Consider the following 115,343-nt stretch of genomic DNA (forward strand, 5'->3'; position numbering starts at 1 on the left):
TGGACCACGATTCGATCTCGGCGCCACCAAGCACTCTCCAGTTTGGCGCGCACATGGTGCTGCTGCACGATGTATTCGGCTATGAAGCCCTGTCGGCTGGCGCTTGGTATGTCGCGATCGATTTTCAGTTGTATGCGTTGATGTGCGTGCTGCTCTGGGTGTCCGGACGCCTGGGACGAGACCGCAACTGGCCATGGGGCGTGCCTGCCTTGGTGGGTGTCGGCGTCATTGCGTCGCTGTTCGTGTTCAATCGCGATGCGGACTGGGACATCTGGGCCCCGTATTTCTTCGCGAGTTACGGTTTGGGCGCGCTGGCCTGGTGGGCGAGCGATCCGAGACGGCAACCGGTTGCGATCATCGCCTTGCTGTTGTTGATGGTCGCGCCGACGCAGCTGGCGCTGGCGGTCGATTTCCGGGTGCGGATTGCGGTGGCGTTTGCCGTGGCCTGTCTGCTGCTCCTGTTGGGGCGTGAAAAGCCGGCCTTGCTGACGGGCCCTGTATCCCGGCTTGTGCAGGTGCTTGCAAAGACGTCATATTCCGTCTTCCTGGTGCACTTCCCGGTGTGCCTCGTCGTGAATGCCGCTTTCACGCGTTTCGCACTGGAAGTGCCGCATCTTCAGTTCATCGGCGTGATGATTGGCTGGGCTGCCAGCCTGCTTGCTGGCGCTGCGTTCCATCGTTGGGTAGAGACGCCGCTGGGCCGATTACTGACATCGCATAGAGAAGCCAACGTGGATAACTTCATGACGCTGAGGGGACAAACTCAACAAGGCAGTTGATGTGCGGTTTCACTTCATTTTTTCAGAACGAACTTGCGATGATAAGCAAGAAATTCCGCCTGTTTCTGGAGCGGGCCGACATTCAGGACCTCAGGGATGCCCCAGCGGTGAAGGATCGACCGATCCAATGTTGGGGAAATGATGAGTTCACCGTTATCGGTGAAAGAGATGAAGCCACGGTCAAACAAATGATCGACATGTGGCGCGAGCATCAGGCCATTGCATCCGTTTAGCTTCTCCTTGTCGGAGCAGTCTTTCCAAGGCTTGATATGGCTTGCTCGCAGGTTTCTTGGATCAGTGACGCCCGTAACCCGGCAAGACTTCTCGTTCCGGCGGACATTGATTTTGAAGAGTCCTTGTCCTCGACGCGACTTCACCAATTGCTCTTTCATCGTCGGACCGATATCCGTGCGCCCAACGATTCCCTCTTCAAGGACATCGCACACGGCCTCGTACTGCAGACGATTGGCACGATCAGTAACGGCTGAGTACTCGCTTCCGATGAGACTGATCAGCAACTCAGCCATTGGAACGGGTACATGTGCGAGGTAGACCGATTGCAGTCCATCGCCACTGGCTTGCAAGGGAGAGTACTTTGAAGGGAGGAGCGGGCGCAGGACTTCGATATGATCTTTAGGACGAATGGTATTGCTCAGTTCCGTGTAGTCCACGGGGACATGCCAACCATCATCTGACCAGTTACCACCGGCGCGTCCGAAATCAGGTTTGGGGGCGCTCCTGGTCGGTCCTGTAGCAATCCCTATCGCCTTGATGAGGGTGTTGCAGTACGAGAAGATAACGTCTCCAGGACGAACCTCTTCCATGAAGGCATAGAACTGATTCTTATGGCCATTGGCCTTCATCTTGGGAGACCAAAGAAAGCTACCGGATATCTCTTCTGTGTATGTTTGATTCTGATTTACCCACCAATAGCTTTTCGTAGATTGCTGTTGGGTTAGGTTGATGTGCAGAGTATTGGTAGTACTGTAGGCAGCGTTCACAAAAACTCTCTTTTGTCGGACCTGATGAAAGTGGCTTACACCATTGTAGATTCGACAGGTGCGAGGATGTCAAATAGAAATTGAACATGCCATCAGGGCATAGGCTTTTGTTTTAGGATTACGCTGAATTTCGCGGTTAAAGGACGTTCTGGATGCCCAAAGAAAAAGGCCAACGCAAAGCGTTGGCCTTTTGTTCTAGCAACAGAACGCAATCAAACGTCAATATTTCCCGCCTGCAGCGCATTACTCTCAATGAAGTTACGACGTGGCTCCACCTCATCCCCCATCAGCGTGGTAAAGATCTGGTCCGCCGCAATCGCGTCCTCGATCTGCACCTTCAGCAGGCGGCGCACGGTCGGGTCCATCGTGGTTTCCCACAGCTGTTCCGGATTCATCTCGCCCAGACCTTTATAGCGCTGCTTGGACACGCCGCGTTCGGCTTCCTCGCGCAGCCACTGCATGGCGGTGTGGAAGTCGGTGACGGCGAATTCCTTCATCTTTTCGCCTTCGCCGCGGCGGATGATCGCGCCTTCGCCCATCAGGCCCTTGAAGGTCGCGGCCGAGCCGGCCAGCACGTTGTAGTCGGCGCTGGCGACGAAGTCGGCGTCGATCTGGGTCACCTGCACGTTGCCGTGGCGGATGCGCTCGATGCGCAGGGCGTGCTTTTCGCTCAGCTCGTCCGAACGCACGCTCACCGTCACGGTCGGGTCGGCGATCGCCGCTGCCATCGCCGAAGCCGAAGCCTGGGCGTTGTCCAGCGTGGTCAGGTCCAGGGTCACGCCGCCGGCGACGATCGCGGTCAGCGCAGCGCGGTCGATCACGCGGGTCAGGCGCATCATGATGGCGTTGGCCAGGTTGTACTGGCGCACCAGTTCGGCCAGCGCTTCGCCGGTGATGGCGTCGGCGCCTTCGCGCGGGATCAAGGAAGCGGTGTTCAGCGCCACCATCATCATGTAGCTCGCTTCCTCGACGTCGTCCTTCAGGTAGCGCTCGTCGCGGCCGGCCTTCACCTTGTACAGCGGCGGCTGGGCGATATAGATGTGGCCGCGCTCGACCAGCTGCGGCATCTGGCGGTAGAACAGCGTCAGCAGCAGGGTGCGGATGTGGGCGCCGTCGACGTCCGCGTCGGTCATGATGATGATGCGGTGGTAGCGCAGCTTGTCGACGTTGAATTCGTCCGGGCCGATCGAGGTGCCCAGCGTCGCGATCAGGGTCGTGATCTGCTCCGACGACAGCATCTTCTCGAAGCGCGCCTTTTCCACGTTCAGCACCTTGCCGCGCAGCGGCAGGATCGCCTGGAACTTGCGGTCGCGGCCTTGCTTGGCCGAGCCGCCTGCCGAGTCACCCTCGACGATGTAGAGTTCGGCCAGGGCCGGGTCGCGTTCCTGGCAGTCGGCCAGCTTCGAGGACAGGCCCAGCCCGTCCATCACGCCCTTGCGGCGGGTCAGGTCGCGGGCCTTGCGGGCCGCTTCGCGCGCACGCGCGGCTTCGACGATCTTGCCGCAGATGATCTTGGCGTCGTTCGGCTTTTCGTTCAGGAAGTCGGTCAGCGTCTTCGCCACGATCTCCTCGACCGGGCCGCGCACTTCCGACGACACGAGTTTGTCCTTGGTCTGCGACGAGAACTTCGGCTCCGGCACTTTGACGGACAGCACGCAGGTCAGGCCTTCGCGCATGTCGTCGCCCGAGATTTCGACCTTGGCCTTTTTCGCCAGTTCGTTCTCGTCGATGTACTTGTTGATCACGCGCGTCATCGCCGCACGCAGGCCGGTCAGGTGGGTGCCGCCGTCGCGCTGCGGGATGTTGTTGGTGAAGCAGAGCACCTGCTCGTTGTACGAGTCGTTCCACTGCATCGACACGTCCACCGAGATGTTCGTGCCGTTGTCCGACAGGCGGTCGCCGGTTGCCTGGAACACGGTCGGGTGCAGCACGGCCTTGGCCTTGTTGATGTACTCGACGAAGCCGCGGGTGCCGCCTTCGAAGGCGAAGATCTCTTCCTTGCCGGTGCGCTGGTCGGAGAGCTTGATGTTGACGCCGTTGTTCAGGAACGAGAGTTCGCGGATGCGCTTGCTCAGGATCTCGTAGTGGAATTCGACGGTGGTGAAGATTTCCTCGTCGGCCCAGAAGTGGACTTCGGTGCCGCGCTTGTCGGTTTCGCCGATGACCTTGATCGGCGACACTTCGAAGCCGTCGCGGATTTCGATTTCGCGGTTCAGCGGTACGCCGCGCTCGAATTCCATTTGATGGATCTTGCCGTTCTGGCGCACGGTCACGCGCAGCAGTTTCGACAGCGCGTTCACGCACGAGACGCCGACGCCGTGCAGGCCGCCCGACACCTTGTAGGCATTCTGGTTGAACTTGCCGCCGGCGTGCAGTTCGGTCAGGGCGATCTCGGTCGCCGAGCGCTTCGGCTCGTGCTTGTCGTCCATCTTGACGCCGGTCGGGATGCCGCGGCCGTTGTCGGTGATCGAGATCGAGTTGTCGGAGTGGATGGTGACGTGGATCTCGGTGCAATAGCCGGCCAGCGCCTCGTCGATCGAATTGTCCAGCACTTCGAACACCAGGTGGTGCAGGCCGGTCCCGTCCGAGGTATCGCCGATGTACATGCCCGGACGCTTGCGGACCGCTTCCAGGCCTTCCAGAATTTGAATCGAGGCGGCGCCGTATTCTTCCGACGAGGCCGGCGAAGAAGGCATTGGTTGAGTGTTCTCGGACATGGACTGCTTTCTCAAAAAACGATGTATTCAGACTGCTCAGTTCGGGCCGCGTCCTGATTAAACAAGAGGCAGCCCGGGATGCGCCTCGTTAGATACGCATCGGCATGACGACGTACTTGAAGTCGCCATTGTCGGGAATCGAGATCAGGGCCGACGAGTTCGAGTCGCCCAGCGCGATGTTCACCTGGTCGCACTTCAGGTTGTTCAGCACGTCGAGCAGGTAGGTGACGTTGAAGCCGATGTCGATCGCGTCGCCGCCGTAGTCGATTTCCAGTTCTTCCACCGCTTCTTCCTGGTCGGCGTTGGTCGAGCTGATCTTCATGCTGCCCGGGGTGATGATGCAGCGCACGCCCTTGAACTTGTCGCTGGTCATGATCGCGGCGCGCTGCAGCGAGCGCAGCAGTTCTTCGCGGCTGATCGTGAAGTCGTTCTTGTAGCCCTTCGGGATCACGCGCGTGTAGTCCGGGAATTTACCCTCGACCAGCTTCGACACCAGTTCGATGTCGGCGAAGGTCAGTTTGACCTGCGAGGCGGCGATGTCGAGCTGGACGGTGTCGTCGCTTTCTTCCAGCAGGCGCTGCAGTTCGATAATGGTCTTGCGCGGGATGATGACTTCCTGGCGCTCGAATTCCTGCTCGGCTTCGACCTGGCAGAACGCCAGGCGGTGGCCGTCGGTGGCCACGGCGATCACCTTGTTACCGTCCAGCACCAGCAGCAGGCCGTTCAGGTAGTAGCGGATGTCCTGCTGGGCCATCGCGAAGTGCACCATGTTGAACAGGTGCTTCAGCGTCTTTTGCGGCAGGGTGACGGTGGCGTTGTGGCTTTCCGCGACCGAGACGGTCGGAAATTCCTCGGCGGCCAGGGTCTGCAGCGCGAAGCGCGACTTGCCGCTCTGGACCGCCAGGCGCTTGTTCTGCAGCGTCATCGTGACGTCGCCCGATTCCGGCAGCGCGCGCAGGATGTCCAGCAGCTTGCGGGCGGCGACGGTGGTGCCGGTCACGTCCGGGCCCGAACCGATGTTGGCGTGCGTGGTGATCTGCACTTCGGTGTCGGTCGACAGGAAGGACACGCTCTCGCCGTCCTTGCGGATGAGGATATTGGCCAGAATCGGCATGGTGTGCCGACGCTCGACAATACCGCTCACGATCTGCAGTGGCCGGAGAAGCGTGTCTCGGGTGGTTTTGACCAGTTGCATAGTTATCCTCAGATGAGTTAATACAGTGAAATTGTTGCTACAGCACTATTTTGCCGCTTGTAAGGGCCAAATACAAATTCGGTGGCTTCATGGTCATCGGTCTTCATGCAACGGTGGGCGCCCTGTGCCCACGCGTTTAATAACAAGCATGAACACAGTCGCCCAGCCCATTACCCCTTCAGCGTCTGCTCCAATACGTGCAGTTCGTGGTTGCACTCGGCGTTCTTCTGGCGGTCCTGGGCAATTTTGCGTACCGCGTGCAGCACGGTGGTGTGGTCGCGGCCGCCGAACAGTTCGCCGATCTCCGGCAGGCTCTTCTGGGTCAGCTCCTTGGCCAGGTACATGGCGATCTGGCGCGGGCGGGCGATGTTCGCCGGGCGGCGCTTCGAATACATGTCGGCGACCTTGATGTTGAAGAAGTCGGCCACCGTCTTCTGGATGTTCTCCACCGAAATCTGCCGGTTCTGCACCGACAGCAGGTCCTTCAGCGCTTCCTTCACGATGTCGATCGTGATGTCCTTGCCGTGGAAACGCGAGTAGGCCAGGATCTTGCGCAGCGCGCCTTCCAGTTCGCGCACGTTCGAGCGCAGGTGTTTCGCCACGAAGAAGGCGACGTCGTCCGACAGGGTCACGCCCTCGGATTGCGCTTTTTTGAGCAGGATCGCCACCCGCATTTCCAGTTCCGGCGGCTCGATCGCGACCGTCAGGCCGGAGTCGAAGCGCGAGATCAGGCGATCATCCATGCCGGTGATCTCTTTCGGATAGGTGTCGGAGGTGATGATGATCTGCTTCTTTGCCGCGATCAGCGCCTCGAACGCATAGAAGAACTCTTCCTGCGTACGGCTCTTGCCACCGAAGAATTGAATATCGTCGATGAGGAGCATGTCGAGCGAGTGATAGTAATGCTTGAAGTCGTCGAAGCCCTTGCGTTGATAGGCGGTGACGACGTCGCGCACGTACTGCTCGGCGTGGATGTAGCGGATGCGCGCGCCCGGCTGGTCGGCCATGACCTGGTTGCCGATCGCGTGGATCAAGTGGGTCTTACCGAGGCCGACGCCGCCGTAGAAGAACAGCGGGTTGTACGACACGCCCGGGTTGTTGGCGACCTGGATCGCGGCGGCGCGCGCCAGCTGGTTGGCCTTACCGGTCACGAAACTGTCGAAGGTCAGGTCCGGGTTGATGCGGCTCTGCTCGCGCTTCGGCGAGTTGGCGATGTTCAGGTTCGGCTGGGGTTCCGGCGCGGCCGACATCGGCCGCAGTTCGCCCGGCTCGGCGCTGTGGGCGGGCGCGGGGCGCACCTCGGGCTTCTTCGGCGCGTTCTTCGGGTCGAGCACGAACTGCACCTCGACCGGGGCTTCCCAGTACTGGCAGGCGAGGGCGGTAATACGGTTGGCGAACTGCGTCTTTACCCAGTCGAGCTTGAAACGGTTGGGCGCCGCAATGCGCAGCTTGCCGTCCTCGTAATCGAGGACGACGAGCGGTTTGATCCACGCGCTGTATTGTTGCGGCGTCAGCTCGAGCTCCAGCTGCGCGGAAGCGGTCTGCCAAAAGTTTTCCATGTGTGCGGCTTATTGATACGTAACACGCTATTTTACCTGTCTTCGCGAAAGTTATCCACAGGTGAGCCGCGATTTTTCGCGCAGCGCTGGGGATAAAAGCAAAGTTATCTACATACGGAAACAACAGGCGCCTTGACAGCGGGTTGGCAAGTAGGGTCTAATTCAGGGTTCCCTGTCCGCCCGCCTGTTCAGCCCTCTCCGGATGGTTGAGAAATGCACGGACTAGCTGTGGCGTGACGCTGGCTTAACGTAGCGAACTGTCATTGGCGCCGATTCCTGACGAACAGACGTCAGACCCGATTTTGCATACTATTTTGCTTTAAGCGAGACCACCATGAAACGTACTTACCAACCTTCCGTCGTTCGTCGCAAGCGTACGCACGGCTTCCGCGCACGTATGGCTACCCGTGGTGGCCGCCAGGTTCTGAACGCACGCCGCGCCAAGGGCCGCAAGCGTCTGGCTGTCTAAGCCAGTCGCGCCCCGGTCGACCGCGGTCACATGACAGGCGAAGGTTCGCACGACTTCGCGCGCGCTCGGCGCATTCTGAAAACGGATGAATTTTCATCCGTTTTTCGTTTGCGGCCCACGCAAAAATCCGCGCATTTCGTGCTCTACACCCGCCCCAGCCCGCTACCGCATGCGCGGCTGGGCATCGTCGCGGCCAAGCGCTTCGCGCCGCGCGCGGTTACCCGCAACACCATCAAGCGCATCACGCGCGAACTGTTCCGTACCAGCGAACTGCAGTCGCTCGACTGCATCGTGCGCCTGGCGCGTCCGGTGAATACCAAGGACGGACCGGCCACCACGACGGCGCTCAAGCGCCTGCTGCGCGCGGAACTGTCGCGCCTGCTCGCCTCGCAGCGGCCGCGCAAGCCGGCGAAAACGTCGCCTGCACCGGTGCAGCCGGTTCCTTCATCATCATGAAGATCCTGCTCATCTGGATCGTGCGTGCCTACCGGCTCGTGCTGTCCCCGATGCTCGGGCAGAACTGCCGTTTCTATCCTTCCTGTTCCTGCTATGCCATCGAGGCGCTCCAGACCCATGGCGCGCTGCGCGGCAGCTGGCTGACGGTGCGCCGCCTCGGCCGCTGCCATCCCTGGAACGAAGGCGGGCTCGATCCCGTGCCGCCCGCGCGGCACAAGCATTCTCACTCAGCCGCTTGCGGTTGCAACCACTCCTGACGAATACCTCAATGGAAATCAACAAACGTACCATTCTGTGGATTGTCTTCGCCGTCTCGCTTGTCGTCCTCTGGAACAACTGGATGGTGTCGAACGGTAAGCAGTCGATGTTCTCGCCGGCGCCGCCGGCCAAGGTCGCCGAGGCTCCGGTCAACGGCGCCAACGGCACCGCCGGCGTTCCCGCCGCCCCTAGCCAGCCAGGCGCCGTGCCGAACGACGCAGCCGGCCAGCCCGCTGCCCCGGCGCCTGCGCGCACCGAGCGCATCACCATCACCACCGACGTGGTGAAGGCCGAGATCGACACCCTGGGCGGCGTGATCCGCCGCCTCGAGCTGCTGCAGTACCCGGACCACTTCGACAAGACGAAGAACCAGGTGCTGTTCAACGTCTCGGGCAACAACGTCTACCTGGGCCAGACCGGCCTGACCGGCGGCGTCATGCCGAACCACGCCACGCCTTTCGTGGCGCGTCCGGGCGTGCGCACCATCGACGGCAACAACCAGGTGCAGCTCGTCCTCGAAGCCGAGCAGGGCGGCGTGAAGCTGACCAAGACCCTCACCTTCAAGCGCGGCGACTACGTGATCGACGTGCGCCACGACGTGACCAACCTGACCGCGGCGCCGATCCAGCCTGCGCTCTACCTGCAGCTGCAGCACGACGGCAACAAGCCGCCGGGCGACTCCTGGTTCACCCCGAGCTTCACCGGCCCGACCCTGTGGACCCCGGAAGACAAGTACCAGAAGCTGAGCTTCGAGAACATCGAGAAGAACAAGGCCGAGCACTCGACCAAGGCCAACGGCGGCTGGGTCGCGATCTCGCAGCACTTCTTCGTGTCGGCTTTCATCCCGGCCGATAACACCCCGCGCGACATCTTCACCAAGAAAATTGCGACCAACCTGTACGCGATCGGCACCGTCCAGCCGCTGGGCAGCGTGGCGCCGGGCGCGACCGTCTCGAATACCGCGCGCCTGTACTCGGGCCCGCAGGACGAGAAGAAGCTCGAGACCATCACCCCGGGCCTGGAACTGGTCAAGGACTACGGCATGTTCGCGATCATCGCCAAGCCGCTGTTCTGGATCATGGACCACATCCACCAGCTGCTGGGCAACTGGGGCTGGACCATCATTGCCTTCACGATCCTGATCAAGCTGGCCTTCTTCCCGCTGTCGGCCGCCGGCTACCGCAGCATGGCGAAGATGCGCGTGGTGACGCCGAAGATGCAGGCGATCCGCGAGCGCTACAAGAACGACCCGGCCAAGATGCAGCAGGCCACCATGGAGCTGTACAAGTCGGAGAAGATCAACCCGCTGGGCGGCTGCCTGCCGATCCTGGTGCAGATGCCGGTGTTCCTGGCCCTCTACTACGTGCTGCAGGCCTCGGTCGAGATGCGCGGCGCGCCGTGGATCGGCTGGATCACCGACCTGACCCAGCCCGACCCGTGGTTCATCCTGCCGGTGCTGTACGCGATCTCGATGTTCGTCACCGCCAAGCTGAACCCGCAGCCGGCCGACCCGATGCAGGCGAAGATGATGCTGTTCATGCCGCTGGCGTTCTCGGTCATGTTCGTGTTCTTCCCGTCGGGCCTGGTCCTGTACTGGGTGGTCAACAACCTGGTGTCGATCGCGCAGCAGTGGGTCATCACCAAGAAGTTCGAGCCGAAGAAGTAATCCATTTCTGCTTCAGCAAAAGCCCGTGGAAAACCACGGGCTTTTTTTATCATCTACAATTTCCGCATGAAGCTTGATACCTCCCCCATCGCCGCCATCGCCACCGCACCGGGGCGCGGCGGCATCGGCGTCGTCCGCGCCTCGGGCAAGGCGCTCGGTCCCCTGATCGCGTCGCTGTTCCCGGGCACCCAACTGGCGCCGCGCCACGCCACCTATATCCCGTTCAAGTCCGCAGACGGTTCCGTGATCGACCAGGGCCTGGCCCTGTACTTCAAGGCCCCGCATTCCTACACCGGCGAAGACGTGCTCGAGCTGCAGGGCCACGGCGGCCCGGTAGTGCTGCAGATGCTGCTGGCGCGGGTGCTGGAAGCGGGCACGGAACATGGCCTGCGCCTGGCCGAGCCGGGCGAATTCACGCGCCGCGCCTACCTCAACGACAAGCTCGACCTGGCCCAGGCCGAGGCCGTGGCCGACCTGATCGACGCCTCGACCGAAGCGGCGGCGAAGTCGGCCTCGCAGTCGCTGTCGGGCGCCTTCTCGCAAGTCGTGCACCGCCTGGTCGAGCAGACCATCAACTTGCGCATGCTGGTCGAGGCCACGCTCGACTTCCCGGAAGAGGAAATCGACTTCCTGGAAAAATCGAACGCGCGCGGCCAGTTGGCCGGCATCATCGACTCGCTGGAACACGTGTTCCGCCAGGCGGCGCAAGGCGCCCTGCTGCGCGAAGGCCTGAACGTCGTGCTGGTCGGGCAACCGAACGTCGGTAAGTCCTCACTTCTGAACGCGCTGGCCGGGGCCGAGGTCGCGATCGTCACGCCGATCGCCGGCACCACCCGCGACAAGGTCAGCGAGACTATCCAGATCGAAGGCATTCCGCTGAACATCATCGACACCGCGGGCATTCGCGCGATCGACGAGGGCATCGACGTGGTCGAGCGCATCGGCATCGAGCGCACCTGGAGCGAAGTCGGCAAGGCCGACGTGATCCTGCACCTGCTCGACGCCAACCTGGGCCCGAGCGCCGAAGACGAGCGAATCGTCGCAGCCTTCCCGGCCGGCGTGCCGGTGGTGCGCATCTGGAACAAGATCGACCTGTCGGGGCACCGCGCCACGGTCGAGCAGGCGGCGGACGCGACCCACATCTACCTGTCGGCCAACGAAAAGACGGGCATCGACCTGCTGCGCGCGGAACTGCTGCGCATCGCCGGCTGGCAGCAGACGGGCGAGTCGCTGTACCTGGCGCGCGAGCGTCACCTGATCGCCCTGCGCGCCGCGCGCAAGCACCTGGATGTGGCTGCCCAGCACGCGGCGCAGGACGACCAGTCGCTGGACCTGTTCGCGGAAGAGCTGCGCCTGGCGCAGGATCAGCTGTCGAGCATTACGGGCGAGTTCACGCCGGATGATCTGCTGGGGGTGATCTTCAGCAGGTTCTGTATCGGTAAATAACCGCTCGGTTTCTCGTAGGGTGGGCACTTGTGCCCACGCGGTCTCACCATTCACATATCTGCGCTTTTATCGACGGCTACGATCGGCGGCGCCTCGTCATTGAAGCTACGACCGCGTGGGCACGGGTGCCCACCCTACAAGAGCTGGTAATGTTCGTCGGGTGAGACCGCGTGGGCTCGAGAGCCCACCCTACAAAAGCGATACCACCCGCCGCGCGCACGCGGGCTCCTGCCGCTTCATGCTAGGCTCTGCCTGAACCCTCAGGAGCCCCCATGACCGATCCCCACGCACGCCGCCGGCGCACCTTGCTGGCAACCCTGGCCGTTTCCGGCGCGGCCCTGCTGGCTTCCTGCGCCAGCATGCTCGGCCCGCGCGAAGTCGACGTGCCGCTGTGGAAGCTGCAGGCCAGCCTCGACCGCCGCTTCCCGGTGGACAACCGCCTGCTCGAATTGTTCGACGTGCGCCTGACGCGCCCGCAGCTGGCGGTGCACGAGGGGGACCGCGTCTCGCTTACCGTCGACGCCCGCCTGGCCCAATCCCTGCTGCGCGAACCGCTCGCCGGCAGCCTGGTGTTTTCCGGACGCCTGTACGTCGATCCAGCCCGCAGCGGCGTCTTCATGGCCGAGCCGCGCATCGAGCGCTTCGCCATCGGCGGCATGGACAACCTGGTGCAGCGCCAGCTGACGCGCGCCGCCAACGGCCTGATGGACACACTGGTCGTCGACATCCCCGTGTATACCTTCCGCATGGAAGAGCTGCGCTATGCCGGCGTGCAGTACGTGCCGACCCGGATCGCCACCACGGCAAACGGGCTGCGTATCTCGCTCGAACCCTTGCTCGAACCGGCCCGACAACCCTGAGCGTCCACTGCCACGCCGGTATCGCACAAGGCCGCGCACGATTGGCGTCAGGCATGAATTTATTGTCAATAATGCTATGATTTCCGCAGATGACAACGCTGGCGCGGACGCCGCGTGTGGCGGGTGGAGAAGGTGTTGCACAGTTGCCGCAAGGGAGAGATTCCTTGACAACGACGTTGCGGACGCGCCGGGTTCGGCGCACACTGGACGCCGAATTGCTGTGGCAGCGTTGCCGGTACGGGCTTCTGGATTGCGCTTCCTCATGCCCGGAATGTTCCGCTGAAGTAATCTTGCTTTACGGATTGATGTGCTGCGGTTGGGGGTGAATCTTGGAAACGATACAAGAGAGTTTGCCGAACGAAAGCGTGATGGCGGAGCCAATGACGGCGACAGCGGCGCGGGCGATGCCCACGCGCCTGAGCCTGCCGGCGAAGGGATCCTGCTGGTATTGCGAAAAGCCGCTCGACAGCGTGCGCCGCTTCTGCGGCAAGGGCTGTGCCGACTCGTTCGACGAAGAAGCCGAATACACGCGCTGACACGCGCCCCTGCCGGGGGCCGGCATGTCCGCATGGCGGCGGCGCCGGCCGCGCCATGTCAGGGATATCGTCTTTGATGGTGGGGCCGGTCCCCGGGCCTCGTGCTTCCGGTTCCGCACCGGATGCTCTGCAAGAAGTGTTAAGTGTTAAGTGGCCACGTTGGCCCGTCCGGGCCGGTCGAGCAGTGCCAGTGCGCGCTCGAAATCGAAGTCCGCGACCGCGGCGGCAAGCGCGCCGTAGGTTGCTTCCCCCAATTCCCCGACCAGGACCGCGCGCGCCTGCTCGACCAGGTCGACGGCTTCGCCGTCGCCGATGTCGAGCAGGGCGCGCAGGCGGCTCACCGTATCGTCGCTGCGCGCGTGGCGCGGCGCCGGCACGGCGGCTTCGGCCAGTTCCGTCATCGTGTCGAGTTCGCGCAGCACATGCGCCAGCTCGGCATCGAGACGCAGGAACAGGGGTGAAATGGCGGGCGCAGCGGAATCCTGGGAGAGGGCGGCGCGCAGCGCATCGTCGAGCGCCAGCGCGGCCGCATGCAGCGAACGTGCCTCGATCAGCCCGGCCGCACCCTTGAGCGTGTGCGCCAGGCGCTGGGCCAGTGCCGGGTTGCCGGTGTCGATGGCGGTGCGGATCGCGGCGCCGGCGCTGCGGTAGTCGAGACGAAAGCGCGCCAGCGCGCGCAGGTAGACCGGACGGTTGCCCATCAGGCGCTCGACGCCGGCCTCGACATCGACCAGCGGCGCGGACGTCGCGCCCGTTCCCGCCGGCGCTAATGTAGCCGGATCCGGCTTATTCATCTCGCCTGTTCACCGCAGCTTAGCGGGCCGTCGTGAACGACCAGTTGCGGCTGACCGCGGAGCCGTCGACGGTGCCGGCGAAGGTGACGTCGTAAGTGGTGTTGGCCGCCAGCGGCGACAGCGGCACGATCGCGGCCGACGATTTCCCGGTGTGGGTGTCGTTCGCATTGCTCAGCAGGCGCGTTGGCAGGTCGCCGCCGCCGCGTGGGCGTAGCGTGAAGGTCTGCACCGTGACCGGGGCGTTGATGTTGGCGTGCACGCTGATCGGATAGCCGACTTCGTTGCGGTCCGGTACCGGGTCGGGCGACTCGGTGTCGCTGAAGAAGTTGCGCGGCACGGCGGTCTGGGCATCGAAGGGCCAGACCGCGACCTGGCCGCGCGCCAGGGTGGTCGCATAGCCGTTGCTGGCGCCGAAGTTGGCGGTGAAATAGCTGCGGCCGTTCGTGGCGGTCGCCGAACCGGTGCCGATTTCCCTGAATGCGGGCTCGAAGATGACGAAACGGTGATAGACCGCGGTGATCAGCTCCTCGGCCATGTATTGGCCGGAGCTGCTGTTTGCCGCCGAGATCACCTCGCCAAAGGCAGCGGGGCGGACCAGCACGTAGTTGGCAGCGGCCAGGCGGTCGGAAAGGGTGACGCCGGTGAATCCCTGTTTTCCCGCGACCTGTTCGTGCGAAATCACATTGTTGATACGCTGGTAGTCGGAGTGACCTTGCGCCGCGATGTCGATCACCGTGCTGTGGGTGAGCGCGGACAAGCCGGCCTGGGTGCGCCGGTAGTTCAGCCATACGCGGCCGTCGAGTGCGATGTTGCCGGTCAGCGTGGGTGCGCCGGGTTGCGTCGGCGTGTCCGCGACCGGCGGGGCCGGGGTGAGCGGGTCGGGAACGATGGCGCCTCCGGGCGGCGTATTGCCGGTGGGCGGCGCGCTCGGAGCCGGGCTGTCGCTGCCGCCGCCGCCGCCGCAGGCGGCCAGGGCCAGGGCGGTGACGCATCCCGCCAGTATTGTCCGCGCGCGCAGCAATTCGCTCATCCGTAACTCCTGATATAAATCAATTCGTGGTTGCACATTCTAGGGCAAATCCACAATGCATGACTCCCGGCGCCGTGCGCGACCATGGTGCTCTTGCCACGGTAGAATACGGCCATCCTTACCACGTCCGGACATCAATTGAACCAGCCCCGACCCAAGCGCCTGGCGCGCGCCAAGTTTGCCCTGCCCAGTTTCGTCACCTTGCTGTCGATTGCCTGCGGTTTCGGCAGTATCGTCATCTCGGTCGACAACGCCCAGGTCGGCGCACCGGGCGACTTCCGCCTGGCCGCCATCCTGCTGGTGCTGGCCGGCGTGTTCGACGCGCTCGACGGCTTCGTGGCGCGCGCCACCAATACCCAGTCCAGCTTCGGCGTCCAGCTCGATTCGATCGCCGACGTGATGAACTTCGGCTGCGCGCCCGGCCTGCTGCTGTACTGCTACGGCTTTGCCCAGCTGGGCGCGGCGCACCCGACCATCGTGCGCATGGGCGGCCTGGCCTGCTTCATCTTCGTTGCCTGCGGCGCGCTGCGCCTGGCGCGCTTCAACGTCTCGGTCGGCAAGACCGACCCGCGCTACTTCGTCGGCATGCCGATCACGGCCGGCGCGGCCTGCGTCGCCTCGGTCGTCGTTGCCTGGCCCGATCCGGTGGTCACCAACGCCCAGGCCTTTGCCGTGATGGCGCTGATGGTCGCCGTCGGCACCCTGATGGTCTCGACCGTAAGGTTTCCTAGCAGCAAGCAAAAACTGACCAAGGGAATGTACATCGTCCTGGCGGTGGCGGTTCTGCTGCTGATCATATTGCAGACACGCTTTTTCGTACTCTTCTTCCTGCTCTACATCTGCGCGACCCTGCTGCTGAACATTGCATGGCACGGCGGCTGGCGCGGCATTGCGCCGCCGAAGGTCTACGACGAGGACGAGTCCACCGCTTAAGCGAACTTGTCGAGCAGGGCGGCCAGGAACGCCACAGTGTCGTAGGGTGGGCACTCCGTGCCCACGCGTCAAGCGCGTGACCGCTAGCCACATGCAGTAATGTGCCGCTCGCAACGTGTGCGATGGATGCAACCTGGACGGGGTTGGCGTTAGCGGGCGATTAGCTCCAGCCAACGCGAAAGGATAGGCACGTAATGCGTGGGCACAGGGTGCCCACCCTACGAACTGCCTAAGAGCGCCTGTCAGCCGCTCAGGCAAACTTGTCGAGCAGGGCGGCCAACCGCGCCGCCGTCGCGCGTGCGTCCTCGAGACTGCCGGCCTGCTCGCTGTGGGTCACGACCGTTGCCGTGAGCAACTGAACGAAGGAGCGGTCGAGCGCCTTGCGCGCCGCTGCCATCTGCTGGGCGACGGCGTCGCAGTCCGAGGGCTCGGCCGCCAGCGCGATCAGTTTCTGTACCCCGCGCAGCTGGCCCTCGATGCGGGCCAGGCGGTTGAGCAGGTCTTTCTTCTGCTGCCCCGTCAGCGCGCGCCCCTCGACGATCTTGACGCTTTCCGCCATGGCGACCTCAGGCCACTTCGTGCCCGCGCGCCGCGCGCAGGATCGCAAACCAGTCGTCGCGCGCCAGCGTGACGCCGGTGGCCGCGACCGCGGCGGCCACCGATTCGATGCGGCCGCTGCCGGTCAGCGGAACCGGACGGCTCGGCAGCGCCATGATCCAGGCGAACACCACGCTGGCAAACGACTGGCCAAGGCGGTCGGCCACGTCCTGGATGGTGGCGCGCAGCTTGACGATGTGCGGATCGCTCGATGTGAACAGGCGTCCGCCGCCGAGCGGCGACCAGATCATCGGCGCCACGCCCAGGTCCTGCAGGCCGTCGAAGGTTTCGTCGAACATCGGCGCCGTGTGCAGCGGCGAGAACTCGACCTGGTTGGTGGCCAGCGGCACGCGCCGGTTCAGGGCCTCGAACTGGTGGCGGGTGAAGTTCGACACGCCGACATGGCGCACCTTGCCGTCGCGCTGCAGGCGGGTGAAGGCCTCGGCGACCTCGTCGAAGTTCATCAGCGGATCGGGACGGTGGATCAGCAGCAGGTCGAGCCGGTCGGTGCCGAGCTGGCGCAGCGAGGCTTCGGCCGAGGCGACGATATGCTCGACACTGGTGTCGTAGTGCTGGATCGTGTGCGCCGGGCGGTTCGAGGACACCAGCTTGATGCCGCACTTGCTGACGATCTCGATCCGGTCGCGCAGCGAGGGGCGTTCGCGCAGGGCTTCGCCGAACAGGGTCTCGACGCCGTAGTCGCCGTAGATGTCGGCGTGGTCGAAACTCGTCACTCCGAGCGCAATGCATTCCTCGATGAAGGCGACGCGCGACGACACCGGCATCTTCCATTCGCCCATGCGCCACATGCCGGCGACGATGCGCGACAGTTCGAGGCCATCGCGGCGGGTGGCGATGCGGGGGCAGGTGGTGGAAGCTTGGGACATCGGCGGCTTTCTTGCATTTACGGTAACGAGGCATTATAGCGACCGCGTGCGGGATGCGCCGGACCGTAGGGTCGACAGTTGTAGGGTGGACACCTGTGTCCACGCTGTCTCATCGGTTTAGATACGGCGCCATACGATCTCATGGCAATCGATGATCAGCCGCCGTACCGCGTGGGCACAGGTGTCTACCCTACGAAAACCCGTAACCCGGCGGTCAAAACAAAAACGCCCGCCGGGCGAACCGGGCGGGCGTCGTTGCACGCGAATAAAACGCTTACTTCATCCAGAGGCGCAGCGAGTCCCAGGCGCGCCCGAAGATCGAGGCTTCCGGCACTTCTTCCAGCGCCACGACCGGCAGTACCAGCAGCGGCTTGCCGTCGACCATCATCTTCAGCGTGCCGACGCGGCCGTTCTTCGCCAGCGGGGCGACCAGCGGGTCCTTGCGCTCGAGCACAGGCTTGAGCTTGCCGGCGACGCCTTTCGGCACCGTCACCAGGACGTCGTTGGTGAAGCCGACCTTCACGTTCGATTGCGAACCCTTCCACACTTCCGGCGTGGCCACGGCCTGGCCCTTCGCGTACAGCTTGACCGTGTCGAAGTTCTGGAAGCCCCAGTTCAGCAGCTTCTGGCTTTCCTGGGTACGCGCGCTGTCCGAGTTGGCGCCGGACAGCACCGAGATCAGGCGGCGTTCGCCGCTGTTGCCGTTCGGACGGCGCGCGGAGGCGATCATGCTGTAGCCCGAGGCGTCGGTGTGGCCGGTCTTCATGCCGTCCACGGTCGGGTCCAGCCACAGCAGGCGGTTGCGGTTCTGTTGGGTGATCTTGTTGTAGGTGAACTGCTTGACCGAGTCGATCTTGTAGAACTCGGGGAAGTCGCGGATCACGTGGGTGGCCAGGCTGGCCAGGTCCTGCGCGGTCGAATAGTTGTCCGGGCTCGGCAGGCCGTGCGGGTTGGCGAACTTGGTGTTCTTCAGACCCATGCGCTGCGCTTCGCGGTTCATCAGGGTGACGAAGGTGCCTTCGTCGCCGGCGACCGCTTCGGCCAGCGCGACCGCGGCGTCGTTACCCGACTGCACCATCAGGCCATGCAGCAGGTCGTTGATGCTGACCGGGGTCGCCGGATCGATGAACATCTTCGAGCTGCTCGAGTCGACTTTCCAGGCGCGGGTCGAGACATTGACCATCTGCTCCAGGGTCAGCTTCTTGTCGCGGATCGCCTGGAAGGTGACGTAGGCCGTCATGATCTTGGTCAGCGATGCCGGTTCGATCCGCAGGTTCGGGTCCTGGGCCGCGATGACCTGGCCGCTGGTGGCGTCGAGCAGCAGCCACGATTTCGCTGCGATTTGAGGCGCGGGCACGCTTTGCGCGCTGGCCGAGATCATGACCAGGCTGGCGGCCACGGCTGCAATCAGTTTCTTCATGGGAACTAAAGTCTCAATCTAGGGGTGGGTGAAGCGCAGGCAATGTGAGTACACACATTGCCTGGAGTCAAAGAAGGGACTCATTATAGGCCAGTGCCGCCGCGAACAAAACACTCTTCAATTAGTCTTAATACACGCTTAATTGTTGCGATCCCACATCTGAATCACGAGATTCTTGATCGGGTTGAGGCGGCGGTGGAAGAAGTGGTCGGCGCCCGGGATCACGATCACCGGGATTTCCAGCGGCCGCGCCCAGTCGAACACCATCTGCAGGGTGATGGTGTCGTCCTGCTCGCCGTGGATCAGGATGGTGTCTTCCGGCACGCTCGGCATCGGCCATTTGCCGGCGGCGGTGCCGACCAGCACCATGCGCTGGATTGACTTGCCCTCCGCGGCCAGGCGCGCCTGCAGTTGCGCCTGCACGAAGGTGCCGAACGAAAAGCCGGACAGCGCCACCGGCAGGCCAGGATACTGTTCCTGCATGTGCTCGAGCATGACCTGCATGTCGTCGACCTCGCCGTGGCCGCGGTCATGCTCGCCTTCGGACTCGCCCACGCCGCGGAAATTGAAGCGCGCCGTCGCATAGCCGAGCGTTACGAAGGTGCGCGCCAGCGTCTGCGTGACCTTGTTTTCCATGGTGCCGCCGTACAGCGGGTGCGGGTGGGCCACCAGCGCGATGCCGCGCGGGGCCTCTTCCGGCAGGTCGAGCAAACACTCCATCTTGCCGGCGTGGCCGGTCAGGTAAAATTTTTTCGAAAACTTGTTCATATCAAAATCAGATCTTCAGGCGCTCGACAATTTCGCCCTTCAGGATGTGGCTGTCGATGATGTCGTCGATGTCCGTGGTGTCGACATAGGTGTACCAGGTGCCCTGCGGGTAGATCACCACGACCGGGCCTTCCTCGCAGCGCTCCAGGCAGCCGGCCTGGTTGATGCGTACCTTGCCCGGCTGGTTCAGGCCGAGCTGCTTGATGCGCTTTTTCGCATGCTTCTGCGCGACCTCGGCGCCGGCCTTGCCGCAGCTCTGGCGGCAATTCTCGCCTTCGCGCACATTCATGCAGAAAAAGACGTGGTGTTCGTAGAAAGGTTTCTCGTCATTCATATCGTTCTCGTCCTGGGCAAGCGCCAATGGGCCATTCGCAATGATACGCAAGTTTAATGGCGACCCTCGTGCCGATTCAGTTTATGGGAGGGAAGCAGCAGGAACCAGAGCGCCAGAAACGGCCAGCTCATCGACAGGAACTGGGCTGCCCCGTTGAAGTTCAAGAACTTGCCTTGCACCCAGCCCTGCAGGGTGGAAGTGAAATACGGATTGGCCGGGATCGTGTTCACCACGATCAGGCTCAGCACCAGCGTGACCACGGCCAGGCGGCGCTGCGCCAGTTGCGGCGCGAAGGCCAGGCCGGCCAGCATGATCAGGCCGATCAGGAAGCCGCCCTCGGCGCCCGGCGTGACCCAGACCAGGGCATTGTCGGGGCGGAACAGCAGGGAGCTGGCCAGGGTCTTGGTGAGCAGGGCCGCGCCCAGCATCAGGAGCACCAGGGTGTAGCGCGGCGCGCCCCGGCGCAGCAGGCACAGCAGGGTCAACGCGGCGCCGGTCATGCCGCAGGCGGTGATGATCGTCTCCGACAGCCAGTACTGCTCGACGCTCATCGCCGGCCCCGGGCGCAGCATGGCGACCAGGTCGATGTCCTCGTCGAACAGCGTCGACAGCCAGCTTGAAACCATCGGCAGCACCTGGCCGTGGCCGAACAAAAAACTCTGCGGGTAGATCTGGGCCAGCGGCCACATGGCGAGCAGCACCAGGCCCTGGCTGGCGTGCGGGGCGAACCAGCGCCGCCGCAGGCGGTTCAGCCGGCCCTCGGCCAGCAGCAGGCGCACCGCGAGCGGCCCGATGCAGGCGCCGATGAAGCAGCCGACGCTGTTGGTCAGCAGGTCGAGGTTCGAGGGCACGCGGCTCGGCAGGTAGTTCTGCACCGTCTCCATCGTGCCCGACACCAGGATGCCGAAGATGGCCGCCAGCAGCACCGCCCAGATCCCGCGCAGGAAGGGGTACAAGGCCAGCACCAGCAGCACGCCGAGCGGCACGTAGCCGACGACGTTGACCATCACGTCGAAGCCGGTCCAGTAGCGCTGCTTGACCAGGTTCAGGAAGGAGAACGGCGGTAGGCCGTTGTTGCGCCAGCCCGTGAACGGATACCAGCTGGCGTAGACGATCAGCAGCAGGTAGGCCAGCAGCGCGGCACGCGCCACCGGCGAGCCGCGGCGCGGGAAAGCGTCCGGTACGGCGGCAGCGGACTCCTTGCCGTGGCCTTCCTCTTGCCCTTCCGGCTTGCTCATTGCGTCCTGGTGTCGATACCCGCCAGCCAGGCGATGATGTCGGCGGCCGTCGCGTCCAGGCTGGCGCCCAGCGCGCGCACGCCGCCGGCGGCATCCGCGCTCGGGGCCGGCGAGGCGCGGCTGAAGGTCTTCTGGTCGAGCAGGGTATGACCGCGGAACACCGAAGCGCGCAGCACCAGCTGGCCTTCGCTCTGGCTGGCGCTGGCGAAGGCATGGGTGAATTCGTCGACCTCGACGCGCATGATCGGCACCCCGGTGGTGGTGTCGGTGGCCGACAGCACCTTGATGCCGGCTTGCGCCAGGCGGGCCTTGAGGCGCTGGGTCACCAGGATCAGGGGGCTGGCGCTCCAGCGGCTGTTGGCGTAGGTGCGCGCCTGCAGCGGGTCGGCATAGTTCAGGCGGTAGATCATGTGCTCGTTCTCGAGCGCGGGCGAGCCGGTCGCGTCCATCACGACGATGGCGGCCAGCGGCGCCTGGGCCGCCTGGGCGGCAGGCGCGCCGGCGGGACCGAGCGCGCCGAAATCGAAGTGGGTATTGTTGGCGGCCGGTTTGCTGGTGCCGCAGCCGGCCAGGGTCAGGGCCAGGATGGCGGCGCCGAGGATGCGGGGCGAAATCATGGTGGATGGGGTCCTCATTTGGTCGGGGCGACGAAGCCCGGCTCGCCGGGGCCGGGTTGAGCGCTCGGGGCGCCGAACAGGATGCTCTGCGGCCGGTCGGACAGCGAATCGGCCGTGCGGCGCACCGAGCGCAGCGCCGTGCGCGCCTCGTCCGTCATGCGCACCACGTGCGGCAGGGTTTCCGCCTCCAGGTCGGCCGTCACGCCGGTCAGCGAATCGATCGCGCCGTTCAGGCGGTTCAGCGGGCCGTCCGGCGCCTGCAGGCCGGTGGCCAGGCGGTCGTAGTTCTTCGCGGTGACGGTGGCGCTGTCGGCGAAGGTGTCGAAGGACTCCAGGCTGCTTTCGAGCTTGTCGGCCAGCCGCGGCAGCTTGTCGATCGTGGGACCGAGGCGCTGCGGGATCTCGCCGTAGGCGGCGGCCGCCTTGCTGATGTTGTCGAAGGCGCCGATGATGGTCTTCTGGTTCTCGTCGCTTACCAGGTTGTTGATGCGGGCGGTGATCTCTTCGGTGCGGTCGAGGATGGCAAGGCCGCGTTTCTCGAGCTGGTCGAGCAGGCCCGGGCGCAGCGGGATGCGGCCGACGTGGTCCGTGTCGGTCTTCAGGAGCGGCGAGCCGGTGCGGTCGTCGTCGAGCTGGATGAAGGCGATGCCCGTCACGCCCTGGTAGCCGAGCGAGGCGAAGGTGGTGGTGGTGATCGGCGAGCCTTCCTCGACCGACAGCTTGATCAGGATCTGGCCGGTCACCTTCGGATCGAACACGATCTCGTCGACGCGCCCGACCTCCAGGCCGCGGTAGCGCACGGTGGCTTGCGGGTTCAGGCCGGGAATCGACTGGGTGGTGACGATTTCATAGGGGGCCAGCTCGGTCTTGTCGCGGTTCAGCCACAAGCCCACGAGCACGGTCGCCACCAGCAGGGCGATCGTGAACACGCCGGTCATGAGGGCATACGATCGGTTTTCCATGTTACTCCTTCGCTTCGTCCTCCGCCGCCTCGTCGCGTTCATCGAGCACCTCGAGTGCCCGACGGCCGCGCGGGCCGAGGAAGAAATGTTTGATGAAGGGATGGTCGACCCGCAGCACGTCGCGCGACGGACCGAGCGCCAGCACGTGCTTCTCGGCCAGGACCGCGATGCGCGAGGAAAGCGCAAACAGCGTGTCGAGGTCGTGGGTGACCATCACCACGGTCAGTTTCAGTTCCCGGTGCAGGGCCTGGATCAGGGCCACGAAGGCATCCGAGAGGTCGGGGTCCAATCCGGCGGTCGGCTCGTCCAGGAACAGCAGGCGCGGCTCCAGCGCCAGGGCGCGCGCCAGTGCGGCGCGCTTGACCATCCCGCCCGACAGGTCGGAAGGCATCTTGTTGGCGTGCTCCGCGCCCAGGCCCACCATGTCCATCTTGAGCAGCACCGCGTCGCGGATCACGTCTTCCGGCAGGGCGCGCAGTTCGCGCATCGGCTGGGCGATGTTGTCGAAGACCGTCAGGGCCGAATATAGCGCACCTTGCTGGAACAGCATGCCCCAATGGTTGCGCATCTGGCGCAGCTGCTCGGGCCCGGCCGCGCTGATGTCCTCGCCGAACACGCGCACGCAGCCGCGCGTCGGCCGGTTCAGGCCCAGCATCTGGCGCAGCAGCACGGTCTTGCCGGTGCCGGAACCGCCGACGATCGACAGGATCTCGCCCGAATAGATTTCCAGGTTCAGGTCCTGGTGCACCACGGTCTTGCCGAACTTGGTCCACAGGTTGCGGATCTCGACCACCGGCGGTCCGACGTCTTCTTCCGGCTTGCGGTTCAGGCGCTGGCGGCGCGCCGTGCTGTCGATCTTGTCATCAACCGGCATCAGAATCCCACTCCGCTGAAGATGATGGCGAACACGGCGTCGGCCAGGATCACCACGGTGATCGCCGTCACCACCGAGGTGGTGGTGCCGCGCCCCAGGCTTTCGGTATTCGGCTTGATGCGCAGGCCGAAGTGGCAGGACACCAGCGCGATCAGCACGCCGAAGGTCATCCCTTTCAGCAGGCCGATCGTGTAGTTCACCAGCGGCACCGCGTCCGGCAGCTTCTGCAGGAAGTAGCGGAACGACAGGCCCAGCTCCAGCTTGGCCGAGGCCATGCCGCCGATCAGGGCCATGGCGTCGGTCCAGACCACCAGCAGCGGCATCGAGATGGCCAGCGCGATCACCTTCGGCATGATCAGGCGGTAGCCGTGGGAGATGCCCATCACCAGCATGGCGTCGAGCTCCTCGGTCACGCGCATCACCCCCAGCTGCGCCGTGATCGAGGAACCGGAACGGCCGGCGACCAGGATCGCCGCCAGCAGCGGCCCGAGTTCGCGGATCACGCTCATGCCGAGGATGTTGACCAGGTAGATGTCGCCGCCGAACATGCGCAGCTGCTGGGCCGACAGGTAAGAGAGCACCACGCCGATCAGGAAACCCACCAGGGCCGTGATGCCCAGCGCCTGGAAGCCGGAATGATAGATGTTGGCCGAGATCTCGCGCCAGGGGCCGGTGGCCGGGCGGCGGATGAAGCGCCCGAGGTCTTGTACCAGGCGTCCGATCAGGGCGACGAAGCCGTGCAGGTGCTCGAAGAAGGTGAGCAGGCCCTGGCCCAGCACGATGATCCAGTTCAGCGCGCTGACGCGGGGGCGCGGCAGGTTGATCTGGCTGGCGTCCTCGATGCGCTTGAACAGGTCTTCCTGGCGCGGGTCGAGGCGCAGGCGGGCAGGGCGCTTCTTGCCCCAGGCGTTCCAGAACATCTGGGCGCCGATGTGGTCGATGCTGTCCACTTCGGTCAGGTCCCATTCGAGCTCGGACTGCTTCTTGAGGCTGGCCAGCGTGCGGTTGATCCCCTTGAGCAGGCCGCACCCGGTGAGGACGCTGACCTGCCAGATGCCGCTCGCCATGACAGATTGCCCCGCCCCGCCGGCGGATTTCTGGATGGTTAATATTGGCGGTTTATCAATCTGCATTATTGCAGTGTAAAAGGAATTGGCCGGTTTTGCATATTGGCGCTCCTGTAGAGTGCTCGGGCAGGTGGTCAGGCGGCCAGATGGCGCACCTGGCGCGCCGGCGCCGCCACCGGTTGGGCCGCTGCCTTGCTCTTGTGCGTGCCATCGACATTGCCGGCGTAGTCGCTGGCCAGCAGGGTGGCCGCGTCTTCCTGCGTCAGGCCGGTCATGACCAGCCATTCGGCCACCAGCTTGGCCAGGCGCTCGAGCGCGATGCGGTGGGTGGCGTCGGTCTTCGTGTAGATCCAGTCCGAGAAGGCCATGAAGTTTTCGAAAGGACGCGCGCCCAGCAATTGCCTGACCGTGTTGGCGAAGCGTCCCGAGTTGGCCACCAGGTCCCAGTAGCGGGCGAAGCGCACCAGGCGCTGCATGGTCGGGAAATCGATCAGGCTGGTCGCCAGCACCGTGTAGGGCGGATACGGGTCGTACACCATCTGGAACGGCCCGGTGTGGCGGATGATCGGCGTGCCGCGCAGGCGTTTCAGTATGCCGAACTGGATCTCGTGCGCGCCCAGGGCCACCAGCTGGTCGAAGCCGCGCGCGAAGCTGGCGATGTCTTCGCCCGGCAGGCCGGCGATCAGGTCGACGTGCAAATGGGCCTGCGATTGCGTGCACAGCCAGCGGATGTTGTCGGCCGCCTTCTCGTTGTTCTGCTTGCGGCTGACCAGCGCCTGCACCTCGGGATTGAAGCTCTGGATGCCGATCTCGAACTGCAGGGCGCCGGCCGGGAACCGCGCGATGGTCTCCTTCAGCGCTTCCGGCAAGTGGTCGGGCACCAGCTCGAAGTGGGCGTAGACCGGATCGTCCGGATTGGCCGCCAGCTTATCCAGGAAAAACTGCATGATGCGCTGGCTGGTCTTGACGTTCAGGTTGAAGGTGCGGTCGACGAACTTGAACAGGCGCGCGCCGCGGGCATACAAGACGTCGAGCTGGGCGAGGAAATCGTCGAGCGGGAAGGGCCAGGCGGTCTTGTCGAGCGAGGACAGGCAGAATTCGCACTTGAACGGGCAGCCGCGCGAAGCCTCGACGTAGATTGTGCGGTGCGCGATATCCTGCGCGCTATATAAAGAATAGGGCAGGGCGATTTCCGCCATCGGTGGCTGCACGCCGGCATGCACTTTCATGAGCGGCTTGGGGCCGTGCAGGATCTCGGCGCACAGCTTCGGGAAGGTGACGTCGCCCCAGCCGGTGACGACGTAGTCGGCCAGCCGGCAGATCTCCTGCTCCCCCGTTTCATACGAGACTTCGGGTCCGCCGAGCACGATCGTCACCTCGGGCGCGACGCGTTTCAGCATGGCGACGATCCTGGTCGTCTCTTCCACGTTCCAGATATAGACGCCGAAGCCGACGATGCGCGGCCGGCGCGCCAGCAGGCGCTCGACCACCTCGGTGGTCTTGGCGCCGATGACGAATTCCTGCAGTTCGGTCTCGGCCTGGAGCGGCCCCATGTTCGCCAGCAGGTAGCGCAGGCCCAGCGATGCGTGGGCGTAGCGGGCGTTCAGGGTCGATAGCAGGATGGTCATGGCAGCGGCAAATGGAGCAAAACAGCCATTTTACGCGTTGGCGCGGTCAGCAGCGCTGGCGTTGTGTGATATTGCCTGTTAGAATACGCGCCGGAATTCAGGAAGCCTGTTGCCCAGTTGTGGAACAGTTTTCCAGCAAGTTATGCCTGATGACCATAGCAAGTCGGTCCCACCCCTTCCCATCCCGAACAGGACCGTGAAACGACTTTGCGCCGATGATAGTGCTGCAACCAGTGTGAAAGTAGGTTATCGTCAGGCTAGTTATAGAGAAAAACCCCAGCCCGTGTGCTGGGGTTTTTTTTCGTCCTTGATGTACGGCGGACCAGTCTCGCTGGACCGTGGGCCGCGCCAGGGCAAGGCGACGCGCGCCATGAATACAACAACTGCTGCCGCTCCTGTGCGGCAGCCAGGCCCATCAGCTTGACTAGTCCGCAAGGGACATGCCAGCATGCAAACTGTATCTCCGCATCAATTTGGGGCAGTCCTGCTCCAGTAAGGTTCACTTTCCCACCATCCGGTCACGCGGCCGCAGCCGCAGAAAGTGTCCATATGAAGCGTAGCAACAGCGCGGTTTTCGTGCCGCGTCGACTCCTCCTTGCGGCATCCCTTGCCTTCACTCTCGGCGCCTGTCACCGTGGCGACGACGACGGCCCCGCAGCGCCGACAATCGAGACCGCCTCGCGCATCAATGTCGAGCTGGCCCGCACGACACACGGCGTGGCCCACGTGCGCGCCGACGATTTCCGCAGCCTCGGCTACGGGCTGGCCTATGCCTATGCCCAGGACAACGTCTGCATGTTCGCCGACTCGCTGCTGACGGTGCGCGGCGAGCGCTCGCTGTTCTTCGGCGGCGAAGCGCGCGCGCCGAAGCGCACCGCCGACGAATATGGCGCCGCCAGCGGTTTCATGGACCTGAAGAACGAGGACAGCGACTTTTTCTTCAAGGGCTACCTCGACCTCGAGCAGCTGCGCGCCAACTATGCCGCCGGCGCCCAGGAACCGCGCGACATCCTCGCAGGCTACGTCGAAGGCTACAACCGCTACCTGAAGGACTACACCGGCAAGCTGCCGGCCGCCTGCGCGAATGCCAAATGGGTGCGGCCGATCACGCTCGACGACATGTACCTGGTCATGGGGGAGAAGGCCCTGCACGCCTCGGGTCAGGTGTTTTCGAAGGAGTTCGTCGCCGCCGGCCGCACGCCGGGCAGCCCGGTCAGCCTGGCCAAGGCCGCGCCGCGCAAGGTCGATTCCTCCTTCCTGCTGGCGCGGCTCGAAAAACTCAACACCCATGGCATCGGCAGCAACGCCCTGGCCGTCGGCAAGGACCTGTCGGCAAGCGGCCGCGGCCTGTTGCTGGGCAATCCGCACTATCCCTGGACCACCACCGACCGCTTCTACCAGGCGCACCTGACGGTGCCGGGGCGCTACGACGCGATGGGCGTGATCATCGGCGGCGTTCCTGCCATCGTGATCGGCTTCAATAAGGACATCGCCTGGAGCCACACCGTCACCGCGGCCATCCACTTCACGACCTTCCGGCTGGCGCTGGATCCGGGCGACGCCACCGGCACCACCTACATGGTCGACGGCGAGCGCCAGAAGATGACCTCGAAGACGGTGACGGTCGACCTGCTGGGGGCAGACGGTGCGGTCCAGAAGCGCAGCAAGACCTTCTATTTCAGCAAGCATGGCGCCGTCATCGTCAAGCCGGAAGCAGGCATGACCTGGACGTCGGGCGCGGCCTATGTGCTGGCCGATCCGAACCGCAATAACACCCGCATGCTCGAGCAATGGCTGGGCATCGGCACCGCCAACAGCGTGCAGGCGCTGAAAGCCTCGCTCGATAAAGTGGTCGGCCTGCCCTGGGTGAACACGATCGCGGCCGACCGCAACGGCAACGCTTTATATGCGGACGCCAGCGTGGTGCCGCACATGAACGCCGACAAGTTCGCCAACGGCTGCTTGCTGCTGCAAGCGGCGCTGCTGTTCGACGGTTCGCGCAGCAGTTGCGGATGGGGCCAGGATCCGGGCGCGCCCGCCGGCATCTATTCCCCGGCCACGGCGCCGTGGATGATCCGCACCGACTACGTCGGCAACTCGAACGACAGCTACTGGCTCTCGAATCCGAAGCAGCTGCTGACCGGGCCGGCGCCGCTCGGCTTCTCGCCCCTGTATGGCCGGACCAATGTCGAGCAGAGCCTGCGTACCCGCATCGGTTTCGTCCAGTTCGAGGAAATGGCCGCCCGCAAGGGCAAGCTCAATCTCGCCGACATCCAGGAGCTGGCCTTTGCCAACCGCCTGTACGCGGCCGAGCTGGTGCTGCCCGAGCTGCTGCCGGCCTGCGCCGCAAGCGGCGATGCGCTGGTGGTCCAGGCCTGCAGCGTGCTGGGCAGCTGGGACCGCCGCGTGAACGTCGACAGCCGCGGCGCCGTCCTGTTCCGCGAGTTCTGGAACACGGCAGCCGGCATCCCCAACAAGTGGGCCGTGCCGTTCAACCCGTTCGATCCGGTGCATACCCCGTCCGGCGTCGCGCCGGCGGCGATGCCCGCCATGCTGACGGCGCTGAAGAATGCCGCCGCCAAGCTGCAGTCGCTCGGCATCCCACTCGACGGCCGCCTCGGCGACTACCAGGTCGAGCCGCGCAACGGCGTGCGTATCGCCCTGCATGGCGGCGTCGGCAACATCGACGGCTCCTATAACTCGCTGACCATGCGCAATCCCCTGGGCGCCGGGGGATACGAGGGCGTGCACTGGGGGCAGAGCTATATCCAGACCGTCACGTTCGACGAGCAAGGGCCGGTGGCCCAGGCGATGCTGACCTATGGCCAGTCGGTCGATCCGAAGTCGCCCTGGTACGCCGACCAGGTGCAGGTGTTCTCGCGCAAGGAGTGGCCGGTGATGCCGTTCACGCCCGAAAAGATCCGGGCCGCCCCCGGCTACGCGCGGGTGACCTTGAAGGAGTAGGCCGGGCGTAAAGGTGTGCGATGGTCCGGAAAGCGCGAACCATCGCACACGTAGGGTGGGCACTCGTGCCCACGCGGTCTGACCACATGCAGACCTGCGAAGAGCTTTGTGGTGTTAGTGCTTGCGTCAACCCGTAGGGTGGGCGCCTGTGCCCACGCGGTCTCATCGCACGCAGCCACGCGAAAAGACCCTTGCGAACCGCCACCCGGTTTGCTATAGTTCGCCTCCGCTTCGGCGCTGAAGCAAAACGTCAACGAAATCAAGTAGTTGATGTAGCAACAGCGAACGCAGGAAACTGCGACGAAGCAAACAAGGGGTTGACGAGTATCGCGAAACACTGCATAATCTCATCTTCTGCTGCTGACGAACAAAACGATTCGCACAACGCAGCAAGGCAGTACAGAACAACGGTTCTTTAACAATTAACAGTCGATAAGTGTGGGCGTTTGATGTAGGTGCCAGCTGACTAGTTCAGCTGATTACTTAAAATATCAAATGTTCGCACAAAGTATTAAACGTTATCTCAGCAATGAGATGACGGTCAGTATTTTGAGTGAGCGAAATCGATCCAGTGGATCGATTTCGAAATCGGTAGCAATGCCGGTTTCGACAAACAGAGATTAAACTGAAGAGTTTGATCCTGGCTCAGATTGAACGCTGGCGGCATGCTTTACACATGCAAGTCGAACGGCAGCACGGGCTTCGGCCTGGTGGCGAGTGGCGAACGGGTGAGTAATACATCGGAACGTACCCAGAAGTGGGGGATAACGTAGCGAAAGTTACGCTAATACCGCATACGTTCTACGGAAGAAAGTGGGGGATCGCAAGACCTCATGCTTTTGGAGCGGCCGATGTCTGATTAGCTAGTTGGTGAGGTAAAGGCTCACCAAGGCGACGATCAGTAGCTGGTCTGAGAGGACGACCAGCCACACTGGAACTGAGACACGGTCCAGACTCCTACGGGAGGCAGCAGTGGGGAATTTTGGACAATGGGCGCAAGCCTGATCCAGCAATGCCGCGTGAGTGAAGAAGGCCTTCGGGTTGTAAAGCTCTTTTGTCAGGGAAGAAACGGTAGAGGCTAATATCCTTTGCTAATGACGGTACCTGAAGAATAAGCACCGGCTAACTACGTGCCAGCAGCCGCGGTAATACGTAGGGTGCAAGCGTTAATCGGAATTACTGGGCGTAAAGCGTGCGCAGGCGGTTTTGTAAGTCTGACGTGAAAGCCCCGGGCTCAACCTGGGAATTGCGTTGGAGACTGCAAGGCTTGAATCTGGCAGAGGGGGGTAGAATTCCACGTGTAGCAGTGAAATGCGTAGAGATGTGGAGGAACACCGATGGCGAAGGCAGCCCCCTGGGTCAAGATTGACGCTCATGCACGAAAGCGTGGGGAGCAAACAGGATTAGATACCCTGGTAGTCCACGCCCTAAACGATGTCTACTAGTTGTCGGGTTTTAATTAACTTGGTAACGCAGCTAACGCGTGAAGTAGACCGCCTGGGGAGTACGGTCGCAAGATTAAAACTCAAAGGAATTGACGGGGACCCGCACAAGCGGTGGATGATGTGGATTAATTCGATGCAACGCGAAAAACCTTACCTACCCTTGACATGTCAGGAACCTCCGAGAGATTGGAGGGTGCCCGAAAGGGAACCTGAACACAGGTGCTGCATGGCTGTCGTCAGCTCGTGTCGTGAGATGTTGGGTTAAGTCCCGCAACGAGCGCAACCCTTGTCATTAGTTGCTACGCAAGAGCACTCTAATGAGACTGCCGGTGACAAACCGGAGGAAGGTGGGGATGACGTCAAGTCCTCATGGCCCTTATGGGTAGGGCTTCACACGTCATACAATGGTACATACAGAGGGCCGCCAACCCGCGAGGGGGAGCTAATCCCAGAAAGTGTATCGTAGTCCGGATCGTAGTCTGCAACTCGACTACGTGAAGTTGGAATCGCTAGTAATCGCGGATCAGCATGCCGCGGTGAATACGTTCCCGGGTCTTGTACACACCGCCCGTCACACCATGGGAGCGGGTTTTACCAGAAGTAGGTAGCTTAACCGTAAGGAGGGCGCTTACCACGGTAGGATTCGTGACTGGGGTGAAGTCGTAACAAGGTAGCCGTATCGGAAGGTGCGGCTGGATCACCTCCTTTCTAGAGTAGCACCGAGCGAAAGCTCAACATCAAGCGTCCGCACTTATCGACTGTTGAAAAATAACGAGAACAGTTTGGGTCTGTAGCTCAGTCGGTTAGAGCACCGTGTTGATAACGCGGGGGTCGTTGGTTCGAATCCAACCAGACCCACCACATAGGGGGATTAGCTCAGCTGGGAGAGCACCTGCTTTGCAAGCAGGGGGTCGTCGGTTCGATCCCGTCATCCTCCACCATTCTTCTTGAGAGTGCAAACGTAAGCGACGCAACAGCGTATGTTTAGGTTTGATCTTTTCGAGATCACTGTTTTTTCGTTCTTTAACAATCTGGAAGAAGTAAAGTTTTTTTAAGCGTGCGGTTAAGTCAGCAATGATTTGATCACACACTTAGGGTAGTAATCAAAGTATCAACAAACATGCAATGAGCTGTACTCTTTGAACTGTAACGATCCCTGTTGTCAGCAGGGGCTAACGTTATAGGGACAAGCGAATAAGTGCACATGGTGGATGCCTTGGCGATTACAGGCGATGAAGGACGTAGTAGCTTGCGATAAGCTGCGGGGAGTGAGCAAACACACATTGATCCGCAGATTTCCGAATGGGGAAACCCGGCCCTTTGGGTCATTGCATGCTGAATACATAGGCATGCAAAGCGAACGCGGCGAACTGAAACATCTAAGTAGCTGCAGGAAAAGAAATCAACCGAGATTCCCAAAGTAGTGGCGAGCGAAATGGGAAGAGCCTGTACGTGATAGTCGATTGAATAGTGGAACAGATTGGAAACTCTGGCCATAGCGGGTGATAGCCCCGTACACGAAATTCAGACGGTGGTACTAAGCGTACGACAAGTAGGGCGGGACACGAGAAATCCTGTCTGAACATGGGGGGACCATCCTCCAAGGCTAAATACTCGTAATCGACCGATAGTGAACCAGTACCGTGAGGGAAAGGCGAAAAGAACCCCGGGAGGGGAGTGAAATAGATCCTGAAACCGTGTGCATACAAACAGTCGGAGCGGACTTGATCCGTGACGGCGTACCTTTTGTATAATGGGTCAGCGACTTACATTCAGTGGCGAGGTTAACCGAATAGGGGAGCCGTAGAGAAATCGAGTCCGAACAGGGCGACAGTCGCTGGGTGTAGACCCGAAACCAAGTGATCTACCCATGGCCAGGATGAAGGTGCGGTAACACGCCCTGGAGGTCCGAACCCACTAATGTTGAAAAATTAGGGGATGAGCTGTGGGTAGGGGTGAAAGGCTAAACAAACTTGGAAATAGCTGGTTCTCTCCGAAAACTATTTAGGTAGTGCCTCAAGTATCACCATCGGGGGTAGAGCACTGTTATGGCTAGGGGGTCATTGCGACTTACCAAACCATTGCAAACTCCGAATACCGATGAGTGCGAGCTTGGGAGACAGACGTCGGGTGCTAACGTCCGGCGTCAAGAGGGAAACAACCCAGACCGCCAGCTAAGGTCCCAAAGATTGGCTAAGTGGAAAACGAAGTGGGAAGGCTAAAACAGTCAGGATGTTGGCTTAGAAGCAGCCACCATTTAAAGAAAGCGTAATAGCTCACTGATCGAGTCGTCCTGCGCGGAAGATGTAACGGGGCTAAGCCAGTCACCGAAGCTGCGGATATCCTTTATTGGATATGGTAGGAGAGCGTTCTGTAAGCCTGCGAAGGTGTCTTGTAAAGGATGCTGGAGGTATCAGAAGTGCGAATGCTGACATGAGTAGCGATAATGCGGGTGAAAAGCCCGCACGCCGTAAGCCCAAGGTTTCCTGTTCAACGTTCATCGGAGCAGGGTGAGTCGGCCCCTAAGGCGAGGCAGAGATGCGTAGCTGATGGGAAGCAGGTTAATATTCCTGCACCGTCGTATGATGCGATGGGGGGACGGATCGCGGAAGGTTGTCCAGCTGTTGGAATAGCTGGTTCTTGACTCATAGAAGGCGCTTAGGCAAATCCGGGCGCGCAATTCAAGGGGTCGAGACGTGTGTCCTTGTGACACGAAGCAATCGGAAGTGGTTCCAAGAAAAGCCTCTAAGCTTCAGTCATACGAGACCGTACCGCAAACCGACACAGGTGGGCGAGATGAGTATTCTAAGGCGCTTGAGAGAACTCGGGAGAAGGAACTCGGCAAATTGGTACCGTAACTTCGGGAAAAGGTACGCCCCGGTAGCTTGATCACTTTACTGTGTGAGGGCGAAAGGGTTGCAATAAACTGGTGGCTGCGACTGTTTAATAAAAACACAGCACTCTGCAAACACGAAAGTGGACGTATAGGGTGTGACGCCTGCCCGGTGCTGGAAGATTAAATGATGGGGTGCAAGCTCTTGATTGAAGTCCCAGTAAACGGCGGCCGTAACTATAACGGTCCTAAGGTAGCGAAATTCCTTGTCGGGTAAGTTCCGACCTGCACGAATGGCGTAACGATGGCCACACTGTCTCCTCCCGAGACTCAGCGAAGTTGAAATGTTTGTGATGATGCAATCTACCCGCGGCTAGACGGAAAGACCCCATGAACCTTTACTGTAGCTTTGCATTGGACTTTGAACCAATCTGTGTAGGATAGGTGGGAGGCTTTGAAGCGGGGACGCCAGTTCTCGTGGAGCCATCCTTGAAATACCACCCTGGTTTGTTTGAGGTTCTAACCTTGGTCCGTGATCCGGATCGGGGACAGTGCATGGTAGGCAGTTTGACTGGGGCGGTCTCCTCCTAAAGTGTAACGGAGGAGTTCGAAGGTACGCTAGGTACGGTCGGACATCGTGCTAATAGTGCAATGGCATAAGCGTGCTTAACTGCGAGACCGACAAGTCGAGCAGGTACGAAAGTAGGACATAGTGATCCGGTGGTTCTGTATGGAAGGGCCATCGCTCAACGGATAAAAGGTACTCTGGGGATAACAGGCTGATTCCTCCCAAGAGTTCATATCGACGGGGGAGTTTGGCACCTCGATGTCGGCTCATCACATCCTGGGGCTGTAGCCGGTCCCAAGGGTATGGCTGTTCGCCATTTAAAGTGGTACGTGAGCTGGGTTTAAAACGTCGTGAGACAGTTTGGTCCCTATCTGCCGTGGGCGTTGGAAATTTGAAGGGGGCTGCTCCTAGTACGAGAGGACCGGAGTGGACGAACCTCTGGTGTACCGGTTGTCACGCCAGTGGCATTGCCGGGTAGCTAAGTTCGGAAGAGATAACCGCTGAAAGCATCTAAGCGGGAAACTTGCCTTAAGATGAGATTTCCCGGAGCCTTGAGCTCCTTGAAGGGTCGTTCGAGACCAGGACGTTGATAGGCTGGGTGTGGAAGTGCAGTAATGCATTAAGCTAACCAGTACTAATTGCCCGTACGGCTTGTCCCTATAACCTTAGCAGGTATAGTCAGGAATACAGCGCTGTTTGTTGATACAGGCTACCCATACTTCTTCCAGATTCAGAGTGGCGCTCACATGAGTGAGCGAAACTCGTACAAGTCATGCCTGATGACCATAGCAAGTCGGTCCCACCCCTTCCCATCCCGAACAGGACCGTGAAACGACTTTGCGCCGATGATAGTGCTGCAACCAGTGTGAAAGTAGGTTATCGTCAGGCTAGTTATATGAAAAACCCCGTAGAGTGATCTCTGCGGGGTTTTTTGCTTTGGATCTCGGATTTCCCCCAGTCTCCCTTCTTTCCATGTCGCCGGCATTCGACCGGTGAGACCGCGTGGGGACGAGTCCCCACCCTACAAGGGCTCTCGGATGCGTGACGAACAGTTCTATTGAAAACTTGGCACGCTGTACTAGGATGAATGCAGGGCCCTCGTTTCCGGGAACTGTCATGAACACCCGACGTATCCGAGCAGTACAGCGTCTTGCGGTCGCCTTGCTCCTGGCCGGTGGGATCAGTGGATGTGTCTACGATCCTTATTACTCTTACCCCTACTCTTACTCTTATCCCTACTATTACCCCTATCGATATTACGGGTATCCGACCTATGTCGGGCCACCGGTCTCGCTGAACTTCGGCTTCGGTTATTACCACCATGGCGGCCACCATGGGTACCACGGCGGCCACCATGGCTGGTCCGGTCACGGTGGCGGTTGGGGACATCACGGCGGCGGACACGGCCACGGCGGGCATTAGTCGACTTCGGAAGCGCAACGTAAAACGCCCTGGCCGATACGGATCCAGGGCGTAAGACAGGGAAGAGCCAGTCAAGTGTCGATGCGTCGACAAAAGCGGTGCCGCATCAGGCGCCGTGCAGCTGGGCCACCGGCTGGCAGGCACGCTCGAGCTTATCCCACAGGCGATCGTGCAGCGGCAGGATGATGACATTGCAGATCGGTTCGAGCAGCGCGGCCAGGCCGCCGAGCGCGAACGAACCGGTTGCGACAGCCATCACGCCGAAAGCGACGCCGGCGTGCAGGGCGGTCTGGCTTATTTTTTCAAGCGCAAGCGAAGCATAGCGCGCGCGGGCATCGCGCGCCTTGCGGTGCCGTTTTGCCCAGGCCGCTTCGTGGAAAGGCAGCAGCAACACGTTGATCACCGGCTCCACCAGGATGGCCAGCCCGCTGAACACCGCCGAGCCCGTCATGGCGTAGGCAAGCGCATAAGCAATGCCCATGTGGGTCGCTACCTGGCTGAGTCGTTTTGCTGCGATGATCATTTACTGCTCCTGCTTGGCACAATCAGAAGCAAATGATAGTCATTCTCATCAAGGAGGTAAATTGAATTGATTTAAGCAGGAAGATAGATATTATCTATCGAGTCGCCGACAGCAATCGCAGACGCTCGAGCAGGGGCTGCGCGGCATCGGCCAGCCGGTCCAGGCTCGCTTCGCGCAAGGCGGCGCTATCGACGCGGTGCACCGTCCGCGCTCCGGCCCAGCGCAGTAGCGCCGCGCAGGCGTCGGGATGATCGAACAGTCCGTGCAGGTAAGTACCAAGGATCTGCCCATCCGTCGAACAGGCCCCCTCGGCCCGTCCATCGACACGAAACGCCGGCTGCCCGAGGGCCGCGCCCTCCGATTCGCCCATGTGGATCTCGTACCCTGCTACTTGCGCACCGCTCGCATCGAAGGCGCACACGCCGCTGACCTGGCGCAGCTGCTTATGTCGGGTCATCGACGTCGTTATTTCCAGCAGCGCCAGCCCTTCCGATGCGCCGGCGTTGCCTTCGACGCCATGCGGATCGTCGATCCTCGTCCCCAGCATCTGGAAGCCGCCGCACACACCGATCAGCTTGCCGCCATAGCGCAGGTGACGCCGGATCGCCTCAGGCCATCCCTGCGCGCGCAGCCAGGCCAGGTCGGCGCGCGTGTTCTTGCTGCCCGGGAGGATGACCAGATCGGCGCCGGGGATGGTCTCGCCCTGGCGCACGAAACGCAGGTCAATCTCGGGATGGGCACGCAGCGCGTCGAAATCGGTGTGGTTGCTCATGCGCGGCAGGCTAGGCACGACGACCTTGAAAGCGCCTTGCCCGGCCTGGGCCGGTTGCACGGCGTCTTCCGCATCGAGATACAGGCCGTGCAGGTAGGGCAGCACCGCCAGCACCGGCTTGCCGGTCTCGCGTTCGAGCCAGTCCAGGCCCGGCTCCAGCAGCCCGATATCGCCACGGAAGCGGTTGATCACGAAACCGACGATGCGTGCGCGCTCGCTATTTGATAAGCAGGCCAGGGTGCCGACGATGTGCGCGAACACGCCGCCGCGGTCGATATCGGCCACCAGGATCACCGGGCAGTCGACCGCTTCCGCAAACCCCATGTTGGCGATGTCGCGCTCGCGCAGGTTGATCTCGGCCGGGCTGCCCGCGCCTTCGACCACGACGCAGTCGTACTGCGTGCACAGGCGCCGGTGCGATTCCAGTACGGCCGCCATCGCCACCGTTTTATATTGGTGATAGTCGCGCGCGTTCATTTCGGCGCGCACCTTGCCGTGAATGATCACCTGGGCTCCGGTGTCGCTCGACGGTTTCAGCAGCACCGGATTCATATCGGTGTGCGGCTCCAGGCCGGCCGCGATCGCCTGCAGCGCCTGGGCCCGGCCGATCTCGCCGCCATCGCGCGTCACCGCGCTGTTGAGCGCCATGTTCTGCGGCTTGAACGGCGCCACGCGCACGCCCTCGCGTTTCAATAAACGGCACAGTGCCGCGACCAGCGTGCTTTTTCCCGCGTCCGAGGTCGTGCCCTGCACCATCAGGGTCTGGAAAGGGAGGACATTCATTTGCGGTGGCGCCGTGCTTCGTCCAGTTTCTCGCACAGGGCGGCGGCGCCGGCGATCATGCGCGGGCCCGCGCGGTTGAGCAGGTTGCCGTCGACCGTGAACAGGTTCTGGTTGCGCACCGCCGTCATGGTCGGGTACTGGCGCCACAGGTTGACGCCGCCATAGTTCTTCTCGGCGGTGCCGAAGATGGCTTCCGGGTCACTCTGCAGCACGCTCTCCACCGTCACTACCGGCGCCGTCACCGGCAGATCGTGGAAGATGTTCTCGCCGCCGCACAGGCGCAGCGCATCGGTGACGATGTGCTTCCCGTTCAGCGTGTACAACGGCTTGTCCCAGACCTGGTAAAAGGTGCGCACCGGCGCGCGGCCGGCGTAGCGGCTGCGCAGGCTGGCCAGTTGCTTTCGCAGTCCTGCCGCCACCGGCGCGGCCGCCGCCTCGGTGCCCATCAGCCGGGCCAGGCGCAGCAGGCTGGCGGGAATGCCTTCCAGGGTTTGCGGATCGCTGAGATACACGGGAATGCCGAGCTGGCGTACCTGCTCGATCTGGCGCTCCGAACTGCCGTGCATCCAGGCCACGATCAAATCCGGTTTCAGCGCCATGATGCGCTCGATGTCGACCTCGCGGTTCGAGCCGATGCGCGGAATGCGCTTGGCTGCTTCCGGATAGTCGCTGTAGTCGACGGCGCCGACCACCCGCTCGCCGCCGCCGGCCGCGAACAGCAATTCGGTCACGTGCGGCGCCATCGAGATCACGCGCAGCGCCGGTTTCGCCAGGGTGACGCCGGCGCCGGCATCGTCCTTCACCGTTACCGCATGCGCGGTTTGGCTCAATGTCTGACCGAGCAGCAGGCAGGCCAGCAGGATCCTTCGTTTCATGGTTCTCTCCATTCTTCCAGGGCGCGCGCGAGGCGCCGCCATTCGTCGTCGTTGGCCGGCAAACCCAGGCGGATGCCACGCGCCGCCTGCGTGAACAGGCGGCACCAGATGCCACGGCTGGCCAGGTGTTCGTGAAATGCTTCTGGCCGCGCGGCCGGCCACCAGTGGAACAGCGGCGTGCCGTTCGCCTCGATGCCGTGGGCGCGCAGCACAGCGCGCATGCGTTCGCCCGCCGTTTGCAGGCGCGTTTGCGTCAGCTCCTGCCAGGCCGTGTCCCCCAGCGCCGCCAGCGCGACGGTCTGGGCCGGACCGCTGACGGCCCAGGGGCCGAGCACATCGGCCAGTTCGCCCAGCAGCGCCGGATGGGCGCCGACGAAGCCCAGGCGCAGGCCGGCCAGCCCGAAGAACTTGCCGACCGAGCGCAGCACGATCAGTCCCGGCTGCGCACTGTGGCCGGCCACGCTCAGGCCGGGCGCGGTGTCGCCGAAGGCTTCGTCGACGATCAGCCAGCCGCCGCGCGCGCCGAGGCGCGCGGCCCAGTCGAGCAGCTGCCGCGGCGGCACCACGGCGCCGGTCGGATTGTTCGGATTGCACAGCACGACCACGTCGCTGTCCTCGACCGCCGCATCGAGTTCGTCGTACGACGCCAGGCGCAGGCGATGCCCGTGCCGGCCCCAGTGGTGGGCGTGTTCCGCATACGAGGGTGCCGAGACCGTCACGCGCGACGGTGGACGCAAACGCGGCAGCGCCTGGATTGCGGCCTGGGTGCCGGCGACCGGCAGCAGCCGGGGTGCGCCATACCAGGCGCAGGCCGCGGCGGCGAGGGCCGGATCGGGTTCGGGCAAGCGGTGCCAGGCATTGGCGGGAATGGCCGGCGCCGGATAACCCCAGGGGTTGATCCCGGTCGACAGGTCGATCCAATCGTTGCGGCCATAACGTAGCGCCGCCATGCGCAGGTTGCCGCCGTGTTCAAGCATGTCCGCTCCAATAGATAATCAGCGCCATGGCGCAGCTAACGGCGATCCACAACACGGTAGTCGCCAGCACCAGGCGCCAGGCGCGCAGGATGTCGATCGGCGCGGCGGGACGGCCAAGGCCGAGCGGCGGGCGCTCTTCGCGCACGCCGTCATAAGTCGCCGCGCCGCCGAGCGCGATGCCGAGCGCGCCGGCGCCGCTGGCCATCACGGGGCCGGCGTTCGGGCTGCTCCAGCCGGGCGCCTGGACGCGCCAGCAATGCCAGGCGCGGGCACGTCCGCCGCGCGGCGCCAGCAGCACGTAACCGAGCGCCGTCAGGCGCGCCGGGACGAAGTTCAGCACGTCGTCGATGCGTGCGGCGACGCGGCCGAACAGATCGAAGCGCGCACTGCGGTAGCCCCACATGGCGTCGAGCGTGTTCGCCAGCCGGAACAGCAGTGCGCCCGGGCCGCCGGCGACGAGGAACCAGAACAGCGTGCCGAACACGGCATCGTTGCCGTTCTCGAGCAGCGACTCGGCGCCCGCCTTGGCCAGGTCGGCAGGGCTGGCCTGCGCCGTGTCGCGGCTGACGATGCGGCCGGTCAGTCGGCGCGCTTCAAGTAAGTCGCCCGCGCGCAGGGCGGCGAAGATCGGTATCGTATGGTCGCGCAGGCTGCGCAAGCCCAGGCAGAAGTACAGCAACAGCAGGTGGACCAGCATGCCGGCCACTTCCGCCAACCACCAGGCCAGCAACACCGGCGGCAGCACCGCCAGCATCCAGGCCAGGGCGCCGCGCGCCAGGCGGGGGCGTCCGCCATTCAGGCCTGCTTCGAGGATGCCGGCGAGCCGGCCGAAACCGACCAGCGGATGCCAGCGCCGCGCTTCGCCCAGCAGCAGGTCGAGCGCGACGCCCGCCACCAGCAGCAGGGCCAGTTCGGCGGTATTCAAACCGCTCAGCACGGCGCGCCCTTCAGCACCAGCGGCAGGCCGGCCGCGATCAGGATCACGCGGCCGGCGCGCGCGGCCACCTCCTGGTTCAGGCGGCCCGCCTCGTCCACGAAACGACGCGTCAGCGCCCCCAGCGGCACGATGCCCATGCCGACTTCGTTCGACACCAGCACCAGTTCACCCGGCACGCCGGCCTCGAACAGGTCGAACAAGGCGGCGCGTTCGCGCGCGAATCCTGGCGGCAGGATCAGTTCGCCCGTCTCCGGCAGCGGCTCCGCGCCCGACAGCATCAGGTTGGTCAGCCACAAAGTCAGGCAGTCGACCAGTACCAGGCGCCCGGGCATGCATTCGCGGCGCAAGACCCTGGCCAGCTCCAGGCACTCCTCGACCGTGCGCCAGGCGGCAGGCCGGCGCGCGCGGTGATGCGCAATGCGCACGCCCATTTCGCCGTCGCCGGCGCGTGCGGTAGCCAGGTAGACCACTTCCTTACCGGACTCGCGCGCCAGCCGTTCGGCCAGCGCGCTCTTGCCCGAGCGGGCGCCGCCGAGGATCAGGGTGACGCTCACGGTGTTGGCCGCGTGAGCAGGCTGGCCACCGCCTGCGGGTTCGAGGCGAAATAGCCGTGGAAGTAGGACGCTGTGAGCGAGCCCACGCGATACACCGCTTCGCCCGGTGTACCGGTCGGATGACGCACCGCGTGTCCGCTCGGAGCCAGCGGCGTCTCCAGGCGCGAATAGTGAAAGGTGTGGCCGCGCAGGACGCCGGCCGGCGTGTCGACGGCCTGCGCGCCGAGGCCGGCCAGGCGCGCCTGCATGCGCACCACTCCGGGCAGCAGTCCCGCCATCGGCCAGCGCCGGCCGTCCGGATCGGTGAGCTCGTCGGCGAGCGCCATCATGCCCCCGCATTCGGCCAGGATCGGCAGGCCCGCCGCGTGCGCGGCGTTGATCGACGTGCGCCAGGTGCCGGCGTCGGCCAGTGCCTGCGCATGCAGCTCCGGATAGCCGCCCGGCAGGTAGACTGCGTCTGCATTGGCGGGCACCGGCTCGTCCGCCAGCGGCGAGAAGAAGCTCAAGCGCGCGCCGAGAATGCGCAGGGTGTCGAGGTTGGCCGGATACAGGAAAGCGAAGGCGGCGTCGCGCGCGATCGCGATCGTCTTCCCGGCCAGCAGCGGTGCGATGACCGGGCCGTCGGCCGCCTGCGGCGCCAGCAGCGGCAGCGCCTGCCAGGCCGCTTCGTCCAGTTGCAGCGCGTCGGCGAGTTCGTCGAGGTAGGCGTCGAGCTGCGGCTGCTCGCCCGGCAGCACCAGGCCGAGGTGGCGCTCGGGCAGGGCCTGCGCCTGGCGCTGCAGGGCGCCCAGCAGGGGAATGTCGCGTAGCGAGTCCGCGACCATTTGCGCGTGCCCGGCACTGGCAATGCGGTTGGCGACGACCCCGGCCAATTGCACCGGGCCGTAGTCGCGCAGTCCGCGCGCCACCGCGCCGGCGGTCTGCGCCATGGCCGAGGCGTCGATCACGGCCAGCACGGGCATGCCGAATTCGCGCGCCAGGTCGGCCGCCGAGGGCGTGCCGTCATACAGGCCCATCACGCCCTCGACCAGCACGACGTCGGCTTCGCGCGCCGCCTCCGCTAGGCGGCGCCGGCATTCGTCCACGCCGACCATCCACAGATCGAGGGTATGGACCGGCGCCCCGCAGGCGCGCTCGAGCAGCATCGGGTCGATGAAGTCGGGGCCGCACTTGAAGACACGCACACGTTGCCCGGCACGCACCAGGCTGCGCGCCAGCGCGGCGGTGACGGTGGTTTTACCTTGGCCGGACGCGACCGCCGCGACCAGGACCATGCGTGCGCCGTTCACCATTCCGTCCCCGCTTGCGCCGCGATGCCGGCGGCGAATGCGTGTTTGACGACGTTCATCTCGGTGACGGTATCGGCCACCGCCACCAGCTCCGGCGGTGCGCCGCGTCCGGTGATGACGACGTGCTGCATGGGCGGGCGGTCGAGCAGGTCTTCGATCACCGCATGGACGTCGAGGTAGCGGTACTTCAGGGCGATGTTCAGTTCGTCCAGCACCACCAGGCCGACCGCCGGATCGGACAGGAATCGTTTCGCTTGTTGCCAAGCCTCGCCCGCCTTGGCGACGTCGCGCTCGCGGTTCTGGGTCTCCCAGGTATAACCCTCGCCCATCGCGTGGAAGCTCACCTCGTCGGGAAAGCGGCGCAGGAAGTTTTCTTCGCCGGTCGCCTTGGCGCCCTTGATGAACTGCACCACGCCGACGCGCATCCCGTGCCCGAGTGCGCGCGCCGCCATGCCGAAGGCGCTCGAGCTTTTACCTTTGCCGTTGCCGGTGTTGACGATGATGATGCCGACCTGTTTGTCGGCCGCCTGGATGCGCGCGTCGATGATGGCCTTCTTGCGCTCCATGCGCACGCGGTGGCGCTCGTTGAGCGCGGCGGTCTGTTCGGGTGTCATGTCGTTCATGGGATGGATCCGATAAGTGTTGGCTGCGATGTTCAGCTGCGGCGCAGCCGGTGCAGTTGATACAGGAAGACGGGAGCGCCGATGAGCGCGGTGACGGCGCCGACCGGCAGCTGCTGGGGCGCCACGACCGTACGCGCGAGGGTGTCGCATAGCACCAGGAAGCTGCCGCCGGCCAGCACCGCGGCGGGAATCAGGACCCGGTGGTCGGGGCCGAAGGCGAAGCGGCAGGCGTGCGGCACGATCAGGCCGACGAAGCCGATCGAGCCGGCGCTGGTGACGGCGCTGGCGGTCAGCACGCCCGAGATGAAGAACAGGCCTCGCCGCAGGCTGCCGACGTGCACGCCCAGCGTTACCGCCGCTTCCGCATGCAGGGCCATCACGTTCATGCCGCGCGCGTGGCGCAGCGCATAGAACAGGGCGCCGCCCAGCACCAGCCAGGGCAGCAGGCGCACCGGCGCGCCCGCCAGGTCGCCGATCATCCAGAACACCATGCTGCGCAGGCGGCCTTCGGGCGCGATCGACAGCATCAGGGTGATCAGGGCCACGCACAGCGACGAGATCACGACGCCGGTCAACAACAGCGTCGAGGTGCCGCCACCCAGGCCGGCGCCGCCGCGCAGGTCCTGGCGCGCAAGCAGGTAGAGCAGCAGGGAGACCGCGATCGCGCCGCCGACCGCCGCCAGTTCGATGGTGGCCAGCGCGGCCATCAGCAGCAGCGCGGCGAGCGCGCCAACCGAGGCGCCGGCCGAGATGCCGAGAATATAGGGGTCGGCCAGCGGATTGCGCAGCAGCGCCTGCATCAGCACGCCGGCCAGCGCCAGGGCGCCGCCGGTAACAAAAGCGACCAGCGCACGCCCGGCGCGCAATTCCAGCAGCGAGGCCGCCAGCGACTGCGGCCGGCCCTCGACCAGCTGGCGCAGCGCCGCCGGCACTTCGGCGACGGCGACCTGGATCGAGCCGGTCATGCCGGCATACAGCATGCAGGCGAGCGCCACCACCAACAGCGCGCCCGTGATGAACAGGGCGCGCTGGCGGTGCGGGAACGAAGACAGCGTGCGCATGGCTGCGTGACTACATACCGTAGCGCAGGCCGGCGAACCAGCTGCGTCCGCCCGTGCCGTAGTTGCGCGCCAACTCGTAGTTCTTGTCGGCCGCATTGTTCACGCGCGCCAGCAGCGAAAAGTTGTCGCCGAGCTGCCAGGTGGCATACAGGTTCAGCAGGCCATAGCCACCGAGGCGGCGCAGGTTGGCCGCGTCGTCGTAGCGCTCGCCCGACACCACCCATTCGGCGCCGGTCTGCAGTTTGCCCGTGCCGTATTCGGCGCCGAAGTTGGCGTGTTTCGCGGCGCGGCGCGCCAGGCGCTTGCCCGTGCCCTTGTCCTGCGGGTCCTGCCAGTCCAGGCTGCCGCGCAGGCGCAGTGCGCCGATGCGGGTCGCCCCTGAGAGGTTCACGCCTTCGAGCGTGGCCGACGCCACGTTGTAGGCGCAACTGCCGGTGCGGCCGTCGCGCTGGTCCGGGCAGGGCGTGGCCGAGACGATCATGTCGGTCAAGCGGTTGCGGAACCAGGTGGCGTCGAGCTGCACGCCGCGCCCGTCGTAGCGCAGGCCGAGTTCGGCGTTGCGGCCGCGCTCGGGCCGGTTGGTCTCCAGGCCATAGCCGGGGTAGTACAACTCGTTGAAGGTCGGGGCGCGGAAGCTCGAACCGATGCTGGCGGTGGCGCGCAGGCCGCTGCCGACGTCGTAGCCGTAGCCGAGGGCGCCGGTTGTTTTCGGACCGTAGCTTGACCTGTCCCGGCGCGCGCTGATGTCGACCAGGTGACGGTCGCGGCGCAGCGCGTAGGCGGCGGCATAGGAATTCGTGATGCGCTCGCGTCCCAGGGCGCGGGTGCTGCTCGATGCGACTTCTTCCTTGCGGTGGCCGTAGAGCAGCTGCAGGGTGTCGCTGCCGAAGCTGATCGTGTTCTGCCAGGTCAGCTCGTCCTGGCGGGTGTCGATCTGGCTGGCGCCGCTGGCGGCCGCGCTGGTGAAGCTGCCCAGCTTGTCCTCGGAACGCGCCAGCTGCACGACGCTGCGCCAGTTCGCAGCGAGCTGGTTGGCGACGAAGACCGAGGCCGTGTTCAGGTCCTGCTTGTTATGGACGTCGTAGTTGCCGGCACCGTTGTCGTACTGGGCGCGCAGGCGACTGTGCAGGAACTGGGCCCCCGCTTCGTGTCCCGGCGCGATGGCGACCGCGACGCGGCCGTGCACGTTGCTGCGGCGGTAGCCGTCGTCGTCCGGGTTGTAACCGAAGGCGCCCGGCTTGGTGGCCGAGAAGCCGTCGGACTCTTCGTGACCCGCGCCGAACGCATAGCTGACGGCGTGCTCGCCGCCGCTGCCGCCGGCGATGTTGGCGCTGGCCTGGCGCGTGGCTTCGCTGCCGGCGCCGATCGAGGCCGTGGCGTTCAGCCCGGCTTCGCCCTTGCGCGTGAAGATCTGGACCACGCCGCCGATGGCGTCGGCGCCGTACAGGGTGCTCAAGGGGCCGTAGACGACTTCGATGCGTTCGATCGCCTCCAGGGGAATCGCGTTCCAGCTGGCGACGCCGCTGGTGGCGGAGCCGATGCGCACGCCGTCGAGCAGGACCACGACCTGGTTGCTGTTGGCGCCGCGCAGGAAGACGCTGGTGCTGGCGCCAGCGCTGCCGTTGCGCGTGATCTCGATGCCGGGCTGGCGCTGCAGGACGTCGGCGACCGAGCCGGCGCCGGAACGCGCGATCTCGTCGCGCTCGATGACGGTGGTCTGGGCGATCACGTCGGCGGCGCGCTGCGGCATGCGCGCGGCGGTGACGACGACGGTATCGATGGAGGTGGAAGCGGAAATGCCATCGGCGTGCGCGAAAGGCGCAGCCATGGCGAGCGCGAGCGACGATGCGGCCGCTTGCCGTGAAACGTGAAAGGTCATGATGGTACTCGGGTTGGACAACCAGCCCACGTCCCCGTAGGCCAGATTGAACAGAGAGATGTCCGCGGACATCCCTCCACCTTTTGGCCGGTATCCGGGCTGGCAAGTGGAGCCGTCCGACCTTCCCATGCGACTGCACAGTGGTCTGGGGAGACGGTTTGCCGCGCGAACGCGGCACTTGCTTACCGTTGCGGGGGCAGCACACGTTGGCCTCGAGAGGCTTCGTGTTTCCCGTTTAACTGCGCCCGTGAACACGGGCGCGAGCACCAAAACGGCGCCATTATACGGCGATGCTGGCGATGTTGTCAGTCTTTCAGCACGAGCAATTCGCCGTAGCCGATGCGGTGCGGTGTGCGCGCCGCCTCCAGCGCGGCCGTTATTAAGGGCTGTCCGGTGAACAGTGCGCGCAGCAGGCGCATGGTGCCGGCATGGCAGATGACGAGGGCCTGCGGCTGCCTGGCGCCGCGCAGTTCGGCGCGCATGTCGTCGAGAAAAGCGGCAACGCGGCGCGCGACATCGAGTACGGATTCGCCGCCGCCGGGACGGTAATGCAGCAGGTCGTCCGCCCAGGCGTCGATTTCGGAACGCGCGATGGTGTCCCAGCTGCGCAGTTCCCAGGCGCCGAAGTCCATCTCGGCCAGGCGCGCGTCGAAACGCAGCGGCGACGGATCCAGCGAACGGGCCAGCGCGGCGCAGCGTTCCAGGGGACTGGCATAGGTCGGCATGGTCCCGGGCAGGCCGGCGGCGCGGAGCGCATCGCGCACCCTGGCCGTTTCATGTGCGGGAGCGACGACGTCGCTGCTGCCGTAGCACAGGCCGGGATCGACGCCGGGCCGCGGATGGCGCACGAGCAGCAGGCGCATGCTTACGCCAGTGCGCCCTGGCCGAGACTGGCCAGGACGACCAGATAGACGGCCACTTCCGCCAACTGCTGGACGGCGCCCAGGCAGTCGCCGGTGTAGCCCTGGAGGCGCGCGTGGAACTTGCGGGCCAGCCAGAGCGCGGACAGGGCAGCCGCTGCGATACAGGCTGCCAGCGCCGCGGCGCCCAGCAAACCATACGCGACCAGCACCGCGCCCGGGAGCAGGGCCGTGAGCGCGGCGATAATGAATTCCCCGCTTGTCATCTCCTGCGCCAGGGGTTTGGATTTACCTTCGGCACGCGCATAGGCCATGCGCCAGATAAGACTGGTCGCAGCCAGGCGCGACAGCGGATGCGCGACGAACAGGGCGGCGATGGCGCTGCTCGGCGGCAGCAGCGCGAGCGCCGTGCATTTCACGCCCAGTATGCAGACGATGCCGATCGCGCCATAGGCGCCGATGCGCGAGTCCTTCATGATCTCGAGCACGCGTTCGCGCGTCAGGCCGCCGCCCAGGCCATCGCAGGTGTCGGCGAAGCCGTCTTCGTGGAAGGCGCCGGTGACGTAGATCGAGGCCGCGGTCGACAGTACCGCGGCGACCGGCGCCGGCAGCACCAGGGCCGCGAGCAGATAGACCGCTGCCGCGACCGCGGCGACTACGCAGCCGACCAGCGGGAAGTAGCGCGATGCATGATGCAGCCACTCGGGCTGGAAGCCGACCCAGCGCGGAATCGGCAGCCGCGTGAAGAACTGCAGGGCGATGAAGAACAGGCGCAGCTGCTGCATCTTATTCGCCGCTGGTGCTGACCTGGGCCGACGAGAAGGTCGCCATCTCGGCCAGGAAGTTCGCCGCCGCATGCAGCAGGGGCAGGGCGAGCGCGCTGCCGGTGCCTTCGCCCAGGCGCAGGTCGAGCTGCAGCAGGGGACGCGCGCCGAGGTGATCGAGCATCAGGCGATGGCCCTGCTCGTTCGAGCAGTGGGCGAATACGCAGTAGTCGAGGATCGCCGGCTGCAGGCGCGCCGCTACCAGCAGTGCACTGGTGACAATGAAGCCGTCGATCAGCAGCACCTTGCGCAGCGCGGCCGCCTGCAGCATGGCGCCGGCCATCATCGCGATTTCGAAGCCGCCGAAGGTGGCCAGTACCGCCAATGGATCGTCGACGCCCGCATGTTGATTCACTGCTGCTTCGAGCACGGCCTGCTTGCGGCGCACGCCCTCGGGGGAGAGGCCGGTGCCGGCGCCGACGCACTCGGGCAGGGGGATGCCGGCCAGCTTGTGCATCAGGGCTGCCGCGGCAGTGGTGTTGCCGATGCCCATCTCGCCGAAGCCGATGACATTGCCCGGCAGGTCGCGTGCCAGTGCCATGCCGCGTTCCATGGCGAGCGCGCACTCGTCCATGCGCATCGCCGGCTCGAGCGCGAAATTACGTGTACCGGAGGCGACCTTGCGGTCGACAAGACCGTCGCGTACGCCGAAATCGTGGTTGACGCCGGCATCGATGACCTGGATTGCGCAATTGTTCTGGCGCGCGAAGACGTTGATCGCCGCGCCACCGGCCAGGAAGTTCTCGACCATCTGCCAGGTCACTTCCTGTGGGTAAGCCGATACGCCTTCCGCGACGATGCCGTGGTCCGCGGCAAACACCAATATAGCGGGGCGGTCGATGCGCGGCGTGGTGCTGGCCTGGATCAGGCCGAGCTGGCGGGCCAGTGCTTCCAGGCGCCCCAGGCTGCCGAGCGGCTTGGTCTTGTTGTCGATTGCGGCCGCAAGGGTAGCGGCGAGTTCGTCGTTATGGATGGGAACCAAGTCTGGAATACGCATCGTTGTCGTTCTATAAAGTAGAGGCGGCGGCAACGATAGCACACGAAGAGACCTTGCAAGCCGCCGGCGGCTTTGCTATAGTCCTGTTCCTCGTGAAAACGACAACGAAATCAAGTAGTTGAAGAGTTCACGAAGGCCGCGGCAAAACGCGGTGCTGTAAAAAAGAAGTTGACGAAGATCGCGAAACACTGCATAATCTCACTTCTCTGCTGCTGACGAACAAAACGATTCGCAAAACGCAGCAAGGCAGTACAGAACAAGGTTCTTTAACAATTAACAGTCGATAAGTGTGGGCGTTTGATGAGGGTGCCAGCTGACTTGTTCAGCTGATTACTTAAAATATCAAATGTTCGCACAAAGTATTAAACGTTGTCTCAGCAATGAGATGACGGTCAGTATTTTGAGTGAGCGAACTCCGACCAATGGGAGGAGTTCGGATTGACTAAACATCAGTCCGACCATGACGTAAAGTCATTACAGAGATTGAACTGAAGAGTTTGATCCTGGCTCAGATTGAACGCTGGCGGCATGCTTTACACATGCAAGTCGAACGGCAGCACGGGCTTCGGCCTGGTGGCGAGTGGCGAACGGGTGAGTAATACATCGGAACGTACCCAGAAGTGGGGGATAACGTAGCGAAAGTTACGCTAATACCGCATACGTTCTACGGAAGAAAGTGGGGGATCGCAAGACCTCATGCTTTTGGAGCGGCCGATGTCTGATTAGCTAGTTGGTGAGGTAAAGGCTCACCAAGGCGACGATCAGTAGCTGGTCTGAGAGGACGACCAGCCACACTGGAACTGAGACACGGTCCAGACTCCTACGGGAGGCAGCAGTGGGGAATTTTGGACAATGGGCGCAAGCCTGATCCAGCAATGCCGCGTGAGTGAAGAAGGCCTTCGGGTTGTAAAGCTCTTTTGTCAGGGAAGAAACGGTAGAGGCTAATATCCTTTGCTAATGACGGTACCTGAAGAATAAGCACCGGCTAACTACGTGCCAGCAGCCGCGGTAATACGTAGGGTGCAAGCGTTAATCGGAATTACTGGGCGTAAAGCGTGCGCAGGCGGTTTTGTAAGTCTGACGTGAAAGCCCCGGGCTCAACCTGGGAATTGCGTTGGAGACTGCAAGGCTTGAATCTGGCAGAGGGGGGTAGAATTCCACGTGTAGCAGTGAAATGCGTAGAGATGTGGAGGAACACCGATGGCGAAGGCAGCCCCCTGGGTCAAGATTGACGCTCATGCACGAAAGCGTGGGGAGCAAACAGGATTAGATACCCTGGTAGTCCACGCCCTAAACGATGTCTACTAGTTGTCGGGTTTTAATTAACTTGGTAACGCAGCTAACGCGTGAAGTAGACCGCCTGGGGAGTACGGTCGCAAGATTAAAACTCAAAGGAATTGACGGGGACCCGCACAAGCGGTGGATGATGTGGATTAATTCGATGCAACGCGAAAAACCTTACCTACCCTTGACATGTCAGGAATCCTCGAGAGATTGAGGAGTGCCCGAAAGGGAGCCTGAACACAGGTGCTGCATGGCTGTCGTCAGCTCGTGTCGTGAGATGTTGGGTTAAGTCCCGCAACGAGCGCAACCCTTGTCATTAGTTGCTACGCAAGAGCACTCTAATGAGACTGCCGGTGACAAACCGGAGGAAGGTGGGGATGACGTCAAGTCCTCATGGCCCTTATGGGTAGGGCTTCACACGTCATACAATGGTACATACAGAGGGCCGCCAACCCGCGAGGGGGAGCTAATCCCAGAAAGTGTATCGTAGTCCGGATCGTAGTCTGCAACTCGACTACGTGAAGTTGGAATCGCTAGTAATCGCGGATCAGCATGCCGCGGTGAATACGTTCCCGGGTCTTGTACACACCGCCCGTCACACCATGGGAGCGGGTTTTACCAGAAGTAGGTAGCTTAACCGCAAGGAGGGCGCTTACCACGGTAGGATTCGTGACTGGGGTGAAGTCGTAACAAGGTAGCCGTATCGGAAGGTGCGGCTGGATCACCTCCTTTCTAGAGTAGCACTGGAGACGAAAGTCTCGACATCAAGCGCCTACGCTTATCGACTGTTGACTGCAACTGGACTTAGCTGAAGCGAAAGCTTGAGCTAAGTGTAGTTTGTGTTCTTTAACAATCTGGAAGAAGTAAAGTTTTTTTAAGCGTATGCGAAAGCATACACTTAGGGTAGTAATCAAAGTATCAACAAACATGCAATGAGCTGTACTCTTTGAACTATAACGATCCCTGTTGTCAGCAGGGGCTAACGTTATAGGGACAAGCGAATAAGTGCACATGGTGGATGCCTTGGCGATTACAGGCGATGAAGGACGTAGTAGCTTGCGATAAGCTGCGGGGAGTGAGCAAACACACATTGATCCGCAGATTTCCGAATGGGGAAACCCGGCCCTTTGGGTCATTGCATGCTGAATACATAGGCATGCAAAGCGAACGCGGCGAACTGAAACATCTAAGTAGCTGCAGGAAAAGAAATCAACCGAGATTCCCAAAGTAGTGGCGAGCGAAATGGGAAGAGCCTGTACGTGATAGTCGGACTGATAGTGGAAGCTTCTGGAAAGTAGCGCCATAGCGGGTGATAGCCCCGTACACGAAATCAGACCGGTGGTACTAAGCGTACGACAAGTAGGGCGGGACACGAGAAATCCTGTCTGAACATGGGGGGACCATCCTCCAAGGCTAAATACTCGTAATCGACCGATAGTGAACCAGTACCGTGAGGGAAAGGCGAAAAGAACCCCGGGAGGGGAGTGAAATAGATCCTGAAACCGTGTGCATACAAACAGTCGGAGCGGACTTGTTCCGTGACGGCGTACCTTTTGTATAATGGGTCAGCGACTTACATTCAGTGGCGAGGTTAACCGAATAGGGGAGCCGTAGAGAAATCGAGTCCGAACAGGGCGACAGTCGCTGGGTGTAGACCCGAAACCAAGTGATCTACCCATGGCCAGGATGAAGGTGCGGTAACACGCCCTGGAGGTCCGAACCCACTAATGTTGAAAAATTAGGGGATGAGCTGTGGGTAGGGGTGAAAGGCTAAACAAACTTGGAAATAGCTGGTTCTCTCCGAAAACTATTTAGGTAGTGCCTCAAGTATCACCATCGGGGGTAGAGCACTGTTATGGCTAGGGGGTCATTGCGACTTACCAAACCATTGCAAACTCCGAATACCGATGAGTGCGAGCTTGGGAGACAGACGTCGGGTGCTAACGTCCGGCGTCAAGAGGGAAACAACCCAGACCGCCAGCTAAGGTCCCAAAGATTGGCTAAGTGGAAAACGAAGTGGGAAGGCTAAAACAGTCAGGATGTTGGCTTAGAAGCAGCCACCATTTAAAGAAAGCGTAATAGCTCACTGATCGAGTCGTCCTGCGCGGAAGATGTAACGGGGCTAAGCCAGTCACCGAAGCTGCGGATATATTTCTCGTGATTTATCACTTGATCTATATGGTAGGAGAGCGTTCTGTAAGCCTGCGAAGGTGTCTTGTAAAGGATGCTGGAGGTATCAGAAGTGCGAATGCTGACATGAGTAGCGATAATGCGGGTGAAAAGCCCGCACGCCGTAAGCCCAAGGTTTCCTGTTCAACGTTCATCGGAGCAGGGTGAGTCGGCCCCTAAGGCGAGGCAGAGATGCGTAGCTGATGGGAAGCAGGTTAATATTCCTGCACCGTCGTATGATGCGATGGGGGGACGGATCGCGGAAGGTTGTCCAGCTGTTGGAATAGCTGGTTCTTGACTCATAGAAGGCGCTTAGGAAAATCCGGGCGCGTAATTCAAGGGGTCGAGACGTGTGTCCTTGTGACACGAAGCAATCGGAAGTGGTTCCAAGAAAAGCCTCTAAGCTTCAGTCATACGAGACCGTACCGCAAACCGACACAGGTGGGCGAGATGAGTATTCTAAGGCGCTTGAGAGAACTCGGGAGAAGGAACTCGGCAAATTGGTACCGTAACTTCGGGAAAAGGTACGCCCCGGTAGCTTGATCACTTTACTGTGTGAGGGCGAAAGGGTTGCAATAAACTGGTGGCTGCGACTGTTTAATAAAAACACAGCACTCTGCAAACACGAAAGTGGACGTATAGGGTGTGACGCCTGCCCGGTGCTGGAAGATTAAATGATGGGGTGCAAGCTCTTGATTGAAGTCCCAGTAAACGGCGGCCGTAACTATAACGGTCCTAAGGTAGCGAAATTCCTTGTCGGGTAAGTTCCGACCTGCACGAATGGCGTAACGATGGCCACACTGTCTCCTCCCGAGACTCAGCGAAGTTGAAATGTTTGTGATGATGCAATCTACCCGCGGCTAGACGGAAAGACCCCATGAACCTTTACTGTAGCTTTGCATTGGACTTTGAACCAATCTGTGTAGGATAGGTGGGAGGCTTTGAAGCGGGGACGCCAGTTCTCGTGGAGCCATCCTTGAAATACCACCCTGGTTTGTTTGAGGTTCTAACCTTGGTCCGTGATCCGGATCGGGGACAGTGCATGGTAGGCAGTTTGACTGGGGCGGTCTCCTCCTAAAGTGTAACGGAGGAGTTCGAAGGTACGCTAGGTACGGTCGGACATCGTGCTAATAGTGCAATGGCATAAGCGTGCTTAACTGCGAGACCGACAAGTCGAGCAGGTACGAAAGTAGGACATAGTGATCCGGTGGTTCTGTATGGAAGGGCCATCGCTCAACGGATAAAAGGTACTCTGGGGATAACAGGCTGATTCCTCCCAAGAGTTCATATCGACGGGGGAGTTTGGCACCTCGATGTCGGCTCATCACATCCTGGGGCTGTAGCCGGTCCCAAGGGTATGGCTGTTCGCCATTTAAAGTGGTACGTGAGCTGGGTTTAAAACGTCGTGAGACAGTTTGGTCCCTATCTGCCGTGGGCGTTGGAAATTTGAAGGGGGCTGCTCCTAGTACGAGAGGACCGGAGTGGACGAACCTCTGGTGTACCGGTTGTCACGCCAGTGGCATTGCCGGGTAGCTAAGTTCGGAAGAGATAACCGCTGAAAGCATCTAAGCGGGAAACTTGCCTTAAGATGAGATTTCCCGGAGCCTTGAGCTCCTTGAAGGGTCGTTCGAGACCAGGACGTTGATAGGCTGGGTGTGGAAGTGCAGTAATGCATTAAGCTAACCAGTACTAATTGCCCGTACGGCTTGTCCCTATAACCTTAGCAGGTATAGTCAGGAATACAGCGCTGTTTGTTGATACAGGCTACCCATACTTCTTCCAGATTCAGAGTGGCGCTCACATGAGTGAGCGAAACTCGTACAAGTCATGCCTGATGACCATAGCAAGTCGGTCCCACCCCTTCCCATCCCGAACAGGACCGTGAAACGACTTTGCGCCGATGATAGTGCTGCAACCAGTGTGAAAGTAGGTTATCGTCAGGCTAGTTAATAAGTAGTAAGCAAAAACCCCGTCCAGTGATCTGGACGGGGTTTTTGCTTTTCCGGCCTCGCTTTTCTCCAGTCTCCCTTCTCTCCATGTCGCCGGCATTCAACCGGTGAGACCGCGTGGGCTCGAGAGCCCACCCTACGAAACCGTTGATGCAGGGTGAGTATCTGTATCAGAACTGATCACCTGCGTGACAGCTGTGCCGCCGTAACTGTTCAGTTTTCGAACAGACGCGCGCGCTCCATCCACGCACGGCATTGGCATGTCCCTTGCTCGTCCTATGGTTGCTTGAACTTTCAAACAGGACAACCATGCACAGCCCAGCTTCCGGTTTTCAGGACGTCCAGCCATGATCCGCGCGCCTGCTCGCAAGCAGCTTGCTTGCATCATTTCCGCGGCATTGCTGCCGACGTGCGCCAGTGCCGAACCGACACGCGATGGCGGCGATATGGCCCGGGTGGAGGTGGTCGGGATGGCGCCCCTGCCGGGACTGGGCATCGAGCGCAAGCTCCTGCCTTATCCGGTCCAGCTCGTCAGCGACAAGGAGCTGCCGCGCGCGGCGGGCGAAAACCTGGCCGAGTTCATGGCGCGCTCGTTCACCGGGGTGAACGTGAACGAGGTGTCCGGCAGCCCTTTCCAGAATGACCTGACGTTCCGTGGTTTTCGCGCGTCGCCCGTGCTCGGCAGCGCGCAGGGGATTTCGGTCTACCTGGACGGGGTGCGCGTGAACGAAGCCTTCGGCGACGTGGTCAACTGGGACATGCTGCCCGAAGCGGCGATCGGCAGCGTGCTGCTGGTTCCTGGTGCGAATCCCTTGTATGGGTTGAATACGCTGGGCGGCGCACTCGCCTTCACGACCAAGTCGGGGCTGAGCCACCCGGGCGGCGAAGTCGGGCTGTCGGTGACCGATAGCGGCCGGCGCCGCGCCGACCTCGCCTATGGCCGGCACGATGCCGAGGGATGGCACAGTTTTGTCGGCGCCACCCTGTTCGACGATGACGGTTGGCGCGATCATTCGGCTGGCCACCTCGGCAACGTCTTGCTGAAGGTCGGGCGCGCGCAGGGCGATACCGACTGGAGCCTGGCACTGCTGGGCGGACGCAGCCACCTGCTCGGCAATGGCCTGTTACCTGATCCCTTGTACGAGGAGGACCGCCGCGCCGTCTACACCCATCCGGATACCACGCGCAACCGCCTGGGGCAGGGCAGTTTCAACCTGACCCGGCGTCTCGGGGCCGACAGCGAACTCACCGCCACCGCTTATGTGCGCAACAGCCGCCGCGACACCGTCAACGGCGACCTCAGCGAAGACTACGACGACTACGTCGAGGATTGCGAAGACGGCTTCGATGCCGGCGGCGCCGCGCTCGAACCCGACGAGTGCGGCTATACGCGCGAGGAAGGCGCGGCCCTGCACCCGGGCGTGCTGAACACCACCAGCACGCGCCAGAAGGGGCGGGGCATCAGCGCCGCCTTCAGCACCCTGCGCGGTGCGAACCGCCTCGACGTCGGCTTCAGCTACGACTACAGCAGTTCCGAATACGCCCAGTTCGAGCAGGAAGCCTTCATCACGCCCGAGCGCGAAGTGATCGGCGACCCGGACGAGGAACGCGAGCCCGATGCATCGGTGACCGGCAGTTCGCGCGCCTTCGGCCTGTATGCCGCGCTCAGTCACGCACTTTCTCCTTCCACCCAGCTCACCGCGAGCGCACGCTGGAACCGTGCGCGCGTGCGCAACACCCTGATCAACGAGCGCGGGCTGCAGCCGACGGAAAGCTTCACCTATACCCGCCTGAATCCCGCGCTCGGCCTGACGCACCAGTTCGGCGCCGGCCCGACGCTGTTCGCGAACATCGCCCAGGGCAACCGCGTGCCGACCGTGATCGAACTCGGTTGCGCCGACCCCGAGAATCCCTGCCGCCTGCCGGTGGGACTGCAGGCCGACCCCTACCTGAAACAGGTGATCGCGCGCACCTTCGAAGCGGGCGTACGCAACCAATGGCCTGAGGGCCGCTACACCGTGTCGCTGCACCGTACCGCCAATCGCGACGATATCCTGTTCCTCAGCGCGCCTTCGCGCCAGGGCTATTTTGCGAACTTCGCACGTACCCGTCATCAGGGACTGGACGCCACGCTGACGCAGCGCTTCGGTCCGCTCGGCCTGCACCTGGCCTACAGCTACCTGGAAGCGACCTACGATGCCGACGGCGAACTGTTCACCGGTGCACGCAACGTGCAGGTCCAGCGCGGAACGCGAGGCGCCGGCCTGCCGCGCCATAGCGGCAAGCTGTCGCTCGACTGGCGCGTGAGCCCGCGCTTCGACCTCGGTGTCGACCTGCAGGGCGCGAGCAGCCTGGGCACCCAGGGCAACGAGGATGGCCTGGTCGAGGATCCCGAAGAGGGAGAAGAACCCGAGCGCGGCGACTGGCGCGTGCGCGGGCACGTGTTGATGGGCCTGCGCGCCAGCTACCGGCCGGCCGCCGGTTGGGAACTGTTCGCGCGCGTGAGCAACGTGCTCGACCGGCGCTACGAGACCTATGGCGCCATCGGCCCCGACCTGTTCCCGCGCGGCGTCCTGCTCAAGCCGCACGAGGGCGAGGCCGAATCCGCCCACGCCCGCTTCGTGGCGCCGGGCGCGCCGCGCGCCGTCATGGCCGGGCTGCGCTACACCTTCTGAGAAGCTGTAGCGCCCCGGGCATCAGAAGGTGTACTGCGCGCTGACGCCGATCATCCACTGGCGTCCCGGCGCGGCCTCGTAATAACGCTTGTTGGCATCGCCCACGATCACCGAGCCGACGTAGCTGCGGTCGAACAGGTTGTTCAGCCGCAGGAACTGGCGAAAGCGCCAGCGGTCGACCGTCTGGCGCGCCTGCACGCGCGCATTGACGATCGCATACCCTGGGGCCGGACGCTCGACGTTGGTATCCTCCGGGTAGATCTTGCCGCTCGCGATCGTCTCCAACGCCGCACCAAAGCGCCCGCCTTCGTCGTTCCAGGCCAGCTCGCCGAACAGGTTCGCACGCGGCACGCCCGGCAGCCGGCTGCCGGCAGGAACATTCCCGAAGCCGGTTTCATAGGTCGCCCGCAGCACCGTCAGTGCCAGTCGCGCGCTCAGACCCGCGCCGAACTCGCTCTCGACGGACACCTCCGCTCCCCTGCGCAGCGTCTCGCTCGCGTTGCGATAGCTGGTGCGTCCGCCGGCGGAAGATTCGACCACCATCTCGTCGTCGGTCCGTACCTGGAACAGGGCCGCCTCGACGCGCGCATTCTCGCCCAGTTTCGCCTTGGCGCCGATTTCCAGGTGGCGGCTGCTGGCCGGTTTCAACCGGTAGTTGAAGCCGCTGCCGCCGTTCGAGTAAAACAGCTCGTTCAGCGTCGGCGTCTCGAAGCCGCGCGCCGCGCTGAGGTAGACGTTCAGCTGGGGAGAGACCTTGTACAGCGCGCCCAGCACCGGCGTCACCTTGCTGTAGTCGACGCCGCCGCTGTCGTCGCCGTTCGACAGGAAGCGGTCCTCCACGTCGACGTCCAGGCTGCTGCGGCGCAGGCCCGCCGTCAGCAGCCATGGACCGCCTTCCCATTGGGTTTGCACGTAAGGGTCGAGGCTGGAGAGCTCGTCGGTTTCGTCGCGCCGCAGGGCGCCGCGCACGCCAAGTTCGGTGCCAGCGAAATTCTCATACCCCTGGCGATCGTCCTTCGAGCGGCTGTATTCGAGGCCGAATGTCGTGCTGAGCGTGCCGCCGGCAAGCTGGCGCACCATCAGCCACTGGAGGTCGGCGCCGTGAAAGTCGCGGTCGAAGTCGACCACCCCGCCCGAATGGGTGGGCGGGGCTTGGAAGCCGCGCGAAAAGGCCTGGTACTGGACCACCTGGCGCTTGCCGGCATAGGCCGTGACGCGCAGCCGGTCCGGGCCGAAGCGTTGTTCGAAGACGGCGCCGCCCTGCTGGTGATCGATGCTCTTCCGGGTGTTGTAGCGCTCGGCCAGGGTGCGCTGCGGCGTTTGCGTATCGGTCGGGTCGATTTCGCCGGCGCGCGGGTCGCGCTGGAACGTGGCCCAGGTCACGCCGAGCGGATCCTCGGTGTCGTCTTGCGTCAATGTGCTGGCGGTGATGGTCAGGCGGCTGTTGGCGTCCGGCTTGACGCTCAGCTTGGCGAAGCCCTGGTCGCGCCGCGCCGCGCTGTGGTCGCGGTAGCCGTCGGTCTCGAAGCGCGAGGCGTCGATCACGTAGCCGATGCCGTCGGTCTCGCCCTGGGCGCTCAGGTCGATCTTGTGGGTGCCGTCGCTGCCGCCGGAGACCGTCGCCTCGCTACTCGGCCGGCCTTGGCCGTCGCGGGTAAACAGCTGGATCACGCCGCCCGAGTGGTTGCCGTAGAGCGCGGAAAACGGCCCGCGCAGCACTTCGATGCGCTCGGCCATGTCGAGGTTGAAGGTGGCGGCCTGGCCCTGGCCGTCGGGCATCGAGGCCGGGATCCCGTCGGCGATCAGGCGCACGCCGCGCACGCCAAAGGCCGAGCGCGCGCCGAAGCCGCGCGAGGAAATCTGCAGGTCCTGCGCGTAGTTCTGGCGGTTCAGGACCACCAGCCCCGGCACCGCAGACAGCGCCTCCGATGCATTGACCCGTATCTGGGCCGCGCCGATGCGCTGGGCATCGACAATGTCGATCGCGGCCGGGAAGTCGAAGCTGTCCTGTTCGATCCGGCTGCCGGTCACGATGACGACCGGCATGGGCACGTCCGCGGCAGGCTCGGCCGCCTGCCCCTTGCCGGGAATCGCGAACGCCGCGCCACCCGCCGCGAACAGCGCAGCGATGATGCTCGGCCGGAAGGGAAGTGATTGCTGCATGCCTGTCTCCGTCTGTTGGGATGAGCCGGGCCGGTGTCGATGCCCGCCGCCTTGCCTGTCCAAGCAATATGCCTGCCATGGCCGGCCGGCGTGGCACGGCGCTTGCATTGACTGGGCTCTGGGCGCATCGGCGCCGTCGCCGGGGCAGCTTGCACCACGCATCGTGGCACACCTGTTTCAGATATGAACAGCTGACACAGCATTGGACAATTGCCGGCATGCCCATCGTTGGCAAACCTTATCGATACGGAAGAGAACATGAAAACGAGAGCAGCCATTGCCTGGAAAGCGGGGGAACCCTTGAGCATTGCCGATGTCGACCTCGACGGTCCGCGCGCCGGCGAAGTGCTGGTGGAAGTCAAGGCCACCGGCATTTGTCACACCGATTACTACACCCTGTCGGGCGCCGATCCGGAAGGCCTGTTCCCGGCCATTCTCGGCCACGAAGGCGCGGGCGTCGTGGTCGACGTCGGCCCGGGCGTCACCAGCGTCAGGAAGGATGACCACGTCATTCCGCTGTATACGCCGGAATGCCGCCAGTGCAAGTTCTGCCTGTCGCAAAAGACCAACCTGTGCCAGGCGATCCGCTCCACCCAAGGCCGCGGCCTGATGCCCGATGCGACTTCCCGCTTCTCGCTCGACGGCCAGCCGCTGTTCCACTACATGGGCACCTCGACCTTCTCGAACTACATCGTGGTGCCGGAAATCGCGCTGGCCAAGGTCCGTTCCGACGCGCCTTTCGACAAGATCTGCTACATCGGCTGCGGCGTCACCACCGGGGTCGGCGCCGTGATCTTCACGGCCAAGGTGGAAGCGGGCGCGAACGTGGTCGTGTTCGGCCTGGGCGGCATCGGCCTGAACGTGATCCAGGCGGCGAAGATGGTCGGCGCCGACAAGATCATCGGTGTCGACCTCAACCCGGCCCGTGAAGAGATGGCGCGCAAGTTCGGCATGACCCACTTCGTCAATCCGAAGGAAGTCGGCAACGTGGTCGACGCCATCGTGCAGCTGACCGATGGCGGTGCGGATTATTCGTTCGAGTGCATCGGCAACGTCAACACCATGCGCCAGGCGCTCGAGTGCTGCCACAAGGGCTGGGGCCAGTCGATCATCATCGGCGTGGCCGAAGCCGGCGCAGAGATCTCGACCCGTCCGTTCCAGCTGGTGACCGGCCGCGAATGGAAGGGTTCGGCGTTCGGCGGCGCGCGCGGCCGCACCGATGTGCCGAAGATCGTCGACTGGTACATGGAAAACAAGATCAACATCGACGACCTGATCACCCACACCTTGCCGCTCGATCGCATCAACGAGGGCTTCGATTTGATGAAGAGCGGACAGTCGATCCGTTCGGTGGTGTTGTACTGAACTTGTCCAATAGCGCTTAAAAAACAAAGGAGACCGACGATGAGCACTGAAATCCACATCCATCCCGCCGTCGACAACGGCATCAAGCCCGCCGCGCCGAATTTTTCGGGCGGGACCCTGACCTGCCTGTGCGCCACCAATCCGGTGACGGTGGAAATCCAGGGCCAGGTCGCGCACAACCACGTGTGCGGCTGCACCAAGTGCTGGAAGCCGGCCGGGGCGCTGTTTTCCCAGGTGGCGGTGGTCGGACGCGAGAACGTCAAAGTGTCCGCTAACGCCGACAAGCTGGCCGTGATCGACTCCTCGGCCACGATCCAGCGCTACGGCTGCCGCGAGTGCGGCGTGCACATGTTTGGCCGCATCGAGAACACTGCGCATCCCTTCTATGGCCTGGATTTCGTGCACACCGAGCTGTCGCACGAGGACGGCTGGGCGCCGCCCGAGTTCGCCGCCTTCGTGTCCTCGATCATCGAATCCGGTGCCGATCCGAAGAACATGGGGGCGGTGCGCGCCCGCCTGACCGAGCTCGGCCTGCCTCCCTACGACGCGCTGTCGCCGGCACTGATGGACGCCATCTCGACCCATGTGGCGAAAGCGAAAGGCGTACTGAAGGAAGCGTGAAGGGCACGCATGGTGGCCGCGCATGCCGCGGCCACCGCCTGCCTGGCAAACCGTGATTGGAGACGAAGAATGAAGCGAACGCACTTGCTGCTGACAGCAGCCCTGGCTGCCCCGCTGGCAGCGCATGCCCATGATTTCCCGACCAGCGGACGGGTGGAGTACGTATTGGAGTGCATGCAAAAGCACGACGGCAAATACGAATACCTCTACAAGTGCTCGTGCGTCATCGACCAGATTGCCAAGGCCATGCCCTACGACGACTTCGTCACGATGTCGACTGCGCTGCGCAACCAGACCATGGCCGGCGAGCGCGGCGCACTGTTTCGCGATCCGGCGCCCGTGAAGGAAATGGCCAGCAAGTACAAGGCGATCCAGGCCAGCGCCAACAAGACCTGCAACGTGCCGCCGCGCTGAACACCGGCGCGAAGCCGTATACGCCACGGATGACACAGCGGCGCAGCAAGCAGTGTCTCGAAACTGAACATGTGTCACGTGGCAGGGGCGGTTCCCGGGGCGGACCGCCATGGATAGAGGGATTTGCGCCACTGGCACGCTAAGTGCTGTGTCCATTGTGGCACCCCGCTGAGGTGATGCAGGGCCAAGCAGCCGCACGGCTAAGGTTCTAAAACCATAGGAGACTTCAACATGTTATTACTAACAAGACTCATCCGCTGGTGGCCTTGCCTGGCACTGGCCGCCACCCCGGCCTTTGCCGCCGATTCGGATGTCGAAAAGCTGACCAAGGACCCAAAAAACTGGGCGATGCAGTCGGGGGACTTCGCGAACCACCGTTACAGCGAACTCAAGCAGATCAACAGCAAGAACGCCAAGAACCTGCAGGTGGCCTGGACCTTCTCGACCGGCGTGCTGCGCGGCCATGAAGGCGGACCGCTGGTGATCGGCGACACCATGTACATCCACAGCCCCTTCCCGAACAAGGTGTTCGCGATCTCGCTGGAAGACCAGAGCATCCGCTGGAAATACGAGCCGAAGCAGGACCCGACCGTGATCCCGGTGATGTGCTGCGACACGGTCAACCGCGGCGTGGCCTATGCCAACGGCAAGATCTTCCTGCAGCAGGCCGACACCACCCTGGTGGCGCTCGACGCCAAGACCGGCGCCGAACTGTGGAAGAACAAGGTCGGTGATCCGAAGCTCGGCGAAACCACCACCAACACCCCGCACGTGTTCAAGGACAAGGTCCTGACCGGCATCAGCGGCGGCGAATTCGGCGTGCGCGGCCGCATCACGGCGCATGACATGAACACCGGCAAGATCCTGTGGAAGGCCTACAGCACCGGCCCCGACAACGAGCTGATCGTCGACCCCAACAAGACCATGACCTGGACCGACGGCAAGATGGCGCCGATCGGCCCCGATTCCTCGCTCAAGAGCTGGCAGGGCGACCAGTGGAAGCTGGGCGGCGGCACCACCTGGGGCTGGTACAGCTACGACCCGGCCACGAACCTGGTCTATTACGGCACCGGCAACCCGAGCACCTGGAATCCACGCCAGCGCCCCGGCGACAACAAGTGGTCGATGACCATCTTCGCGCGCGACCTCGATACCGGCATGGCGAAATGGGTCTACCAGATGACCCCGCACGACGAGTGGGACTATGACGGCGTCAACGAAATGATCCTGGCTGACATCAAGGTCAAGGGCAAGCCGCGCAAGGCCCTGGTGCACTTCGACCGCAACGGCTTTGCCTACACCCTCGACCGCGTCACCGGCGAACTCCTGGTCGCCGAGAAATTCGATCCGAAGGTCAACTGGGCGACCCACGTCGACATGAAGAGCGGCCGTCCGCAGGTGGTGGATGCCTTCAGCACCGACAAGAACGGCCCCGACTTCAACACCAAGGGCATCTGCCCGTCCGCGCTCGGCACCAAGGACCAGCAGCCGGCGAGCTATTCGCGCAAGACCGGCCTGTTCTACGTCCCAACCAACCACGTGTGCATGGACTACGAGCCGTTCCAGATCGAGTACACCGCCGGCCAGCCGTACGTGGGCTCGACGCTGTCGATGTACGCCGCACCGAACAGCCATGGCGGCCTGGGCAACTTCATCGCCTGGGATGCCGGCACCGGCAAGATCGTCTGGTCCAAGCCCGAGAAGTTCTCGGTCTGGAGCGGCGCGCTGTCCACCGCCGGCGACGTGGTGTTCTACGGCACCCTGGAGGGCTTCATCAAGGCGGTCGACCACAACGGCAAGGAACTGTGGAAGTTCAAGACCCCGTCGGGGATCATCGGCAACGTTCACACCTGGGAATACAAGGGCAAGCAATATATCGGCGTGCTGTCCGGTATCGGCGGCTGGGCCGGCATTGGCCTGGCGGCTGGCCTGACCAAGGGCACCGAGGGCCTGGGCGCGGTGGGTGGCTACAAGGACCTGGCCAAGTACACCGAGCTGGGCGGCGTGCTCACCGTGTTCGCGCTGCCGGATCGCTGATCGGAACGCGAATACAGTCGACGTGTTGAAGTGAAGTGAACCGGAGACGGCGCCGGCCGCAGCATGGCGGCGCCGCCTCCCGCATAGTCAGGAATGCATATGAACAGACTCACGAAGAATGCGGGCATCGCGGCCGCCTGCTGGGCCTTGCTTGCCTTGCCCGGATTGCTCGCCACCCCCGCCGTGGCGGCGGACGCGGCCCCCTACAAGGTCGTCGACGGCAACAAGGTCGATGCCCAGACCCTCAGCGGCTGGAAGACCTGGCGCGCCATGGCCTGCGAGCGCTGCCATGGCGCCGCCCAGGAAGGCATGGTCGGGCCCTCGCTGGTGAACAGCCTGAAGGTCTTGAACAAGGACGAATTCAAGGCCGCCGTGCTCAAGGGGCGGATCGAGAAGGGCATGCCGAATTTCGATACCAGCAAGATGGTGAACGAAAACATCGACAGCCTGTACGCCTACCTGAAGGGCCGCTCGGACGGCGCCATCGAACCGGGCCGGCTGCAGGAGATCGGTAAATGAGGTGGCGCCAACTGGCGGCGGGCGCCGCCTGCGCATTGTCCTGCCTGGGCAACCCGGCAGGCGCGCAGGAAGGTGCGCCTGCACCCGGGCAGGACAAGGTGCTGCGCGTCTGCCAGGACCCGAACAACCTGCCGCTTTCGAACCGCGCCGGCGCCGGCTTCGAGAACCGGATCGCCGCATTGCTTGCGCAGGAGCTGGGCTGGAAACTGGAACATACCTGGTTCCCGCAGCGGATCGGTTTCATCCGCAACACCCTGCGCGCCAAGGAAGAGAACACGGACCGCTACAAGTGCGACCTGGTCACCGGCGTGCCCAAGGGGTTCGAGCTGGGCGCGACCACGCGCCCCTACTACCGCTCCACCTATGCGATGGCCTACGTGAAAGGCAAGGGCCTGGACCGCGTGCGCACGCTGGACGACCTGCTGGCGCTGGACCCTGCACAGCGCCAGCGGCTGCGGATCGGGGTGTTCACCGGCTCGCCGGTCACCGAGTGGCTGCTGGAGCACGGCCTGATGGAGCAGGTCGAGTGGTACCAGAGCCAGACCGGCGACGCCGCGCAGTATCCGGGCGAGATCGTCGAGAAGGACTTGGCCAGCGGCAAGATCGACGTCGCCCTCGCCTGGGGCCCGATCGTCGGTTACTTTGCCAGGAATGCGCGCGCGGCGCCGATCGTCGCCATCCCGCTCGCCTCGCGCCCCCATATGAAGCTCGACTTCGAGATCGCGATGGCGGTGCGCCATGGCGACAAGGAATTCCGCCAGCGTATCGACCAGCTGCTCGCGGCTAACGAGCCGAAGATCCGCGCCATCCTCGAACAATATGGCGTGCCCTTGCTGGCGCCGCAGGACGCGCCAGGACCGGGGCCGGCATCGGCACAACCAGCGCCGCCGACGCCGGCGCCAGCCGCGACGCCAACCCCGACACCGGCATCGGCGAGGGCGCCATGAACCGTCTCCCGCTCGTTGCCGGCGTCGCGCCGGCATGGCATGCCCGCAGCCTGTGCGCGGCGGCGGCCCTTGCCCTGCTGGCACTGGCGCCGGCCCGCGCCCAGCCGGTCTCGCCGGCCGAAGTCCTGTTGTTCGAGACCGATCACCTGGCGCGGGTCAAGGCGCCGGCCACCCTGGTCTATGCGTTCCGCAAGGTCAGCAATGTGGAGCCCGCATTTACCGACAATGTCCAGCTCGAGGTCTCGCGTGAGAAGGGGGCGCTGCATGCGGAACTGCACTTCCTGAGTGGCGAGCGCAAGCACGAGCTGCCGGGGATCGACGACGTGCACGGCAATCCGGTGCTGCTCGGTTTCCTCGAGCGCGACATCGCCGAAATGAAACGCCTGACCGGCGGTTCGTCCGGCTATTTCCGCAAGCGCATCCGGTTGGCGTTGGCCGAGGGCGCGCAAGTAACGTCGCAGCGCATCACCTACCAGGGCAAGACGCTAGACGCGAAGGCGATCCGCATCCAGCCCTATCTGGACGACCCGCTGCATGCGCGTTTCGAACACTATGTGCGCAAGACCTATACCTTCGTGATCAGCGACGCGGTGCCAGGTGGGATCTATCAGCTGAGCACCTCGCTGGCGAATGCGAGCCTGCCCGGCGCGGTCGTCGCACGGACGGCGGCCACCGGCGCGGCTGCGCCAGGCAAAGCGGGTTCCGGTACCGCGACATCCGGCACAGCGACATCCGGCACAGCGACATCCGGCACAGCGAAATTCGGCACGCCAGCAGCCGGCGCGGCGCGGGCCAACATGGCAGCGCCCGCCATGGCGATGCCGGCGGCCGCAGCGGCGCCCGGAATGACGCCGCCCGGCGCCGCATTGCCCGTCATCGACGAAACGCTCACCCTGGTCAAGGTGGCCGAACCGAAGCGCTGAGCTTGGCGCCGCGACGCCCGACATGGAATCAGCCGGAGGCACACATGGCGCCGTTGAAAGTGTTTGCGTTCGATTACACCGCTGACGGCGGGCCGGTGGCGCGTGCCCTCTCGCACACCTTCCGGCAGCAGGGCGCCATGCTGATGGATGCGCTGGTGGCCGACCTGGGGGCCATTCCCGGGGTCGACGTGTGCACGATGGCGACCCTGGGCGCATCCGGCCCTGGCGGCACGTTGGCGGCGCAGTCCTTCGGCGACCGCTTCGCGGCCTGCGTGCAGGAGGCGGATGCGGTATGGCCGCTGGCGCCGGAGTCCGAGGGCTTGCTGGAAAGCCTGTCGCGCCAGGTCCTGCGCGGCAAGCGCATCCTGTTGGGCAGCGCGCCCGGCGCGGTGCGGGTCGCCGCCAGCAAATTCAAGGTGGCACGCGCGTTGGCCGAGAGCGGCGTGCCGGTGGTGCCGACCTACCGGCCGCACGCCTCGCTGCCGGCGGGGCAGGGCGCCTGGGTGGTCAAGCCGGACGATGGCGCCGGCTGCCTCGACGCGCGCCTGTTCAGCGACCGCGCGACGGCGCTGGCCTGGCTGCGCAGCAGCGCCGTGCAGGGCTATGTGCTGCAGCCTTTCGTCGCGGGCAAGCTGGGCAGCCTGTCGCTGATCTGCTGCGATGGCGCGGCCCGGGTCCTGTCCCGCAACCTGGAGCGCATCGCCGTCCACGACAACCGCTTCCACTTCCTGGGCTGCACCGTCAACGGGCTGGAGGATACGGATGGCACGCTCGAGCGCCTGGCGCAACGGGTCGCGGCGGCGCTGCCCACCCTGTGGGGCTACGTCGGTGTCGACCTCATCCTGAGCGAGCGCGGGCCGGTGGTGCTGGAGGTGAATCCGCGCCTCACCGCGGCCTATGCCGGCCTGCACGCATCGATCGGTTGCAATCCGGCCGCCCTGGTCATCGATCTGCTGAAAGGGCCGGGCGCAATGCCGGCGCCGGCCGCGCGCCGCCGCGCGGTCAGCGTCGATGTCGGCGGCTTCGATCCGGGCGCGGCTACCTGACGGCCACGCCCCAGGGCAGCTTGCCGACGGCGACGTCGCGCAGCTTGGTGTTGCTTGCCGTGTCGATCACGCTCACGTTGCCGGAGCGGCCGTTGGCAACGTAGAGTTTCTTGCCGTCCGGCGTGAGCGCCATGTTCCAAGGCCGCTGCCCGACCGGGACGGTGGCCACGACCTTGTTGCTGGCGGTGTCGATCACCGACACGTTGGCGTCGCCGCCGTTCGACACGTAGACCTGCTTGCCGTTCGGGTGGACCGCGATGCCGTTGGCGCGCAGCCCGGCCTTGATGCGCGCGACGATGTCGAAGCTGGTGGTGTCGATCACGAAGACCTCGTTCGCATTTTCGGTGGCGACGTAGGCGCGGCTGCTGTCCGGCAGGAAACCGATGCCGCGCGGGCGGGCGCCGACCGCGACTTGCGCCACCTGCTTGCGGCTGGTGAAATCGATGATGTCGACGGCGTCGCCTTCCTCGGCGCTGACGAACAGCAGGCGGCCGTTCGGACTGAACACGGCATGCTCGGGATTCTTGCCGTGCACGGGGATCGCGAATGCCAGCGCATTGCTGCGCGTGTCGATCACCGCGATCTCGTTCTTGCCCTCCAGGGCCGCCACCACCCAGCGCCCGTCGGGGGAAATCGACACCCCTTCGGGGGATTCGCCCAGCGCCACCGTGGCGCCGGCCTTGCGTGCCTGGATGTCGACCAGTTGCAGGCGGTTGTTGGGCTGGTCGCTGACATAAAGCCAGCGGCCGTCGCCGCCCACGGCCAGGCCGCGCGGCTTACTACCGCCGGGCATCTCGCCGACCACCTGGTCGGTAGTCGTGTCGATCACGGAAATCGTGCCCGAGCCTTCGTTCGGCACGTAGGCGAAAGGCGCGGCAAACAGGAGCGAAGGCAGCGCGGCGAGCGCCACGGCGGTGCAGGCGAGGAGGCGGGCAGGGGCAGTGGTCATCGGGTCTCCATGGGAAGATCGGAAGGGGAAGGCGCGGCGGGCGTGCGGCGCCGCGGCCACATGCGCAGCAGCAGGCGGTCGCGATCGACAAAGGTGTGCTTGACGACCGCCAGCAGGTGCAGGCCGACCAGCAGGGCCAGCAGCAGGGCGGCAAGATGATGCGCGCCGTTGAAGAAGGCATACAGGGCCTTGTCGTCCGGCCCCCAGGGCGCCCAGCGCAGCGTGTTGAAGAACTTGATGCCGTGCCGGCTGAAGTTGGAGGCGAGGTAGCCCGACAACGGCAGCGCCAGCATGCAGGCGTAGAGGGCGGCATGGCTGAACCAGGCGGCGCGGCGCTGCCAGGGCGCCATGCCGGCGGGCGGCGGCGGCGGCTTGTGGCGCAGGCGCCAGGCGAGGCGCAGCAGGATCAGGAGCCCGATCAGGATGCCGAAACTCTTATGCAGGTTGACGTAATAGCCGCGCGCCGGGGTGCCGCGCGGGATATCGTCCAGCGCCAGGCCGAACGCATACTGGCCGAGCAGCAGCAGTGCGACCAGCCAGTGCAGGGCGATCGCGGTGCCGGTGTAGTGCGCTGGCGTGGCCATGGCTCCGACCCTCAATGGAACAGCGATTTCTCGGGGTGCTGGATGTTCAGCCGCTGCAGCTTGCGATACAGGGTGTTGCGGCTGATGTTCAGCTCACGGGCGACGCCGCTCATGTTCCATTGGTGGCGCCTGAGCGTCTGCTGCAGCACCTCGCGCTCGGCGCTCTCGAGCGCGGTCAGGCCGGGCGCGGCCTCGTCCTCGGGCCCGCGGCCGCAGGCCGGGCCCGCCGCCGTCGTGGACGCCGTAACGGGCGCAGCAACGGACGCAGCACCGGACGCCGCACCGGACACCAGGGCAGACGCCGCGGCAGATGAAGCAAGGGATGCGCCAGCGGCTGGCGCCGCAATCGTCACCAGGCGGTACTCGGGCGGCAAGTCCTGCAGGCCCAGGCGGTCCGTTTCGCGCAGGGCGATCATGGTGCGCAGCAGGTGGCGCAATTGGCGGATGTTGCCGGGCCAGCGCTGCCGTTCGAGCTGGTCGAGCAGGCCGTCGTCGAGCTCGACCGGCTGTTCGCCCTCGCTTTCCTCGGCCGCCAGGTGGCGGATCAGGGCGCGGCGGTCGGCGCGCTGGCGCAGCGGCGGCAGGGTGAACGAGACGCCTTGCAGCCGGTAATACAGGTCCTCGCGGAACTCGCCACGCTCGATCTTTGCCGGCAGGTCGCAGTGGGTGGCACTGATCAGGCGGATGTCGAGCCTGACGGGCGCCTCGCCGCCGAGCGGCACCACCTCGCGTTCCTCGAGGACGCGCAGCAGCCGGGCCTGGAGCGCCACCGGCATGTCGCCGATCTCGTCGAGGAAGAGGGTGCCGCCGTTCGCCTGCAGCAGCTTGCCGCGCTGCCCGTCCTTGCTGGCGCCGGTGAAGGCGCCCGAGCGGTAGCCGAACAGCTCGCTTTCGACCAGCGACTCGGGGATCGAGGCGCAATTGATCGCCACGAAAGGCTTGGCCGCGCGGCTGCCGGAGGCGTGGATCGCGCGCGCCATGCGTTCCTTGCCGGTGCCGGTCTCGCCCAGCAGCACGATGGCCACGTCGCGTTCCATGACCCGCTTGGCGGTGGCGATGATGGCGCTCATCGCCGGGTCGCCGAACTGCAGCGCATCGAGGGCGCTGGCCGGCTGCGGCGCGGACAGGGCCGCGGCGCCGCGCTGGGGCCGGCGTACCGCGCCGCCCGTCACCGGCTGGTACATCACGGCGAAGAAGCGTGCGTTGCTGCGCACCTCGAAGATCGGCAGCGGGTGGTAGGCGCGCCGCATGCTGCTGTCCACCAGGCCCGGGAAGGTGAGGTTGAACAGCTCCGAGATGTCGCGGCCGACGATCTCGGCCGGGCTGCGGTAGCCGAGCAGGGACAGGCTTGCGCGGCTGGCCGCCAGCACCGTGCCGGTGACGCTCAGCGCGATCGCGCCCTCGCTGAGGGTGCCGACGAATTCGGGCCGGTTGTGGAAGCGCAGGATGAAATCGTGGCGGAAGCGCTGCAGGAAGACCCGGTTCTCGATCATCTGGACCGACATGCTGACCAGGGCCAGCGTGTGCTGCTGGGCCAGGCGCGATTCGCCGGAGGCATCCAGCACGCCGACCAGGTCGCCTTCGTGGTCGAAGATCGGCGCGGCCGCGCAGGACAGGCCGATATTGCGCGACAGGTAGTGTTCGTCCTGGTGGACGGTGATCGGACGGCGCTCGACCAGGCAGGTGCCCATGCCGTTGGTGCCCTGCACGCGTTCGCTCCAGACCGCGCCCTGCATCAGCCCGGTGCGGGAAGCCGCATGGGTGAAGGCGGGGTCGCCGAAGTAGTTGAGCAGCACGCCTTCGCGGTCGGTCAGCATGATCGCGTAACCCGAGCCGGCCAGTTGCTGGTACAGGTTCGCCATCTCGACCTTGGCGACGGCCTGGACGTCGGCCAGCCGCTCCTGGCGTTCCTGCAGCTCGGCGGGCGCCACCACTTCCGGTTCGGCGCAGGTGCCGGGGTCGAGTTGGTATTCGTTGAGGCAACGGATCCAGGACCGGGTGATGCGGTTTCCGCCCCCGAGGCTGTCTCCGACCCGGCCATGGACGACCGAGTGGACGCGCTTGACGTGTTCCACGGCAAACTTCGACATGTTGTCTCCTACGTCCGCGACTAGGGCGCCGGCCGCTGTCGCTCTATGGACTATTGTGTGAGTGACACCTCATCTGCTGTGGAGAATACACCCTTCCGTTCGCAAATTGTCGGCTGGTTTGCGAAATTTTTGAACAGGCCAGTGCGGCCGAATAGGCCTGAATGAGGAAGTCGAGACCGGTATCAGCAGGCCCGTGATTATCGGGAACTACCAGAGCGCTCGACAGTCAGGAGGCGTGCCGTGAAGAAGACGGAAGGCACCTTGATGCATGCTGCATGGGGCTTGCCGGGCGGAGGGGCGGATGGAGGAGAGGGCGGAGGGAAGGGGCAGCGGCGGCAGTCAGAGCCTGCCGCCGCCGCGGGCGATATCGCTTCTTACTTGGCGATCAGCACCAGCGTGCCGCGGCCGCACAGGCCGTAGTTCGTGGTTTCGCCGCCGACCAGGGCTTCGCTGCCCGGCGCCGCCACCTGGGAGGCGCCCTCGGCCCAGGGGCAGGTATCGGTCACGCGGTACCAGTTCTTGCCGGCGCCCGGCCAGGGCAGCGTAAAGTTGACCTGCGCGCTCCAGGCGTTGTGCGCCACGTAGATGGCGGAAGCGGTATCGCCGAACTCGGTGCCGTCGATGCGCCAGGCGATCGCGTGGTTGTCGGCGTTGTTGAAGTAGCTGGCGTCGGCCACGCCGCCATCCGGCTTGAACCAGCGCAGCTGCTCCATCACGTTGCCGTTGTTGTCGACGCTCGAATAGAAATTCGCCGGACGCAGGGCCGGATGGGCCTTGCGAAAGGCGATCATCGCTTTCGTGAACGCCTGGAAGTTGTTCTGGTCTGTGGTGCGGGTCCAGCCCTGCCAGTTGGCCGTCGAGTCCAGGTTATAGGGATTGTTGTTGCAGTTCAGGCTGCGCAGGGAAGCGGTAGCCGTCCACGCCCAGCTTGTCGCGCCAGTAGGCGAGCGAATCGACGATCAGGTTCTGGGCGATGGGGTTGCGCGTGTTGTAGTTGCCGCCGACACCCGTGTTGTCCCAGGAGAATTGCATGTCCGCCGTCAGGCTGTAATAGGTCGGGTTGTCCAGGCCGCGCATGCTCTGGATGTTGTAGGTGGTCTTGTCGCCGTTGTTCCAGGCGCCGCCTTCGCCGGTGTGGTTGTAGACCACGTCGACCAGCACCTTGATGCCGTTGTCGTGGAAGGCCTTGACCATTTCCTTGAATTCGCGGGTCGGTCCGCCGGGCGTCTTGTCGTAGGCGTAGCGGCGGTCCGGGGCGAAATAGTTCAGGGTCATGTAACCCCAGTAGTTGTCGCCGCTGGTGCTGGCCGGATCGTTGTCGTTGGTATCGTTTTGCGTTTCCTGCACCGGCAGGAATTCGATGGCGGTAACGCCCAGGCTGGCCAGCCAGGCCGCCTTCAGGCCGGCGCCCTTATAGGTGCCGCGGTAGGCGGCGCTGATGCTGGTGTCGTTCATGGTCAGGCCGCGCACGTGGGCCTCGTAGACCACATCGTCCTTCAGCGCGCGGGTCGGTTTCACCCCGATCGACTGGGTGTCGCCGGCGAGCACGATGCCTTTCGGCGCCGACGCCCCGCTGTCGATGTTGCGGTACAGCGGGCCGCTGGCATAGATGGTGCCGTTGGTCATGGTTGCCGTGGTCGGGTCGTGGCTGAGCTCGAGCGCGTAGGGGTCGGACAGCAGCTTGTTCGGATTGAAGCGGTTGCCGGCGGCGTCGACGTCGCTGATGAAGCCGACACTGGAACCCTTGGTCCAGCTGGCGTTGTAGGGCCAATTCGGGCCCCAGGCGCGGTAGCCGTAATACAGCGTGCCGCCCAGGCCCTGGCTGGACAGCGTCGTGGTCGGGATCGTCACGCTCCAGATGCCGTTGGTGTTGGTCATCACGTAGCGCGCCTTCTCGGCGCTGCCGGTGGCGGCGCTGTACAGGTAGAGCTCGATGCGCGTGGCCTTGCTCGAGTACACCTTGAAGGTGACGTTGGCCTTGGTGGCGTCGTAGGCGGCGCCGAGTTTGTTCGGGTTGATCGCGGCGTAGGCCGGGGCGGCCAGCAGGGCGCCGCTGACCAGGGCGGCCAGCAGTGTGCGGTGCAGCTTCATGCTTGTCTCCGTATTTTGTTTGTTTTTTTAAACATTTGTTTGAGGAGACCATGGCCGCGCGGGACATGGTTCCCGGTATCGAGGCCCATTGTGGGCATCGCATGTACTTTCGCTACCTCTTCCGGAAAGCTCATCAATACACCGGGGAGACGCTACTCCCGAGCCCGCTTGAAGTCAATCGTGTGCCGTAGTTTTCTTACGGATGGGCTGCTCCGTGCGGCCGGTGCTGGGGCTTGGTGCGAATCTGCGGCACAATGCGGGTGTGATGTTGCCAATCCAATAAACCGGGAGACGCATGAACGAACAGGGTGCAAGGCGCGTCGTGCTGGTACGCGCCATCGAAACGGCCGACACCGGCCACCAGGTGCTCAGCGAGGACGACCGCAAGTACGCCAGCCGCAGCGCGCGCGAGCTGGCGGCCTGGCAGGCTTCCGACAGCAAGAGCGCGGTGACGCAGGACCTATTTCTACAGCAGCGCTCGGAGCAGATCCTGAAGCGCCTGGCCGAGCGCACGCCGGCCTTTGCCGCTTTCCAGAAGCGTGCCCTTGGCTTGCCCGGCTTCTGGGCGGCGCTGCCGCTGCTGGCGCTGTTTGCCGGCGCGCTGCTCGACCGCATCGCGGATCCGCACCGCGTCGACCTGCTGTCGGCGCCGCTCCTGTTCATCGTCGGCTGGAACTTGCTGATGTACGTCGTGCTGCTGGTCTGGGCCCTGGTCCCGAAGCGCAAGACCGGCCTGGCTGGACAGGGCCTGCTGCGCCGCCTCAGCGTCGGCAAGGCGGTGACGCCGCGCAAGCTGCCGGCGCCGCTGGCGGCGGGCCTGACCGCCTTCATGACGGAGTGGACGCAATTGAGCGAACCGCTGACCCGGGCGCGCCTGTCGCGCACGGTTCACCTGTCGGCGGCCGCCTTCGCGCTCGGCGCCGTGATCTCGCTGTATGCGCGCGGCTTGCTGACGCAATACGGCGCCGGCTGGGAAAGCACTTTCCTCGACGCGACCCAGGTCCACACCCTGCTGTCCTGGCTGTTTACGCCGGCCCTGACCGTCTTCCCCTTCCTGCAGGGCTTTTCGCTGGCCGACATCGAAGCGCTGCGCATCGCGCCCGGTGCGGCGATGGCAAGCTCGGCAGCGGCGGCAACCGCGACAACGGCCGCCGCCGCCGCCGGCGAACGCTGGGTGCACCTGTACGGCGCCACCATCCTGCTGCTGGTGATCCTGCCGCGCCTGATACTGGCGCTGTTCGCCGCGCTGCGCGCCGGCCGCCTGGCGCGCCGTTTCCCGCTGGAACTCGAACACCCGTATTTCCGCAAGCTGGCCGACAGCATCGGCGCCGGCACGCCAGCCGTGCTGCGTGTGCTGCCCTACAGCTTCACGCTCGACGAAGCGCGCGACCGCGGTTTGTGGACGGTGGCCGCGATGGCGCTGGGCGCCCAGGCGCGTGTGCTGCTGCGGCCCACGGTGCCGTATGGCGAAGAGCCGAAGGAGGCGCTGCGCGAGGCCGCGCTCGATGAAGCGGGCATGACGGTCACGGCCGCCCTGTTCAACCTGGCCGCCACGCCGGAGAAGGAAAACCACGGCGCCTTCCTCGATTACCTCAGCCGCAACACCAAACGAGGCGTGGCCGTGCTTCTGGACGAGTCGGGCATGCTGGAGCGGGCCGCCGGCCAGGCCGGCGTCGACGCCCGCGTCAACGAGCGCATCGCCCTGTGGCGCCAGTTCTGCAGCTTCCACGGCACCGCCGCCACCGTCGTCAACCTGCTGCAACCCGAGCGCCGCCCGATCGAGCTCGGCGCCGGCCTTGCCTTGCCGGAGCTGCGATGAGCGAGGTCCCAGTCAAAATCCAGTTCGCACTGGTCTCGCACACGAACAACGGCAAGACCACGCTTGCCCGCACCCTGGTGGGTGTGGACGTGGGAGAAGTGCGCGACGCCGCCCACGTGACCACCTTCGCCGAAGCCCATCCGCTCCAGACCAGCGAGGCCGGCGACACCCTGCTGCTGTGGGACACCCCCGGCTTCGGCGACTCGGTGCGCCTGCTCAAGCGCTTGTCCCTGGCGGGCAACCCGATCGGCTGGTTCCTGCGCGAGGTGTTCGACCGCTACCGCGACCGTCCGTTCTGGCTCAGCCAGCAGGCTTTGCGCGCGGCCAAGGACGAGGCCGATGTCGTGCTTTACCTGGTCAATTCGGCGGAACCTCCGGGCGACGCCGGCTATCTACCAGCAGAGATGAATATCCTCGAATGGTTGGGCAAGCCGGTGGTTGTGCTGCTCAACCAGATGGGAGCGCCGCGGCCCGGCGCGCAGGAAGGGGTCGAGCAGCAGCAATGGAAGACGCACCTGGCACGTTTCCCTGTCGTGCGCGAAGTGCTGGCGCTGGATGCCTTCGCGCGCTGCTGGGTGCACGAGCACGTCTTTTACGAGGCGGTCGCGCCGTTGATCGACGCAGAGAAACAGGCCGGCTACGAACGCCTGCGCGCCGCCTGGGAAGCGAACAATCGCCAGCGCTACGCCAGCGCCCTGCGCATGACGGCCGAGCAGGTGGCCGCCGCCGCGCGCGACAGCGAGCCGGTGCCCGACGCCGGGCGCGGCATGGTGCGCACGGCGTTGAAGGCCGTGGGCCTGGGCAAGGACGAGCAGAAGCGGCAGGAAGCGGCGATGGCGGCGCTGGTCGAGCGCCTGAACGGGGAGATCAACAAGACGACGATGCGCATGCTGGTGCTGCACAAGGTCGATCCGGGCGAGGCGGTCACGATCAATGCCCGCGTGCGCGAGAACTTCGCCGTGCGCGCGCCGATCGACAAGGCGCAAGCCGGGCTGCTCGGCGCCGTGGTGTCGGGCGCGGCGACCGGGCTGTCGGCCGACCTGATGGCCGGCGGCTTGACGCTCGGTGGCGGCGCGCTGCTCGGCGCCATCGTCGGCGGCCTGACGGCGGCCGGCGCCGCCTGGGGTTTCAACCAGCGCGCCGACCGCAACGAAGCGGCGGTGCAGTTTGCCGATGCCTTCCTGCAGACCCTGCTGGTCGGCGCGGTGCTGCGCTACCTCGCCGTCGCCCATTTTGGACGCGGCCGCGGCAATTATGTCGAGAGCGAGGCACCGGCCTTCTGGCAGGCCGAGGTCGAGCAGGCGCTGGCGGCCCACGGCGGCGACTTGCCGGCGCTGTGGCGCAGCGTGCGCGCCGCGCCTAGCCTGGAGGCGGCCATCGAGCCGGTCAACGCGCTGGTGACGCGGGTGAGCGATGCCACCCTCGCCCGGCTGTATCCCGGCTTTACACTGGCCGCGCAGGCCCCGGCGCCGACATCGACGCCGGGGCCTGAGTCGATCAGCGGAACTGGTACTGCGCGCTGACGCCCAGCACCCAGTTGCGGCCCGGCGCCGGTTCGTAGTAGCGGCGGTTGCTGTCGCCCACGATCACCGAGCCGACGTAGTCGCGGTCGAACAGGTTGTTCAGGCGCGCGAATTCCTTGAACCGCCACTGGCCCGCTTCCTGGCGCGCCTGCAGGCGCAGGTTGACGATGCCGTAGCCCGGGGCCGGGGTGGCGGCGTTGGCGTCGTCCGGATGCACCTTGCTGCTGGCGATGGTCTCCAGCGCCGCACCAAGCTTGCCGTCGGTCGCGGTCCAGCCGAGTTCTCCATACAGGCTGGCGCGCGGCACGCCGGGCAGGCGGTTGCCGGCCGGGATGCTGCCGAAGCCGTCCTCGTACACGGCGCGCAGCACGTTGGCGGCGACGCGCGCGTTCAGGCCGGGGCCGAAGCGGGTGTCGAAGGATAGCTCGACGCCGCGGCGCAGGGTCTCGCCGGCATTGCGGTAGCTGGTGCGTCCGCCGCTGGAGGCATCGACCACCACTTCGTCATCGGTGCGGACCTGGAACAGGGCGAGGTCCAGGCGCGTGTCGGCCCCGAACATCTTCTTCATGCCGGCTTCGAGGTGGGTGCTGCGGCTCGCTTGCAGTCCGAAGTTAACGCCCGGACCGGTACTGGAATAAAACAGCTCGTTCAGGGTCGGGGTCTCGAAGCCGCGCGCGGCGCTGGCGTACAGGTTCAGGCTGGGCGTCAGTTTATACAGTGCGCCGAGCACCGGCGCGGCGCCGCTGTAGTCGACGCTGCCGCTGTCGTCACCGTTGCCCAGGTAACGGTCGCTGACGTCCACATCCAGCGAAGTACGGCGCAGCCCGGCAGTCAGCATCCACTGGCCGCGCTCCCATTCGGTCTGCACATAAGGATCGAGGCTGGACAGTTCATTCTGTTCGTCGCGGCGCAGGTTGCCGCGCACGCCGAACTGCTCGCCCACAAAATTCTCGAAGCCCTGGCGCGCATCCTTCGAGCTCGCGTACTCGAGGCCGACCGTGGTGCGCAGGGTGCCCCCGGCGAACTCGCGCACGTCGCGCCAGTTCAGGTCGACGCCGTGGAAGTCGCGGTCGAAGTCGACCACGCCGCCCGAATGCGTGGCCGGCGCCTGGAAGCCGCGCGAGAAGGATTGGTACTGGACCACCTGGCGGTTGCCGCCGTAGGCAGTCAGCTGCAGGCGGTTGGCGCCGAAGCGCTGCTGCCACTGCAGGCCGATCTGCTGGTTGTCGATGCTCTTGCGGGTGTCGTAGCGCTCGGCGAAGGTGCGCTGCGGCGATTGCGGGTCGCTGGTATCGATCTCGCCGGCGCGCGGGTCGCGCTGGAAGGTCGCCCAGGTGATGCCAAGCGGGTCCTGGGTGTCGCGCTGGTGCAGGGAGTTGGCGACGATGGTGACCTTGCCGTCGCCCGAGGTCGGGACGGTCAGCTTGGCGTAGCCCTGTTCGCGCGTGGCGGCGCTGTGCGCCCGGTAGCCGTCGGTCTCGAAGCGCGACGCATCCAGGACATAGCCGATCCCGCGCGTCTCGCCCTGCGCATTCAGGTCAAGCTTGCGCATGCCGTCGCTGCCGGCCGAGCCGCTGAACTCGATGGCCGGCGCACCCTTGCCGTCGCGGGTGAAGAGCTGCACGACACCGCCCGAGTGATTGCCGTACAAGGCCGAGAATGGGCCGCGCAACACTTCGATGCGTTCGGCCATGTCGAGATTGAAGGTGGCGGCCTGGCCTTGGCCGTCGGGCATGGTCGCCGGAATGCCGTCCGTAATCAAGCGAACGCCGCGCACGCCGAAGGCCGAGCGCGCGCCGAAGCCGCGCGAGGAGATCTGCAGGTCCTGCGCATAGTTCTGCCGGTTCTGCACCACGACGCCCGGAACGGCGGCGAGCGCTTCGGACAAATTGACGCGTGGCTGGGTGTCGCGGATGCGCGCGGCGTCGACGACGTCGATCGCGGCCGGCAGATCGAAGCTGGCCTGCTCCGCGCGGCTGCCGGTCACGACCACCACCTGCAGCGGATCTTGCGGCTGCGGCTGGGATTGCGCCTGGGCCAGTGCCGTGGAGGAGAGGGTGGCCAGCAGTGCGGGAAGCAGTTTGAGGCGGGCGGGGTGGATGGACATTGCAGCTCGTACTTGTTGATGAGCCCAACATCATAATACTCAGCGCCAAAGCGCGTCGCCGTCCTCGCCGCTGCGCCACGAAAACGCTCTTGCCAACTGGCCAGGCTTTTTGTTATAGTTCGGTCCCTCGCGAAAACGACAACGAAATCAAATAGTTGAAGAGTTCACGAGGGCCGCGCCAAAACGCGGTGCTGTAAAAAAGAAGTTGACGAACATCGCGAAATACTGCACAATCTCACTTCTCTGCTGCTGACGAACAAAACGATTCGCAACGAAGCAGCAAGGCAGTACAGAACAACAGTTCTTTAACAATTAACAGTCGATAAGTGTGGGCGTTTGATGAGGGTGCCAGCTGACTTGTTCAGCTGATTACTTAAAATATCAAATGTTCGCACAAAGTATTAAACGTTATCTCAGCAATGAGATGACGGTCAGTATTTTGAGTGAGCGAAATCGATCCAGTGGATCGATTTCGAAATCCGTAGCAATGCGGGTTTCGACAAACAGAGATTAAACTGAAGAGTTTGATCCTGGCTCAGATTGAACGCTGGCGGCATGCTTTACACATGCAAGTCGAACGGCAGCACGGGCTTCGGCCTGGTGGCGAGTGGCGAACGGGTGAGTAATACATCGGAACGTACCCAGAAGTGGGGGATAACGTAGCGAAAGTTACGCTAATACCGCATACGTTCTACGGAAGAAAGTGGGGGATCGCAAGACCTCATGCTTTTGGAGCGGCCGATGTCTGATTAGCTAGTTGGTGAGGTAAAGGCTCACCAAGGCGACGATCAGTAGCTGGTCTGAGAGGACGACCAGCCACACTGGAACTGAGACACGGTCCAGACTCCTACGGGAGGCAGCAGTGGGGAATTTTGGACAATGGGCGCAAGCCTGATCCAGCAATGCCGCGTGAGTGAAGAAGGCCTTCGGGTTGTAAAGCTCTTTTGTCAGGGAAGAAACGGTAGAGGCTAATATCCTTTGCTAATGACGGTACCTGAAGAATAAGCACCGGCTAACTACGTGCCAGCAGCCGCGGTAATACGTAGGGTGCAAGCGTTAATCGGAATTACTGGGCGTAAAGCGTGCGCAGGCGGTTTTGTAAGTCTGACGTGAAAGCCCCGGGCTCAACCTGGGAATTGCGTTGGAGACTGCAAGGCTTGAATCTGGCAGAGGGGGGTAGAATTCCACGTGTAGCAGTGAAATGCGTAGAGATGTGGAGGAACACCGATGGCGAAGGCAGCCCCCTGGGTCAAGATTGACGCTCATGCACGAAAGCGTGGGGAGCAAACAGGATTAGATACCCTGGTAGTCCACGCCCTAAACGATGTCTACTAGTTGTCGGGTTTTAATTAACTTGGTAACGCAGCTAACGCGTGAAGTAGACCGCCTGGGGAGTACGGTCGCAAGATTAAAACTCAAAGGAATTGACGGGGACCCGCACAAGCGGTGGATGATGTGGATTAATTCGATGCAACGCGAAAAACCTTACCTACCCTTGACATGTCAGGAACCTCCGAGAGATTGGAGGGTGCCCGAAAGGGAACCTGAACACAGGTGCTGCATGGCTGTCGTCAGCTCGTGTCGTGAGATGTTGGGTTAAGTCCCGCAACGAGCGCAACCCTTGTCATTAGTTGCTACGCAAGAGCACTCTAATGAGACTGCCGGTGACAAACCGGAGGAAGGTGGGGATGACGTCAAGTCCTCATGGCCCTTATGGGTAGGGCTTCACACGTCATACAATGGTACATACAGAGGGCCGCCAACCCGCGAGGGGGAGCTAATCCCAGAAAGTGTATCGTAGTCCGGATCGTAGTCTGCAACTCGACTACGTGAAGTTGGAATCGCTAGTAATCGCGGATCAGCATGCCGCGGTGAATACGTTCCCGGGTCTTGTACACACCGCCCGTCACACCATGGGAGCGGGTTTTACCAGAAGTAGGTAGCTTAACCGTAAGGAGGGCGCTTACCACGGTAGGATTCGTGACTGGGGTGAAGTCGTAACAAGGTAGCCGTATCGGAAGGTGCGGCTGGATCACCTCCTTTCTAGAGTAGCACCGAGCGAAAGCTCAACATCAAGCGTCCGCACTTATCGACTGTTGAAAAATAACGAGAACAGTTTGGGTCTGTAGCTCAGTCGGTTAGAGCACCGTGTTGATAACGCGGGGGTCGTTGGTTCGAATCCAACCAGACCCACCACATAGGGGGATTAGCTCAGCTGGGAGAGCACCTGCTTTGCAAGCAGGGGGTCGTCGGTTCGATCCCGTCATCCTCCACCATTTACTCTGTTCACTGCATTTATGTAAAGCTGCGAGCTTTAGATAAGTGTAGTTCTCGTTCTTTAACAATCTGGAAGAAGTAAAGTTTTTTTAAGCGTGCGGTTAAGTCAGCAATGATTTGATCACACACTTAGGGTAGTAATCAAAGTATCAACAAACATGCAATGAGCTGTACTCTTTGAACTGTAACGATCCCTGTTGTCAGCAGGGGCTAACGTTATAGGGACAAGCGAATAAGTGCACATGGTGGATGCCTTGGCGATTACAGGCGATGAAGGACGTAGTAGCTTGCGATAAGCTGCGGGGAGTGAGCAAACACACATTGATCCGCAGATTTCCGAATGGGGAAACCCGGCCCTTTGGGTCATTGCATGCTGAATACATAGGCATGCAAAGCGAACGCGGCGAACTGAAACATCTAAGTAGCTGCAGGAAAAGAAATCAACCGAGATTCCCAAAGTAGTGGCGAGCGAAATGGGAAGAGCCTGTACGTGATAGTCGGACTGATAGTGGAAGCCTTTGGAAACAGGCGCCATAGCGGGTGATAGCCCCGTACACGAAATCAGACCGGTGGTACTAAGCGTACGACAAGTAGGGCGGGACACGAGAAATCCTGTCTGAACATGGGGGGACCATCCTCCAAGGCTAAATACTCGTAATCGACCGATAGTGAACCAGTACCGTGAGGGAAAGGCGAAAAGAACCCCGGGAGGGGAGTGAAATAGATCCTGAAACCGTGTGCATACAAACAGTCGGAGCGGACTTGATCCGTGACGGCGTACCTTTTGTATAATGGGTCAGCGACTTACATTCAGTGGCGAGGTTAACCGAATAGGGGAGCCGTAGAGAAATCGAGTCCGAACAGGGCGACAGTCGCTGGGTGTAGACCCGAAACCAAGTGATCTACCCATGGCCAGGATGAAGGTGCGGTAACACGCCCTGGAGGTCCGAACCCACTAATGTTGAAAAATTAGGGGATGAGCTGTGGGTAGGGGTGAAAGGCTAAACAAACTTGGAAATAGCTGGTTCTCTCCGAAAACTATTTAGGTAGTGCCTCAAGTATCACCATCGGGGGTAGAGCACTGTTATGGCTAGGGGGTCATTGCGACTTACCAAACCATTGCAAACTCCGAATACCGATGAGTGCGAGCTTGGGAGACAGACGTCGGGTGCTAACGTCCGGCGTCAAGAGGGAAACAACCCAGACCGCCAGCTAAGGTCCCAAAGATTGGCTAAGTGGAAAACGAAGTGGGAAGGCTAAAACAGTCAGGATGTTGGCTTAGAAGCAGCCACCATTTAAAGAAAGCGTAATAGCTCACTGATCGAGTCGTCCTGCGCGGAAGATGTAACGGGGCTAAGCCAGTCACCGAAGCTGCGGATATCCTTTATTGGATATGGTAGGAGAGCGTTCTGTAAGCCTGCGAAGGTGTCTTGTAAAGGATGCTGGAGGTATCAGAAGTGCGAATGCTGACATGAGTAGCGATAATGCGGGTGAAAAGCCCGCACGCCGTAAGCCCAAGGTTTCCTGTTCAACGTTCATCGGAGCAGGGTGAGTCGGCCCCTAAGGCGAGGCAGAGATGCGTAGCTGATGGGAAGCAGGTTAATATTCCTGCACCGTCGTATGATGCGATGGGGGGACGGATCGCGGAAGGTTGTCCAGCTGTTGGAATAGCTGGTTCTTGACTCATAGAAGGCGCTTAGGCAAATCCGGGCGCGCAATTCAAGGGGTCGAGACGTGTGTCCTTGTGACACGAAGCAATCGGAAGTGGTTCCAAGAAAAGCCTCTAAGCTTCAGTCATACGAGACCGTACCGCAAACCGACACAGGTGGGCGAGATGAGTATTCTAAGGCGCTTGAGAGAACTCGGGAGAAGGAACTCGGCAAATTGGTACCGTAACTTCGGGAAAAGGTACGCCCCGGTAGCTTGATCACTTTACTGTGTGAGGGCGAAAGGGTTGCAATAAACTGGTGGCTGCGACTGTTTAATAAAAACACAGCACTCTGCAAACACGAAAGTGGACGTATAGGGTGTGACGCCTGCCCGGTGCTGGAAGATTAAATGATGGGGTGCAAGCTCTTGATTGAAGTCCCAGTAAACGGCGGCCGTAACTATAACGGTCCTAAGGTAGCGAAATTCCTTGTCGGGTAAGTTCCGACCTGCACGAATGGCGTAACGATGGCCACACTGTCTCCTCCCGAGACTCAGCGAAGTTGAAATGTTTGTGATGATGCAATCTACCCGCGGCTAGACGGAAAGACCCCATGAACCTTTACTGTAGCTTTGCATTGGACTTTGAACCAATCTGTGTAGGATAGGTGGGAGGCTTTGAAGCGGGGACGCCAGTTCTCGTGGAGCCATCCTTGAAATACCACCCTGGTTTGTTTGAGGTTCTAACCTTGGTCCGTGATCCGGATCGGGGACAGTGCATGGTAGGCAGTTTGACTGGGGCGGTCTCCTCCTAAAGTGTAACGGAGGAGTTCGAAGGTACGCTAGGTACGGTCGGACATCGTGCTAATAGTGCAATGGCATAAGCGTGCTTAACTGCGAGACCGACAAGTCGAGCAGGTACGAAAGTAGGACATAGTGATCCGGTGGTTCTGTATGGAAGGGCCATCGCTCAACGGATAAAAGGTACTCTGGGGATAACAGGCTGATTCCTCCCAAGAGTTCATATCGACGGGGGAGTTTGGCACCTCGATGTCGGCTCATCACATCCTGGGGCTGTAGCCGGTCCCAAGGGTATGGCTGTTCGCCATTTAAAGTGGTACGTGAGCTGGGTTTAAAACGTCGTGAGACAGTTTGGTCCCTATCTGCCGTGGGCGTTGGAAATTTGAAGGGGGCTGCTCCTAGTACGAGAGGACCGGAGTGGACGAACCTCTGGTGTACCGGTTGTCACGCCAGTGGCATTGCCGGGTAGCTAAGTTCGGAAGAGATAACCGCTGAAAGCATCTAAGCGGGAAACTTGCCTTAAGATGAGATTTCCCGGAGCCTTGAGCTCCTTGAAGGGTCGTTCGAGACCAGGACGTTGATAGGCTGGGTGTGGAAGTGCAGTAATGCATTAAGCTAACCAGTACTAATTGCCCGTACGGCTTGTCCCTATAACCTTAGCAGGTATAGTCGAGAATACAGCGCTGTTTGTTGATACAGGCTACCCAATACTTCTTCCAGATTCAGAGTGGCGTTCAGATAGCTGAACGACATTCGTACAAGTCATGCCTGATGACCATAGCAAGTCGGTCCCACCCCTTCCCATCCCGAACAGGACCGTGAAACGACTTTGCGCCGATGATAGTGCTGCAACCAGTGTGAAAGTAGGTTATCGTCAGGCTAGTTATAAGAAAAACCCCGCAGAGTGATCTCTGCGGGGTTTTTTGCTTTTGGATGTTTGTTTTTGTCGTTTTCCTTTCTCTTCAAGCCGCAGGCTGATCATCCGGTGAGACCGCGTGGGCTCGAGAGCCCACCCTACGAAAAGCGGGATATAAACGCAGGACCGGCGGTTCAGCAGCCTGCAGACGCAAGCCGTACAATAAGCCCATGCGTATCCTCATCGTCGAAGACCACCCCGATATCCTCGCCAACCTGTATGGCTTCCTCGAGCCGAAAGGCCATGTGCTCGACTCCGCGCGCAATGGTTATGCGGGGCTGGCACTGGCCTCGGAAAACGACTACGACGTGATCGTGCTCGATATCGGTCTGCCCGGGCTGAATGGCATCGAGCTGTGCCAGAAGCTGCGCGACGAGCTGGCTATCCGCACCCCGGTGCTGATGCTGACCGCGCGCGATAGCCTGAGCGACAAGGTGGCCGGTTTCGACAGCGGTGCCGACGATTACCTCGTCAAACCCTTTTCGCTGGTGGAGCTCGACGTCCGCCTGAAGGCCTTGGTGCGGCGCTCGGAAGGCATGCAGGCTGTCAGCCACACGCTGCGCTTCGGCGACCTGGAATTCGATCCCGATACCCAGGAGGCGGCGCGCCAGGGCGTGCGCATCGCCTTGACCAGGACCGGCTATACGCTCCTGCGCATCCTGATGACGGCGGCGCCGCGCATCGTGCCGCGCGAAGCGCTCGAGCATGCGCTGTGGGGCGAGGACCGGCCGGACAGCGATGCGCTGCGCACCCACATCCATGCGCTGCGCCAGGCCATCGACAAACCTTTCGACCACGCGATGCTGCGCACCGTCGCCGGCGTCGGCTACCGTCTCGTGCTTCCCGATGCTGCCATCTGAATCCCTGCGCCGGCGCATCGTCGTCGCCCTGGTATCGTTCAGCGTCGTGTTGTCGCTGTTCATTGCCGTCGTCGCGGCCATCGCGGTCGAAGGCATCGAGGTGCACCTGGTCGACAACCGGCTTGCCGAGGCCGTGCGCTGGGCCTCGCCGCGCGAGGCGGCCGGCTTGCCGACCGAGATGCCCGCCGGCCTGCGTTTTCATCGCGGCAGCGACATTCCGCAGTCGCTGCGCAACCTGCCCCAGGGCGTGTCCGAGGTCGACGTCGACGGCGTCGGGCTGCATGTCCTGACCGGCGCCGACGCGGCCGGGCCCTATGTCATGGTCGACCACGAAAGCGACTACGAGAAGGTCGAGCTGGTCGTGTATTCGATGTTCGCCGCGGCGCTCCTCGGCATCGTCCTGCTCGCCGTGCTGCTGGGCCGTTTCCTGGCCAGCCGCATCGTCAGCCCGATCAGCGAGCTGGCCGAAGCCGTCACGCACGGCCAGGCCGCGCTGCCGCTGACCGGGCGCGCCGACGAACTCGGCATTCTCGCGCGGGCCCTGCAGGCGCATACCGCCGAGCTGCGCGCCTTCCTCGACCGCGAACGTTTTTTCACGGGCGACGTCAGCCATGAGCTGCGCAGCCCGCTGACCGTGATCATGGGCGCGGCCGAGATCCTGATGACCAATGCCGGCAGCGGGGCCACGCGCGCGCCGGCCGAGCGCATCTACCGCGCGGCGCACGAGGCCGCAGAGTGCGTGACGGTCCTGCTGCTGCTTGCACGCGCGCCCGAGCTCGGCCGCCTGCCGCCGGTCCAGGTCGATGCGATCGCCGCCCGCGAGGCCGAACGCTACCGCGCCCTGGTCGCGCACAAGCCGGTCGCGCTGCGTTACAACGACGGCCCGCCGTTCGCCGTGCAGGCGCCAGGCGAGCTGTGCGCGGCCGCGATCGGCAACCTGGTGCGCAATGCCTGCCAGTACACCGAGCAAGGCGAGGTCAGCGTGACGCTCGCCGAGCGGCGCGTGATCGTCGAGGACACCGGACCGGGCCTGCCGGCGGCCGTGCGCGCCACGCTGCGCCAGCCGGGCGCCGCATCGAACGGCATGCCCTCGACGGGCTCCGCCGGCACCGGGCTCGGCCTGTCGCTCGTGTACCGCATCTGCGAATACCTCGGCGCCACGCTCGTGCACGAAGACCGCGCCGGCGGCGGCAGCCGCTTCACGATCGTCTTCCCGCCCGATTTCACGCAATCTTAACGCCGCGCTGACCGGCAGCTGACGCCGTGTTTCCTATCCTTGAACACTGGTGGCCAATCCCGGCCATCCGGTTTCCACGGATACGCGTTTGGACAAGTTCTTCGCACAGCGCATCAGCGCACCTCTCCTTACCCTGGCGGTCGCGACCTTGCTTGCCGCCGCCGGCAACATCAAATTCTGGTCGACCCTGACCGCCGCCGCCGGTGGCCTGTCGCTCGCGCGCCTGCCGCTGCTGGTCGGAGCCTTCCTCATCGTCGTCCTGTTCTTCAATGCCTGCCTGACGCTGGCGAGTTTCCGCTACGTCGCCAAGCCGGTGCTGATCCTGCTCGTGCTGACCGCCTCGGCCGCCAGCTACTTCATCGCCGCCTATGGCATCGTGATCGACCGTGCGATGATCCAGAACGTGTTCGAGACCGACGTCAGCGAGGCGACCGAACTGTTCAGCTGGAACCTCGTGTTGACGGTCAGCGTCCTCGGGCTCCTGCCGTCGTTCTTCATCGCGCGCGCCCGCGTCCTCTTCCCGCAGGGCGTACGCGGCCTGCTCGCCAGGGCGGGGATCGCCGGCGGCTCGCTGCTGCTTGCCGGCCTGCTCCTGATGATTTTCTTTAAAAGCCTGGCGCCGGCCTTGCGTGAGCACCGCGAACTGCGCCTGCTGCTGACGCCCACCAATACCATCCAGGCCGTGCACAGCTACCTGCGCAGCAAATGGAGCACGCCGGTCGTGGTGGCGCCGCTGGGACGCGACGCCATGAAGGGCGCGGCCTGGCAAGGCCAGACGCGCCGCACGGTGACCGTGATCGTGGTCGGCGAGACCGCACGCGCCATGAATTTTTCGCTCAACGGCTACCGGCGCGACACCAACCCGCTGCTGGCGCGCCAGGAAGGGTTGATCAATTTCTCCAACGTCTCGTCCTGCGGCACGGCGACCGCCGTCTCGGTTCCCTGCGTCTTTTCGGCGTTTGGACGCGAGAATTATTCCGAAGCCAAGGCCAGCAGCCAGGAAGGCCTGCTCGACGTGCTGTCCCATGCCGGCTTCAATGTCCTGTGGCGCGACAACAATTCCGGCTGCAAGGGCGTGTGCGCCCGCGTCGCCTATGAGGACCTGTCGAAGGCGGGAGCGAATAGCCGCTTCTGCGAAGGTGGCGAATGCCATGACGAACGCTTGCTCGAAGGCTTGCCCGACTTGATCCGGAACAGCAGCAAGGACCTCGTCATCGTGCTGCACCAGAAGGGCAGCCACGGTCCGGCCTATGCCAAGCGTTACCCGCGGGGGTTCGGCCGCTTCAGCCCGGTATGCGATTCGAACGAATTCGAGAAGTGTGCGCCGGACACGATCGTTGCCGCCTATGACAACACGATCTTGTACACCGACTATTTCCTGAGCAAGACGATCGACTTGCTGCGCGCCACCGCGGCCAACGAAGGCGTCGATACGGCAATGCTGTATTTCTCGGACCACGGCGAGTCGCTTGGCGAAAACAACCTCTACCTGCACGGCGCGCCCTACCTGTTCGCGCCGGCCGAGCAGACCAGGGTACCGATGATGCTGTGGATGTCCGACCACTTCAGCGAGCGCTTCCGTATCGACCGCAACTGCCTGATGGCGCGCCGCGCACAGCCCCTGTCGCACGACAATGTGTTCCATTCGGTGCTGGGCCTGCTCGACGTGAACACCGCCGTGCTCAATCCCAAGCTCGACCTGTTCCATTCCTGCATGCGGAGCAACTGAATGCGCGCGCTTCCACCACAGGCCGCGCCGGTCCTGATCGGCGCGCGGCAGGCCTGGCGCGTCGCCGCCGCGCTGCTCGTTAGTGCCGGCCTCATCTTCTGGCTGGGCCGCTGCACCGACATCGACCTGATGCTGGCCGACGCGCTCTACGATCCGGGCGTGCACGCCTTTCCCTGGCGCCACGCCTGGCTGACCGACACCTTCAGCCATGTGATCCTGAAAGACCTGCTGAGCGCGGCCGCCGCCGGCGTTATCCTGGCGGCCCTGCTCGACGCCTGGCGCGCGCGCGGCATGCGCAACCCGCACAACCCGCTGGCGCGCCTGCGCCTGCGCGTGGTGGCCCTGTCGGCGCTGCTGGTGCCGCTGGTGATCAGTGCCCTCAAGCAGGCGAGCGTCGCGCATTGTCCCTGGGATCTGGCCCGCTACGGCGGCACCGAGCCCTACCTGCGCCTGTTCGACGCCTTGCCGTTCGGCGTGCCGCCCGGCCACTGCCTGCCGGCAGGGCACGCATCGAGCGCCTTGTGGCTGGTGTCCCTGTGCGTCTACTGGCTGCCGCTGCGTACCCGCATGGCGGGGCGCGTCGCGGCGGCGGCACTGGCCCTCGGCGGGGCGGTTGGCTGGATGCAGCAACTGCGCGGCGCGCATTTCCTGACCCACACGCTGTGGTCGGCCTGGATTGCCTGCGCCATCGTGCTGGTCCTGGTGCTGGTCCTGCAGTGGCAACCGCTGCAGCGGCTGCGCGCGCTTCTCGAAGAACGCGATACCGTCGACGAAGCCGTTTGAAGAGGCGCGGGGCTTGCCAGGCTTGCCATACTCGGCGCTTTTCCGAGGAGGCGGTCCCGCTACAGAGGCTAGAGCGCTTCCAGCTTTGGTCCGCGCAAACCGACCAGCAGCGCCTTGCCCTTGGCGTCGACGCGGAATTCCCCGTACCTGGCATGGCTCCAGCGCTCCGCCTCCCCCTCGGCGAAATACCAGGCGTCGCTGGCGATCATCAGGCGCCCGTTCTTGCGCACCAGTTCGATCAGCATCTCGTCCGCGGCCAGCGCCTCCCCTTCATGGATGCGTAGCGGCGTCGCGACACCATTCGGCGCCCGCCGCGCGACCAGCATCGCCGCATCGGCCGCCGACAGGGCGACTTCGGGTGGCAGCGCATAATTCAATGCCATGTAGTCGCCCTGCATCAGCGAGCGCGGGTCGACCGGCGCCAGCTCGACATACACCGGTGCGCCGTTGCGGATCAAGGTCTCTTTTTCCCAGATGGCCGCATTCGCCACGACAAGGACGAGCGCACCCGCGCCGCCGATCGCCAGGCGCCGCCAGCGCTCGCGTGTAGCCGGCGCGCGCAAGGGCGCATGCAGGGGCGCTTCCGCCGGCGCTTCGGCCGGCATGGCATAGCGGGCGACGGCGCCCAGCAAGGCGCCACAGGCGGCGAGCACCACCGCCTTGATCCCCAGGGGCCAGGCCAACTGGTAATAGAAGGCGCCGACGATCCACAAGGCCGACGCCGCGGCCAGCAGCGCGAGATTGCGGCGCCCGTTCGCTGCGCAGACCGCGCACACCAGCAGGACCGCACCGAGCGTGACCGAAAACCAGCACAGGCAGGCAGCCGTTGCCGCCACCGTCCCGAACCAGAAACTGCGCAAGGCCGGCCATTGACGCATCGACCAGGCGGCGGCGAGCAGCGCGCACGCCACGGAAACGAGGGCAGTGGCGCCGGCGGGAACGCTGATATGGAACGGCAGCATGCTGGACAGGTGAGCGGCACCGAACAGGAAGGTCCTTCCCGCGCACAGTGCCAGCAGGAGCACCGTCATCGACCCCACGCCGGTCAGGATGGATTCCATCGCGCCGGCGATCCTGGCGCTCTCTGGCTTGTGTTCGATTCGCCGCAATACGGCATGCCCGCCGATCCAGGCAAACGCCATGAAGTTCAGCACATATTCGGCAGGCACTCCCGTCGTTGCCGAGTAAATTTGACGGTAGGACACCGACAGGGTCAGCAGGCTGACGAAACTGGCGGCCAGCAATGCGCGCAGCCAGCCTTGCGGGACCGATACCGCCAATATCATCGTCAGCAGCGCCATCAGGCCCAGGCTCGACTGGACGCTTTTACTGTCGAAGCTGCCGAAACCGACCAGGGCCGTACCGACAATCAGGCTGGCAACGCCCAGCTGCTCGACAAACAGGGATTTGCCGCCCTGGTACAGCATGGCGACGGCCGCGCCGAGCACCAGGACGCCGACGGCGACGAAGGCGCCCTCGTCCGGCTTCGCGTCCGACAGGAGTACGAGCACGACGAGTATGCCCAGGGGGATTGCGGCGAACCAGGCGGCAATCGCCGTCATGACCACCACGGCCCAGGGGCGCTCCTTATCCTGCGACGCCACGACGGCGTCCGAGATCAGGCCTTGCAGCGCTGCTTCGTGAAGAATGTTGTCCATGCGTTTGCTCATGGCGCTTCTCCCTGTTGGCGGTAGCTGTTGTTCAGAAAAAGGATGCCGCGTACTGCGCCAGCCAGTGCCGCCAGGGCGAGCAGGGCAAGCAGGAATACCGCGCCGATTTCCCAGGAGCTGGACAGCAGCTTCTCGGCCGCTTCGCTGAGCACGACAAACAGCAGACCCAGCGCGACGGTGCTCAGCGCAACGACATCGAAGAAGGCGCGTTGCGCCAGCAGGCCGCAGGCGGCCAGCAGTATCAGCAAGGAAACGAAGGAGGAGGAGGCCGCCAGCCAGGCCGTTGCGACCAGGACGGCGAGGTCGAACGGAACCACACCGGCGCCGGTGAAGCGCTGCAGCGGCTTGCTCATCAGGCAGGCAAGTCCGGTGGCCAGCAGTGCGGTCACCGGGTCGCGGGGAAAACGGTAACCCAGCGACCAGCTCCAGGTCGCGATGGCGGCCGATGCCACGATCACCCAGGCCGCCCAGACCACGTCGGAACGGGCGCCGAGCGCCAGCGGCAGCGCCAGGGCAGTCCACAAGGCAAACAACTGCCACGCGTCGGCCCCCGTCTGGTAGGTCTGGCCGAAGTAGGCGAACAGGCCGCCGATCGCGAGCAAACCGAGCAGGCTGAGCGGTGCGCGGGCACGGGGGAGCAGCGCAGCGCCCGCGCAGGTCAGCAGCGTGAATCCCTGGAGCAAGCCGAACTGCCCGGCGCGTCCGAGGGAATGCCAGTTTGCCGCGACAAAGAAGATCAGCCCCAGTCCACCGAGCAGCGCGGCGATGGACGCCAGCGCGCGCCGGACCAGCGGCAAGGACAGGACCGGCCGGCGGTCGAGGCCGGCCAGGCGCCGCAAGGCTGCGAAGGTGGCGGCATCGAACCGGTGGCGTGCGACCAGGTCAAGGATGGCAAGACGTGTATGCATGATGGCTTCTTCTTTTCTGGCGGTGAACAGGACCGCTGCCATTCTATGGTGACATATTGTTTATGCTTTGATGAAACTCCCTCTTAAAAAATACGCTTTCGAAAAGTTGCTTCTCGTCATTATCTGGGACTGTGGGCAGGCCATGATGGCAGGGTGATTTCACCAGGGAGGATGCGATGCAGAGCACAAATGAATTGAGCGACAAGCTCCTGGGGCCGATGAAAAACATCGTCGGCAAGCATGAAACGGCGATCCGGCCGCTGCTGGGCGGGGGCGAGACAGCGGCGCGCGCCGCGCTGCAGAACGACGAGGCCGTGCGCAAGGTCGCGGTCTTCTGCTATCCGCTGCTGCCGGGCTTGCTGCGCCTGGCGGTGAAGGAGCCGGTGTTCGTGAATTTCGTGATGAACAACCGCGAGCGCGTGCTGGCCGCGCTGGTCAGCAGGGAATGAGTGCTTTGCCGGGCGCGTTCAGGCCTGCTGGACCACCGGCTCGGCCTCCGTCGCCTTTTCCCGTCCGCGGCTGATGCTGTCGCCGTCCTCGCGGCGCAGGCGCCAGAAGATGACGGCCGACACCACGGTCAGCACGGCCAGCGTATCGAAGGCGTGGTGCAGCGCGCCCGTCACCAGCACCTGGTTGGTCTGCGGCACGCGGCCGAGGAACCAGGCGGTGACGAGCGAACCGGTCGCCAGGCCAAAGCTCATCGACAATTGCTGGAACGAACTCGAGATGGTGCTGGCCATGCTCGAATCCCGGGTCTCGATGTCGGCGTAGGCCAGGGTATTCATGCTGGAGAACTGCAGCGAATTGAAGAAGCCCTGCATCAGGCTGATGCAGACGATCGCCGCCAGCGGCGTGTTCGGACCAACCTGGCCGAACAGGAAGATCGTGACCCCGATGCACAAGGTATTGGCCACCAGCACCTGGCGGTAGCCGAAGCGCGCCAGCACCTTGGGCGCGATCAGTTTCATTCCCATCGCCGCGGCGGCCGAAGGCATCATCAACAGCCCCGATTGCCAGGCCGGCAGGCCCAGGCCCAGCTGGTAGAGCAGCGGCAGCAGGAAGGGCAGGCCGCCCACGCCCAGGCGCGTGACGAAGCCGCCGACCACGGAAATGCGGAAAGTACGCACTTTTAACAGCGTCAGGCGCAGCAGCGGGAACTTGATGCGGCTGGCATGCAAGGCGTAGCTGGCGAGCAGCGCGATCGACAGCGCCAGCAACAGGGCCATCGTCATGCTGCTAAGCGTGTGTTCGCCGAAGATCTCCAGCAGCCAGGACAGGATGGCGGTGCCGGTGCTGAACAGGATCAGGCCCAGCACGTCGAGCGGACGGCGCTCGTCGCCGTGGTAGTCCGGCATGTGCCGGTACACCAGGTACATGGCGATCAGTCCGAAGGGCACGTTGATGAAGAAGATGGCGCGCCACGAGGTCCAGTGCACCATCAGGCCGCCGACGGTCGGCCCCAGCAGCGGGCCGATGAGCGCCGGGATGATGACGAAGTTCATCGCCCCCAGCAGTTCGGATTTCGGGAAAGTGCGCACGATGGCGAGGCGGCCGACCGGCATCATCATCGCACCGCCCAAGCCTTGCAGCAGGCGGGCGGCGGTCAGCATCTCGGCATTCGCCGACAGGCCGCACAGGACCGACGAGGCCGTGAAGATGCCGATTGCGATCAGGAACACGCGGCGGGTGCCGAAGCGGTCGGCCATCCAGCCGCTCACGGGGATGCCGACGGCCAGGCCGAGGATGTAGCTGGTGACGACCGACTTCAGGCTCAGCGGCGTAACCCCGAGGCTGGCCGCGATGCTGGGAATGGCGGTGTTGACGACCGTGGCGTCGAGCTGCTCCATGAACAGGGCAGTAGCGACCAGCCACGGCAGGTATTTCTTGACGGTGGAACTATCCAATCGGCCCTCATCCAGTCCGGCGCAGCGGGTGCGTGCGCCTGCCCGGATTGTCACATAAATCAGGAAACGTCGATTTCAAGCGGACGTTCCTGAACAGACAGGGGACTGGAAAGACTCAGAACTGGTAGCGGACCTGGGCCACCAGGAAGTTCACGCCGCTGTTGGGCTTCTTGATGCTGCCGTTCGAGTAATGCTGGACCTTCAGGCCGAAGTCCCACTTGTCGTGGGTGACGTAGCCGATGCCGAGGTGGTCGCCGAACTGGAAGGCGGTCGACAGGCGGTTGTCGTCGTTGTTGTACAGCTCCGACATCAGGTTGGCGCCGATGCCGCCCTCGACGTACCAGCCGAGCTTGTCGTCGCGCTGGTAGCGGAACACCGGAGTAATGCCGATCACGCCGATGTTCTGGTGCTCGCCGCGCACGTTGCGGTAGGCCGAGCCGCGCCAGTAGGCGGCGGACAGGTCCCAGTAACCGCCCAGGTGACGGCCGTTCGAGGCGAACCATTGCTTGTCCCAGTTCGACTGGACGGCCAGCCGGCCCATGCGCACCTTGGCGCCGGTGCCGTATTCGAAGGAAACCGAGTCGACCCAGCCGTTGTCGGCCGCACAGGCCTGGCCACCACACATCAAGGCAACTGCGGCGAGGGCGCTGCCGATTTTTTTGATAGAGACCATAATTGCTTTCATGAATATGCGCCAGTCGACGCTGGCGAAACGATGAATATTGTACTGGCACGAACAAAACCGCGTCGCCAGCCCCTCGTAAAATTGTCAAGGAGCCGCATGAGCCGTTTAACGATTGCTTTCCTGGGTACCGGCCTGATGGGCCGCCCCATGGCCACCCGCCTGGCCGACGTCGGTTTTCCGCTGCGCGCATGGAACCGTACCACGGCCAAGGCGCGCACGATTGCCGAGCATGGCGCGCACGTCTGCGATTCGGTTGAGCAGGCGGTGCGAGGCGCCGCGATTGTCGTTTCGATGCTGGAAGCCGGACCGGCGGTCGACGCCACGATCGCCGCCGCGCTGCCGGCGATGACGCCGGGGACGCTCTGGATCGATATGAGCTCGACCCGCCACGACGAGGCGCTGGCCTTCCACGCGCGCCTGGAAGCGCAGGGCATGCGCTTTCTCGACGCGCCGGTCTCGGGCGGGGTGCCGGGGGCCGAAGGCGGCACGCTGGCGATCATGGCGGGCGGCAGCCTGCGCGACTTCGAGACGGCGCTGCCGCTGTTCGCCGTGCTGGGCAGCGCGCGCCTGGTGGGGCCGGCCGGCAGCGGCCAGGTGGCCAAGCTGTGCAACCAGTTGATCGTCGGCGCCACGATCAACGTCGTGGCCGAAGCCCTGTTGCTGGCCCAGGCCGCCGGCGCCGACCCGGCCGCGGTACGCGAGGCGATCCGCGGCGGCTTCGCCGGCAGCCGAATCCTCGAGCTGCACGGACAGCGCATGCTCGACCGCAATTTCGTCCCCGGCGGCCAGGTGAAAAGCCAGTTGAAGGACTTGCGCAACGTGCTTGCCGCCGCGGCCGAGGCCGGGCTGGCGCTGCCGCTGACCGCGGCGGCAACCCGCAGTTACGAGGCGATCGAGGCCGAACTGGGCGGCGCGGACCACGCTGCGGCACTGCTGGCGCTGGAGCGGATCAATCCGGGTGTCAGGTTGGGGGAGGGGGAGGATCGCTTGCCGTGAGCGGCGGGGTTTCGTAGGGTGGGCTCACGGGTTGCAATGCGGCGAAGCTGCCCGCAGTACGCAACTGGCGCAGGTGAGGGATATTCCAGGGTGCGCATCAGTACGACCGCGTGGGCTCAAGAGCCCACCCTACAACGGCAGCGAATCGTAGGGTGGGCTCTCGAGCCCACGCGGTCTCACGGGTTGCAATGCGGCGAAGCTGCCCGCAGTACGCAACTGGCGCAGGTGAGGGATATTCCAGGGTGCGCATCAGTACGACCGCGTGGGCTCAAGAGCCCACCCTACAACGGCAGAGCAACGTAGGGTGGGCTCTCGAGCCCACGCGGTTTCACCGGTCGATATACGGCAAAGCGTCAGAAACCAGCGCTGCCGCTCACGCCACCGGCAAGCGCATCTCCACCAGCCGTGCCCAGAAGCTGGCCCCGACCGGCAGCAGCTGGTCGTTGAAGTCATACGAGCCATTGTGCAGCTGGCAAGGCCCGAGCCCGTGGCCGCCGGCGCGGTGCTCGCCGTCGCCGTTGCCGATGAAGACGTAGCAACCCGGCTTGGCCTGCAGCATGAAGGCGAAGTCCTCGGCACCCATGGTCGGCTCGACATCGGTGTTGACGTTCTTGTCGCCCACCACCGCGCGCATCGCCTCGACCGCGAAGGCGGTCTGCTCGGGGTGATTCACCAGCGGCGGGTAATTGCGCTTGAAACCGAAGTCGACGCTGGCGTTGAAGCCGGCCGCGACGCCGTTCGCAATCTCCTGCATGCGCCGGTCGATCAAATCGAGCACCTCGGTCGAGAAGGTGCGCACGGTGCCGATCAGGACCGCCTCGTCGGGAATCACGTTGGTGGCGCTGCCGGCGTGGATCTGGGTGATCGACAGCACCGCCGTTTCCAGCGGATTCTTTTCGCGCGAAATGATCGTCTGCCAGCTTTGCGCAATCTGCACCGCCACCATCACCGGGTCGATGCCGCGGTGCGGCTGGGCCGCGTGCGCGCCTTTGCCCTTCACGACGACGCGGAACTCGTTACTGGAGGCCATCATCGGCCCCGGGATCACGCCGAAGCTGCCCGTCGGCAGGCCCGGCCAGTTGTGCATGCCGTACACGGCGTCCATCGGGAACTGCTCGAACAGGCCGTCCTCGATCATCTTGCGCGCGCCGGCGCCGCCTTCCTCGGCGGGCTGGAAAATCAGGTACACGGTGCCGTCGAAGTTGCGATGGCGCGACAAATAGTGGGCTGCGCCCAACAGCATTGCCGTATGGCCGTCGTGGCCGCATGCATGCATCTTGCCGGGGTGGCGCGACGCGTGGTCAAATGTGTTGAGCTCCTGCATGGGCAGCGCGTCCATGTCGGCGCGCAGGCCGATCGCGCGGTCCGAGCTGCCGTTCTTGATGATGCCGACCACGCCGGTCACGCCCAGCCCGCGCACGACGGGGATGCCCCATTCGGTCAGGCGCGCGGCGACCACGTCGGACGTGCGTTGCTCTTCGTAGCACAGTTCCGGATGGGCGTGGATGTCGCGCCGGATCTGCTCCAGTTCGGTTTGGAAAGCGAGGATAGGTTCTACGAGTCTCATCTTGTTCTCCCTAGCAGCATGCAATCGATGCAAGTGTCCGGGCTATTGTAGCCCTTGTCACCATGTGAAATCCAGCCCGGCCAGAAGCCGCCGGACCGGTCCGCAACGAAGCCAGCCGGAATCGGATAAAGTATTGGTTTCTCGACGTTTTTTTCCTGGAACTGATTCAGATGAGCATCACCCAAGTCCGCGCCGCCTGCCCCCACGACTGCCCCGATACCTGCGCCCTGCTCGTCACCGTCGAAGACGGCGTGGCGACCGAAGTGCGCGGCGACCCGGAGCATCCGACCACTGCGGGCGTGCTGTGCACGAAGGTGTCGCGCTACGTCGAGCGCACGTATTCGCCGGACCGCCTGCTGCATCCGATGCGCCGTGTCGGCAAGAAGGGTGAAGGCAAGTTCGAACAGATTACGTGGGACGAAGCGCTGGATGAGATCGCGGCGCGTTTGAAGCCGATCGCCGCCCGCAACCCGCAAGCCATCCTGCCCTACAGCTACTGCGGCACCATGGGTCTGGTGCAGGGCGAGGCGATGGCGATGCGCTTCTTCAACAAGCTGGGCGCCTCGCTGCTCGACCGCACCATCTGCGCCACCGCCGGCTTCACCGGCTACAAGTACACCGTCGGCGGCTCGATCGGCACCGACATGGAGCAGTTCCAGGACGCCAAGCTCATCATCATCTGGGGTGGCAACCCGATCGCCTCGAACCTGCACTTCTGGATGCGCGCCCAGGAAGCCAAGCGCCGCGGCGCGAAACTGATCGCGATCGATCCCTACCGCTCGCTGACGGCCGAGAAGTGCCACCAGCACATTGCCTTGCTGCCGGGCACGGATGCCGCGCTGGCGCTGGGCCTGATGCACGTGCTCATCAAGGAAGACCTGCTCGACCACGACTACATCGCCGACTACACGCTGGGCTTCGAGGAACTGAAGCAGCGTGCGCTGGAATGGACGCCCGAGCGCACCGCCAAAACCTGCGGCATCTCGGCCCAGGAAGTGATCGACCTGGCGCGCCTGTACGGCGAGACCGCCAGGCGCGGCGAGCCGGTGGCGATCCGCTGCAACTACGGTGTGCAGCGGGCCAAGGGCGGCGGCATGGCGGTGCGCAACATGAGCTGCCTGCCGGCCCTGGTCGGCGCCTGGCGCCATCCGGCCGGCGGCATCCAGCTGTCGACCTCGGGCTCGTTCCCGGCCAACCGCGTCGGCCTGCAACGGCCGGACCTGCTGGCCGGCCGCAAGCCGCGCACCATCAACATGACCACCATCGGCGACGATTTGCTGAAGGATGCCTCGCCCGAATTCGGCCCGAAGGTCGAAGCCGTGATCGTGTACAACGCGAATCCGCTGGCGATCGCGCCCGACTCGCGCAAGGTGCAGCAAGGCTTCGAACGCGACGACCTGTTTACTGTGGTGCTGGAACACTTCCGCACCGACAGCGCCGATTACGCCGACATCCTGCTGCCGGCCACGACCCAGCTCGAGCACGTCGACGCCCACCTGGCCTATGGCCACCTGTACATGATGGCGAACAACGCGGCGATCGCGCCGCTGGGCGAAGCCAAGCCGAACACGGAAATCTTCCGCCTGCTGGCCGCGCGCATGGGTTTCGATGACCCCTGCTTCCAGGAGAGCGACGAAGAGCTGGCGGCCCAGGCCTTCGATAAAACCCACGAGCGCGCGATCCACTTCGACTGGGAATCGCTCAAGCGCAAGGGTTGGCAAAAGCTGAACATGCCGGACGCGCCGTTCGCCCAGGGTGGCTTCCCGACGCCATCGGGTAAATGCGAGTTCTATTCGAGCACGATGGCAGCGGATGGCCTGGACCCGCTGCCGGCCTATATCGCACCGTACGAATCCGTGGCGTCGAACCCGACGCTGGCGAAGCGCTATCCGCTGGCGATGATTTCTCCGCCGGCACGGAACTTCCTTAACTCAACCTTTGTCAATGTACAGAGCTTGCGTGCAACCGAGGGCGAGCCGCACCTCGACATCCACCCGAACGACGCTGCCGTGCGCGGCATCGCCCACGGTGACATGGCACGTATTTTCAACGACCGCGGCTCTTTTGTTGCCAAGGCGCGCGTGACCGAGAAAGCGCGACCGGGCCTCGTGGTGGGCTTGTCGATCTGGTGGAAGAAGCTGGCCAGCGACGGCAAGAACGCCAACGAAGTGACCAGCCAGCGCCTGACCGACATGGGCAGGGCGCCCACTTTCTACGACACCCTGGTGCAGGTCGAAAAGGCCGCGCCCCGACCCGGACATGAAACTACGCTCTAGACTTCCCCGATTTTTCCGGCACGCGCTGATCGCAGGCGCGGCCGCCGGAATGCTTGCCAGTTGTTCTACTCTGAATTACTACACCCAGGCGGCGCAAGGCCAGCTTGAACTCCTCTCCGACGCAAGGCCGATCGACGACTGGTTGGCCGATCCCAACACCAACACGACACTGCGCCACCGCCTGGAAATGGCGCGCCAGATCCGCCTGTTCGCGGTCCAGAAGCTGGGCTTGCCGGACAACGGCAGTTACAAGAACTACGCCGACCTGAAGCGCAAGTACGTGCTGTGGAACGTGGTCGCCACGCCCGAGCTGTCGCTGAAACCCTTGCAGTGGTGCTTCCCGGTGGCCGGCTGCGTGAATTACCGCGGCTACTACAACAAGGACGACGCCCAGGCCTACGCGCGCGAATTGCGCGCCCAGGGCCGCGACGTCGAGGTCGGCGGCGTCAGCGCCTACTCGACCCTGGGCTGGTTCAGCGATCCCCTGATCTCCACTTTCATCAATTACCCGGACGCGGAACTGGCGCGCCTGATCTTCCACGAGCTGGCGCACCAGGTGGTCTACGTGCCGGGCGACTCGCGCTTCAACGAATCCTTCGCCAGCGCGGTGGAAGAGGCGGGCGTCGAGATGTGGCTGATGCAACACGGCAACCCGTCGATGCGCGAAGCCTACGAGCGCTACTCCGCGCGCCGCAAGGACTTCCTGGGCCTGCTGCTGAAGTATCGCCGCGAGCTCGAGCGCACCTACGCGTCCCCCATCGGCGACGAGGACAAGCGCATCGCCAAGGCGAGATTGTTCCTGGCGCTGAAGGACGAATACCAGGTGCTGAAGGCCAACTGGGGCGGCTACGCCGGCTACGACCGCTTCTTCGCCGAGCCCTTGTCGAACGCCCACCTGGCCTCGATCGCGACCTACAACGACTATGTGCCGGCCTTCCGCACCCTGCTGCGCCAGGAAAAGGATTTCCGCCGTTTCTATCGCCAGGTTACGAAGCTCTCCAAGCTCGACAAGGCGGACCGCACGGCCGCGCTGAAGGTGTTCGATGCCACCGCGCCCAACGCGCCGATCATGGTGCAGCGCAGCACTGGCGCCATGCCGTAAAGCGGTCTTGGACTTCTCGGTAGAGTCCCTGTTCCAATTAAGGCAAAAGCGCTTGCGCGCAAGCGCGCTGCCCGATAGCATCATATGCGGCAATAGCAAAGGCATAAGCACGCACGTTCGGTTTGCAAATATTATTTGACAATATGAACTGAACGACAACGATACTATTGGAGACAGGGGCATCTGATGGACAAAATTTGGCTGAAGTCGTACCCGGCTGGCGTGCCGGCTGAAATCAACCCGGATCAATACCGATCGCTCGTCCACATGCTGGAAGAGTCCTTCCAGAAATACGCGAATAACAATGCGTATGTTTGCATGGACAAGTTCCTCACGTACGCCGAACTCGACGCCTGCTCGAAGAGGCTGGCCGCCTGGCTGCAAAGCCGCGGCATGGCCAAGGGCGCGCGCGTCGCGGTGATGATGCCCAACGTCCTGCAGTACCCGATCGCGATCGCCGCGATCCTGCGCGCCGGCTACACTGTCGTCAACGTCAATCCCCTCTACACCGCACGCGAACTCGAGCACCAGCTGAAGGACTCGGGCAGCGAAGCGATCATCGTGCTCGAGAACTTCGCGCACACGCTCGAGCAGGTGCAGAAGAGCACCCCGGTGCGCCACATCGTCGTCGCCAGCATGGGCGAATTGCTCGGCGGCGCCAAGGGCATGCTGGTCAACTTCGTAGTCCGCAACGTCAAGAAGATGGTGCCGGACTTCGCGCTGCCGAACATGGTGCGCTTCAAGGATGCGCTGGCGCAAGGCGCGAAGATGCCGTTCGCGGCGCCCGAGCTGACGTCTTCCGACATCGCCTTCCTGCAGTACACCGGCGGCACCACCGGCGTCTCGAAGGGCGCCACGCTGACCCACCGCAACATCATCGCCAACGTGCTGCAGACCGAAGCCTGGGCCCAGCCGGCGCTGATGCAGCCGCCCGCGGTCGAGTTCCCGACCATCGTCTGCGCGCTGCCGCTGTACCATATCTTCGCGCTGACCGCCTGCGCGATGTGGGGCATGCGTGTCGGCGGCCTGAACATCCTGATCCCGAACCCGCGCGACATCCCGGGCTTCATCAAGGAAGTGGCCAAGTACAAGATCACCATGCTGCCGGCCGTGAACACGCTGTACAACGCGCTGGTCAACCACCCGGATTTCGCCAACCTCGATTTCTCCAGCCTGAAGACCGCGAATGGCGGCGGGATGGCGGTGCAACAGGCGGTTAATGACAAGTGGAAACAGGCAACCGGCAAGAGTATCATTGAGGGTTATGGCTTGTCGGAAACCTCGCCGGTGGCCACCTGCAACCGTGCCGACGAGCAGGGCTTTACCGGCACCATCGGCCTGCCGGTGCCCTCGACCGACATCGCGATCCTGGACGACGACGGCAACGTGCTGCCGATCGGCCAGACCGGCGAGATCGGCATCCGAGGCCCGCAAGTGATGGCCGGCTACTGGAACCGCCCGGACGAGACCGCCAAGGTGATGACCGCCGACGGCTTCTTCCGCTCGGGCGACGTCGGCATCATGGACGAGCGCGGCTACGTGAAGATCGTCGACCGCAAGAAGGACATGATCCTGGTGTCGGGCTTTAACGTCTACCCGAACGAACTGGAAGGCGTGATCGCCGGCCACCCTGGCGTACTCGAGTGCGCGGTGGTGGGCGTGCCGGACGAGCATTCCGGCGAAGCGGTGAAGGTGTTCGTGGTGCGCAAGGACCCGGACCTCACCGAACAGGCGCTGATGGACTACTGCAAGACGCAGTTCACCGGCTACAAGAAACCGAAGTACATCGAATTCCGCGACGAACTGCCGAAGACCAACGTCGGCAAGATCCTGCGGCGGGCCCTGCGCGACGAGCAGCAAGAGAAGCAGAAGCAGGCAGCCTGATGTAGAGATAATGGCGCGAGTTCGGCCGGCAAAGCCGCCCGTGATCCGGGCGGCTTTGCGTTTAATTGAACACACAAAGTTTAGAAGGCGAGGCATCAGATGGACAAGTTTTGGCTCAAGTCGTACCAGGCAGGCGTGCCGGCGGAAATCGACCCGACGCAGTACCGCTCCCTGACCCATTTGCTGGAAGAATCCTTCCGCAAGTACGCTGACCAGAAGGCCTTCGCCTGCATGGACAAGGTCATCACCTACGGCGACCTGGACCGCATGTCGCAGCAGATGGCGGCCTGGCTGCAAAGCCGCGGCCTGCAGCCGGGCGCGCGCGTGGCGATCATGCTGCCGAACGTCCTGCAATACCCGGTCGCGATGGCGGCCGCCCTGCGCGGCGGCTACACCATCGTCAACGTCAATCCCCTCTACACCCCGCGCGAACTGCAGCACCAGCTGAACGATTCCGGCGCCGAGGTGCTGGTGGTGCTGGAGAACTTTGCCCACACCGTGGAGCAGGTGATCGCCAACACCCCGGTGAAACACGTCGTGGTCGGCACCATGGGCGACCTGCTGGGCGGCGTGAAGGGCGCGATCGTCAACTTCGTCGTGCGCAAGGTCAAGAAGATGGTCCCGGCCTGGTCGCTGCCCGGCCACACCGGCTTCAAGAAAGTGCTGGCCGAAGGCGCGCGCCTGTCCTTCAAGCCGGTCACGCTCGGTCACGACGACATCGCCTTCCTGCAATACACCGGCGGCACCACGGGCGTGTCGAAAGGCGCCGTCCTGCTGCACAAGAACGTGCTGGCCAACGTGCTGCAGAACGAAGCCTGGTTCGGCCCCTCGCTCTCGAACGCGACCGCTGGCCGCCAGCTCGAATTCATGTGCGCGCTGCCGCTGTACCACATCTACGCGCTGACGGTCTGCGCCCTGCTCGGCATGCGCCTGGGCGGCATGAACGTCCTGATCCCGAACCCGCGCGACATGGACGGCTTCATCAAGGAACTGGGCAAGTACAAGATCAACGTCTTCCCGGCCGTGAACACCCTGTACAACGGCCTGGTCAATCAATCGACCTTCGCAAATCTCGACCATTCCAGCTACCTGGTCTGCCCGGGCGGCGGCATGGCCGTGCAGCAGGCGGTGGCCGACAAATGGCTGAAAATTACCGGCTGCCCGATCGTCGAGGGCTACGGCCTGTCCGAGACTTCGCCGGTGGTCACCGCCAACCGCTGCGACATCACCGATTTCACGGGCACCATCGGCCTGCCGCTGCCGTCGACCGAAGTGCTGATCCTCGGCGAAGCGGACCAACCTGTCCCGTTCGGCCAGTCCGGCGAAATCGCCGTGCGCGGCCCGCAGGTGATGGCTGGCTACTGGAAGCGCGACGACGAGACCGCCAAGGTCATGACGGCGGATGGTTTCCTGAAGACCGGCGACATCGGCATCATGGACGAGAAGGGCTACACCCGCATCGTCGACCGCAAGAAGGACATGATCATCGTCTCGGGCTTCAACGTCTACCCGAACGAAGTCGAGAACGTGGTCGCCTCGCACCCGGGCGTGCTGGAAGTGGCCTGCGTCGGCGTGCCGGATAAGCACTCGGGCGAAGCCGTGAAGCTGTACGTGGTGAAGAAGGACCCGAAGCTGACCGCCGAAGACCTGCTGCATTTCTGCAAGGACGAACTGACCGGCTACAAGCGTCCGCGCCACATCGAGTTCCGCGACACGCTGCCGAAGACCAACGTCGGCAAGATCCTGCGCCGCGAACTGCGGGACGAGAAGCAGACGGCTTGAGGAACGGTTGGAATAGGAAACGCAAAACCGGCACGGTGTGAGGACACCGTGCCGGTTTTTTTATGACGCTCCAGCTCGCGCCGGCGCCGGTCAGGCGGCGCGCTTCCTCCTGCGCAGGGCGACGCCGGCCAAGCCCAGGCCCAGCAGGGCCAGCGAGCCCGGCTCGGGAACGGCGTTCGCGTTGCCGGCGTCAAAGCTGATCTGGTAATCGAAATAATTAATCCAGTCGACCCAGTCGCCACCTGCCGGGTAATCGTCGCGGATGCTGAGGCCGATATTGCCGTCCGCGAGGATCGATGCCAGTTCCGCATCGGTCAGGGTGGCGGAGGTGGAGAAGGTGATGTTGTGGCCCGGTGCCGCATCGGTCGGGTGGTCCCAGCGATCGTCGTCGGTATTTCCGTTCAGCATCCAGCCGAGGTCCACGCTTTCCAGCATCAGGAGCAGGTTCGCATCGCTCTCGTCGAAGTCGCCATTGAAGGTGATCGAGATGACGCCGTTCGAGAACTTGTTGTAGGGCGCGATGGCCGTGCTGACGTCGACGTTGTCCGAGAGCGTCCAGAACGGCGGCAGGGAAGGCGATGCCAGGCTGCCACTGAAGGTCAGGGGCACGGCGCTGGCAGCGCCGGAAAGCAGGGCAAACGCGAACGGTACGGCAAATTTGATTTTCTTGAACATGGAATTCCCCAGTTGGATGCGTTAACGACTTATGGTTATTGTTGCGTTATCGAACTAGCAAGAAGAATGCCAGACCAGTGCCGAAACGCAAGCCTTTGTATTTACGGGGAAATTATTTCCTTACTTCACTCATTGCGCATTGCACTGTAAAGACAGTCGACAATCCACGGTCATCCCATCAAGGAAGGCGCATGGCGGCGCTGCGTAGTAGCGGATCGTCCTAGGCGCCTCGAACCCGGGCGACACCGGCGTCGACCCTGAAAGCGTCGAGGACCGACTGCGCCGTGCATGCATCGCGCACATCGTCGAGCGCCATGAACTGCGCCGTGCTCGCGGCCGGCGTCAGGTCGATCAGCATGTACCCGCGCCGGTCGCTGCGGCCATACAGGATGTGCGAATTGCGCTCGACGTTTTCCGCAGTGCGCGCCTGCGGCCGCGAGCTGGAGGTGACCGAGGTGCCACAGAACTCGGCCGCAACGATCGGGTTCGTTTTCGACACCGGCCGCGCGACATCGCGCCGTAGCTCGGCCGCGTAGAAGGTGTGGACGTCGCCCGAGAGCACCAGCGGATTGCGGGCGCGGCTTGTCGCCAGGGTGTCGAGCAGGCGCCGGCGCGCGGCCGGATAACCATCCCAGCCATCGGTCCAGAAGCGGCCATCGTCGGGCGAGCGCACCGGCACGCCGCTCGACTGCGCCATCAGGGTCTGCTGCGCCAGGATGTTCCAGCGCGCCCGCGACGACGACAAACCCTGCGCCAGCCAGGCTTCCTGCTCCAGCCCCAGCATTGTCCGCCGCGGATCGCGCAGCTCGGCGCAGGCGCGCGCCAGCACCACGTTCGAACCGCCGCGGCCGGGTTTCGAACAGGCGAGGGGAGAGCGGTACTGGCGGCTGTCGAGCAGGTGGAAGCGCGCCAGCCGGCCCCAGTCATGGCGCTGGAACATGCGCAGCGCGCCGAAACTGCGCGGTGCCGGCAGGCGCAGCGGCATGTGTTCATAGAATGCCTGGTAAGCCGCGGCGCGGCGTGCCGCGAAATCCGGCGCCAGCCGCTCGTCGACGTCGCCTGCGTAATCGTTGGCGACCTCATGGTCGTCCCAGGTCACGATCCAGGGCGCGGCGCGGTGCGCGGCCTGCAGGTCCGGGTCGCTCTTGTACTGCGCATAGCGGGCGCGGTAGTCGGCCAGCGTGAACGACTCGTGCGAGCGCACCGCGCGCGGCGGATGGCGCAGCTGGTAGGGTCCCCATTCATAGATGTAGTCGCCGAGGAAAGCGACCAGGTCGGGCGCGGCCTGGGCGATGTGGCGGTGCGCCGCATAGTGGCCGAATTCCCAGTGCTGGCAAGAGGCTACCGCCAGTTTCAGCCGGGTCGGCATGATGTCCATGGCGGGCGCGGTGCGCGTGCGGCCGACCGGACTGACCGCGTCGCCCAGCATGAAGCGATACCAGTACCAGCGGTCCGGCTTCAGGCCGGTCGCATCGACGTGCACGCTGTGGGCCAGGGCAGGGGAGGCGGTGGCGCTGCCTTTCGCTGCGATCTTGCGGAAGGCCTCGTCCTCGGCCACTTCCCAGCGCACGGTGAGGGCGAGCGGCGGCGCCGAGGCCGCGTCCAGCGGATCGGACAGGATGCGCGTCCACAGGATCACCGCGTTGGGCAGCGGTGAACCCGAGGCGACCCCAAGCGAAAACGGGTAAGAGGAACCGGCCGCGCCGGCGCTGGCAGTGAAACCGAGGCCGGTGCCGGCCGCGGCGGTAAGGCGCGCCGCGTCGAGCAGGAAAGTCCGACGCGCCTCGTGCATGGTTTATTGCTGGTGCGAGATCAGCGACTCCAGCGGCGGCAGCTGGCGCGGCTTGCGGTCCGGGCCGGTGGCGACGTAGGTCAGGGTCGCTTCGGTGACCTTGACGATGTTCGACTGCAGGCGGTTGCGCTCGGCATAGACCTCGACGTAGACCGTGATCGAGGTGTTGCCAACCTTGACGATATCGGCGTAGAACGACAACAGGTCGCCCACGAATACCGGGTTCTTGAACAGGAAGGAGTTGACGGCGATGGTGGCCACGCGGCCATTCGCGCGGCGGGTGGCCGGCAGCGAGCCGGCGATGTCGACCTGGGCCATGATCCAGCCGCCGAAGACGTCTCCGTAGACGTTGGCGTCCGGCGGCCCCGGCATCACGCGCAGCTGCGGGATCTTCCCTTCAGGCAGGCGGTTGGTCGGGGCGGCATTGTTTTCTGGCGTGGTCATCTTGTTTTTCCGTGAAAAGCTACAATCGTCCCGAATTGAACCATAAATCCCGGACCCCTGCCATGCGACGCTCCTCCACCAGTTCCCTCCCGCCGCCCGATAACAAGGACCGGCAACGCACCGACTGGGCCACGCTGCGCACCCTGTTTCCCTACCTCTGGGTCTATAAATGGCGCGTGATCGCCGCGCTCGGCGCGCTGATCGGCGCCAAGATGGCCAACGTCGGCGTGCCGCTCGTGCTCAAGCAATTGATCGACCAGCTCGCCATCGATCCGGCGCATCCGCAAGCCCTCCTGGTGCTGCCGGTCGGCGCCCTGATCGCCTATGGCCTGCTGCGCCTGTCGACCACGGTGTTCACCGAGCTGCGCGAATTCCTGTTTGCGCGCGTCACCCAGCGCGCGGTGCGCACCATTGCCCTGAAAGTGTTCCGCCACCTTCATGCGCTGTCGCTGCGTTTTCACCTGAACCGCCAGACCGGCGGCATGACGCGCGATATCGAACGCGGCACGCGCGGCGTGAATTCGCTGATCTCGTATTCCCTGTTCAACGTGCTGCCGACCCTGGTCGAGATCACGCTGGTGCTTGGCTACCTGGTGTTCAACTACGACATCTGGTTCTCCATCATCACCGCCGGCGCGCTGATCACCTACATCACCTTCACCGTCGTCGTCACCGAATGGCGCACCCACTTCCGCCGCACGATGAACGAGCTCGACTCGAAGGCCAACACCAAGGCCATCGATTCGCTGCTGAACTACGAGACGGTGAAATACTTCGGCAACGAGGACTACGAAGCCAAGCGCTACGACCAGGGCCTGCAGCACTACGAGAACGCCGCGGTGCGCTCGCAGACCTCGCTGTCGGTGCTGAACACCGGGCAGTCGCTGATCATCGCCACCGCCGTGACGCTGATCCTGTGGCGCGCGACCGAAGGCGTCATCGCCGGCACCATGACCCTGGGCGACCTGGTGCTGGTGAACTCGTTCATGATCCAGCTGTACATTCCGTTGAACTTCCTGGGCGTGATCTACCGCGAGATCAAGCAGGCGCTGGCCGACATGGAGCGCCTGTTCGGCCTGCTCGACCAGAACCGCGAGGTGGCCGACGCACCAAGTGCGCAGCCGCTGGTCACGAAAGGCGCGCGCGTCGAGTTCTCGCACGTCGAGTTCAGCTACGAGGCCAAGCGCCAGATCCTGTTCGACGTCGACTTCGCCATTCCCGCCGGGACCACCACGGCCGTGGTCGGCCACAGCGGCTCGGGCAAGTCGACCCTGTCGCGCCTGCTGTTCCGCTTCTACGACGTGAACAAGGGAGCGATCAGCATCGACGGCCAGGACATCCGCAACGTGACCCAGGAGTCGCTGCGTTCCCACATCGGCATCGTGCCCCAGGATACGGTGCTGTTCAACGACACCATCGAGTACAACATCGCCTATGGGCGGCCGGGCGCGAGCAGGGAAGACATCGTGGCGGCGGCGCGCGCGGCCTCGATCCACGACTTCATCGAGAGCCTGCCGGATGGCTACGCGACCATGGTCGGCGAGCGCGGCTTGAAACTCTCGGGCGGGGAGAAGCAGCGGGTGGCGATTGCGCGCACCTTGTTGAAGAACCCGGCGATCCTGATCTTCGACGAGGCGACCTCCGCGCTGGATTCGAAGTCGGAGCAGGCGATCCAGGCGCAGCTGAAGGAGATTGCGAAGAGCCGCACGACGCTGGTGATTGCGCACCGGCTGTCGACGATCGCGGATGCGCAGCAGATCATCGTGCTCGACCACGGGAAGATCGTGGAGCGCGGCACGCACGGCAGTTTGCTGGCGGCGCGCGGGTTATACGCGCAGATGTGGGAGCGCCAGTTGGCGCGGCCGGACGAGGAGTTGGCGTCGCCGCCGTTGGAGTTGCAGGGGGAGTGAGTTTCGGGACGTGGCGCTGTTGCGTGGGCCGTTATCGGTGTTCTTGATCCGCGTGGGCACGAGTGCCCACCCTACGGTCACCGTTATCGGCGAGTTCATACGAAACCCGTTTGCGGTCACCGCTAACGGCGAGATCATACGAAACCCGGATACGTAACGTGTCCCGTAGGGTGGGCACTCGTGCCCACGCGGATTCAACTCACCACGAACAGAACACGCAACAGCGCCACTAGCGCATCAATACGTGCTGAACATCCGCTGAATCTCGCGCGTACTGTTCGTCCTGGTCAGCGCCAGCATCAGCAAAATACGCGCCTTCTGCGGCGACAAATTATCCCCCGCCACGAAATCCAGCTCATCGTCATTCGCCTCGCCATTCCTCGCCACGATGCCCTGGCCGACGCGGCTGGAGCGCACGATGACCACGCCCTTCTTGCGCGCGGCGCTCAAGGCGGGACGCACCTTCGCCGGCAGCGAGCCGTTGCCCACGCCCGCATGCACCAGGCCTTTCGCGCCCGAGGCCACCAGCGCCTCGACCGCCACCGGCCCCACGTTCGCGTGCGCATAGGCGACTTCCACCTGCGGCAGGATCGACAGGTTCGTCACGTCGAATTCCGTCTCCGTCGTGTGCTTGCGCGTCGGCTGGCGATAGAAATAGGGCTTGCCGCCCTGGATGTAGCCCAGCATGCCCAGGTCGCTCGCCTTGAAGGTGTCGGCGGTCGTCGTGTTGGTCTTGGTGACGTCGCGCGCGGCCTGGATCTGGTCGTTCATCGCGACCAGCACGCCGCGGCCGACGGCTTCCTGCGAACCGGCCAGCACCACCGCGTTGTACAGGTTGATCGGACCGTCGGCCGAGAGGGCGGTGGATGGGCGCATCGAGCCCACCACCACCACCGGCTTGTTGCTCTTGACGACCAGGTTCAGGAAGTAGGCCGTTTCTTCCAGCGTGTCGGTGCCGTGGGTGATGACGATCCCGTCCACGTTCCGCTGCGCCAGCAGGGTGTTGACGCGCTTGGCCAGCGCCAGCCAGTGCTCGTTGCCCATGTTCTCGCTGGCGATCTGGAACACCTGCTCGCCGCTGACGTTGGCGACCTTGGTGATTTCCGGGACCGCCGCGATCAGCGCCTGCACGCCGACCGTAGCGGCGGTGTAGCCGACGGTCGTGGTGCTGGTCGCGCCGGTGCCGGCAATCGTGCCGCCGGTGGCGAGGATGGTCACGTTCGGCTTCGAAGTGGTCTTTACCTCGGCCTGGGGCTGGGCCTGCGCCGCCAGGGCAACGCAGAACAGGAACCCGAACAGCGCGGCGGCCGAGCGGGCGGTTTTCTGGAACAGCATGCTACTTTCTCCTTAAACTGGGCGTCCCGAAGCTGCTTACAGCTTCTTGTAGACGACGCCTTCTTTCATCACAAACTTGACCTGCTCGAGCAGTTTCACGTCGCGCAGCGGGTCGCCGTCCACCGCCACGATGTCGGCCGCGAAGCCCGGCTCGACCAGGCCCAGGCGTTGCGGCTGGTCGAGCAGGGTGGCGGCGTGGATGGTGGCCGCGCGGATGGCCTCGATCGGCGTCATGCCGGCTTCGACCATGTAGCCGAACTCCTTCGCGTTCTCGCCGTGCGGGAAGACGCCGGCGTCGGTGCCGAAGGCGATCTTGACGCCGGCTTTATGGGCGCGGGCGAAGGTGGCCTGCAGCTGCGGGCCGATCGCCGTCGCCTTCGGGCGCACCAGGGCCGAATAATAGTTCGGGTCCTTGGCCTTGTCGGCGACGTAGCGGCCGGCCGAGATGGTCGGCACGTACCAGTGGCCGGTCTTCTTGAACAGGCCCACGGTCTCGTCGTCCATCAGGGTGCCGTGCTCGATCGAGTCGACGCCGGCGCGCAGGGCGCGCTTCATGCCTTCGGCGCCGTGCGCGTGGGCGGCGACGCGGAAGCCGTAATCCTTGGCGGTGCTGACGATGGCCTTCAGCTCGTCCTCGGTGTACTGCGAGTTCTGGCCGCTGGCGGCCTGGCTCAGCACGCCGCCGGTGGCGGTGATCTTGATCAGGTCCGCGCCTTCCTTGTAGCGCTGGCGCACGGCCTGGCGGCCTTCTTCCGGGCTGTCGATCACGCCTTCCTGCGGGCCTGGGGTGCCGAGCTTCTCGCTCAGGAAGTGCGACAGGTTGTTGGTCGGATCGGCATGGCCGCCGGTGGTGGCGATCGATTTACCGGCGGTGAACATGCGCGGGCCGGGAATCGCGCCGGCCGCGATCGCGCGCTTGAGCGATACGTTCAGGCCATCCTGCGCGCCGAGGTCGCGCACGGTGGTGAAGCCCGCCATCAGGGTGCGCTCGGCGTATTTGACGGAGCGGAAGGCCATGTCGGCCGGGTCGGCGGTCAGGCGGTCGCGGTAGGAATCGACCACAGGCTGGGTTTCGCTGGTGAGGTGCACGTGCATGTCGATCAGGCCCGGCAGGCAGGACTTGGTCGACAGGTCGATGCGGTCCGGGCCCGACGCGGCGGACCCCGTCGGTCCCACCGATTTGATGGTGCCGTCCTCGATCACGATGCTGACGCGTTCGCGCCAGGTGCCGCTCTTGACGTCGAGCAGGCGGCCGCAATCGACCGTCTGGGTGGCGGCGTGCGCGCCGTTCAGGGAAAGCAGCAAACCTGCCGCGACCAGCTGTTTCATCTTGTTCTCCTCCATGCTTTTCTTGTGATGTGATGAAAAAAAGGCCTCCCATCGCTGGAAGGCCTCGGTAGTACTGTGTCCGCGGCTAGCGCAGCGGCGATGTGGCGACGTCCTTGTGCGGCACGGGCTTCTCCAGGTCGCCCTCCCACTTCGCCACCACGGCGGTGGCGATGCCGTTGCCGATCACGTTGGTGGCCGAGCGCGCCATGTCCAGGAAGTGGTCGATGCCCAGCAGGAGCAGCAGGCCCGCTTCCGGGATGTTGAACTGGGCCAGCGTCGCGGCGATCACGACCAGCGAGGCGCGCGGCACGCCGGCCATACCCTTCGAGGTCAGCATCAGCACCAGCATCATCATGATCTGGGTCGACAGCGGCAGTTCGATGCCGTAGGCCTGGGCGATGAACACGGCGGCGAAGGTGCAGTACATCATCGAGCCGTCCAGGTTGAACGAGTAACCGATCGGCAGCACGAACGCGGCCAGGCGGTTCTTGACGCCGAAGCGCTCCAGACCTTCCAGGGTCTTCGGGAAAGCAGCTTCCGAGGAGGCGGTCGAGAAGGCGAGGATGGTCGGTTCCTTCAGTTCCGAGACCAGGCGTAGCACGCGCGGGCCGAGGAAGGCCATGCCGATCAGGATCAGCACGATCCACAGCAGGATGATGCCGAGGTAGAACTCGGCCATGAAGATGCCGTAGGTGGACAGCACGCCCAGGCCGCTCTTGGCGACGATGCCGGCGACTGCCGCGAACACGGCGATCGGCGCGAAGTTCATCACGTAGCCGGTGACCTTCAGCATAATGTGGGCGATGCCGTCGACGGCGTCGATCAGCGGCGTGGCGCGGGCGCCGACGGCGGCGGCGGCGGTGCCGAAGAAGACCGAGAACACGACGATCTGCAGGATCTCGTTCTTGGCCATGCCGTCGACGATCGAGGCCGGGATCAGGTGGGTGATGAATTCCTTCAGCGTCAGGCCGGTGGTGACGATGTCGGTCTTGGCATCGACCGGCGGCGCCATGCCGGCCAGGAACATCGCGTCGCCCGGACGGAACAGGTTCACCAGGATCAGGCCCAGCGACAGCGAGATGACGGATGCGATCACGAACCAGCCCAGCGCCTTGACGCCGATGCGGCCGACTTCCTTGGCGTCGCCCATCTTGGCGATGCCGACCACCAGGGTCGAGAACACCAGCGGCGCGATGATCATCTTGATCAGGCGGAGGAACATGGTCGTCACCAGCGCCAGGGTGTCGGCGAAGCCTTTGGCGTCGTCCATGGTGGTATTGGCGACATAGCCGACGACAACGCCGAGCGCGAGGCCGATCAGGATGTAAGTGGTGAGGCGGTTTCGATTGTTCATGTGCTTCCTGTGGTCGACCTGCGTTCTATCCGCGCACGCCGGAATTCGTGGTCCTGGCGCCGGCGGGCTGGGGCAAAATGGGGGTGCTTCTGCGTGCGAACGGAATTCGTTCTGATTATCCTGGCAAGTTCCGCAGTATCCTAGGCACTGTTAGTGCTGTCAAGCACGCCCAAGGGCTTGAAACGATTGGTAAACATGATTGAAATAGACAAGGTCAGCAAGTGGTACGGCGACTTCCAGGTGCTCGCCGAATGCAGCACGCAGGTGGCGCGCGGCGACGTGGTGGTGGTGTGCGGTCCCTCCGGCTCGGGCAAGTCGACCCTGATCAAGACCGTCAACGGCCTCGAGCCCGTCCAGCAGGGCAGCATCCGCGTCGACGGCGTGCTTGTTACCGATCGCAAGACCGACCTGCCGAAGCTGCGCGCCAAGATCGGCATGGTGTTCCAGAACTTCGAACTCTTCCCCCACCTGTCGGTACGCGACAACCTGAGCCTGGCCCAGGTCAAGGTGCTCGGCCGCTCCAAGGACGAGGCGCTCGAGCGCGGCCTGGCCTACCTCGACCGCGTCGGCCTGCTGGCGCACCAGGACAAGTATCCGAACCAGCTCTCCGGCGGCCAGCAGCAGCGCGTCGCGATCGCGCGCGCGCTGGCGATGGACCCGGTGGCGATGCTGTTCGACGAACCGACCTCCGCCCTCGACCCCGAGATGATCGGCGAAGTGCTGGACGTGATGGTGGGTCTCGCGCAGGACGGCATGACCATGATGGTGGTGACCCATGAGATGGGCTTCGCGCGCAAAGTCGCCGACCGCATCGTCTTCATGGACCACGGCCGCATCGTCGAGGACACCCCGAAGGACGCCTTCTTCACCGCCCCGCAATCCGCCCGCGCCCGCGAGTTCCTCAATAAGATCATCCATTAAGGCGTAGGGTGGACACCTGTGTCCACGCCGTCTCACCTGTCGAACAGCCGCGCAGTCGTAGGGTGGGTTCTTGAACCCACACCGATCGACCGCTCGCTCGAACGCGACCTTTGCCACTCTGTCCACAAACCGAAGCGGCGCGCTCCACGGCCCGCCATGCAGGTAAAATATCGCCGTCCGCAATCCGAGAGCCGCCATGTCCACCACCATCGAGACCCCGCAATCCATCACCATCACCCGCCCCGACGATTGGCACCTGCACCTGCGCGACGGCGCGGCGCTGGCCAGCGTGCTGCCGCATACCGCACACCAGTTCGCGCGCGCGATCGTGATGCCGAACCTGAAGCCTCCGGTCACCACCGCCGCTGACGCCGCCGCCTACCGCGACCGCATCCTGGCCGCGCTGCCGGAGGGCATGCGGTTCGAGCCCCTGATGACGCTGTACCTGACCGACAACACCGACCCGGACGAGATCCGCCGCGCCCAGGACACCGGCTTCATCCACGCCGTGAAGCTCTACCCGGCGGGCGCCACCACCAATTCGGCGGCCGGCGTCACCGACCTCAGGAAATGCTACAAGACCCTGGAAGTGATGCAGGAAGTCGGCATGCCGCTGCTGGTGCACGGCGAAGTCACCGACAACGACATCGACCTGTTCGACCGCGAAGCCGTCTTCATCGAGCGCGTAATGCGCCCGCTGCGTAAAGACCTGCCGGCCCTGAACATCGTGTTCGAGCACATCACCACCAAGGACGCGGCCCAGTACGTGGCCGAAGCCGCAGGCCCGATCGCGGCGACCATCACCGCCCACCACCTGCTGTACAACCGCAACGAGATCTTCCGCGGCGGCATCCGCCCGCACTACTACTGCCTGCCGGTGCTGAAGCGCGAAGAGCACCGCCTGGCGCTGGTGACGGCCGCCACCAGCGGCGACGAGCGATTCTTCCTCGGCACCGACTCGGCCCCGCACGCCATCAACGCCAAGGAAACCAGCTGCGGCTGCGCCGGCTGCTACACCGCGCTGCACGCGATGGAGCTGTACACGCAAGCGTTTGCCGACGCCGGCGCACTCGACAAACTGGAAGCCTTTGCCAGCTTCAATGGCCCGGCCTTCTACGGCCTGCCGCGCAACGAGGGCACGATTACCCTGACCCGCGAGACCTGGACCCTGCCGGAAACGGTGCCGATGGGCAGCGCCCGCCTGGTGCCGCTGAACGCCGGCGAGCAGATCCACTGGAAGATGGTGTAAGGCCGGACGATGCTTGCGCAGATCGACTGGTCCCGCCCCTGGTACGACGCGGTGCGTCCCGCCTTCGAGCGCTTGCAGCTCGACGACGAGGCGTTTGTCGCCGCCTTCAACCGCAACGCGGCGAGCCTGGCCCTGCGCAACCATCGTGATCTACCCATCGCCTTCGTGCCGCAGGAATCGCTGCCGGAAGGGACGGCCTATGAAGCCTTCATCAGCGCCACCGGCGGCGTGCCCACGCGCGACAACCTGCACGACTTCTTCAATGGCCTGGTGTGGCAGACCTTCCCGGCCATCAAACGCCAGCTGAACGCCCTGCAGGCGGCGCAGATCGAAGCCGCCGGCGGGGTAGGGCAGTCGCGCGGTGCGGCGCGCGACGCCGCCACCATCTTCGACGAGAACGCGGCCCTGCTGGTGGTGCGCGCTTCGAGCCCGGGACGCGAGCTGGTCGACGAGCTGCGCGCCCACTGCTGGGACGCCGCCCTGTTCGAGAAGCGCGGCATGTTCGGCCGCGACGCCCAGTTGTGGTTGTTCGGCCACGCGCTGATGGAAAAGCTGGTCGCGCCGCGCAAGGCCATCACCGCGCACACACGCGTGGTGTTCGCCGACGACGCCTATTTTGCGCTGTCGCCGGACGCCCAGCGCGCCTGGATCGACGAACGCGTGGCGGCCGAGCTGGCGGAGGGTGCATTGACCACCTCCAGCTTCACGCCGCTGCCGGTGCTGGGCGTGCCCGGCTGGTGGCCGGAGCAGGACGCCGCCTTCTACGCCGACACGAGCGTGTTCCGTCCCAAGCGGGTGGCGCCATGAGCGCCCAGGTCCGCTGGGGCATTCTCGGCACCGGCAAGATCGCGCGCGCCTTTGCCACCGCCCTGCGCGACGTGCCCGGTGCGCAGCTGGCGGCGGTCGCTTCGCGCAGCCTCGACAAGGCCGAGGCCTTCGCCGCCGAATTCGGCGCCGCTGCCGCCTTTGGCGCCTACGAGGAGCTGGCGGCAAGCGACGGCATCGACCTGGTCTACATCGCTACGCCCCACCCGCAGCACGCGGCGAATGCCCTGCTGGTGCTGGGCGCCGGGAAGGGCGCCCTGGTCGAAAAAGCCTTTACGATGAACCGGCGCGAGGCCGAGCAAGTGGTCGCGCTGGCGCGTGCGAACAAGCTGTTCCTGATGGAGGCGATGTGGACGCGCTACCTGCCGTCCCTGCTCGAAGTCAAACGCATCATCGCTTCCGGCGAGATCGGCGAGGTCAGCCAGGTCGTGGCCGACTTCGGCTTCACCGCCAACTTCGGCCCCGAGCACCGGGTCTTCAATCCGGCGCTGGGCGGCGGCGCGCTGCTCGACCTGGGCATCTATCCGCTGTCGATCGCGGCCAGCCTGCTCGGGCCGGTCGCGTCGGTGCAGGCGCAAGCCCGGATGGGCCCGACCGGCGTCGACCTCCAGACCGGCTTCACCTTGGTGCACGAAGGCGGCGGCATGTCGGTCTGCAGTTGCTCCTTCCTGGCGCGCACGCCGGGCGAATTGACGGTATCGGGCACGCGTGGCCACGTGCGCATGAACACCATGTTCCACCGCGCCCGCTCGGTGACGGTGGCGCTCGACGACGGCAGCACGCGCACGGTCGACACGCCCTACCTCGGCAACGGCTACGTGCACGAAGTCATCGAGGCCCAGCGCTGCTTCCAGGCCGGCCTGCTCGAGAGCCCCGATATGACCCAGGACGAGACGCTGGCGCTGTTGAAAGTGATGGACGAGATCCGGCGCC

Annotated in this window: 84 protein-coding genes, 4 tRNA genes, 10 rRNA genes and 1 riboswitch (2 of these 99 running past the window's edge); of the genes, 50 read left to right on the forward strand and 48 right to left on the reverse strand. The window is 63.8% G+C overall.

The genetic code is table 11. The annotated features are described in order from the left end of the window. On the forward strand, nt 1–779 hold the 3' portion of the coding sequence (locus ACFOPH_RS19685; protein WP_379737014.1) for an acyltransferase family protein. 373 nt of this gene lie to the left of the window's left edge; the window shows 779 of its 1,152 coding nt (coding positions 374–1,152); its start codon lies beyond the left edge, outside the window; the stop codon is at nt 777–779. A gap of 14 nt (nt 780–793) precedes the next feature. On the opposite strand, the gene ACFOPH_RS19690 is transcribed toward ACFOPH_RS19685, so the two are convergent. The 4 genes from ACFOPH_RS19690 to dnaA form a co-directional block, all read right to left on the reverse strand. Then, the gene (locus ACFOPH_RS19690; RefSeq protein WP_379737015.1) at nt 794–1,780 is read right to left on the reverse strand and encodes an HNH endonuclease; all 987 of its coding nucleotides are present in this window, start codon (nt 1,778–1,780) and stop codon (nt 794–796) included. 212 nt (nt 1,781–1,992) lie between these two features. Further along, nucleotides 1,993–4,497 (reverse strand): DNA topoisomerase (ATP-hydrolyzing) subunit B, encoded by a 2,505-nt coding sequence (gene gyrB, locus ACFOPH_RS19695; protein ID WP_379737016.1) that lies wholly within the window; start codon nt 4,495–4,497, stop codon nt 1,993–1,995. A gap of 88 nt (nt 4,498–4,585) precedes the next feature. Next, nucleotides 4,586–5,692 carry a DNA polymerase III subunit beta gene (gene dnaN / locus ACFOPH_RS19700; RefSeq protein ID WP_312548678.1) on the reverse strand — a complete coding sequence of 369 codons (1,107 nt, stop codon included), beginning with the start codon at nt 5,690–5,692 and terminating at the stop codon, nt 4,586–4,588. A 170-nt stretch (nt 5,693–5,862) separates the two neighbouring features. After that, nucleotides 5,863–7,251, reverse strand: coding sequence for a chromosomal replication initiator protein DnaA (gene dnaA, locus ACFOPH_RS19705; protein ID WP_312548677.1), 1,389 nt, complete (start codon nt 7,249–7,251; stop codon nt 5,863–5,865). Between the two features lie 334 nt (nt 7,252–7,585). Here dnaA and rpmH point away from each other — a divergent pair, with 334 nt between their 5' ends. From rpmH to ACFOPH_RS19740, 7 genes are all read left to right on the forward strand, one after another. Next, on the forward strand, nt 7,586–7,720 hold the full coding sequence (gene rpmH / locus ACFOPH_RS19710) for a 50S ribosomal protein L34 (RefSeq protein WP_040378179.1): 135 nt from the start codon (nt 7,586–7,588) through the stop codon (nt 7,718–7,720). A 30-nt stretch (nt 7,721–7,750) separates the two neighbouring features. Continuing rightward, a complete protein-coding gene (gene rnpA, locus ACFOPH_RS19715) occupies nt 7,751–8,176 on the forward strand; it encodes a ribonuclease P protein component (RefSeq protein ID WP_312548676.1) in 426 nt (141 codons plus the stop codon). Further along, nucleotides 8,173–8,433: a membrane protein insertion efficiency factor YidD gene (gene yidD / locus ACFOPH_RS19720; protein ID WP_312548675.1), complete on the forward strand. Its 261-nt coding sequence runs from the start codon at nt 8,173–8,175 to the stop codon at nt 8,431–8,433. Before rnpA ends, yidD begins: the two co-directional genes overlap by 4 nt. Nucleotides 8,434–8,444: 11 nt before the next feature. Then, entirely contained in the window at nt 8,445–10,100 is a 1,656-nt protein-coding gene (gene yidC / locus ACFOPH_RS19725; protein WP_312548674.1) for a membrane protein insertase YidC, read from the forward strand. A 66-nt stretch (nt 10,101–10,166) separates the two neighbouring features. Next, nucleotides 10,167–11,546 (forward strand): tRNA uridine-5-carboxymethylaminomethyl(34) synthesis GTPase MnmE, encoded by a 1,380-nt coding sequence (mnmE, locus tag ACFOPH_RS19730; protein ID WP_312548673.1) that lies wholly within the window; start codon nt 10,167–10,169, stop codon nt 11,544–11,546. Nucleotides 11,547–11,818: 272 nt separating this feature from the next. Then, entirely contained in the window at nt 11,819–12,406 is a 588-nt protein-coding gene (locus ACFOPH_RS19735; RefSeq protein ID WP_312548672.1) for a DUF1439 domain-containing protein, read from the forward strand. 380 nt (nt 12,407–12,786) lie between these two features. Next, nucleotides 12,787–12,942 (forward strand): hypothetical protein, encoded by a 156-nt coding sequence (locus tag ACFOPH_RS19740; RefSeq protein ID WP_379737017.1) that lies wholly within the window; start codon nt 12,787–12,789, stop codon nt 12,940–12,942. Nucleotides 12,943–13,088: 146 nt separating this feature from the next. Here ACFOPH_RS19740 and ACFOPH_RS19745 read toward each other — a convergent pair whose 3' ends face one another. Continuing rightward, nucleotides 13,089–13,736, reverse strand: a complete 648-nt coding sequence (locus tag ACFOPH_RS19745) for an Hpt domain-containing protein (protein WP_379737018.1) — start codon at nt 13,734–13,736, stop codon at nt 13,089–13,091. A gap of 19 nt (nt 13,737–13,755) precedes the next feature. Beyond that, the gene (locus ACFOPH_RS19750; protein WP_312548669.1) at nt 13,756–14,766 is read right to left on the reverse strand and encodes a CAP domain-containing protein; all 1,011 of its coding nucleotides are present in this window, start codon (nt 14,764–14,766) and stop codon (nt 13,756–13,758) included. A gap of 138 nt (nt 14,767–14,904) precedes the next feature. Between ACFOPH_RS19750 and pssA the strand changes: the two genes are divergently transcribed. Then, complete coding sequence (gene pssA, locus ACFOPH_RS19755) at nt 14,905–15,699, forward strand: CDP-diacylglycerol--serine O-phosphatidyltransferase (RefSeq protein ID WP_379737019.1); 795 nt, start codon at nt 14,905–14,907, stop codon at nt 15,697–15,699. Nucleotides 15,700–15,949: 250 nt separating this feature from the next. Here the strand turns inward: pssA and ACFOPH_RS19760 are convergent, their stop codons facing one another. The 11 genes from ACFOPH_RS19760 to ACFOPH_RS19810 all read right to left on the reverse strand — a co-directional run bounded on the left by ACFOPH_RS19760 (nt 15,950) and on the right by ACFOPH_RS19810 (nt 26,091). Further along, nucleotides 15,950–16,258 carry a metal-sensitive transcriptional regulator gene (locus ACFOPH_RS19760; RefSeq protein ID WP_312548666.1) on the reverse strand — a complete coding sequence of 103 codons (309 nt, stop codon included), beginning with the start codon at nt 16,256–16,258 and terminating at the stop codon, nt 15,950–15,952. Between the two features lie 7 nt (nt 16,259–16,265). After that, nucleotides 16,266–17,183, reverse strand: a complete 918-nt coding sequence (locus ACFOPH_RS19765) for an aldo/keto reductase (RefSeq protein WP_379737020.1) — start codon at nt 17,181–17,183, stop codon at nt 16,266–16,268. A gap of 274 nt (nt 17,184–17,457) precedes the next feature. Continuing rightward, nucleotides 17,458–18,603, reverse strand: coding sequence for a D-alanyl-D-alanine carboxypeptidase family protein (locus tag ACFOPH_RS19770; protein WP_312548664.1), 1,146 nt, complete (start codon nt 18,601–18,603; stop codon nt 17,458–17,460). 138 nt (nt 18,604–18,741) lie between these two features. After that, nucleotides 18,742–19,371: an alpha/beta hydrolase gene (locus ACFOPH_RS19775; RefSeq protein ID WP_312548663.1), complete on the reverse strand. Its 630-nt coding sequence runs from the start codon at nt 19,369–19,371 to the stop codon at nt 18,742–18,744. A 7-nt stretch (nt 19,372–19,378) separates the two neighbouring features. Continuing rightward, nucleotides 19,379–19,705: a (2Fe-2S) ferredoxin domain-containing protein gene (locus ACFOPH_RS19780; protein ID WP_379737021.1), complete on the reverse strand. Its 327-nt coding sequence runs from the start codon at nt 19,703–19,705 to the stop codon at nt 19,379–19,381. 53 nt (nt 19,706–19,758) lie between these two features. Continuing rightward, nucleotides 19,759–20,943 carry a VanZ family protein gene (locus ACFOPH_RS19785; RefSeq protein WP_312548659.1) on the reverse strand — a complete coding sequence of 395 codons (1,185 nt, stop codon included), beginning with the start codon at nt 20,941–20,943 and terminating at the stop codon, nt 19,759–19,761. Continuing rightward, nucleotides 20,940–21,560, reverse strand: coding sequence for an ABC-type transport auxiliary lipoprotein family protein (locus tag ACFOPH_RS19790; RefSeq protein ID WP_379737022.1), 621 nt, complete (start codon nt 21,558–21,560; stop codon nt 20,940–20,942). Before ACFOPH_RS19790 ends, ACFOPH_RS19785 begins: the two co-directional genes overlap by 4 nt. Before the next feature lie 14 nt (nt 21,561–21,574). Next, entirely contained in the window at nt 21,575–22,522 is a 948-nt protein-coding gene (locus ACFOPH_RS19795; protein ID WP_312548656.1) for an MlaD family protein, read from the reverse strand. A gap of 1 nt (nt 22,523) precedes the next feature. After that, nucleotides 22,524–23,396, reverse strand: a complete 873-nt coding sequence (locus tag ACFOPH_RS19800) for an ABC transporter ATP-binding protein (protein ID WP_312548655.1) — start codon at nt 23,394–23,396, stop codon at nt 22,524–22,526. Further along, a complete protein-coding gene (locus ACFOPH_RS19805) occupies nt 23,396–24,463 on the reverse strand; it encodes an MlaE family ABC transporter permease (RefSeq protein WP_379737023.1) in 1,068 nt (355 codons plus the stop codon). Before ACFOPH_RS19805 ends, ACFOPH_RS19800 begins: the two co-directional genes overlap by 1 nt. 134 nt (nt 24,464–24,597) lie before the next feature. Then, a complete protein-coding gene (locus ACFOPH_RS19810) occupies nt 24,598–26,091 on the reverse strand; it encodes a B12-binding domain-containing radical SAM protein (protein WP_379737024.1) in 1,494 nt (497 codons plus the stop codon). 145 nt (nt 26,092–26,236) lie between these two features. On the opposite strand from ACFOPH_RS19810, the gene rrf (ACFOPH_RS19815) reads away from it, so the two are divergent. The 7 genes from rrf (ACFOPH_RS19815) (at nt 26,237) to rrf (ACFOPH_RS19845) (ending at nt 34,789) form a co-directional block, all read left to right on the forward strand. After that, nucleotides 26,237–26,349: ribosomal RNA gene (gene rrf, locus ACFOPH_RS19815) — 5S ribosomal RNA — on the forward strand. A 291-nt stretch (nt 26,350–26,640) separates the two neighbouring features. Beyond that, entirely contained in the window at nt 26,641–29,055 is a 2,415-nt protein-coding gene (locus tag ACFOPH_RS19820; protein ID WP_379737025.1) for a penicillin acylase family protein, read from the forward strand. 622 nt (nt 29,056–29,677) lie between these two features. Then, a 16S ribosomal RNA gene (locus tag ACFOPH_RS19825) occupies nt 29,678–31,208 on the forward strand. 76 nt (nt 31,209–31,284) lie between these two features. After that, nucleotides 31,285–31,361, forward strand: a tRNA-Ile gene (locus tag ACFOPH_RS19830). A 4-nt stretch (nt 31,362–31,365) separates the two neighbouring features. Next, nucleotides 31,366–31,441: transfer RNA gene (locus tag ACFOPH_RS19835), tRNA-Ala, on the forward strand. Nucleotides 31,442–31,684: 243 nt separating this feature from the next. Next, nucleotides 31,685–34,560 (forward strand): 23S ribosomal RNA (locus ACFOPH_RS19840). Between the two features lie 116 nt (nt 34,561–34,676). After that, nucleotides 34,677–34,789, forward strand: a 5S ribosomal RNA gene (gene rrf, locus ACFOPH_RS19845). Together the 16S, 23S and 5S rRNA genes with 2 tRNA genes alongside form the textbook arrangement of a ribosomal RNA operon. 640 nt (nt 34,790–35,429) lie before the next feature. Here rrf (ACFOPH_RS19845) and ACFOPH_RS19850 read toward each other — a convergent pair. The 13 genes from ACFOPH_RS19850 to cobT all read right to left on the reverse strand — a co-directional run bounded on the left by ACFOPH_RS19850 (nt 35,430) and on the right by cobT (nt 48,277). Next, nucleotides 35,430–35,846 (reverse strand): DUF2061 domain-containing protein, encoded by a 417-nt coding sequence (locus tag ACFOPH_RS19850; protein WP_312551683.1) that lies wholly within the window; start codon nt 35,844–35,846, stop codon nt 35,430–35,432. Nucleotides 35,847–35,940: 94 nt separating this feature from the next. Beyond that, entirely contained in the window at nt 35,941–37,401 is a 1,461-nt protein-coding gene (locus ACFOPH_RS19855; RefSeq protein WP_312551685.1) for a cobyric acid synthase, read from the reverse strand. Continuing rightward, nucleotides 37,398–38,276 (reverse strand): cobalamin-binding protein, encoded by an 879-nt coding sequence (locus ACFOPH_RS19860; protein ID WP_379737026.1) that lies wholly within the window; start codon nt 38,274–38,276, stop codon nt 37,398–37,400. The genes ACFOPH_RS19855 and ACFOPH_RS19860 overlap by 4 nt, the downstream gene beginning before the upstream one ends. Next, nucleotides 38,273–39,253, reverse strand: coding sequence for a threonine-phosphate decarboxylase CobD (gene cobD / locus ACFOPH_RS19865; protein WP_312551687.1), 981 nt, complete (start codon nt 39,251–39,253; stop codon nt 38,273–38,275). The genes ACFOPH_RS19860 and cobD overlap by 4 nt, the downstream gene beginning before the upstream one ends. Next, complete coding sequence (locus tag ACFOPH_RS19870; RefSeq protein WP_379737027.1) at nt 39,246–40,190, reverse strand: CobD/CbiB family cobalamin biosynthesis protein; 945 nt, start codon at nt 40,188–40,190, stop codon at nt 39,246–39,248. The genes cobD and ACFOPH_RS19870 overlap by 8 nt, the downstream gene beginning before the upstream one ends. After that, nucleotides 40,184–40,744, reverse strand: coding sequence for a bifunctional adenosylcobinamide kinase/adenosylcobinamide-phosphate guanylyltransferase (cobU, locus tag ACFOPH_RS19875; protein WP_312551691.1), 561 nt, complete (start codon nt 40,742–40,744; stop codon nt 40,184–40,186). The genes ACFOPH_RS19870 and cobU overlap by 7 nt, the downstream gene beginning before the upstream one ends. Then, nucleotides 40,741–42,036: a cobyrinate a,c-diamide synthase gene (locus ACFOPH_RS19880; protein WP_312551693.1), complete on the reverse strand. Its 1,296-nt coding sequence runs from the start codon at nt 42,034–42,036 to the stop codon at nt 40,741–40,743. The genes cobU and ACFOPH_RS19880 overlap by 4 nt, the downstream gene beginning before the upstream one ends. Next, nucleotides 42,030–42,656 (reverse strand): cob(I)yrinic acid a,c-diamide adenosyltransferase, encoded by a 627-nt coding sequence (gene cobO, locus ACFOPH_RS19885; protein ID WP_312551694.1) that lies wholly within the window; start codon nt 42,654–42,656, stop codon nt 42,030–42,032. Before cobO ends, ACFOPH_RS19880 begins: the two co-directional genes overlap by 7 nt. A 32-nt stretch (nt 42,657–42,688) precedes the next feature. Next, nucleotides 42,689–43,717 carry a FecCD family ABC transporter permease gene (locus ACFOPH_RS19890; protein ID WP_312551695.1) on the reverse strand — a complete coding sequence of 343 codons (1,029 nt, stop codon included), beginning with the start codon at nt 43,715–43,717 and terminating at the stop codon, nt 42,689–42,691. 10 nt (nt 43,718–43,727) lie between these two features. Further along, complete coding sequence (locus ACFOPH_RS19895; protein ID WP_379737028.1) at nt 43,728–45,545, reverse strand: TonB-dependent receptor domain-containing protein; 1,818 nt, start codon at nt 45,543–45,545, stop codon at nt 43,728–43,730. Between the two features lie 119 nt (nt 45,546–45,664). Next, nucleotides 45,665–45,882: riboswitch (cobalamin riboswitch) on the reverse strand. Between the two features lie 19 nt (nt 45,883–45,901). After that, nucleotides 45,902–46,459, reverse strand: a complete 558-nt coding sequence (locus ACFOPH_RS19900) for a histidine phosphatase family protein (protein ID WP_312551698.1) — start codon at nt 46,457–46,459, stop codon at nt 45,902–45,904. Nucleotides 46,460–46,461: 2 nt separating this feature from the next. Continuing rightward, complete coding sequence (locus tag ACFOPH_RS19905; RefSeq protein ID WP_379737029.1) at nt 46,462–47,241, reverse strand: adenosylcobinamide-GDP ribazoletransferase; 780 nt, start codon at nt 47,239–47,241, stop codon at nt 46,462–46,464. Between the two features lies 1 nt (nt 47,242). Next, nucleotides 47,243–48,277: a nicotinate-nucleotide--dimethylbenzimidazole phosphoribosyltransferase gene (gene cobT / locus ACFOPH_RS19910; RefSeq protein WP_312551702.1), complete on the reverse strand. Its 1,035-nt coding sequence runs from the start codon at nt 48,275–48,277 to the stop codon at nt 47,243–47,245. 485 nt (nt 48,278–48,762) lie between these two features. Between cobT and ACFOPH_RS19915 the strand changes: the two genes are divergently transcribed. From ACFOPH_RS19915 to ACFOPH_RS19930, 4 genes are all read left to right on the forward strand, one after another. Further along, nucleotides 48,763–50,293: ribosomal RNA gene (locus ACFOPH_RS19915) — 16S ribosomal RNA — on the forward strand. 259 nt (nt 50,294–50,552) lie between these two features. Further along, nucleotides 50,553–53,444: ribosomal RNA gene (locus ACFOPH_RS19920) — 23S ribosomal RNA — on the forward strand. Nucleotides 53,445–53,560: 116 nt separating this feature from the next. After that, nucleotides 53,561–53,673, forward strand: a 5S ribosomal RNA gene (gene rrf / locus ACFOPH_RS19925). A 452-nt stretch (nt 53,674–54,125) separates the two neighbouring features. Beyond that, nucleotides 54,126–56,354, forward strand: coding sequence for a TonB-dependent receptor (locus ACFOPH_RS19930; protein ID WP_312553422.1), 2,229 nt, complete (start codon nt 54,126–54,128; stop codon nt 56,352–56,354). A gap of 21 nt (nt 56,355–56,375) precedes the next feature. On the opposite strand, the gene ACFOPH_RS19935 is transcribed toward ACFOPH_RS19930, so the two are convergent. Further along, on the reverse strand, nt 56,376–58,517 hold the full coding sequence (locus tag ACFOPH_RS19935; protein ID WP_379737030.1) for a TonB-dependent receptor family protein: 2,142 nt from the start codon (nt 58,515–58,517) through the stop codon (nt 56,376–56,378). 258 nt (nt 58,518–58,775) lie between these two features. Here ACFOPH_RS19935 and ACFOPH_RS19940 point away from each other — a divergent pair, with 258 nt between their 5' ends. The 8 genes from ACFOPH_RS19940 (at nt 58,776) to ACFOPH_RS19975 (ending at nt 66,389) form a co-directional block, all read left to right on the forward strand. Continuing rightward, complete coding sequence (locus ACFOPH_RS19940; protein ID WP_379737031.1) at nt 58,776–59,882, forward strand: S-(hydroxymethyl)glutathione dehydrogenase/class III alcohol dehydrogenase; 1,107 nt, start codon at nt 58,776–58,778, stop codon at nt 59,880–59,882. 39 nt (nt 59,883–59,921) lie between these two features. Then, nucleotides 59,922–60,503, forward strand: a complete 582-nt coding sequence (gene gfa / locus ACFOPH_RS19945; protein ID WP_312552365.1) for an S-(hydroxymethyl)glutathione synthase — start codon at nt 59,922–59,924, stop codon at nt 60,501–60,503. 69 nt (nt 60,504–60,572) lie between these two features. Further along, the gene (locus ACFOPH_RS19950) at nt 60,573–60,917 is read left to right on the forward strand and encodes a hypothetical protein (protein ID WP_312552364.1); all 345 of its coding nucleotides are present in this window, start codon (nt 60,573–60,575) and stop codon (nt 60,915–60,917) included. A gap of 231 nt (nt 60,918–61,148) precedes the next feature. Then, nucleotides 61,149–62,954 carry a methanol/ethanol family PQQ-dependent dehydrogenase gene (locus tag ACFOPH_RS19955; RefSeq protein ID WP_379737032.1) on the forward strand — a complete coding sequence of 602 codons (1,806 nt, stop codon included), beginning with the start codon at nt 61,149–61,151 and terminating at the stop codon, nt 62,952–62,954. A 99-nt stretch (nt 62,955–63,053) separates the two neighbouring features. Beyond that, a complete protein-coding gene (locus tag ACFOPH_RS19960; protein WP_312552359.1) occupies nt 63,054–63,473 on the forward strand; it encodes a c-type cytochrome in 420 nt (139 codons plus the stop codon). Beyond that, entirely contained in the window at nt 63,470–64,420 is a 951-nt protein-coding gene (locus ACFOPH_RS19965) for a quinoprotein dehydrogenase-associated putative ABC transporter substrate-binding protein (RefSeq protein ID WP_312552357.1), read from the forward strand. The genes ACFOPH_RS19960 and ACFOPH_RS19965 overlap by 4 nt, the downstream gene beginning before the upstream one ends. Continuing rightward, complete coding sequence (locus tag ACFOPH_RS19970) at nt 64,417–65,343, forward strand: hypothetical protein (RefSeq protein WP_379737033.1); 927 nt, start codon at nt 64,417–64,419, stop codon at nt 65,341–65,343. The genes ACFOPH_RS19965 and ACFOPH_RS19970 overlap by 4 nt, the downstream gene beginning before the upstream one ends. A gap of 44 nt (nt 65,344–65,387) precedes the next feature. Continuing rightward, nucleotides 65,388–66,389: an ATP-grasp domain-containing protein gene (locus tag ACFOPH_RS19975; RefSeq protein WP_379737034.1), complete on the forward strand. Its 1,002-nt coding sequence runs from the start codon at nt 65,388–65,390 to the stop codon at nt 66,387–66,389. Here the strand turns inward: ACFOPH_RS19975 and ACFOPH_RS19980 are convergent. The 5 genes from ACFOPH_RS19980 to ACFOPH_RS20000 all read right to left on the reverse strand — a co-directional run bounded on the left by ACFOPH_RS19980 (nt 66,382) and on the right by ACFOPH_RS20000 (nt 72,103). Beyond that, nucleotides 66,382–67,338, reverse strand: a complete 957-nt coding sequence (locus ACFOPH_RS19980) for a beta-propeller fold lactonase family protein (protein ID WP_379737035.1) — start codon at nt 67,336–67,338, stop codon at nt 66,382–66,384. The two genes, ACFOPH_RS19975 and ACFOPH_RS19980, sit on opposite strands and share 8 nt — an antisense overlap. Next, a complete protein-coding gene (locus tag ACFOPH_RS19985; RefSeq protein WP_312552351.1) occupies nt 67,335–67,922 on the reverse strand; it encodes a cytochrome b in 588 nt (195 codons plus the stop codon). Before ACFOPH_RS19985 ends, ACFOPH_RS19980 begins: the two co-directional genes overlap by 4 nt. Nucleotides 67,923–67,933: 11 nt before the next feature. Continuing rightward, nucleotides 67,934–70,012 carry a sigma-54-dependent Fis family transcriptional regulator gene (locus ACFOPH_RS19990; RefSeq protein WP_379737036.1) on the reverse strand — a complete coding sequence of 693 codons (2,079 nt, stop codon included), beginning with the start codon at nt 70,010–70,012 and terminating at the stop codon, nt 67,934–67,936. A 374-nt stretch (nt 70,013–70,386) separates the two neighbouring features. Beyond that, nucleotides 70,387–70,803, reverse strand: a complete 417-nt coding sequence (locus tag ACFOPH_RS19995) for a hypothetical protein (RefSeq protein WP_379737037.1) — start codon at nt 70,801–70,803, stop codon at nt 70,387–70,389. Between the two features lie 76 nt (nt 70,804–70,879). Beyond that, nucleotides 70,880–72,103, reverse strand: coding sequence for an alpha-amylase family glycosyl hydrolase (locus ACFOPH_RS20000; protein ID WP_379737038.1), 1,224 nt, complete (start codon nt 72,101–72,103; stop codon nt 70,880–70,882). Nucleotides 72,104–72,398: 295 nt separating this feature from the next. Here ACFOPH_RS20000 and ACFOPH_RS20005 point away from each other — a divergent pair, with 295 nt between their 5' ends. Next, nucleotides 72,399–73,922: a DUF2868 domain-containing protein gene (locus tag ACFOPH_RS20005; protein WP_379737039.1), complete on the forward strand. Its 1,524-nt coding sequence runs from the start codon at nt 72,399–72,401 to the stop codon at nt 73,920–73,922. Next, the gene (locus ACFOPH_RS20010; protein WP_379737040.1) at nt 73,919–75,445 is read left to right on the forward strand and encodes a DUF3482 domain-containing protein; all 1,527 of its coding nucleotides are present in this window, start codon (nt 73,919–73,921) and stop codon (nt 75,443–75,445) included. Before ACFOPH_RS20005 ends, ACFOPH_RS20010 begins: the two co-directional genes overlap by 4 nt. Here ACFOPH_RS20010 and ACFOPH_RS20015 read toward each other — a convergent pair. Further along, on the reverse strand, nt 75,420–77,552 hold the full coding sequence (locus tag ACFOPH_RS20015) for a TonB-dependent receptor family protein (RefSeq protein WP_379737041.1): 2,133 nt from the start codon (nt 77,550–77,552) through the stop codon (nt 75,420–75,422). The genes ACFOPH_RS20010 and ACFOPH_RS20015 overlap by 26 nt on opposite strands. A 512-nt stretch (nt 77,553–78,064) precedes the next feature. Between ACFOPH_RS20015 and ACFOPH_RS20020 the strand changes: the two genes are divergently transcribed. From ACFOPH_RS20020 to ACFOPH_RS20060, 9 genes are all read left to right on the forward strand, one after another. Next, nucleotides 78,065–79,595, forward strand: a 16S ribosomal RNA gene (locus ACFOPH_RS20020). A 76-nt stretch (nt 79,596–79,671) separates the two neighbouring features. Further along, a tRNA-Ile gene (locus tag ACFOPH_RS20025) sits at nt 79,672–79,748 on the forward strand. A gap of 4 nt (nt 79,749–79,752) precedes the next feature. Beyond that, nucleotides 79,753–79,828: transfer RNA gene (locus ACFOPH_RS20030), tRNA-Ala, on the forward strand. 223 nt (nt 79,829–80,051) lie between these two features. After that, nucleotides 80,052–82,927: ribosomal RNA gene (locus ACFOPH_RS20035) — 23S ribosomal RNA — on the forward strand. Between the two features lie 117 nt (nt 82,928–83,044). Then, a 5S ribosomal RNA gene (gene rrf / locus ACFOPH_RS20040) occupies nt 83,045–83,157 on the forward strand. 206 nt (nt 83,158–83,363) lie between these two features. Then, the gene (locus tag ACFOPH_RS20045) at nt 83,364–84,053 is read left to right on the forward strand and encodes a response regulator transcription factor (RefSeq protein ID WP_312549132.1); all 690 of its coding nucleotides are present in this window, start codon (nt 83,364–83,366) and stop codon (nt 84,051–84,053) included. Beyond that, complete coding sequence (locus ACFOPH_RS20050) at nt 84,040–85,290, forward strand: sensor histidine kinase (protein ID WP_312549131.1); 1,251 nt, start codon at nt 84,040–84,042, stop codon at nt 85,288–85,290. Before ACFOPH_RS20045 ends, ACFOPH_RS20050 begins: the two co-directional genes overlap by 14 nt. Before the next feature lie 88 nt (nt 85,291–85,378). Further along, nucleotides 85,379–87,019, forward strand: a complete 1,641-nt coding sequence (locus ACFOPH_RS20055; protein ID WP_379737042.1) for a phosphoethanolamine transferase — start codon at nt 85,379–85,381, stop codon at nt 87,017–87,019. Next, nucleotides 87,020–87,802 (forward strand): phosphatase PAP2 family protein, encoded by a 783-nt coding sequence (locus tag ACFOPH_RS20060; RefSeq protein WP_379737043.1) that lies wholly within the window; start codon nt 87,020–87,022, stop codon nt 87,800–87,802. Between the two features lie 68 nt (nt 87,803–87,870). On the opposite strand, the gene ACFOPH_RS20065 is transcribed toward ACFOPH_RS20060, so the two are convergent. Beyond that, nucleotides 87,871–89,460: a GDYXXLXY domain-containing protein gene (locus ACFOPH_RS20065; RefSeq protein WP_379737044.1), complete on the reverse strand. Its 1,590-nt coding sequence runs from the start codon at nt 89,458–89,460 to the stop codon at nt 87,871–87,873. An 8-nt stretch (nt 89,461–89,468) separates the two neighbouring features. Then, nucleotides 89,469–90,380 carry a DUF2157 domain-containing protein gene (locus tag ACFOPH_RS20070; protein ID WP_312549125.1) on the reverse strand — a complete coding sequence of 304 codons (912 nt, stop codon included), beginning with the start codon at nt 90,378–90,380 and terminating at the stop codon, nt 89,469–89,471. A 176-nt stretch (nt 90,381–90,556) separates the two neighbouring features. Here ACFOPH_RS20070 and ACFOPH_RS20075 point away from each other — a divergent pair, with 176 nt between their 5' ends. Beyond that, a complete protein-coding gene (locus ACFOPH_RS20075; protein ID WP_312549124.1) occupies nt 90,557–90,829 on the forward strand; it encodes a hypothetical protein in 273 nt (90 codons plus the stop codon). 18 nt (nt 90,830–90,847) lie between these two features. Here the strand turns inward: ACFOPH_RS20075 and ACFOPH_RS20080 are convergent, their stop codons facing one another. Both ACFOPH_RS20080 and ACFOPH_RS20085 read right to left on the reverse strand, forming a co-directional pair. Beyond that, a complete protein-coding gene (locus ACFOPH_RS20080; RefSeq protein WP_379737045.1) occupies nt 90,848–92,284 on the reverse strand; it encodes a DHA2 family efflux MFS transporter permease subunit in 1,437 nt (478 codons plus the stop codon). A gap of 115 nt (nt 92,285–92,399) precedes the next feature. Beyond that, nucleotides 92,400–92,957, reverse strand: coding sequence for an acyloxyacyl hydrolase (locus ACFOPH_RS20085; RefSeq protein ID WP_312549120.1), 558 nt, complete (start codon nt 92,955–92,957; stop codon nt 92,400–92,402). 108 nt (nt 92,958–93,065) lie between these two features. Here ACFOPH_RS20085 and ACFOPH_RS20090 point away from each other — a divergent pair, with 108 nt between their 5' ends. Beyond that, nucleotides 93,066–93,965, forward strand: coding sequence for an NAD(P)-dependent oxidoreductase (locus tag ACFOPH_RS20090; protein ID WP_379737046.1), 900 nt, complete (start codon nt 93,066–93,068; stop codon nt 93,963–93,965). A 373-nt stretch (nt 93,966–94,338) separates the two neighbouring features. On the opposite strand, the gene ACFOPH_RS20095 is transcribed toward ACFOPH_RS20090, so the two are convergent. Continuing rightward, nucleotides 94,339–95,532, reverse strand: coding sequence for a M20 aminoacylase family protein (locus ACFOPH_RS20095; protein ID WP_379737047.1), 1,194 nt, complete (start codon nt 95,530–95,532; stop codon nt 94,339–94,341). A gap of 170 nt (nt 95,533–95,702) precedes the next feature. On the opposite strand from ACFOPH_RS20095, the gene ACFOPH_RS20100 reads away from it, so the two are divergent. From ACFOPH_RS20100 to ACFOPH_RS20115, 4 genes are all read left to right on the forward strand, one after another. Then, complete coding sequence (locus tag ACFOPH_RS20100) at nt 95,703–97,808, forward strand: molybdopterin-containing oxidoreductase family protein (protein WP_379737048.1); 2,106 nt, start codon at nt 95,703–95,705, stop codon at nt 97,806–97,808. A 49-nt stretch (nt 97,809–97,857) separates the two neighbouring features. Then, nucleotides 97,858–98,910 (forward strand): aminopeptidase, encoded by a 1,053-nt coding sequence (locus ACFOPH_RS20105; protein ID WP_312549114.1) that lies wholly within the window; start codon nt 97,858–97,860, stop codon nt 98,908–98,910. Nucleotides 98,911–99,096: 186 nt separating this feature from the next. Further along, on the forward strand, nt 99,097–100,794 hold the full coding sequence (locus ACFOPH_RS20110; protein WP_312549113.1) for a long-chain-fatty-acid--CoA ligase: 1,698 nt from the start codon (nt 99,097–99,099) through the stop codon (nt 100,792–100,794). Between the two features lie 99 nt (nt 100,795–100,893). Then, a complete protein-coding gene (locus ACFOPH_RS20115) occupies nt 100,894–102,576 on the forward strand; it encodes a long-chain-fatty-acid--CoA ligase (RefSeq protein ID WP_379737049.1) in 1,683 nt (560 codons plus the stop codon). 90 nt (nt 102,577–102,666) lie between these two features. Here ACFOPH_RS20115 and ACFOPH_RS20120 read toward each other — a convergent pair whose 3' ends face one another. The 3 genes from ACFOPH_RS20120 to ACFOPH_RS20130 form a co-directional block, all read right to left on the reverse strand. Then, entirely contained in the window at nt 102,667–103,251 is a 585-nt protein-coding gene (locus ACFOPH_RS20120) for a PEP-CTERM sorting domain-containing protein (protein WP_379737050.1), read from the reverse strand. A gap of 220 nt (nt 103,252–103,471) precedes the next feature. Continuing rightward, complete coding sequence (locus tag ACFOPH_RS20125; protein WP_379737051.1) at nt 103,472–105,043, reverse strand: alkaline phosphatase D family protein; 1,572 nt, start codon at nt 105,041–105,043, stop codon at nt 103,472–103,474. A 3-nt stretch (nt 105,044–105,046) separates the two neighbouring features. Further along, on the reverse strand, nt 105,047–105,487 hold the full coding sequence (locus tag ACFOPH_RS20130) for an acyl-CoA thioesterase (RefSeq protein WP_313704540.1): 441 nt from the start codon (nt 105,485–105,487) through the stop codon (nt 105,047–105,049). Between the two features lie 62 nt (nt 105,488–105,549). On the opposite strand from ACFOPH_RS20130, the gene ACFOPH_RS20135 reads away from it, so the two are divergent. Further along, a complete protein-coding gene (locus ACFOPH_RS20135) occupies nt 105,550–107,397 on the forward strand; it encodes an ABCB family ABC transporter ATP-binding protein/permease (protein WP_312550087.1) in 1,848 nt (615 codons plus the stop codon). 237 nt (nt 107,398–107,634) lie between these two features. On the opposite strand, the gene ACFOPH_RS20140 is transcribed toward ACFOPH_RS20135, so the two are convergent. From ACFOPH_RS20140 to ACFOPH_RS20150, 3 genes are all read right to left on the reverse strand, one after another. Then, nucleotides 107,635–108,732 (reverse strand): type II asparaginase, encoded by a 1,098-nt coding sequence (locus tag ACFOPH_RS20140; RefSeq protein ID WP_379737052.1) that lies wholly within the window; start codon nt 108,730–108,732, stop codon nt 107,635–107,637. 36 nt (nt 108,733–108,768) lie between these two features. Further along, on the reverse strand, nt 108,769–110,061 hold the full coding sequence (locus ACFOPH_RS20145; protein WP_379737053.1) for a metal-dependent hydrolase family protein: 1,293 nt from the start codon (nt 110,059–110,061) through the stop codon (nt 108,769–108,771). 85 nt (nt 110,062–110,146) lie between these two features. Beyond that, nucleotides 110,147–111,415, reverse strand: a complete 1,269-nt coding sequence (locus tag ACFOPH_RS20150; RefSeq protein ID WP_312550090.1) for a dicarboxylate/amino acid:cation symporter — start codon at nt 111,413–111,415, stop codon at nt 110,147–110,149. Between the two features lie 195 nt (nt 111,416–111,610). On the opposite strand from ACFOPH_RS20150, the gene ACFOPH_RS20155 reads away from it, so the two are divergent. From ACFOPH_RS20155 to ACFOPH_RS20170, 4 genes are all read left to right on the forward strand, one after another. After that, entirely contained in the window at nt 111,611–112,336 is a 726-nt protein-coding gene (locus ACFOPH_RS20155; RefSeq protein ID WP_312550091.1) for an amino acid ABC transporter ATP-binding protein, read from the forward strand. A 196-nt stretch (nt 112,337–112,532) separates the two neighbouring features. After that, on the forward strand, nt 112,533–113,585 hold the full coding sequence (pyrC, locus tag ACFOPH_RS20160; protein WP_379737054.1) for a dihydroorotase: 1,053 nt from the start codon (nt 112,533–112,535) through the stop codon (nt 113,583–113,585). A 9-nt stretch (nt 113,586–113,594) separates the two neighbouring features. Beyond that, entirely contained in the window at nt 113,595–114,392 is a 798-nt protein-coding gene (locus ACFOPH_RS20165) for a DUF3025 domain-containing protein (RefSeq protein ID WP_312550093.1), read from the forward strand. Beyond that, nucleotides 114,389–115,343, forward strand: the 5' portion of a protein-coding gene (locus tag ACFOPH_RS20170) for a Gfo/Idh/MocA family protein (protein ID WP_379737055.1). The gene runs 38 nt beyond the window's last position; the window shows 955 of its 993 coding nt (coding positions 1–955); its start codon is at nt 114,389–114,391; its stop codon lies off the right edge, out of view. Before ACFOPH_RS20165 ends, ACFOPH_RS20170 begins: the two co-directional genes overlap by 4 nt.

The organism is Massilia haematophila (assembly GCF_042647645.1).
GTDB classification, from domain to species: domain Bacteria; phylum Pseudomonadota; class Gammaproteobacteria; order Burkholderiales; family Burkholderiaceae_D; genus Telluria; species Telluria haematophila.

What these genes read in the sequence shown, in the direction of transcription:
- gyrB (WP_379737016.1), bottom strand. Translation starts at nt 4,497, where the DNA reads ATGTCCGAGAACACTCAACCAATGCCTTCTTCGCCGGCCTCGTCGGAA.
- dnaN (WP_312548678.1), bottom strand. Translation starts at nt 5,692, where the DNA reads ATGCAACTGGTCAAAACCACCCGAGACACGCTTCTCCGGCCACTGCAG.
- dnaA (WP_312548677.1), bottom strand. Translation starts at nt 7,251, where the DNA reads ATGGAAAACTTTTGGCAGACCGCTTCCGCGCAGCTGGAGCTCGAGCTG.
- rpmH (WP_040378179.1), top strand. Translation starts at nt 7,586, where the DNA reads ATGAAACGTACTTACCAACCTTCCGTCGTTCGTCGCAAGCGTACGCAC.
- rnpA (WP_312548676.1), top strand. Translation starts at nt 7,751, where the DNA reads ATGACAGGCGAAGGTTCGCACGACTTCGCGCGCGCTCGGCGCATTCTG.
- yidD (WP_312548675.1), top strand. Translation starts at nt 8,173, where the DNA reads ATGAAGATCCTGCTCATCTGGATCGTGCGTGCCTACCGGCTCGTGCTG.
- yidC (WP_312548674.1), top strand. Translation starts at nt 8,445, where the DNA reads ATGGAAATCAACAAACGTACCATTCTGTGGATTGTCTTCGCCGTCTCG.
- mnmE (WP_312548673.1), top strand. Translation starts at nt 10,167, where the DNA reads ATGAAGCTTGATACCTCCCCCATCGCCGCCATCGCCACCGCACCGGGG.
- ACFOPH_RS19735 (WP_312548672.1), top strand. Translation starts at nt 11,819, where the DNA reads ATGACCGATCCCCACGCACGCCGCCGGCGCACCTTGCTGGCAACCCTG.
- ACFOPH_RS19740 (WP_379737017.1), top strand. Translation starts at nt 12,787, where the DNA reads ATGACGGCGACAGCGGCGCGGGCGATGCCCACGCGCCTGAGCCTGCCG.
- ACFOPH_RS19745 (WP_379737018.1), bottom strand. Translation starts at nt 13,736, where the DNA reads ATGAATAAGCCGGATCCGGCTACATTAGCGCCGGCGGGAACGGGCGCG.
- ACFOPH_RS19750 (WP_312548669.1), bottom strand. Translation starts at nt 14,766, where the DNA reads ATGAGCGAATTGCTGCGCGCGCGGACAATACTGGCGGGATGCGTCACC.
- ACFOPH_RS19760 (WP_312548666.1), bottom strand. Translation starts at nt 16,258, where the DNA reads ATGGCGGAAAGCGTCAAGATCGTCGAGGGGCGCGCGCTGACGGGGCAG.
- ACFOPH_RS19765 (WP_379737020.1), bottom strand. Translation starts at nt 17,183, where the DNA reads ATGTCCCAAGCTTCCACCACCTGCCCCCGCATCGCCACCCGCCGCGAT.
- ACFOPH_RS19770 (WP_312548664.1), bottom strand. Translation starts at nt 18,603, where the DNA reads ATGAAGAAACTGATTGCAGCCGTGGCCGCCAGCCTGGTCATGATCTCG.
- ACFOPH_RS19775 (WP_312548663.1), bottom strand. Translation starts at nt 19,371, where the DNA reads ATGAACAAGTTTTCGAAAAAATTTTACCTGACCGGCCACGCCGGCAAG.
- ACFOPH_RS19780 (WP_379737021.1), bottom strand. Translation starts at nt 19,705, where the DNA reads ATGAATGACGAGAAACCTTTCTACGAACACCACGTCTTTTTCTGCATG.
- ACFOPH_RS19785 (WP_312548659.1), bottom strand. Translation starts at nt 20,943, where the DNA reads ATGAGCAAGCCGGAAGGGCAAGAGGAAGGCCACGGCAAGGAGTCCGCT.
- ACFOPH_RS19790 (WP_379737022.1), bottom strand. Translation starts at nt 21,560, where the DNA reads ATGATTTCGCCCCGCATCCTCGGCGCCGCCATCCTGGCCCTGACCCTG.
- ACFOPH_RS19795 (WP_312548656.1), bottom strand. Translation starts at nt 22,522, where the DNA reads ATGGAAAACCGATCGTATGCCCTCATGACCGGCGTGTTCACGATCGCC.
- ACFOPH_RS19800 (WP_312548655.1), bottom strand. Translation starts at nt 23,396, where the DNA reads ATGCCGGTTGATGACAAGATCGACAGCACGGCGCGCCGCCAGCGCCTG.
- ACFOPH_RS19805 (WP_379737023.1), bottom strand. Translation starts at nt 24,463, where the DNA reads ATGGCGAGCGGCATCTGGCAGGTCAGCGTCCTCACCGGGTGCGGCCTG.
- ACFOPH_RS19810 (WP_379737024.1), bottom strand. Translation starts at nt 26,091, where the DNA reads ATGACCATCCTGCTATCGACCCTGAACGCCCGCTACGCCCACGCATCG.
- ACFOPH_RS19820 (WP_379737025.1), top strand. Translation starts at nt 26,641, where the DNA reads ATGAAGCGTAGCAACAGCGCGGTTTTCGTGCCGCGTCGACTCCTCCTT.
- ACFOPH_RS19850 (WP_312551683.1), bottom strand. Translation starts at nt 35,846, where the DNA reads ATGATCATCGCAGCAAAACGACTCAGCCAGGTAGCGACCCACATGGGC.
- ACFOPH_RS19855 (WP_312551685.1), bottom strand. Translation starts at nt 37,401, where the DNA reads ATGAATGTCCTCCCTTTCCAGACCCTGATGGTGCAGGGCACGACCTCG.
- ACFOPH_RS19860 (WP_379737026.1), bottom strand. Translation starts at nt 38,276, where the DNA reads ATGAAACGAAGGATCCTGCTGGCCTGCCTGCTGCTCGGTCAGACATTG.
- cobD (WP_312551687.1), bottom strand. Translation starts at nt 39,253, where the DNA reads ATGCTTGAACACGGCGGCAACCTGCGCATGGCGGCGCTACGTTATGGC.
- ACFOPH_RS19880 (WP_312551693.1), bottom strand. Translation starts at nt 42,036, where the DNA reads ATGGTGAACGGCGCACGCATGGTCCTGGTCGCGGCGGTCGCGTCCGGC.
- cobO (WP_312551694.1), bottom strand. Translation starts at nt 42,656, where the DNA reads ATGAACGACATGACACCCGAACAGACCGCCGCGCTCAACGAGCGCCAC.
- ACFOPH_RS19890 (WP_312551695.1), bottom strand. Translation starts at nt 43,717, where the DNA reads ATGCGCACGCTGTCTTCGTTCCCGCACCGCCAGCGCGCCCTGTTCATC.
- ACFOPH_RS19895 (WP_379737028.1), bottom strand. Translation starts at nt 45,545, where the DNA reads ATGGCTGCGCCTTTCGCGCACGCCGATGGCATTTCCGCTTCCACCTCC.
- ACFOPH_RS19900 (WP_312551698.1), bottom strand. Translation starts at nt 46,459, where the DNA reads ATGCGCCTGCTGCTCGTGCGCCATCCGCGGCCCGGCGTCGATCCCGGC.
- ACFOPH_RS19905 (WP_379737029.1), bottom strand. Translation starts at nt 47,241, where the DNA reads ATGCAGCAGCTGCGCCTGTTCTTCATCGCCCTGCAGTTCTTCACGCGG.
- cobT (WP_312551702.1), bottom strand. Translation starts at nt 48,277, where the DNA reads ATGCGTATTCCAGACTTGGTTCCCATCCATAACGACGAACTCGCCGCT.
- ACFOPH_RS19930 (WP_312553422.1), top strand. Translation starts at nt 54,126, where the DNA reads ATGGCCCGGGTGGAGGTGGTCGGGATGGCGCCCCTGCCGGGACTGGGC.
- ACFOPH_RS19935 (WP_379737030.1), bottom strand. Translation starts at nt 58,517, where the DNA reads ATGCAGCAATCACTTCCCTTCCGGCCGAGCATCATCGCTGCGCTGTTC.
- ACFOPH_RS19940 (WP_379737031.1), top strand. Translation starts at nt 58,776, where the DNA reads ATGAAAACGAGAGCAGCCATTGCCTGGAAAGCGGGGGAACCCTTGAGC.
- gfa (WP_312552365.1), top strand. Translation starts at nt 59,922, where the DNA reads ATGAGCACTGAAATCCACATCCATCCCGCCGTCGACAACGGCATCAAG.
- ACFOPH_RS19950 (WP_312552364.1), top strand. Translation starts at nt 60,573, where the DNA reads ATGAAGCGAACGCACTTGCTGCTGACAGCAGCCCTGGCTGCCCCGCTG.
- ACFOPH_RS19955 (WP_379737032.1), top strand. Translation starts at nt 61,149, where the DNA reads ATGTTATTACTAACAAGACTCATCCGCTGGTGGCCTTGCCTGGCACTG.
- ACFOPH_RS19960 (WP_312552359.1), top strand. Translation starts at nt 63,054, where the DNA reads ATGAACAGACTCACGAAGAATGCGGGCATCGCGGCCGCCTGCTGGGCC.
- ACFOPH_RS19965 (WP_312552357.1), top strand. Translation starts at nt 63,470, where the DNA reads ATGAGGTGGCGCCAACTGGCGGCGGGCGCCGCCTGCGCATTGTCCTGC.
- ACFOPH_RS19970 (WP_379737033.1), top strand. Translation starts at nt 64,417, where the DNA reads ATGAACCGTCTCCCGCTCGTTGCCGGCGTCGCGCCGGCATGGCATGCC.
- ACFOPH_RS19975 (WP_379737034.1), top strand. Translation starts at nt 65,388, where the DNA reads ATGGCGCCGTTGAAAGTGTTTGCGTTCGATTACACCGCTGACGGCGGG.
- ACFOPH_RS19980 (WP_379737035.1), bottom strand. Translation starts at nt 67,338, where the DNA reads ATGACCACTGCCCCTGCCCGCCTCCTCGCCTGCACCGCCGTGGCGCTC.
- ACFOPH_RS19985 (WP_312552351.1), bottom strand. Translation starts at nt 67,922, where the DNA reads ATGGCCACGCCAGCGCACTACACCGGCACCGCGATCGCCCTGCACTGG.
- ACFOPH_RS19990 (WP_379737036.1), bottom strand. Translation starts at nt 70,012, where the DNA reads ATGTCGAAGTTTGCCGTGGAACACGTCAAGCGCGTCCACTCGGTCGTC.
- ACFOPH_RS19995 (WP_379737037.1), bottom strand. Translation starts at nt 70,803, where the DNA reads ATGATCGCCTTTCGCAAGGCCCATCCGGCCCTGCGTCCGGCGAATTTC.
- ACFOPH_RS20000 (WP_379737038.1), bottom strand. Translation starts at nt 72,103, where the DNA reads ATGAAGCTGCACCGCACACTGCTGGCCGCCCTGGTCAGCGGCGCCCTG.
- ACFOPH_RS20005 (WP_379737039.1), top strand. Translation starts at nt 72,399, where the DNA reads ATGAACGAACAGGGTGCAAGGCGCGTCGTGCTGGTACGCGCCATCGAA.
- ACFOPH_RS20010 (WP_379737040.1), top strand. Translation starts at nt 73,919, where the DNA reads ATGAGCGAGGTCCCAGTCAAAATCCAGTTCGCACTGGTCTCGCACACG.
- ACFOPH_RS20015 (WP_379737041.1), bottom strand. Translation starts at nt 77,552, where the DNA reads ATGTCCATCCACCCCGCCCGCCTCAAACTGCTTCCCGCACTGCTGGCC.
- ACFOPH_RS20045 (WP_312549132.1), top strand. Translation starts at nt 83,364, where the DNA reads ATGCGTATCCTCATCGTCGAAGACCACCCCGATATCCTCGCCAACCTG.
- ACFOPH_RS20050 (WP_312549131.1), top strand. Translation starts at nt 84,040, where the DNA reads ATGCTGCCATCTGAATCCCTGCGCCGGCGCATCGTCGTCGCCCTGGTA.
- ACFOPH_RS20060 (WP_379737043.1), top strand. Translation starts at nt 87,020, where the DNA reads ATGCGCGCGCTTCCACCACAGGCCGCGCCGGTCCTGATCGGCGCGCGG.
- ACFOPH_RS20065 (WP_379737044.1), bottom strand. Translation starts at nt 89,460, where the DNA reads ATGGACAACATTCTTCACGAAGCAGCGCTGCAAGGCCTGATCTCGGAC.
- ACFOPH_RS20070 (WP_312549125.1), bottom strand. Translation starts at nt 90,380, where the DNA reads ATGCATACACGTCTTGCCATCCTTGACCTGGTCGCACGCCACCGGTTC.
- ACFOPH_RS20075 (WP_312549124.1), top strand. Translation starts at nt 90,557, where the DNA reads ATGCAGAGCACAAATGAATTGAGCGACAAGCTCCTGGGGCCGATGAAA.
- ACFOPH_RS20085 (WP_312549120.1), bottom strand. Translation starts at nt 92,957, where the DNA reads ATGGTCTCTATCAAAAAAATCGGCAGCGCCCTCGCCGCAGTTGCCTTG.
- ACFOPH_RS20090 (WP_379737046.1), top strand. Translation starts at nt 93,066, where the DNA reads ATGAGCCGTTTAACGATTGCTTTCCTGGGTACCGGCCTGATGGGCCGC.
- ACFOPH_RS20095 (WP_379737047.1), bottom strand. Translation starts at nt 95,532, where the DNA reads ATGAGACTCGTAGAACCTATCCTCGCTTTCCAAACCGAACTGGAGCAG.
- ACFOPH_RS20100 (WP_379737048.1), top strand. Translation starts at nt 95,703, where the DNA reads ATGAGCATCACCCAAGTCCGCGCCGCCTGCCCCCACGACTGCCCCGAT.
- ACFOPH_RS20105 (WP_312549114.1), top strand. Translation starts at nt 97,858, where the DNA reads ATGCTTGCCAGTTGTTCTACTCTGAATTACTACACCCAGGCGGCGCAA.
- ACFOPH_RS20110 (WP_312549113.1), top strand. Translation starts at nt 99,097, where the DNA reads ATGGACAAAATTTGGCTGAAGTCGTACCCGGCTGGCGTGCCGGCTGAA.
- ACFOPH_RS20115 (WP_379737049.1), top strand. Translation starts at nt 100,894, where the DNA reads ATGGACAAGTTTTGGCTCAAGTCGTACCAGGCAGGCGTGCCGGCGGAA.
- ACFOPH_RS20120 (WP_379737050.1), bottom strand. Translation starts at nt 103,251, where the DNA reads ATGTTCAAGAAAATCAAATTTGCCGTACCGTTCGCGTTTGCCCTGCTT.
- ACFOPH_RS20125 (WP_379737051.1), bottom strand. Translation starts at nt 105,043, where the DNA reads ATGCACGAGGCGCGTCGGACTTTCCTGCTCGACGCGGCGCGCCTTACC.
- ACFOPH_RS20130 (WP_313704540.1), bottom strand. Translation starts at nt 105,487, where the DNA reads ATGACCACGCCAGAAAACAATGCCGCCCCGACCAACCGCCTGCCTGAA.
- ACFOPH_RS20135 (WP_312550087.1), top strand. Translation starts at nt 105,550, where the DNA reads ATGCGACGCTCCTCCACCAGTTCCCTCCCGCCGCCCGATAACAAGGAC.
- ACFOPH_RS20140 (WP_379737052.1), bottom strand. Translation starts at nt 108,732, where the DNA reads ATGCTGTTCCAGAAAACCGCCCGCTCGGCCGCCGCGCTGTTCGGGTTC.
- ACFOPH_RS20145 (WP_379737053.1), bottom strand. Translation starts at nt 110,061, where the DNA reads ATGAAACAGCTGGTCGCGGCAGGTTTGCTGCTTTCCCTGAACGGCGCG.
- ACFOPH_RS20150 (WP_312550090.1), bottom strand. Translation starts at nt 111,415, where the DNA reads ATGAACAATCGAAACCGCCTCACCACTTACATCCTGATCGGCCTCGCG.
- ACFOPH_RS20155 (WP_312550091.1), top strand. Translation starts at nt 111,611, where the DNA reads ATGATTGAAATAGACAAGGTCAGCAAGTGGTACGGCGACTTCCAGGTG.
- pyrC (WP_379737054.1), top strand. Translation starts at nt 112,533, where the DNA reads ATGTCCACCACCATCGAGACCCCGCAATCCATCACCATCACCCGCCCC.
- ACFOPH_RS20165 (WP_312550093.1), top strand. Translation starts at nt 113,595, where the DNA reads ATGCTTGCGCAGATCGACTGGTCCCGCCCCTGGTACGACGCGGTGCGT.